Source organism: Neisseria lisongii, assembly GCF_028463985.1.
In the GTDB taxonomy this organism is placed as follows: domain Bacteria; phylum Pseudomonadota; class Gammaproteobacteria; order Burkholderiales; family Neisseriaceae; genus Neisseria; species Neisseria lisongii.
Genome location: NZ_CP116766.1, coordinates 1,895,918 through 2,011,260 on the forward strand (window position 1 = coordinate 1,895,918; position 115,343 = coordinate 2,011,260).

Annotated in this window: 108 protein-coding genes, 6 tRNA genes and 2 pseudogenes (1 of these 116 cut by a window edge); 82 read left to right on the forward strand and 34 right to left on the reverse strand. The window is 50.7% G+C overall.

Annotated features, from left to right (window positions below; all coding sequences use genetic code 11):
- From rpsC to PJU73_RS08880, 23 genes are all read left to right on the forward strand, one after another.
- On the forward strand, positions 1-644 hold the 3' portion of the coding sequence (gene rpsC / locus PJU73_RS08770; RefSeq protein WP_237090460.1) for a 30S ribosomal protein S3. The gene continues 52 nt to the left of window position 1, outside the view; 644 of the gene's 696 nt are visible here — the last part of the coding sequence; its start codon lies off the left edge, out of view; it ends in the stop codon at positions 642-644.
- The gene (gene rplP / locus PJU73_RS08775) at positions 628-1,044 is read left to right on the forward strand and encodes a 50S ribosomal protein L16 (RefSeq protein ID WP_165010579.1); all 417 of its coding nucleotides are present in this window, start codon (positions 628-630) and stop codon (positions 1,042-1,044) included. Before rpsC ends, rplP begins: the two co-directional genes overlap by 17 nt.
- Positions 1,044-1,235, forward strand: a complete 192-nt coding sequence (gene rpmC / locus PJU73_RS08780) for a 50S ribosomal protein L29 (protein ID WP_019272314.1) — start codon at positions 1,044-1,046, stop codon at positions 1,233-1,235. The genes rplP and rpmC overlap by 1 nt, the downstream gene beginning before the upstream one ends.
- Positions 1,235-1,498 carry a 30S ribosomal protein S17 gene (gene rpsQ, locus PJU73_RS08785; protein ID WP_165010577.1) on the forward strand — a complete coding sequence of 88 codons (264 nt, stop codon included), beginning with the start codon at positions 1,235-1,237 and terminating at the stop codon, positions 1,496-1,498. Before rpmC ends, rpsQ begins: the two co-directional genes overlap by 1 nt.
- Before the next feature lie 223 nt (positions 1,499-1,721).
- The gene (gene rplN, locus PJU73_RS08790) at positions 1,722-2,090 is read left to right on the forward strand and encodes a 50S ribosomal protein L14 (protein WP_002215434.1); all 369 of its coding nucleotides are present in this window, start codon (positions 1,722-1,724) and stop codon (positions 2,088-2,090) included.
- A gap of 12 nt (positions 2,091-2,102) precedes the next feature.
- On the forward strand, positions 2,103-2,426 hold the full coding sequence (gene rplX / locus PJU73_RS08795) for a 50S ribosomal protein L24 (protein ID WP_165090707.1): 324 nt from the start codon (positions 2,103-2,105) through the stop codon (positions 2,424-2,426).
- 9 nt (positions 2,427-2,435) lie between these two features.
- Positions 2,436-2,975 carry a 50S ribosomal protein L5 gene (rplE, locus tag PJU73_RS08800; RefSeq protein WP_165090704.1) on the forward strand — a complete coding sequence of 180 codons (540 nt, stop codon included), beginning with the start codon at positions 2,436-2,438 and terminating at the stop codon, positions 2,973-2,975.
- A 2-nt stretch (positions 2,976-2,977) separates the two neighbouring features.
- On the forward strand, positions 2,978-3,283 hold the full coding sequence (gene rpsN / locus PJU73_RS08805) for a 30S ribosomal protein S14 (RefSeq protein WP_165090702.1): 306 nt from the start codon (positions 2,978-2,980) through the stop codon (positions 3,281-3,283).
- Positions 3,284-3,297: 14 nt separating this feature from the next.
- A complete protein-coding gene (rpsH, locus tag PJU73_RS08810; protein WP_237090459.1) occupies positions 3,298-3,690 on the forward strand; it encodes a 30S ribosomal protein S8 in 393 nt (130 codons plus the stop codon).
- Positions 3,691-3,703: 13 nt separating this feature from the next.
- Positions 3,704-4,237 (forward strand): 50S ribosomal protein L6, encoded by a 534-nt coding sequence (gene rplF, locus PJU73_RS08815; protein WP_237090458.1) that lies wholly within the window; start codon positions 3,704-3,706, stop codon positions 4,235-4,237.
- Between the two features lie 13 nt (positions 4,238-4,250).
- A complete protein-coding gene (rplR, locus tag PJU73_RS08820) occupies positions 4,251-4,604 on the forward strand; it encodes a 50S ribosomal protein L18 (protein ID WP_237090457.1) in 354 nt (117 codons plus the stop codon).
- 17 nt (positions 4,605-4,621) lie between these two features.
- Positions 4,622-5,140 (forward strand): 30S ribosomal protein S5, encoded by a 519-nt coding sequence (gene rpsE / locus PJU73_RS08825; protein ID WP_237090456.1) that lies wholly within the window; start codon positions 4,622-4,624, stop codon positions 5,138-5,140.
- A complete protein-coding gene (gene rpmD / locus PJU73_RS08830; protein WP_237090455.1) occupies positions 5,133-5,318 on the forward strand; it encodes a 50S ribosomal protein L30 in 186 nt (61 codons plus the stop codon). Before rpsE ends, rpmD begins: the two co-directional genes overlap by 8 nt.
- A 1-nt stretch (position 5,319) precedes the next feature.
- Positions 5,320-5,754, forward strand: a complete 435-nt coding sequence (gene rplO / locus PJU73_RS08835) for a 50S ribosomal protein L15 (protein WP_237090454.1) — start codon at positions 5,320-5,322, stop codon at positions 5,752-5,754.
- Between the two features lie 13 nt (positions 5,755-5,767).
- On the forward strand, positions 5,768-7,075 hold the full coding sequence (secY, locus tag PJU73_RS08840; protein WP_237090453.1) for a preprotein translocase subunit SecY: 1,308 nt from the start codon (positions 5,768-5,770) through the stop codon (positions 7,073-7,075).
- A 4-nt stretch (positions 7,076-7,079) separates the two neighbouring features.
- Positions 7,080-7,298, forward strand: coding sequence for a translation initiation factor IF-1 (infA, locus tag PJU73_RS08845; protein ID WP_003684714.1), 219 nt, complete (start codon positions 7,080-7,082; stop codon positions 7,296-7,298).
- 23 nt (positions 7,299-7,321) lie between these two features.
- Positions 7,322-7,435 carry a 50S ribosomal protein L36 gene (rpmJ, locus tag PJU73_RS08850; protein WP_003697674.1) on the forward strand — a complete coding sequence of 38 codons (114 nt, stop codon included), beginning with the start codon at positions 7,322-7,324 and terminating at the stop codon, positions 7,433-7,435.
- A 66-nt stretch (positions 7,436-7,501) separates the two neighbouring features.
- Positions 7,502-7,864, forward strand: coding sequence for a 30S ribosomal protein S13 (gene rpsM / locus PJU73_RS08855; RefSeq protein WP_003684758.1), 363 nt, complete (start codon positions 7,502-7,504; stop codon positions 7,862-7,864).
- Between the two features lie 18 nt (positions 7,865-7,882).
- Complete coding sequence (rpsK, locus tag PJU73_RS08860; protein ID WP_002216249.1) at positions 7,883-8,278, forward strand: 30S ribosomal protein S11; 396 nt, start codon at positions 7,883-7,885, stop codon at positions 8,276-8,278.
- 20 nt (positions 8,279-8,298) lie between these two features.
- Complete coding sequence (rpsD, locus tag PJU73_RS08865; protein ID WP_237090452.1) at positions 8,299-8,919, forward strand: 30S ribosomal protein S4; 621 nt, start codon at positions 8,299-8,301, stop codon at positions 8,917-8,919.
- 25 nt (positions 8,920-8,944) lie between these two features.
- Entirely contained in the window at positions 8,945-9,931 is a 987-nt protein-coding gene (locus PJU73_RS08870; RefSeq protein ID WP_237090451.1) for a DNA-directed RNA polymerase subunit alpha, read from the forward strand.
- 24 nt (positions 9,932-9,955) lie between these two features.
- The gene (gene rplQ / locus PJU73_RS08875; protein ID WP_237090450.1) at positions 9,956-10,330 is read left to right on the forward strand and encodes a 50S ribosomal protein L17; all 375 of its coding nucleotides are present in this window, start codon (positions 9,956-9,958) and stop codon (positions 10,328-10,330) included.
- Between the two features lie 565 nt (positions 10,331-10,895).
- On the forward strand, positions 10,896-12,422 hold the full coding sequence (locus PJU73_RS08880; RefSeq protein ID WP_237090449.1) for a porin family protein: 1,527 nt from the start codon (positions 10,896-10,898) through the stop codon (positions 12,420-12,422).
- 22 nt (positions 12,423-12,444) lie between these two features.
- Here PJU73_RS08880 and PJU73_RS08885 read toward each other — a convergent pair whose 3' ends face one another.
- Positions 12,445-13,332, reverse strand: coding sequence for an NUDIX hydrolase (locus PJU73_RS08885; protein ID WP_237090448.1), 888 nt, complete (start codon positions 13,330-13,332; stop codon positions 12,445-12,447).
- Between the two features lie 340 nt (positions 13,333-13,672).
- Here PJU73_RS08885 and PJU73_RS08890 point away from each other — a divergent pair, with 340 nt between their 5' ends.
- The 4 genes from PJU73_RS08890 (at position 13,673) to PJU73_RS08905 (ending at position 15,804) form a co-directional block, all read left to right on the forward strand.
- Entirely contained in the window at positions 13,673-14,308 is a 636-nt protein-coding gene (locus PJU73_RS08890; protein WP_237090447.1) for a beta-class carbonic anhydrase, read from the forward strand.
- A complete protein-coding gene (nadD, locus tag PJU73_RS08895; protein WP_237090446.1) occupies positions 14,305-14,913 on the forward strand; it encodes a nicotinate-nucleotide adenylyltransferase in 609 nt (202 codons plus the stop codon). Before PJU73_RS08890 ends, nadD begins: the two co-directional genes overlap by 4 nt.
- A 115-nt stretch (positions 14,914-15,028) precedes the next feature.
- A complete protein-coding gene (rsfS, locus tag PJU73_RS08900; protein ID WP_237090445.1) occupies positions 15,029-15,415 on the forward strand; it encodes a ribosome silencing factor in 387 nt (128 codons plus the stop codon).
- Positions 15,416-15,447: 32 nt separating this feature from the next.
- Positions 15,448-15,804: an MliC family protein gene (locus tag PJU73_RS08905; protein ID WP_237090444.1), complete on the forward strand. Its 357-nt coding sequence runs from the start codon at positions 15,448-15,450 to the stop codon at positions 15,802-15,804.
- Between the two features lie 114 nt (positions 15,805-15,918).
- Here the strand turns inward: PJU73_RS08905 and PJU73_RS08910 are convergent, their stop codons facing one another.
- Complete coding sequence (locus PJU73_RS08910; protein WP_237090443.1) at positions 15,919-16,077, reverse strand: hypothetical protein; 159 nt, start codon at positions 16,075-16,077, stop codon at positions 15,919-15,921.
- Between the two features lie 253 nt (positions 16,078-16,330).
- On the opposite strand from PJU73_RS08910, the gene rlmH reads away from it, so the two are divergent.
- A complete protein-coding gene (rlmH, locus tag PJU73_RS08915; RefSeq protein WP_237090442.1) occupies positions 16,331-16,801 on the forward strand; it encodes a 23S rRNA (pseudouridine(1915)-N(3))-methyltransferase RlmH in 471 nt (156 codons plus the stop codon).
- 536 nt (positions 16,802-17,337) lie between these two features.
- Here rlmH and PJU73_RS08920 read toward each other — a convergent pair.
- The 7 genes from PJU73_RS08920 to PJU73_RS08950 all read right to left on the reverse strand — a co-directional run bounded on the left by PJU73_RS08920 (position 17,338) and on the right by PJU73_RS08950 (position 25,523).
- Positions 17,338-17,414 (reverse strand) — tRNA-Met (locus PJU73_RS08920).
- An 88-nt stretch (positions 17,415-17,502) separates the two neighbouring features.
- Entirely contained in the window at positions 17,503-18,558 is a 1,056-nt protein-coding gene (locus PJU73_RS08925) for an AbrB family transcriptional regulator (protein WP_237090441.1), read from the reverse strand.
- A 168-nt stretch (positions 18,559-18,726) separates the two neighbouring features.
- Positions 18,727-20,223: a tripartite tricarboxylate transporter permease gene (locus PJU73_RS08930; RefSeq protein WP_237090440.1), complete on the reverse strand. Its 1,497-nt coding sequence runs from the start codon at positions 20,221-20,223 to the stop codon at positions 18,727-18,729.
- A gap of 12 nt (positions 20,224-20,235) precedes the next feature.
- Complete coding sequence (locus PJU73_RS08935) at positions 20,236-20,670, reverse strand: tripartite tricarboxylate transporter TctB family protein (protein ID WP_237090439.1); 435 nt, start codon at positions 20,668-20,670, stop codon at positions 20,236-20,238.
- 125 nt (positions 20,671-20,795) lie between these two features.
- Positions 20,796-21,797 carry a tripartite tricarboxylate transporter substrate binding protein gene (locus tag PJU73_RS08940; protein ID WP_237090438.1) on the reverse strand — a complete coding sequence of 334 codons (1,002 nt, stop codon included), beginning with the start codon at positions 21,795-21,797 and terminating at the stop codon, positions 20,796-20,798.
- A 326-nt stretch (positions 21,798-22,123) separates the two neighbouring features.
- Positions 22,124-24,508, reverse strand: coding sequence for a TonB-dependent hemoglobin/transferrin/lactoferrin family receptor (locus tag PJU73_RS08945; RefSeq protein WP_237090437.1), 2,385 nt, complete (start codon positions 24,506-24,508; stop codon positions 22,124-22,126).
- 10 nt (positions 24,509-24,518) lie between these two features.
- Entirely contained in the window at positions 24,519-25,523 is a 1,005-nt protein-coding gene (locus tag PJU73_RS08950) for a transferrin-binding protein-like solute binding protein (RefSeq protein ID WP_237090436.1), read from the reverse strand.
- Between the two features lie 301 nt (positions 25,524-25,824).
- Here PJU73_RS08950 and PJU73_RS08955 point away from each other — a divergent pair, with 301 nt between their 5' ends.
- From PJU73_RS08955 to PJU73_RS08965, 3 genes are all read left to right on the forward strand, one after another.
- Entirely contained in the window at positions 25,825-27,375 is a 1,551-nt protein-coding gene (locus tag PJU73_RS08955) for a surface lipoprotein assembly modifier (protein ID WP_237090435.1), read from the forward strand.
- A 135-nt stretch (positions 27,376-27,510) separates the two neighbouring features.
- Positions 27,511-31,605: an ATP-dependent RNA helicase HrpA gene (gene hrpA, locus PJU73_RS08960; protein WP_237090434.1), complete on the forward strand. Its 4,095-nt coding sequence runs from the start codon at positions 27,511-27,513 to the stop codon at positions 31,603-31,605.
- A 25-nt stretch (positions 31,606-31,630) separates the two neighbouring features.
- Positions 31,631-32,881, forward strand: coding sequence for a hypothetical protein (locus PJU73_RS08965; protein ID WP_237090433.1), 1,251 nt, complete (start codon positions 31,631-31,633; stop codon positions 32,879-32,881).
- Between the two features lie 294 nt (positions 32,882-33,175).
- Here PJU73_RS08965 and PJU73_RS08970 read toward each other — a convergent pair whose 3' ends face one another.
- Together PJU73_RS08970 and PJU73_RS08975 are read right to left on the reverse strand one after the other, a co-directional pair.
- The gene (locus PJU73_RS08970) at positions 33,176-35,200 is read right to left on the reverse strand and encodes an OPT family oligopeptide transporter (protein ID WP_237090432.1); all 2,025 of its coding nucleotides are present in this window, start codon (positions 35,198-35,200) and stop codon (positions 33,176-33,178) included.
- Positions 35,201-35,361: 161 nt separating this feature from the next.
- Positions 35,362-36,273, reverse strand: coding sequence for an AraC family transcriptional regulator (locus PJU73_RS08975; RefSeq protein WP_237090431.1), 912 nt, complete (start codon positions 36,271-36,273; stop codon positions 35,362-35,364).
- A gap of 116 nt (positions 36,274-36,389) precedes the next feature.
- Between PJU73_RS08975 and trxA the strand changes: the two are divergent.
- The 5 genes and pseudogenes from trxA to PJU73_RS09000 all read left to right on the forward strand — a co-directional run.
- Positions 36,390-36,716: pseudogene (trxA, locus tag PJU73_RS08980) on the forward strand (thioredoxin); the annotation flags it as partial.
- A complete protein-coding gene (locus PJU73_RS08985; RefSeq protein ID WP_237090429.1) occupies positions 36,716-37,057 on the forward strand; it encodes a thioredoxin family protein in 342 nt (113 codons plus the stop codon). The pseudogene trxA and the gene PJU73_RS08985, both read left to right, overlap by 1 nt.
- 150 nt (positions 37,058-37,207) lie before the next feature.
- Positions 37,208-37,711, forward strand: coding sequence for an OsmC family protein (locus PJU73_RS08990; protein ID WP_237090428.1), 504 nt, complete (start codon positions 37,208-37,210; stop codon positions 37,709-37,711).
- Positions 37,712-37,931: 220 nt separating this feature from the next.
- Positions 37,932-38,381 (forward strand): methyltransferase family protein, encoded by a 450-nt coding sequence (locus tag PJU73_RS08995; RefSeq protein ID WP_237090427.1) that lies wholly within the window; start codon positions 37,932-37,934, stop codon positions 38,379-38,381.
- Between the two features lie 50 nt (positions 38,382-38,431).
- Positions 38,432-39,016, forward strand: a complete 585-nt coding sequence (locus PJU73_RS09000; RefSeq protein WP_237090426.1) for an NAD(P)H-dependent oxidoreductase — start codon at positions 38,432-38,434, stop codon at positions 39,014-39,016.
- 78 nt (positions 39,017-39,094) lie between these two features.
- Here the strand turns inward: PJU73_RS09000 and PJU73_RS09005 are convergent, their stop codons facing one another.
- Both PJU73_RS09005 and PJU73_RS09010 read right to left on the reverse strand, forming a co-directional pair.
- Positions 39,095-39,697 (reverse strand): nitroreductase family protein, encoded by a 603-nt coding sequence (locus PJU73_RS09005; protein WP_237090425.1) that lies wholly within the window; start codon positions 39,695-39,697, stop codon positions 39,095-39,097.
- Positions 39,698-39,783: 86 nt separating this feature from the next.
- On the reverse strand, positions 39,784-40,173 hold the full coding sequence (locus tag PJU73_RS09010; RefSeq protein ID WP_237090424.1) for a DoxX family protein: 390 nt from the start codon (positions 40,171-40,173) through the stop codon (positions 39,784-39,786).
- A gap of 104 nt (positions 40,174-40,277) precedes the next feature.
- On the opposite strand from PJU73_RS09010, the gene PJU73_RS09015 reads away from it, so the two are divergent.
- The gene (locus tag PJU73_RS09015) at positions 40,278-41,180 is read left to right on the forward strand and encodes a LysR family transcriptional regulator (RefSeq protein ID WP_237090423.1); all 903 of its coding nucleotides are present in this window, start codon (positions 40,278-40,280) and stop codon (positions 41,178-41,180) included.
- A gap of 69 nt (positions 41,181-41,249) precedes the next feature.
- On the opposite strand, the gene arsB is transcribed toward PJU73_RS09015, so the two are convergent.
- Positions 41,250-42,254 (reverse strand): ACR3 family arsenite efflux transporter, encoded by a 1,005-nt coding sequence (gene arsB / locus PJU73_RS09020; protein ID WP_237090422.1) that lies wholly within the window; start codon positions 42,252-42,254, stop codon positions 41,250-41,252.
- Between the two features lie 40 nt (positions 42,255-42,294).
- A complete protein-coding gene (locus PJU73_RS09025; protein WP_237090421.1) occupies positions 42,295-42,795 on the reverse strand; it encodes a hypothetical protein in 501 nt (166 codons plus the stop codon).
- A 234-nt stretch (positions 42,796-43,029) separates the two neighbouring features.
- Between PJU73_RS09025 and pyk the strand changes: the two genes are divergently transcribed.
- The 4 genes from pyk to PJU73_RS09045 all read left to right on the forward strand — a co-directional run bounded on the left by pyk (position 43,030) and on the right by PJU73_RS09045 (position 47,009).
- Entirely contained in the window at positions 43,030-44,499 is a 1,470-nt protein-coding gene (pyk, locus tag PJU73_RS09030; RefSeq protein WP_237090420.1) for a pyruvate kinase, read from the forward strand.
- A gap of 362 nt (positions 44,500-44,861) precedes the next feature.
- Positions 44,862-45,431, forward strand: a complete 570-nt coding sequence (locus PJU73_RS09035) for a TMEM165/GDT1 family protein (RefSeq protein WP_237090419.1) — start codon at positions 44,862-44,864, stop codon at positions 45,429-45,431.
- Between the two features lie 12 nt (positions 45,432-45,443).
- The gene (locus PJU73_RS09040) at positions 45,444-46,181 is read left to right on the forward strand and encodes a TIGR01621 family pseudouridine synthase (protein ID WP_272607242.1); all 738 of its coding nucleotides are present in this window, start codon (positions 45,444-45,446) and stop codon (positions 46,179-46,181) included.
- 171 nt (positions 46,182-46,352) lie between these two features.
- Positions 46,353-47,009 carry a hypothetical protein gene (locus PJU73_RS09045; RefSeq protein ID WP_237090418.1) on the forward strand — a complete coding sequence of 219 codons (657 nt, stop codon included), beginning with the start codon at positions 46,353-46,355 and terminating at the stop codon, positions 47,007-47,009.
- Positions 47,010-47,577: 568 nt separating this feature from the next.
- Here the strand turns inward: PJU73_RS09045 and PJU73_RS09050 are convergent.
- The 4 genes from PJU73_RS09050 to PJU73_RS09065 all read right to left on the reverse strand — a co-directional run bounded on the left by PJU73_RS09050 (position 47,578) and on the right by PJU73_RS09065 (position 50,248).
- Positions 47,578-48,087 (reverse strand): cytochrome b, encoded by a 510-nt coding sequence (locus PJU73_RS09050; protein WP_237090417.1) that lies wholly within the window; start codon positions 48,085-48,087, stop codon positions 47,578-47,580.
- A 148-nt stretch (positions 48,088-48,235) separates the two neighbouring features.
- On the reverse strand, positions 48,236-48,952 hold the full coding sequence (gene ubiG / locus PJU73_RS09055; RefSeq protein WP_237090416.1) for a bifunctional 2-polyprenyl-6-hydroxyphenol methylase/3-demethylubiquinol 3-O-methyltransferase UbiG: 717 nt from the start codon (positions 48,950-48,952) through the stop codon (positions 48,236-48,238).
- A gap of 316 nt (positions 48,953-49,268) precedes the next feature.
- Complete coding sequence (locus tag PJU73_RS09060) at positions 49,269-49,589, reverse strand: GIY-YIG nuclease family protein (RefSeq protein WP_272903525.1); 321 nt, start codon at positions 49,587-49,589, stop codon at positions 49,269-49,271.
- An 80-nt stretch (positions 49,590-49,669) separates the two neighbouring features.
- Positions 49,670-50,248 carry a UbiX family flavin prenyltransferase gene (locus PJU73_RS09065; protein ID WP_237090415.1) on the reverse strand — a complete coding sequence of 193 codons (579 nt, stop codon included), beginning with the start codon at positions 50,246-50,248 and terminating at the stop codon, positions 49,670-49,672.
- Between the two features lie 142 nt (positions 50,249-50,390).
- Here PJU73_RS09065 and PJU73_RS09070 point away from each other — a divergent pair, with 142 nt between their 5' ends.
- The 10 genes from PJU73_RS09070 (at position 50,391) to PJU73_RS09115 (ending at position 58,736) form a co-directional block, all read left to right on the forward strand.
- Positions 50,391-51,251, forward strand: coding sequence for a ParB/RepB/Spo0J family partition protein (locus PJU73_RS09070; RefSeq protein WP_237090414.1), 861 nt, complete (start codon positions 50,391-50,393; stop codon positions 51,249-51,251).
- Positions 51,252-51,808: 557 nt separating this feature from the next.
- Positions 51,809-52,162 (forward strand): ATP synthase subunit I, encoded by a 354-nt coding sequence (locus PJU73_RS09075; protein ID WP_237090413.1) that lies wholly within the window; start codon positions 51,809-51,811, stop codon positions 52,160-52,162.
- Positions 52,152-53,018, forward strand: a complete 867-nt coding sequence (gene atpB, locus PJU73_RS09080; protein ID WP_237090412.1) for a F0F1 ATP synthase subunit A — start codon at positions 52,152-52,154, stop codon at positions 53,016-53,018. Before PJU73_RS09075 ends, atpB begins: the two co-directional genes overlap by 11 nt.
- Positions 53,019-53,084: 66 nt before the next feature.
- Positions 53,085-53,324 (forward strand): F0F1 ATP synthase subunit C, encoded by a 240-nt coding sequence (atpE, locus tag PJU73_RS09085; RefSeq protein WP_165010978.1) that lies wholly within the window; start codon positions 53,085-53,087, stop codon positions 53,322-53,324.
- Positions 53,325-53,398: 74 nt separating this feature from the next.
- The gene (locus tag PJU73_RS09090; protein WP_165090830.1) at positions 53,399-53,869 is read left to right on the forward strand and encodes a F0F1 ATP synthase subunit B; all 471 of its coding nucleotides are present in this window, start codon (positions 53,399-53,401) and stop codon (positions 53,867-53,869) included.
- Between the two features lie 5 nt (positions 53,870-53,874).
- Positions 53,875-54,408, forward strand: coding sequence for a F0F1 ATP synthase subunit delta (locus PJU73_RS09095; RefSeq protein ID WP_237090411.1), 534 nt, complete (start codon positions 53,875-53,877; stop codon positions 54,406-54,408).
- A 10-nt stretch (positions 54,409-54,418) separates the two neighbouring features.
- Positions 54,419-55,966, forward strand: coding sequence for a F0F1 ATP synthase subunit alpha (atpA, locus tag PJU73_RS09100; protein WP_165090835.1), 1,548 nt, complete (start codon positions 54,419-54,421; stop codon positions 55,964-55,966).
- Between the two features lie 24 nt (positions 55,967-55,990).
- Positions 55,991-56,866: a F0F1 ATP synthase subunit gamma gene (gene atpG, locus PJU73_RS09105; RefSeq protein WP_237090410.1), complete on the forward strand. Its 876-nt coding sequence runs from the start codon at positions 55,991-55,993 to the stop codon at positions 56,864-56,866.
- Between the two features lie 36 nt (positions 56,867-56,902).
- Entirely contained in the window at positions 56,903-58,300 is a 1,398-nt protein-coding gene (gene atpD / locus PJU73_RS09110; RefSeq protein WP_237090409.1) for a F0F1 ATP synthase subunit beta, read from the forward strand.
- A gap of 10 nt (positions 58,301-58,310) precedes the next feature.
- Complete coding sequence (locus tag PJU73_RS09115; protein ID WP_237090408.1) at positions 58,311-58,736, forward strand: F0F1 ATP synthase subunit epsilon; 426 nt, start codon at positions 58,311-58,313, stop codon at positions 58,734-58,736.
- A gap of 270 nt (positions 58,737-59,006) precedes the next feature.
- Here the strand turns inward: PJU73_RS09115 and ppk1 are convergent, their stop codons facing one another.
- Complete coding sequence (ppk1, locus tag PJU73_RS09120; protein WP_237090407.1) at positions 59,007-61,064, reverse strand: polyphosphate kinase 1; 2,058 nt, start codon at positions 61,062-61,064, stop codon at positions 59,007-59,009.
- 295 nt (positions 61,065-61,359) lie between these two features.
- Here ppk1 and fabI point away from each other — a divergent pair, with 295 nt between their 5' ends.
- Both fabI and mscL read left to right on the forward strand, forming a co-directional pair.
- On the forward strand, positions 61,360-62,145 hold the full coding sequence (fabI, locus tag PJU73_RS09125) for an enoyl-ACP reductase FabI (protein ID WP_237090406.1): 786 nt from the start codon (positions 61,360-61,362) through the stop codon (positions 62,143-62,145).
- Between the two features lie 335 nt (positions 62,146-62,480).
- Positions 62,481-62,930 (forward strand): large conductance mechanosensitive channel protein MscL, encoded by a 450-nt coding sequence (gene mscL / locus PJU73_RS09130; RefSeq protein WP_237090405.1) that lies wholly within the window; start codon positions 62,481-62,483, stop codon positions 62,928-62,930.
- Positions 62,931-63,087: 157 nt separating this feature from the next.
- Here the strand turns inward: mscL and hslO are convergent, their stop codons facing one another.
- Positions 63,088-63,993 (reverse strand): Hsp33 family molecular chaperone HslO, encoded by a 906-nt coding sequence (gene hslO, locus PJU73_RS09135; protein WP_237090404.1) that lies wholly within the window; start codon positions 63,991-63,993, stop codon positions 63,088-63,090.
- A gap of 596 nt (positions 63,994-64,589) precedes the next feature.
- Here hslO and PJU73_RS09140 point away from each other — a divergent pair.
- The 7 genes from PJU73_RS09140 (at position 64,590) to PJU73_RS09170 (ending at position 71,383) form a co-directional block, all read left to right on the forward strand.
- Positions 64,590-65,204 (forward strand): C40 family peptidase, encoded by a 615-nt coding sequence (locus PJU73_RS09140; RefSeq protein ID WP_237090403.1) that lies wholly within the window; start codon positions 64,590-64,592, stop codon positions 65,202-65,204.
- 27 nt (positions 65,205-65,231) lie between these two features.
- Positions 65,232-65,450, forward strand: coding sequence for a hypothetical protein (locus tag PJU73_RS09145; protein ID WP_237090402.1), 219 nt, complete (start codon positions 65,232-65,234; stop codon positions 65,448-65,450).
- A 343-nt stretch (positions 65,451-65,793) separates the two neighbouring features.
- Complete coding sequence (locus tag PJU73_RS09150; protein WP_237090483.1) at positions 65,794-66,138, forward strand: CidA/LrgA family protein; 345 nt, start codon at positions 65,794-65,796, stop codon at positions 66,136-66,138.
- The gene (locus PJU73_RS09155) at positions 66,138-66,833 is read left to right on the forward strand and encodes an LrgB family protein (protein ID WP_237090401.1); all 696 of its coding nucleotides are present in this window, start codon (positions 66,138-66,140) and stop codon (positions 66,831-66,833) included. The genes PJU73_RS09150 and PJU73_RS09155 overlap by 1 nt, the downstream gene beginning before the upstream one ends.
- 79 nt (positions 66,834-66,912) lie before the next feature.
- The gene (gene argJ, locus PJU73_RS09160; protein ID WP_237090400.1) at positions 66,913-68,133 is read left to right on the forward strand and encodes a bifunctional glutamate N-acetyltransferase/amino-acid acetyltransferase ArgJ; all 1,221 of its coding nucleotides are present in this window, start codon (positions 66,913-66,915) and stop codon (positions 68,131-68,133) included.
- Positions 68,134-68,220: 87 nt separating this feature from the next.
- On the forward strand, positions 68,221-69,591 hold the full coding sequence (locus tag PJU73_RS09165; RefSeq protein WP_237090399.1) for a chloride channel protein: 1,371 nt from the start codon (positions 68,221-68,223) through the stop codon (positions 69,589-69,591).
- A gap of 514 nt (positions 69,592-70,105) precedes the next feature.
- Positions 70,106-71,383, forward strand: coding sequence for an AmpG family muropeptide MFS transporter (locus PJU73_RS09170; protein ID WP_237090398.1), 1,278 nt, complete (start codon positions 70,106-70,108; stop codon positions 71,381-71,383).
- Between the two features lie 111 nt (positions 71,384-71,494).
- Here PJU73_RS09170 and dapB read toward each other — a convergent pair whose 3' ends face one another.
- Together dapB and PJU73_RS09180 are read right to left on the reverse strand one after the other, a co-directional pair.
- On the reverse strand, positions 71,495-72,298 hold the full coding sequence (dapB, locus tag PJU73_RS09175; RefSeq protein WP_237090397.1) for a 4-hydroxy-tetrahydrodipicolinate reductase: 804 nt from the start codon (positions 72,296-72,298) through the stop codon (positions 71,495-71,497).
- A gap of 24 nt (positions 72,299-72,322) precedes the next feature.
- On the reverse strand, positions 72,323-72,703 hold the full coding sequence (locus PJU73_RS09180) for an outer membrane protein assembly factor BamE (protein ID WP_237090396.1): 381 nt from the start codon (positions 72,701-72,703) through the stop codon (positions 72,323-72,325).
- Between the two features lie 263 nt (positions 72,704-72,966).
- On the opposite strand from PJU73_RS09180, the gene fur reads away from it, so the two are divergent.
- The 5 genes from fur (at position 72,967) to PJU73_RS09205 (ending at position 75,873) form a co-directional block, all read left to right on the forward strand.
- The gene (fur, locus tag PJU73_RS09185) at positions 72,967-73,401 is read left to right on the forward strand and encodes a ferric iron uptake transcriptional regulator (RefSeq protein ID WP_237090395.1); all 435 of its coding nucleotides are present in this window, start codon (positions 72,967-72,969) and stop codon (positions 73,399-73,401) included.
- Positions 73,402-73,506: 105 nt separating this feature from the next.
- Positions 73,507-73,884, forward strand: a complete 378-nt coding sequence (locus tag PJU73_RS09190) for a lysozyme inhibitor LprI family protein (RefSeq protein WP_237090394.1) — start codon at positions 73,507-73,509, stop codon at positions 73,882-73,884.
- 28 nt (positions 73,885-73,912) lie between these two features.
- On the forward strand, positions 73,913-74,635 hold the full coding sequence (aat, locus tag PJU73_RS09195; protein ID WP_237090393.1) for a leucyl/phenylalanyl-tRNA--protein transferase: 723 nt from the start codon (positions 73,913-73,915) through the stop codon (positions 74,633-74,635).
- A gap of 112 nt (positions 74,636-74,747) precedes the next feature.
- Complete coding sequence (gluQRS, locus tag PJU73_RS09200) at positions 74,748-75,671, forward strand: tRNA glutamyl-Q(34) synthetase GluQRS (protein WP_237090482.1); 924 nt, start codon at positions 74,748-74,750, stop codon at positions 75,669-75,671.
- A 126-nt stretch (positions 75,672-75,797) separates the two neighbouring features.
- Positions 75,798-75,873, forward strand: a tRNA-Lys gene (locus PJU73_RS09205).
- A gap of 145 nt (positions 75,874-76,018) precedes the next feature.
- On the opposite strand, the gene gap is transcribed toward PJU73_RS09205, so the two are convergent.
- From gap to folD, 3 genes are all read right to left on the reverse strand, one after another.
- A complete protein-coding gene (gene gap / locus PJU73_RS09210; RefSeq protein WP_237090392.1) occupies positions 76,019-77,047 on the reverse strand; it encodes a type I glyceraldehyde-3-phosphate dehydrogenase in 1,029 nt (342 codons plus the stop codon).
- Positions 77,048-77,737: 690 nt separating this feature from the next.
- The gene (locus PJU73_RS09215) at positions 77,738-78,589 is read right to left on the reverse strand and encodes an RnfABCDGE type electron transport complex subunit B (RefSeq protein WP_237090391.1); all 852 of its coding nucleotides are present in this window, start codon (positions 78,587-78,589) and stop codon (positions 77,738-77,740) included.
- Between the two features lie 125 nt (positions 78,590-78,714).
- Positions 78,715-79,566: a bifunctional methylenetetrahydrofolate dehydrogenase/methenyltetrahydrofolate cyclohydrolase FolD gene (gene folD, locus PJU73_RS09220; protein ID WP_237090390.1), complete on the reverse strand. Its 852-nt coding sequence runs from the start codon at positions 79,564-79,566 to the stop codon at positions 78,715-78,717.
- Between the two features lie 249 nt (positions 79,567-79,815).
- On the opposite strand from folD, the gene PJU73_RS09225 reads away from it, so the two are divergent.
- From PJU73_RS09225 to PJU73_RS09275, 12 genes and pseudogenes are all read left to right on the forward strand, one after another.
- A tRNA-Pro gene (locus PJU73_RS09225) sits at positions 79,816-79,893 on the forward strand.
- Positions 79,894-79,918: 25 nt separating this feature from the next.
- Positions 79,919-79,995 (forward strand) — tRNA-Arg (locus PJU73_RS09230).
- Between the two features lie 8 nt (positions 79,996-80,003).
- Positions 80,004-80,079, forward strand: a tRNA-His gene (locus PJU73_RS09235).
- Positions 80,080-80,475: 396 nt separating this feature from the next.
- Positions 80,476-80,553, forward strand: a tRNA-Pro gene (locus PJU73_RS09240).
- Between the two features lie 164 nt (positions 80,554-80,717).
- Complete coding sequence (gene rfaE2 / locus PJU73_RS09245) at positions 80,718-81,224, forward strand: D-glycero-beta-D-manno-heptose 1-phosphate adenylyltransferase (protein ID WP_237090389.1); 507 nt, start codon at positions 80,718-80,720, stop codon at positions 81,222-81,224.
- Entirely contained in the window at positions 81,221-83,089 is a 1,869-nt protein-coding gene (locus PJU73_RS09250) for a biotin--[acetyl-CoA-carboxylase] ligase (protein WP_237090388.1), read from the forward strand. Before rfaE2 ends, PJU73_RS09250 begins: the two co-directional genes overlap by 4 nt.
- A 950-nt stretch (positions 83,090-84,039) precedes the next feature.
- Complete coding sequence (tldD, locus tag PJU73_RS09255; protein ID WP_237090387.1) at positions 84,040-85,482, forward strand: metalloprotease TldD; 1,443 nt, start codon at positions 84,040-84,042, stop codon at positions 85,480-85,482.
- An 885-nt stretch (positions 85,483-86,367) separates the two neighbouring features.
- The gene (gene prmC / locus PJU73_RS09260; RefSeq protein ID WP_237090386.1) at positions 86,368-87,201 is read left to right on the forward strand and encodes a peptide chain release factor N(5)-glutamine methyltransferase; all 834 of its coding nucleotides are present in this window, start codon (positions 86,368-86,370) and stop codon (positions 87,199-87,201) included.
- A 446-nt stretch (positions 87,202-87,647) separates the two neighbouring features.
- Positions 87,648-88,178, forward strand: coding sequence for an REP-associated tyrosine transposase (locus PJU73_RS09265; protein WP_237090385.1), 531 nt, complete (start codon positions 87,648-87,650; stop codon positions 88,176-88,178).
- Positions 88,179-88,762: 584 nt separating this feature from the next.
- Positions 88,763-92,494 carry an ESPR-type extended signal peptide-containing protein gene (locus tag PJU73_RS09270; RefSeq protein ID WP_272607256.1) on the forward strand — a complete coding sequence of 1,244 codons (3,732 nt, stop codon included), beginning with the start codon at positions 88,763-88,765 and terminating at the stop codon, positions 92,492-92,494.
- 4 nt (positions 92,495-92,498) lie between these two features.
- Positions 92,499-92,546 (forward strand): annotated as a pseudogene (locus PJU73_RS09620) (hypothetical protein); the annotation flags it as partial.
- Between the two features lie 9 nt (positions 92,547-92,555).
- Complete coding sequence (locus tag PJU73_RS09275; RefSeq protein ID WP_272607258.1) at positions 92,556-99,368, forward strand: YadA-like family protein; 6,813 nt, start codon at positions 92,556-92,558, stop codon at positions 99,366-99,368.
- Between the two features lie 566 nt (positions 99,369-99,934).
- On the opposite strand, the gene PJU73_RS09280 is transcribed toward PJU73_RS09275, so the two are convergent.
- Together PJU73_RS09280 and PJU73_RS09285 are read right to left on the reverse strand one after the other, a co-directional pair.
- Positions 99,935-100,939, reverse strand: a complete 1,005-nt coding sequence (locus PJU73_RS09280) for a quinone-dependent dihydroorotate dehydrogenase (RefSeq protein ID WP_237090383.1) — start codon at positions 100,937-100,939, stop codon at positions 99,935-99,937.
- Positions 100,940-101,086: 147 nt separating this feature from the next.
- Positions 101,087-102,259, reverse strand: a complete 1,173-nt coding sequence (locus PJU73_RS09285; RefSeq protein WP_237090382.1) for an anhydro-N-acetylmuramic acid kinase — start codon at positions 102,257-102,259, stop codon at positions 101,087-101,089.
- Between the two features lie 269 nt (positions 102,260-102,528).
- Here PJU73_RS09285 and PJU73_RS09290 point away from each other — a divergent pair, with 269 nt between their 5' ends.
- Entirely contained in the window at positions 102,529-104,103 is a 1,575-nt protein-coding gene (locus PJU73_RS09290; RefSeq protein ID WP_237090381.1) for an inorganic phosphate transporter, read from the forward strand.
- Positions 104,104-104,660: 557 nt separating this feature from the next.
- On the opposite strand, the gene PJU73_RS09295 is transcribed toward PJU73_RS09290, so the two are convergent.
- The 6 genes from PJU73_RS09295 to galU all read right to left on the reverse strand — a co-directional run bounded on the left by PJU73_RS09295 (position 104,661) and on the right by galU (position 111,064).
- The gene (locus PJU73_RS09295) at positions 104,661-105,917 is read right to left on the reverse strand and encodes a capsule polysaccharide biogenesis protein (RefSeq protein ID WP_237090380.1); all 1,257 of its coding nucleotides are present in this window, start codon (positions 105,915-105,917) and stop codon (positions 104,661-104,663) included.
- Positions 105,918-106,252: 335 nt separating this feature from the next.
- Positions 106,253-106,792: a dTDP-4-dehydrorhamnose 3,5-epimerase gene (rfbC, locus tag PJU73_RS09300; RefSeq protein ID WP_237090379.1), complete on the reverse strand. Its 540-nt coding sequence runs from the start codon at positions 106,790-106,792 to the stop codon at positions 106,253-106,255.
- An 11-nt stretch (positions 106,793-106,803) separates the two neighbouring features.
- The gene (gene rfbA, locus PJU73_RS09305; protein WP_237090378.1) at positions 106,804-107,679 is read right to left on the reverse strand and encodes a glucose-1-phosphate thymidylyltransferase RfbA; all 876 of its coding nucleotides are present in this window, start codon (positions 107,677-107,679) and stop codon (positions 106,804-106,806) included.
- Between the two features lie 216 nt (positions 107,680-107,895).
- Entirely contained in the window at positions 107,896-108,963 is a 1,068-nt protein-coding gene (gene rfbB, locus PJU73_RS09310; protein WP_237090377.1) for a dTDP-glucose 4,6-dehydratase, read from the reverse strand.
- A 110-nt stretch (positions 108,964-109,073) separates the two neighbouring features.
- The gene (gene galE, locus PJU73_RS09315) at positions 109,074-110,090 is read right to left on the reverse strand and encodes a UDP-glucose 4-epimerase GalE (protein ID WP_237090376.1); all 1,017 of its coding nucleotides are present in this window, start codon (positions 110,088-110,090) and stop codon (positions 109,074-109,076) included.
- A 110-nt stretch (positions 110,091-110,200) separates the two neighbouring features.
- Complete coding sequence (galU, locus tag PJU73_RS09320; RefSeq protein ID WP_237090375.1) at positions 110,201-111,064, reverse strand: UTP--glucose-1-phosphate uridylyltransferase GalU; 864 nt, start codon at positions 111,062-111,064, stop codon at positions 110,201-110,203.
- A 255-nt stretch (positions 111,065-111,319) separates the two neighbouring features.
- Between galU and PJU73_RS09325 the strand changes: the two genes are divergently transcribed.
- From PJU73_RS09325 to PJU73_RS09340, 4 genes are read left to right on the forward strand one after another with little or no spacing between them, the layout of a single operon-like run.
- Positions 111,320-112,483, forward strand: a complete 1,164-nt coding sequence (locus PJU73_RS09325) for a polysaccharide biosynthesis/export family protein (protein ID WP_237090374.1) — start codon at positions 111,320-111,322, stop codon at positions 112,481-112,483.
- A gap of 12 nt (positions 112,484-112,495) precedes the next feature.
- Positions 112,496-113,653, forward strand: a complete 1,158-nt coding sequence (locus PJU73_RS09330; RefSeq protein ID WP_237090373.1) for a capsule biosynthesis protein — start codon at positions 112,496-112,498, stop codon at positions 113,651-113,653.
- Entirely contained in the window at positions 113,653-114,450 is a 798-nt protein-coding gene (locus PJU73_RS09335; protein ID WP_237090372.1) for an ABC transporter permease, read from the forward strand. Before PJU73_RS09330 ends, PJU73_RS09335 begins: the two co-directional genes overlap by 1 nt.
- On the forward strand, positions 114,447-115,097 hold the full coding sequence (locus tag PJU73_RS09340; RefSeq protein ID WP_237090371.1) for an ABC transporter ATP-binding protein: 651 nt from the start codon (positions 114,447-114,449) through the stop codon (positions 115,095-115,097). The genes PJU73_RS09335 and PJU73_RS09340 overlap by 4 nt, the downstream gene beginning before the upstream one ends.
- Positions 115,098-115,343: the final 246 nt, after the last annotated feature.

Consider the following 115,343-nt stretch of genomic DNA (forward strand, 5'->3'; position numbering starts at 1 on the left):
GGTCTTCTAAATGGTTTGCTAAAAGCAACGATTTTTCGACTGTGTTGAAGCAAGACATCGACGTGCGCAACTATCTGCGTACCCGTTTGGCAAACGCTTCTGTCGGTCGTGTTGTAATTGAGCGTCCTGCAAAATCAGCTCGTATTACGATTTTCTCTGCCCGTCCGGGTGTGGTAATCGGTAAAAAAGGCGAGGATATCGAGATTTTGAAACGTGACCTGCAAGCGCTGATGGGCGTGCCTGTTCACGTAAATATTGAAGAAATCCGTAAGCCTGAGCTGGATGCGCAAATTATTGCCGACGGCATTGCGCAACAATTGGAAAAACGTGTTCAATTCCGCCGTGCAATGAAACGCTCTATGCAAAATGCAATGCGTGCCGGTGCGAAAGGCATCAAAATTATGACTTCAGGCCGTCTGAATGGTGCGGATATTGCCCGTAGCGAATGGTATCGTGAAGGTCGTGTGCCTTTGCATACTCTGCGTGCAAACGTGGCTTATGCGACCAGTGAAGCACACACTACTTACGGTGTGTTGGGTCTGAAAGTTTGGGTTTATACTGAAGGCAACGATAAGTCTGCCGCTAAACCTGAGCAAGAGAAGAAACAAAGAAAGGCAGGTGGTCGTCATGCTGCAGCCAACTAGACTGAAATACCGCAAACAGCACAAAGGCCGCAACACCGGCGTTGCCACTCGCGGCAACAAAGTCAGCTTTGGTGAATTTGGCCTGAAAGCTGTAGGTCGCGGTCGCTTGACTGCACGTCAAATTGAGGCGGCACGTCGTACAATGACCCGCCACATCAAACGTGGTGGTCGTATTTGGATTCGTGTATTCCCTGATAAACCGATTACTGAAAAACCTATTCAAGTTCGTATGGGTGGCGGTAAAGGTAACGTTGAATACTACGTTGCTGAAATTAAACCGGGCAAAGTATTGTACGAGATGGACGGTGTGCCTGAGGCATTGGCTCGCGAAGCCTTTGAATTGGCTGCTGCCAAATTGCCTATTCCTACAACCTTTGTAGTAAGACAGGTAGGTTTGTAATGAAAGCAAATGAATTAAAAGACAAATCTGTTGAGCAGTTGAATGCCGATTTGCTGGATTTGTTGAAGGCTCAGTTTGGTTTGCGGATGCAAAATGCGACTGGTCAATTGGGCAAACCGAGTGAATTAAAACGAGTTCGTCGCGATATCGCTCGTATTAAAACCATTTTAACTGAAAAAGGTGCTAAGTAATGAGCGAAGCTAAAAATGTTCGTACTTTGCAAGGCAAAGTAGTCAGTGATAAAATGGATAAGACAGTTACTGTACTGGTTGAGCGTAAAGTGAAACACCCGTTATACGGTAAAATTATTCGTTTATCTACCAAAATCCATGCTCATGACGAGCAAAATCAATATGGCGTGGGTGATGTTGTAGTAATCGAAGAGTCGCGTCCATTGTCAAAAACTAAATCTTGGATTGTCAAAGAATTGGTTGAGAAAGCGCGTACTGTTTAATTTTTGATACAGTAATGCACTAATAGGAAACGAAGTATTGCAGCAAATCCGATTTGCGTGTAAACTTCGTTTCTTATCTTTCAGTTTCTTTCTGAAAGTTTCTTCCCTTCGGGATCCAAGACTGGTTTACTGGAACCGTGATGGTTTCATTTAATAAGCAGCAATTCATGTTGCGAGTTATTTGAAAATGGTAAATTAAGTTGGTTAATTTAAAGGTAATAACATGATTCAAATGCAGACCATCTTAGATGTGGCTGACAACTCTGGTGCGCGTCGTGTGATGTGTATCAAAGTGTTGGGCGGATCTAAGCGTCGCTATGCTTCGGTTGGCGATATTATTAAAGTTGCAGTAAAAGATGCTGCACCTCGTGGCCGTGTGAAAAAGGGTGATGTGTACAATGCGGTAGTGGTTCGTACTGCCAAAGGTGTTCGTCGTCCGGACGGTGCTTTAATCAAATTTGATAACAATGCTGCTGTATTGTTGAATAACAAACTTGAGCCACTGGGTACCCGTATTTTCGGACCGGTAACCCGTGAATTGCGTACTGAGCGATTCATGAAAATTGTTTCATTGGCACCTGAAGTATTATAAGGAATATAAGCGATGAACAAAATTATTAAAGGTGATCAGGTAATTGTTATTGCCGGCAAAGACAAAGGCAAACAAGGTCAAGTAGTCAGTGTGTTGGGTGAAAAAGTTGTTGTTGAAGGTGTAAACGTTGTAAAACGCCACCAAAAACCAAACCCTATGCGCGGTATCGAAGGTGGTATCATTGCTAAAGAAAAACCTTTGGCAATCTCAAATGTAGCTATCTTCAATCCTGAAACTAAAAAAGCCGACCGTGTTGGTATTAAATTGATTGAGAACGAAGGTAAAGTAAAACGCGTTCGTTTCTTTAAATCTAATGGCTCTATCATTGGAGCATAAGGAGATAACATGGCTCGTTTGAGAGAGTTCTATAAAGATACAGTTGTACCTGAATTGGTAAAACAATTTGGTTATAAATCAGTAATGGAAGTGCCTCGCATTGAAAAAATCACTCTGAATATGGGTGTTGGCGAAGCAGTTGCTGATAAAAAAGTGATGGAACACGCTGTATCTGATTTGGAAAAAATTTCCGGTCAAAAAGCAGTAGTAACTGTTGCACGTAAATCTATCGCCGGCTTTAAAATCCGCGATAACTATCCGGTAGGCTGTAAAGTAACTTTGCGTCGTGATCAAATGTTTGAATTCTTGGATCGTTTGATTACTATCGCATTGCCTCGCGTGCGTGACTTCCGTGGTGTAAGTGGAAAATCATTTGACGGTCGCGGTAACTACAATATGGGTGTACGCGAACAAATTATTTTTCCGGAAATTGAGTACGACAAAATCGACGCTTTGCGTGGTCTGAATATTACTATTACGACTACTGCAAAAACCGATGAAGAAGCAAAAGCTTTGTTGTCTCTGTTCAAGTTTCCGTTTAAAGGATAATCATGGCTAAAAAAGCACTTATTAATCGCGAGCTGAAACGTCAGGCTTTAGCGAAAAAATATGCAGCTAAGCGCGAAGCAATTTTTGCTGTAATCAACGATTCTAATGCTACTGATGAAGAGCGTTTCGAAGCTCGCTTGAAATTCCAAGCAATTCCGCGCAATGCCGCACCTGTACGCCAACGCCGTCGTTGTGCATTGACAGGCCGCCCTCGTGGTACTTTCCGTAAATTCGGTTTGGGCCGTATTAAAATCCGTGAAATCGCTATGCGTGGCGAAATTCCGGGTGTTGTTAAAGCTAGCTGGTAATAGGAGTATTAATAATGAGTATGCATGATCCTATTTCCGATATGTTGACTCGAATCCGCAATGCGCAACGTGCAAATAAAGCAGTTGTGGCAATGCCGTCTTCAAAATTGAAATGTGCAATCGCTAAAGTTTTGAAAGAAGAAGGTTATATTGAGGATTTTGCGGTTTCTGCTGATGCAAAACCGGTATTGGAAATTCAATTGAAATATTATGCGGGCCGTCCGGTAATTGAACAAATCAAACGTGTTTCACGTCCTGGCTTGCGTATTTACAAAGCTTCCAGCGAAATTCCTAGCGTGATGAACGGCTTGGGTGTCGCTATTGTTAGTACTTCTAAAGGTGTGATGACTGATCGTAAAGCCCGTGCTACAGGTGTGGGTGGTGAGTTGTTGTGCATCGTTGCCTAGTGGAGAAAGATAAATGTCACGCGTAGCTAAAAACCCAGTGACTGTTCCTGCTGGTGTAGAAGTAAAATTTGGAACAGATGCATTGGTTATCAAAGGTAAAAACGGCGAATTGTCTTTCCCTTTGAATGCTGATGTAGCTATCGAATTGAACGATGGTAAATTGACTTTTGCTGCTGCAAACAATACCAAACAGGCAAATGCCATGTCAGGTACTGCACGTGCATTGGTTAATAACATGGTTAAAGGTGTTTCTGAAGGTTTTGAGAAAAAACTCCAGCTGATCGGTGTGGGTTATCGTGCCCAAGCCCAAGGTAAAGTATTGAACCTGTCTTTGGGTTTCTCTCATCCGATTGTGTATGAAATGCCCGAAGGTGTTTCTGTTCAAACGCCTAGCCAAACAGAAATTGTTTTGACTGGTGCAGATAAACAAGTTGTTGGTCAAGTTGCTGCCGAAATTCGTGCCTTCCGTTCTCCTGAGCCTTACAAAGGTAAAGGTGTACGTTATGTTGGCGAAGTGGTGGTAATGAAAGAAGCCAAGAAAAAATAATTGAGGTTCACTAATGAATAAACATGCAACCCGACTCCGTCGTGCACGCAAAACCCGTGCACGTATTGCGGACTTGAAAATGGTAAGATTATGCGTGTTCCGCACAAATAATCACATTTATGCTCAAGTAATTAGTGCAGAAGGTGATAAAGTATTGGCACAAGCCTCTACCTTGGAAGCTGAAGTGCGTAATACTTTGAAATCAGGCAGCAATGTTGAAGCAGCTGCTGTGATTGGCAAACGTATTGCAGAAAAAGCAAAAGCTGCCGGTGTAGAAAAAGTTGCTTTTGATCGTTCTGGCTTCCAATATCACGGCCGCATTAAAGCTTTGGCTGAAGCTGCCCGTGAACATGGTTTGAGCTTCTAATATTTGGAGACTGTCATATGGCAAAACATGAAATTGAAGAGCGCGGTGACGGCTTCATTGAAAAAATGGTCGCAGTAAACCGTGTTACCAAAGTGGTAAAAGGTGGCCGGATTATGGCCTTCTCGGCTTTGACTGTTGTAGGTGATGGCGATGGCCGCATCGGTATGGGTAAAGGTAAATCTAAAGAGGTTCCTGTTGCCGTACAAAAAGCAATGGATCAAGCACGCCGTTCAATGATTAAAGTACCTTTGAAAAACGGTACCATTCATCACGAAGTAATCGGCAAGCATGGTGCAACACGTGTATTCATGCAACCTGCCAAAGAGGGTAGCGGTGTGAAAGCCGGTGGTCCTATGCGTTTGGTTTTTGATGCTATGGGTATTCATAACATCTCTGCCAAAGTACATGGCTCTACCAATCCTTACAACATTGTTCGTGCAACTTTAGATGGTTTGTCTAAATTGTATACTCCTGCTGACATTGCTGCGAAACGTGGCCTGACAGTAGAAGATATCTTGGGAGCTAACCATGACTGAGCAAAAGAAAATCAAAGTAACTTTGGCTAAAAGCCTGATTGGTACTATTGAATCTCACCGTGCATGTGTACGCGGTTTGGGTTTGCGCCGTCGCGAGCATACCGTTGAGGTTTTAGATACCCCTGAAAACCGTGGTATGATTAACAAAGTCAGCTACCTGTTGAAAGTGGAGTCATAATATGTTTTTGAATACTATTCAACCTGCTGAAGGTGCTACTCACGCTGCACGCCGTGTAGGTCGCGGTATCGGTAGCGGTTTGGGTAAAACAGGCGGTCGCGGCCATAAAGGCCAAAAAAGCCGTTCAGGCGGTTTTCATAAAGTAGGTTTCGAAGGCGGTCAAATGCCTTTGCAACGCCGTTTGCCTAAACGCGGTTTCAAATCTCTGACTGCTTCACGTAATGCTGAAGTGCGCTTGAGCGAACTGGCTTTGGTTGCTGTAGAAGAGATTGATGTATTGGCTCTGAAACAGGCTGGTCTGGTTCCTGCTGATGCTCTGAATGTAAAAGTCATTGCTTCCGGCGAAATTGCCAAAGCAGTAACTTTGAAAGGCGTTAAAGCAACTAAAGGTGCCAAAGCTGCTATTGAAGCTGCCGGCGGTAAAGTTGAAGAATAAGGCTTAAATCATAGTGGCTAATCAACAATCTTCCTCAGGTTTATCAAAATTTGGTGACTTGAAAAAACGTTTGATGTTTCTCTTGGGGGCATTGTTCGTTTTCCGTATTGGTGCTCATATTCCAGTGCCTGGTGTAGATGCTGTTGCTTTAGCTAAATCATACGAAGGCGCTGCAAACGGCATCCTGGGGATATTAAATACATTCTCAGGAGGCTCGTTAGAGCGCTTCAGTATATTTGCTATCGGTATTATGCCGTATATTTCTGCTTCGATTATTGTCCAGCTGGCTTCGGAAATCCTTCCTTCTTTGAAGGCTTTGAAAAAGGAAGGCGAAGCCGGCCGGAAAATTATCACGAAATATACTCGATATGGCACGGTTTTATTGGCAATTTTACAAAGTTTTGGCGCTGCGGCATTTGTGTTGCAACAAGGTGTAGTAGTTGCTAGCCAGTTTGAATTCTATATCTCGACAGTTGTATGTTTGGTTACCGGAACCATGTTTCTGATGTGGTTGGGTGAACAAATTACCGAGCGGGGTATCGGTAACGGTATCTCATTAATCATTACTGCAGGGATTGCTTCAGGTATTCCGTCAGGTATTTCCCGTTTGTTTTCGTTGGCAAATGAGAATATGTTGATGGCTGTTTCAATCGTAATCGGCGTATTGTTAATGATTTACGCAGTTGTTTTCTTTGAAAGCGCACAGCGTAAAGTACCGGTTCATTATGCTAAGCGGCAATTTGGTAATGGTGTCATTAGAGGACAGAATACCCATATGCCATTCAAACTGAATATGGCTGGGGTGATTCCACCGATTTTTGCATCAAGTATTATCTTATTTCCCTCAACCCTGTTGAGCTGGTTTGGATCAAATAATACAGATGGTTGGCTTTATAAAGTTGCAACGATGCTGCAACATGGTCAGTCGCTGTATGTTGTATTATTTGCAGTAACCATTATTTTCTTCTGCTATTTTTATACGGCATTGGTTTTCAGTCCGAAAGAAATGGCTGAAAATCTGAAGAAAAGCGGTGCATTCATTCCGGGAATAAGACCGGGGGAGCAGACTTCCAGATATCTGGAAAAAGTAGTGCTTCGATTGACTTTGTTTGGTGCGCTGTATATCACGACAATCTGTTTGATTCCTGAGTTTCTGACCACAGTGCTGCATGTTCCGTTTACCAATTTGGGCGGTACATCGCTGCTGATTTTGGTGGTGGTAACAATGGATTTCAGTACGCAAATTAATTCGTACCGTATGACTCATCAGTATGAAAGTCTGATGCAACGTCCAGATATGAAATCATTATCACGTAAGTAAAATTATGGCTAAAGAAGATACCATACAAATGCAGGGCGAAATTCTTGAAACTTTGCCTAATGCAACGTTTAAGGTTAAACTCGAAAATGACCATGTAGTGTTAGGTCATATTTCCGGTAAAATGCGGATGCACTATATCCGGATTTCTCCGGGCGATAAAGTAACAGTCGAGCTGACGCCTTATGATTTAACCCGTGCTCGTATTGTGTTTCGAGCAAGATAGACTGTAGTAATAAAGGAAAAAAAATGCGCGTACAACCTTCTGTAAAGAAAATTTGCCGCAACTGCAAAATTATTCGCCGTAATCGCGTAGTTCGTGTAATTTGTACTGACCCACGTCACAAACAACGTCAAGGTTAAGAGGCTTATTTTCTCTTTAATTGATTTGTGGTATAGTGACAGACTTTGCCCTAAAAGGAAAAAAATATGGCTCGTATTGCAGGGGTAAATATCCCTAACAACGCCCATATCGTAATCGGTCTGCAGGCCATTTACGGTATTGGTGCTACTCGTGCTAAATTGATTTGCGAAGCAGCAAATATTGCTCCTTCAACCAAAGCAAAAGATTTAGATGAGGCTCAATTAGACGCTTTGCGTGAACAAGTTGCCAAATACGAAGTAGAAGGCGATTTGCGTCGTGAAGTAACTATGAGTATTAAACGATTGATGGATATGGGTTGCTATCGCGGCTTCCGTCATCGTCGCGGCTTACCTTGCCGTGGTCAACGCACTCGCACCAATGCGCGTACCCGTAAAGGTCCACGCAAAGCGATTGCCGGTAAGAAATAATTTTTAAGGATTTGATTAATGGCTAAAGCAAACACAGCTTCGCGTGTGCGTAAAAAAGTACGTAAAACCGTAAGCGAAGGTATTGTTCATGTACATGCATCTTTCAACAATACCATCATTACAATCACTGACCGTCAAGGCAATGCATTGTCTTGGGCTACCTCTGGCGGCGCTGGTTTTAAAGGTTCGCGTAAAAGTACACCGTTTGCAGCTCAGGTAGCTGCAGAAGCAGCTGGTAAAGTTGCCCAAGAGTATGGCGTTAAAAATTTGGAAGTCCGCATCAAAGGCCCAGGCCCGGGTCGCGAATCTTCCGTACGTGCGCTCAACGCTCTGGGTTTTAAAATTACCAGCATTACCGACGTTACTCCGTTGCCTCATAACGGTTGCCGTCCGCCTAAAAAACGTCGTATTTAATATTTGGAGTGATTTGAAACATGGCACGTTATATTGGCCCTAAATGTAAATTAGCACGCCGCGAAGGTACGGATTTGTTTTTGAAGAGCGCCCGTCGTTCTTTGGATTCTAAATGTAAAATGGATTCCGCTCCCGGCCAGCACGGTGCTAAAAAACCGCGTTTGTCAGACTACGGTTTGCAACTGCGTGAAAAACAAAAAATCCGTCGGATCTATGGCGTATTAGAGCGTCAATTCCGCCGTTACTTTGCAGAAGCCTCCCGCCGTAAAGGTTCTACCGGCGAGTTGTTGCTGCAACTGTTAGAATCTCGTTTGGATAACGTCGTGTACCGTATGGGTTTCGGCTCTACCCGCGCCGAAGCACGCCAACTGGTTTCCCACAAGGCGATTACCGTTAACGGTCAAGTAGTCAATATCCCGTCTTTCCAAGTTAAAGCAGGTGATGTTGTTGCTGTTCGCGAGAAAGCTAAAAAACAAGTACGTATTCAAGAGGCTTTGAGCCTGGCTACCCAAATCGGCTTGCCGGCATGGGTTTCCGTTGATGCCGACAAATTGGAAGGCGTATTCAAAAATATGCCGGATCGCTCAGAACTGACTGGCGATATTAATGAACAGCTGGTGGTAGAGTTCTACTCTAAATAATGCTAGCTCTGTGAGGGACAGTTAAATGCAAAATAGCACAACCGAATTTTTGAAACCTCGTCAAATTGATGTAGACACCTTGTCGGCTACCCGTGCCAAAGTGTCAATGCAACCTTTTGAGCGTGGTTTTGGCCATACTTTAGGTAATGCTTTGCGTCGTATCTTACTGTCATCCATGAATGGTTTTGCTCCGACTGAAGTGGCCATTTCCGGCGTGCTGCACGAATACTCTACTGTTGACGGTATTCAGGAAGATGTTGTTGATATCCTGCTGAATATCAAAGGTATTGTATTCAAGCTGCACAGCCGTGACCAAGTTCAACTGACTTTGAAAAAATCAGGTGCAGGTGCAGTTGTGGCCGGAGACATCGAATTGCCGCATGATGTGGAAATTCTGAATCCGGAACACGTTATTTGCCACCTGTCCGATAACGGTCAAGTAGAAATGGAAATCAAAGTCGAGCAAGGCCGTGGTTACCAATCTGTTTCAGGTCGCCGTTCCGTTCGTGACGAAGGCAAACAGATTGGTGCGATTCAGTTGGATGCGAGCTTTTCGCCCATCAGCCGTGTTAGCTTTGAAGTTGAACCTGCACGCGTAGAGCAACGTACCGACTTGGATAAGCTGGTATTGGATATTGAAACCGACGGTTCGATTGAGCCTGAGGAAGCTGTACGCAGTGCCGCACGTATTCTGATTGACCAAATGTCTATTTTTGCCGACCTGCAAGGTACTCCGGTTGAAGAAGTGGAAGAAAAAGCCCCACCGATCGACCCGATTCTGCTGCGTCCGGTAGATGATTTGGAATTGACGGTACGTTCAGCTAATTGCCTGAAAGCTGAAGATATTTATTATATTGGCGACTTGATTCAACGTACTGAAACCGAGCTTCTCAAAACTCCGAATTTGGGTCGTAAATCTTTGAATGAAATCAAAGAAGTGTTGGCTTCCAAAGGCCTGACACTGGGTTCAAAATTAGAAGCTTGGCCGCCTGTAGGCTTAGAAAAGCCGTAAGTTTGAAGATTAAAGGATAATGACATGCGTCATCGTAATGGTAACCGCAAATTAAACCGCACCAGCAGCCACCGTGCCGCTATGTTGCGTAATATGGCAAACTCATTGCTGACTCACGAAACTATCGTGACAACTTTGCCAAAAGCTAAAGAATTGCGCCGTGTGGTTGAGCCCCTGATTACTCTGGGTAAAAAACCTTCTTTGGCAAACCGTCGTCTGGCATTTGACCGTACTCGCGATCGCGATGTAGTGGTTAAACTGTTTGACGAACTGGGTCCACGTTTTGCTGCTCGCAATGGCGGCTATATCCGTGTCCTGAAATACGGTTTCCGCAAAGGCGACAATGCTCCTTTGGCATTGGTTGAGCTGGTTGATAAAGCTGAAAACGCAGCTGAATAATCAACGTTGGTAAAAAACGCTGTCTGATGATGAATCAGGCAGCGTTTTTTGTTGCATGAAAACCCGAAGAGGCCGTCTGAAAATGAGAGTTGTGTTTTCAGACGGCCTTGGTGCTGTTGTTATGGTGAAAACACTTAATTGTTTAATAGTGTTGCCCTGATGTTTTTCCTGTTTGAGGGGTTGTTGTCAGGTCAAGGCAGTAATCTTATCAGCATTCACTATAAATAGTAGTAATTATTGTTTGTATTATTTTCTATTGTCCTTTAGAATCTGCTGTTTGATTTTTAAGATGATTGTTGAAGATGATGGTTCCCATGTGGCAGTGCGTTGCCATATTCAGTGGGAACAGTGTTATTTGGATTATGGCTGAAATGGGGAATGCCGTTATATAGTGAAACAACCTCAAAGCACGCCAGCGTTGGCTTCGCCCGGCTCAAAGAGGACGGTTTTATAACCGGATGAAACGACCATCCGGATAAAACCTGTCCTGTACTATTTGTACCGTCTGCGGCTTTGTATTGCTTTGAGATTATTTCACTATAAGATGTCGGTAAAATGGAAACAGATGATGAAGAATATTATTTACGGTTTGTGGTTGGGCTTGGGCAGTTGTGTGGCGGCCAATGTTGCGTTGGCGGAAGAAACGGCGCAGTTTGAGCGGGAACGTGAACGGGCGGATAGTGAGCGTTTGCAGCAAAACCGGCACTTTGAAGCCTTGTCTGTTGAGGCGGATAAACCGAAAACGGAATGGCCGCCGGTTGCGGACGGGAAAACGGTCAGTCTGACCAGAGAGGAAGCCTTGGCACATCCCGATTTGCTGAATCAGGCTTTGGCTTCGGCTTTGCTGCAAAATCAGCTTGATAAAGTGCTGTTTCTGTATCCGATTTACACCAAATTGCCGCCGCAGGAACAGGACGCTTTGGCAAGAAAATGGGCGGATGCAGTTTATGAGCGGTCGCAGCGGCGGCATACGCAGGCAATCCGCCTGTATCGGGAACTGATTGCACAAAGCAACCAGTTGTTTCTTATCCGTTTCCAATTGGCGCAGGCTTTGTTTGAAAACAAGGAATTTGAGGCAGCGGAAGACCAGTTCCGCAAGCTGGCGAGTGAGCGCCAAGTGGCGGAGAATCCGCAACTGGCGAAAGTTGTGGGGGAGTATTTGCAGGCGGTGCGCAACGGTCAGACGTGGAATTTTTCCGGCGGCGTTACTTATCTTCAGGATAAAAACATCAATTCCGCAGCGAGTGATTTTGATTATACGGTTGATCGGCGGGATGCTGAGGGCAACATCATCGGGCAGGCGAAGGTGTCTTCGGACAAACCCGAATCGGCTTCGGGATTGAATTTCAATGCCGGTGCGGAACGCCAGTGGCAGTGGGGCAACGGTTGGTTTCACCAATTTCAGTCCAATGTATCCGGCAAATATTATTGGGACAATAAACGCTTTAATGAGGTAACGGGCAGGGTCGGTGCCGGTGTCGGCTATCAGAATATTACCGATAAAGTAGCGGTTACGCCGTTTGTCGAACAAAGCTGGTATGCCGGCGGTTCGAAGCAGAGCGATACCGTGCGGCGGTTTTCCCGTTCGGCGGGCGTGAGCGTGGAAGCGTCCAAATGGCTGAATCATCAATGGCAGGTGTCGGGCAATGCCGAATACGCCCGTCAGCGTTATCAGGAACGCAAGCATTTGGACGGACACAGCAGTCTGCTGTCGCTGACGGAGTTTTATTTGCCGAATGCCCGACAGCATTGGTTTGCCGGTGCGGATTATCTGTACAACAAAACCCGTGATAAAGAAAATGCCTACCAAAGGCCGAGCGTTCGTTTGGGTTGGGGACAGGAATGGGGCAAAGGATTCTCGACACGGGTGGTATTGAGTTACGGCTACCGCCGCTATCAAGCGCCGAATTTCTGGCAGAGCGTGCAGAAAAACCGTGAATTTTCCGCCAATGTCAGCGTGTGGAACCGGGCGTTGCATTTTTGGGGCATTACGCCCCGTCTGACGTGGCAGTATCAGCAGACCAAGAGCAACCAGAAATTTTATACCCACGATAAAAACCGCCTGTTTATTGAGTTGAACAAGCAGTTTTAACCCGACATGGTTCGGCGTTTGTTTATTGCCCGCCGACCTGTCGGCTGCGCAGCCACTGCGTCAGCGGGTGGTCGGGCAGTAGCAGGCCGAAGCGGCGGAAAGCGTCTAACGTAACCAACAGCGAATCGTCCATCAGCAAATCCTTGTGCATGGCGGCGGTTAAATCCGCAACGGTGAACAAGGAAAACGAAGCGACTTCGCCGTCTTGGTTTTCCGGCTCGAAGCCCGGCGGCAGCACCACATCAAACACATGCAGAATTTCATCATGCAGCCCGCGCGGCACGCTGCGGACGCTGTGCAGCCGTGAAACAGTTTCGGCATGGCAGAACAAATCAGACGGCAGCCCGGCTTCTTCCTGACTTTCCCGCACCAAGGCTTCAAGCGCACTTTCGCCCGCAGTAATGCCGCCGCCGACCAGATTGTCCAATTTATCGGGCGCAACCGCTTTATACGGGCTGCGGCGGCCGATCCAGAATTGCCATTGCTCATCGGCGCAGGCCAATCCGTTTACATGAACCGCATGGCTTTGCAGCCCCAAAGGGCGGAAGGCGGCACGTTCCAATACAAACAGCGGTTTGCCCTCGGTATCGAAAACATCGAAACACTCGTTGCGCCAGCCTTTCAGCAGCCCCGAGCGGCTCCATTTCGCCGCCATATACTGCAGGCTGTCGCCCATTGCCAGCCAGTTGTCGGCATTCAGCGCCAAACCGTCGGCACGGATTTCCAAACCGCCTTGCCAGTCTTTGACAATCTGCTCATGCCATTGTAAATTCAGACGGCCTAAAGGCAGACCGTTGAGCCATAAAGTCCGCCACTCGCCCTCGGCCCGATAATGGCGCTGTATCCATTGCCACAATGCGTCGTGGTCGGCAATGTCGAGCGGCTGCGGGAAATTGGGGCGGGTATTCATGTGGAGAACTTTCTTTGTTTGCTCGGAATAAATTGGATTGTAACGGTTGGGTGGCAGCTTGCAAAGCAGCAAGGCCGTCTGAAAACCGACATGCCGTTTTCAGACGGCCTATCGTGAATTCACTTTAAAAGTATTACAGCGTTGGCTCGTCCGGCTCAAAGAGAACGGTTTTTGTAACCGGATGAAACAACAATCCGGACAAAACCTGTCCCATACTACCTGTACTGTCTTCGGCTCGCCGCCTTGTACTACTTTTAAAGTGAATCCACTATATAAGAAAACTACGTTTGGCAGATACTTCAGGCTATAATGGCAGTCCGTGCAACAAAGAGATACCGCAATGAGCGAATTGAGTGAAATTCTGGCGCACAACCGCCAGTTTGTCGATTCCGGCGAATACGCCAAATTTTTCACCGACAAATATCCCGTGCGCGAGCTGGCGATTTTGTCGTGTATGGATGCCCGCATTATCGAGCTTTTGCCCCGGGCGCTGGGTTTGAAAAACGGCGATGCCAAACTGATTAAAAACGCCGGCGCACTGGTCAGCCACCCGTGGGGATCGGTGATGCGCAGCCTGCTGGTGGCAGTGTTTGAACTGAAAGTCAAAGAAATCATGGTGGTGGCGCACCACGACTGCGGTATGCAGAAACTCAATGCCGACGGTTTTCTAAAAAAAGCCGAAGCGCAGGGCATTGCCGCCGACCGTATCGAAACCCTGAAAAATGCCGGCATTGATTTGGATAAATGGCTGACCGGTTTCGACAGCGTGGAAGACAGCGTCCGCCACACCGTTTCCCTCATCCGCCGCCATCCGCTGATGCCCGCAAACATTGCCATTCACGGGCTGGTGATTCACCCGACGACCGGCAAACTGAATTTGGTGGTGGACGGCACCGTGCAGCCGGAAACCGATGAAGCCGGTGCCATGCCGTCTGAAAACGGACAAAACGCATTGCCGCCAAAGAGAACGCCATGAAACCGATCGGACTTTTCGGGGGAACATTCGACCCCGTGCATAACGGACACCTGAACATCGCCCAAGCCTTTGCCGACGAAATCGGGCTGGAAACCGTGATTTTCCTACCGGCGGGCGAACCGTATCACAAAACCGCCGCCCAAACCGCCGCCGCCCACCGCTTGGCAATGGTCGAAGCCGCCGTCGCCGATTATCCGCAATTTGCCGTCAGCGACTGCGACATCGTCCGCCAAGGCGCAACCTATACCTTCGACACCGTGCAGATTTTCCGCCAGCAGTTTCCCAATACCCCGCTGTGGTGGTTGCTCGGCAGCGACAGCCTGATGAAGCTGCACACGTGGAAACGCTGGGAAACGCTGGTGCGGCAAATCAACATCGCCGTTGCCATGCGGGAAGGCGACAGCCTCAACAAAACCCCGGCCGTATTGCATTCATGGCTGGGCGGCGCACTGCAAAACGGCAGCGTCCGCATACTGAATACCCTGCTGTATCCCGTCAGCTCTACCCAAATCCGCAGCGAACTGCAACAAGGCCGCTTTTCAGACGGCCTGATACCGCCGCAGGTCGAACGCTATATCCGCCGCCACGGTTTGTATCAAAATTGAAGATGTGAAATTGCGTAAAAAAGCAGAGAATACAGCTTGATGCGTTATAATGCCGTCTGAAAATTGAGTAAAGCGGTTTCAGCAAAACCGAAACCATAGCAAAATTAGGAAAACCATGAACGAACAAGAATTAGCCGCCCTGCAAAAAATGGTAGAAGTGGCCGTAAACGCTTTGGAAGACATCAAAGCCAAAGACATTTCCGTATTGGAAACCCAAGACAAAACCGCCCTGTTTGCCCGCATGATTATCGCCAGCGGCGACAGCACCCGCCAAGTCAAAGCACTGGCCAACAGCGTTGCCGTCGATTTAAAAGAAGCCGGTTTCGAAATTCTGAGCCAAGAGGGCGACAGCGGCGAATGGACGCTGGTTGATGCCGGCGACTTGGTGGTACACGTTATGTTGCCCGCCGTGCGCGATTTCTACGACATCGACACCCTGTGGGGCGGCGAAAAACCGTCGTTCCACGCCGGTATGCAGAAACCTTGGCACGCCGCCGACTGATTTTCCACACAACATCTCATAAGGAGATAAACATGGCATTCAAAAAAATCCTGTTCCCGTCAGCGCTGGTGTTGGCATTGGCCGCCTGCGGCAGCGTCAATCACGACCATCACCACGGACACCATCACCACCATCATCACGGCAAAGCCCAACAAGTCCGCCAATTTGAATGCAGCAACGGTCTGACCGTCGGCGTACAAAACCTCGGCAACGACCAACTGCGCCTGACCGCCAACGGCCAAGCCCTGCTGCTGAAAAACGCCGTAGCCGGTTCCGGTGTCCGCTACGTTGCCGACAACGGCTTCGAATGGCATGAAAAACGCGGCGAAGCCGCATTCGCCTACCGCGATGCCCAAGGCAATCACGAAGTAATGTGTACCGCCAAATAAAGCAAACGCTGATGCCGTCTGAAAACGCATATCCCGTTTTCAGACGGCATTTATTATGGCAAGGCTTTCAGTTATATCTGATATATAGTGGATTAACTGAATAATCCATACAAATTAATCCGGCACTTGTAGAGTGTGCGCAAAAGCACGCACCTGTTCTGTGAGTTTTATGTCGAAGCCGTCTGAAAATCTGATTTTAGCTGCGCAGAAACTCACTTTGCTCGTTTTGGCGAAACCTTCGGTTTTAGCTGCGCAGAAACTCGCTTTGCTCATTTTCAGACGGCATTCATGTAGAATTTAAAGAACACGTGCCTGCTTAGGCAAGCACGCTACACACCGTTCCCCGTCCCGCTGGCAGGAAGGGGTTAGGAGAAGGTGGTTCACTTGAGTTGTAATATTTTTTGGGTTAATTCATTATAGTTGGAACCCCGAATTTTCTGTACAAGTCGGTAAGCCAATGGCGGTCAGATTGAATTTGGAATGTACTGGAAATTTGGTTAATCTGCGATAAATAAAAGGGAAAACCGTGAACATTACCGTTTTAGCCGTCGGCACCAAAATGCCCCGCTGGGTAGATGAAGCCGTCAACGAATACGCCAAACGCTTCGGGCGAGACGTTCACTATACACTCAAAGAAATCAAACCCGAAAAACGGGGTGCAGGGGTCAATGCCGCCCAAGGCATGGCGGCCGAAGAAAAACGCATCTTAGAAGCCGTTCCCGCCAACGCCTACCTGATTGTCTTGGACGAACGGGGCAAAGCCCCGACTTCTGTCGAGCTGGCAGAACATCTGAAAAACTGGCAGCAAAACGGCGAACACGTCTGCTTCGTAATCGGCGGTGCCGACGGCATGACCGACTACCTCAAACAACAGGCACGCATGATGATCCGCCTTTCCAGCCTGACCTTGCCACACGGCATGGTTCGGGTGTTGCTGACCGAACAGCTCTACCGTGCCGTATCGATTCTCCATAATCACCCGTATCATCGGGAATAGGAAAACGGGATTTGCGGCGAATGCCGATTAAGTTGATTAAGCCGTACACTTTAAAAGCATGGCAACGCAAACCACCTTTTCCCGATTCTAGCGAAACTTTTGGTTTTAGCTTCGCAGAACTCATTGCATGAGTTTTAGCTTCGCAGAAACTCGCTTTGCTCGTTTTCAGATGGCATTCATGTGGAATTTAAAGAACACGTGTATGCTTAGGCAAGCACGCTACACACGATTCCCTGTTTCAATGGCGTAACGGCTAAATGCAGACCGCCGCTGTCCGCCGGTTTGTAAGGCTTATCGGCGGGCTTAGAGTTCTTGATTTGTCGGTCATTCAGGGGCATTTGGGGGTATTTTTTCAGGGGTATTTTCAGGATACCCCCAATAATACCCCCAGATGTTTCTTTATTCAATTAGACGGCATTAGATGATATTAGACAGCCGAAAAGCAAAAAACCAAGCGCAAAGCCCGATGGGCTGGGCGTTTGGTTGGCGGCGTTCGATAGTATTGGATAAAAAAATATCCCCGAAAAAGGGGATAGTGGTTGCGGGGGCAGGATTCGAACCTACGACCTTCGGGTTATGAGCCCGACGAGCTACCATGCTGCTCCACCCCGCGTCAGAAAGGTAAACTATACGGGTTATTTGTTTGGCTGTCAAGCGTTTGTGCGGGAATGTTTGATAGTGTTTTGCTTTTTATGGATTTTTTATGGTTGCGTGGGAATGCGCAGCAGCTTGGCAATATGTAAATAGAGCAGGTTGGCGCTGGCAATCACGGCAATCAGGCGAAAGACGTGGAAAGCGGTTACTAAGGGGATGCCCAGTTGCAGGGTTTTGGCGGTGATGGTCATTTCGGCAACCCCGCCGGGGGCGAGTGCCAGTCCGAGGGTCGGCATCGGAATATGGCTGAAACGGTGCAGCAGCCATGCCATCAGGGCGGTGAAGGTCAGGCTGATGATAACATTGACCGCAGTCAGTGCCAGCAGGCGCGGGGCTTGACGGAAAAAACCGGGCTGGAATTTGTTGCCTAGCGACCAGCCGATCAGCAGTTGCCCAAAGTGGGCGATTTCAGACGGCATGGCGGAAAGGTGGATTTGGTTGGCGGTCAGTAAAATGGTGAACAGCAGCGGGCCGAATGTCCACGGGTTGGAGAGTTTGATGCGTTCGAGCAGCAAGCCGCCGGCTGCACCGAGCGCAAGCAGCAGGGCAAGCAGGCCGTAATCGATGTGTCGGGGAATATTGAGGAGGGTATCGTCTTGCCCGTGCCAGCCCGCCAGTTGGTAAACGGCGGGAACAATGCTGACGACCAGCAAGATACGCAGGGCATGGGCGGCGACGACTTGGTCGGTACGTGCGCCGTGCCGGTGGGCAATGGTCGCCATTTCGCTGGCGCCGCCGATACAGGAAGCGAACCATGCGGTTTTGAAATCGGTCTTGCCGAAGCGGTAGAGCAGCAGGCTGCCGCCGATACCGAGTAAAACGGCAAACAGCATACCGGCGATCAGCCAGTGGACATGGGTCAGCAGCAAGCCGACCATTTGCGGCGTGAAATACAGGCCGAGCGAAGTGCCGATAATGATCAGGCCGATTTTGCGGCCGTTGCTGCTGGATCGGACAGGTACGCCGTTGAGGTTGAGCAGGGCGGTGGTCAGCAAAGCGCCGAGCAGCCACGGAATCGGCAGCCGCAGCCACACGGCGGCCAGCGCACCGAGCAGGGCTGCGGAGAAACCGGATAAATAGGGGAAAAGCGTGGCTGGTGTCATGGCAGAGGCCGTCTGAAAATAGGGGATATCCGACAGATGGGAGGAGAAATTTTTAACTGTCAATTTCGCTGTATTGCCTGCGGCGGAACAGAGTGCAGACACTGCATTTTCAGACGGCCTGTCTGAAAAAACAACAACCGGCAGCCGTGGAAGCTGCCGGTAGTGCGGTTATGCAGTCTGTTTACGGCGGCGCAGCCAGCGCAGCAGCGGCAGCAGAACCATAACGCCCGCCAATACCCACAATGCTTTAGTAATCGGGCTGTGGAACAGAATGCCCAAATCGCCTTGCGAAATCGATAAGGCACGGCGCAGGCTGGATTCCATCAACTCGCCCAAAACATAACCCAGAATCAGAGCAGAAAGCGGGAAATTGAGTTTGCGCAGAATATAGCCGAACACGCCCAGAGCAATCATCAGAATCAGGTCGAAAGTGGTGCTGTGAATCGCATACACGCCGACAAAACTCACGGCGGCGATGGACGGAATCAGGATATAGTTCGGCATATTCAACAGTTTGGCAAACAGGCCGACCAGCGGGATATTGAGCAGCAGCAGAATGATGTTGCCGATAAACAGCGAAGCAATCAAGCCCCACACAATATCAGGCTGCTCGCTGAAAAGCTGCGGCCCCGGCGTGATGTTGTAAAGCGTCAGTGCGCCCATCATCACGGCAGTCGTGCCTGAACCGGGTACGCCCAAAGTCAGCATGGGGATAAACGAGCCGCAGGCGGAAGCATTGTTGGCGGCTTCGGGCGCAGCAATGCCGCGCAAATCGCCTTCGCCGAATTTGCCGTCTTTACCGGCAATTTTTTTCTCGTTGGTATAAGTCATGGCGCTGGCGATGGTTGCGCCCGCACCCGGCAGAATGCCGACCACAAAACCGACCACGCCGCTGCGGATAATTGCGCCGAGGCTGAACAGCAGCTCTTTCAGGTTAAACAGCGTGCGTTTGCCCTGTTCCAAGGCTTTTTGCCCTTTTTCGGTGTGTTCCAGCATAATCAGAATTTCGCTGACGCTGAAAAAGCCGATCACAATGGTGGTGAACTGAATGCCGTCTGCAAGATTGACCGAATCGAAAGTAAAGCGGTACACGCCGGTTACAGCGTCCACGCCGACAGTTGCCAAGCCCAAACCGATTAAGGCGGAAACGGCGGTTTTGACCGGCTGGTCGCCGACCAATCCGCTCAAACAGGTAATGGCGAACACCATTAAAACAAAATATTCCGCCGGACCGAAAGCCACCGCCCAGTTGGCCAGCAGCGGCGCAAACAGCACTACGCCGATGGTGGCGATGGTGCTGCCGGTAAACGAGCTGAACGCCGAAAGCGACAGGGCAATGCCGGCTTTGCCCTGTTTGGCAAGCGGATAGCCGTCCAGCGTGGACATAATCGCCGCCGCATCGCCCGGCACGTTAATCAGAATGGCGGAAATGCGGCCGCCGTATTCGCAACCCAGATACACCGCCGCCAGCAGAATCAGCGCCGATTCGGGCGGCAGGCCGAGTGCGTAGGCAAACGGCAGCAGAATCGCCACGCCGTTGATCGGTCCTAATCCCGGCAACATGCCGACAATCGTCCCTAAAAATGCGCCAAACAGCGCCAGCATCAGGTTTTGCGGCTGCAGCGCCACGCCGAAACCGCTCATCAGATAGTTGAAAGTATCCATGTTTTTTGTTCCTCAGCCGAAAAATCCGACCGGCAGCGGAACATCCAGCAGACGGTCAAACAACAGATAAAAGCCGATGCCCAGCGCAATGCCGGTTACGGCGCAGGCAGTATTGCTGCCGCCAAACAGTTTTCCGACGGCAAACACCATGGCGGCGGTTGCCAGCGGAAAGCCCAGTATTTCAAACAAAATGCCGTAAAACAGCAGGGCGAGAAAACAAAACAGCAGTTTTTTCAGCAAAGAAGGGGTATAGCCCAAATCTTCGCTTTGCTTGGGGCGCAGTGCCAAAAACAGACTGCACAGCGCCAGCAGCGACAAAATCATTGCCGGATACGGGCGAGGGCCTAAAGGATCGTAACTGATCGGCGCTGTGTAGCCCCATGCCAGATAGAGCAGGAACAGCGAAACGGCCAGCAACAGCGCCGAGAAACAGCGTTCAAGATTCATAAACATACTCCGAAAGCGCACAGATGGAAGCGTTTTGAGATAAAAGGTTGGGGAGATAACGGTTTTCAGACGGCATGCCGTCTGAAAACCGCTGTTGCCGCATCAGAGAAACAGCGGCAGCAACCTTATTTCTGATTCAGTTCAAATTCGTTAGACAAAGCACGCATTTCTTCGGTGGTTTTCAACACATACTGATTCAACTCGTCGCCGGTCATCGCAAACGGCAGCAAGTCCCGATTGGCACGCAGTTCGGTAAATTTCGGATCTTTCAGCATGGCATCGAAATGCGTTTTCCACCATTGGTAGGCGGCATCGCTGACTTTCGGACCCATGTAGTAGCCGCGGATAACCGGCCATTCCACCGCATAACCCTGTTCTTTGGCAGTCGGAATATCTTTCAGCTTGCCGTCCAAACGCTCCGGCGAGAACACCGCCAATACACGCACTTTGCCCGATTCGATATGCGGACCCATTTCGGCAATACCGGCGCTGACCACGCTGATGTGGTTGCCCAGCAGCGCCGTAACCGCCTCGCCGCCGCCTTCGAGCGCAACGTAAGTCATGTCTTTAGGATTCACGCCGGCCGCACGGGCGAGCATGGCGGTTTGCAGCCAGTCCTGACCGCCCACACTACCGCCCGCACCGAAACTGATGGCTTTCGGGTCTTTTTTCAGCGCATCGGCCAAATCCTGCAGATTTTTCAGCGGCGATTCAGCGTTTACCGCCACCATACCGTAGTCCGTGCCGACAGCCGCCAGCCAGCGGACATCTTTTTCAGAATATTGGCCGAACTTGCCCTGCGCCAGATTCAGCAGCGAGCCGGTCGAAAAAGCCACAATCGCATTATCGTTGGCCGCATCGTTGGCAACGATTTTATTGTAGGCAACCGCACCCACACCGCCCGGCATATAGGTAACACGCATCGGCTTGTCGAGCTGCTTGGTGTCTTTCAGACCGCTTTGCGCCAGCTTGCAGGTCAGGTCAAAGCCACCGCCCGGCTTGGCCGGAGCGATACATTCCGGTTTGGACGGCGCACCGGCTTCGGCAGCTTTTTCTTGGCAGGCACTTAAAGTCAGCGCCGCCGCCAAAGCAGCAGTCAGCGTTGCGTAGGATTTGATGTTCGGCATGGATTTCTCCTTTTTTCTGATTAAACGGTATATCTCTGCTGCGCAGGAATATTGTTGACAATTACACAAAACTACATAAAAAAGAGAAATTAACGGTATTGTAATTTTTTGTCAATCAGGATTTATTTGACGAAGATGGAAATTTAGTTTAACAGTTTGTTTTTGCATAAAGATAAATTGGTTTGGCACAATATTTACAGACGGTTTTTCAAAATTGAACAATTATTCCCGATAAGGCATTTGGCGAAACGAAAAAACAGCTTTTTACAGATTTTCAGACGGCCTCACGAAAACATAAAGGCCGTCTGAAAGTGGGGCTGGGTGAATTAGAATTTGGCTTCTAATGTTATGTTGAAATTACGTCCGGGAGCGCTGAAGCGTTCGATACCGCCGTGGGTTTGGTTATGAACACGGTTGACGGTGCCGAATTCTCGTATGCTGCGCAGGGTATCCCATGTGTAGTATTTTTTATTGAACAGATTGAAAATACCGCTTCGTAAAGATACGTTTTTGCCGAATTGATAATGTCCGATCAGATCAACCAAAAAAACATTGCGGCTGTGTTTGACAAACGGCCACGGTTCGTTCGGTTTGTCATAGGCTCTGGAAGTGTCTTCGGCTTTTTTTCTGGCAAAATAACTCAGGTTGGTGCCGATACCCCAGCGGTTTCCGGGGTGTTTGTAGCCGATTCCCCAGACGGCGTTGAACGGTTGGAGGGCGTTGAGTGGGATGTCGTTGTCGGCCGAGCCTTTAATGTAACTGGCTGCTATATTGGTGTATGTGCCGTCGGGCAGTCCGATACTGTTTAAGTCCCACCGGCCTTGGAGTTCCAAGCCCTTGACAACAGCATTGTTGCGGTTTCTGTTTTGGTAGGTTGGGGAAATCCAGGATTCTTTAACAATATCGCCGTTGCTGTTTAAAGTTTCGTGTTGGATGCCGCCGATATAGACGAAATCAATGAAGTTTTTATAACGTGTTCGGAAACCGGACAGTTTCAGATTGCCCCATTTCCCGTGCCAGTCGATGCCCAGTTCGATATTTTTTGAACGTTCGTCTTTCAGGTCGGGATTAGGCTGTACATAGAAATCTCGATGTGGGAAGAAAAACCACATTTCATCGGTAGTCGGCGAGCGGAATGCTGTGCTGTATTTGCTTTGCAGCGTCAGGGACGGAACAATGTTCCAATCCAAACTTGCCGAGTAGCTTGGGGCTTTGAATGAGGCTTGTTTATCCCAGATATTCTGCCATACCAGCTGACGCTTGACATTCGGTGTAAGACTGTCGCTTTCCAACGTATTCATATTAACTTTGTCATAGCGTGCGCCCAAACCGAGTTTGACTTTGTCGCCGAAGCGGATTGTGTTGTCCCAATAGATGTGCTGTTTTTTGTTTTCTGTGCTGACCAGAAATTCGTTGGTGTCTTTCTTACTGCCTAAAATATCGGGGTAAAACAGCAGCGCAAAATATTCCAAATTGCTGTTGCGGTATTTTCCTTTGCTCAAGCCTGCGCCGTAGGAAGTATCCCATGAAATGTTGTGCCAATCGGCGTGTTTTTCTGCCGATATTTGGAATTGATTCAAATTTTGATATAAACCCCGCCGTCTGAAAAAGACTTCGGTATTGCGCCCCTGTATGTTTTCTTTCAGGGGGATGTCCCAAGTCATGGTGGTCATATCAATCTGCTGTTTGTCGGCGTTGAGTTTCAAGCTGTCCCAAGGACCGTTTTCGAGATGGTTTTCGTATTGAAGGCCGGTACGTTTACGGTAGCTGACATCATTACGCAAACGTTTGTCTTGCGAAATATAGCTGAACAGGTTGGACAGTTCGTCTGTTTTCCGGTCTTGTCGGTAGTCTTCATAAACGCCGCTCAAGTAATTGGAAGGTGTAAAGTGATAGCCCAATTTGACCAGAGTGCTTTTGCTGGCTGTATTTTGAGGGTCAGGCGTGGCACGGGCGACCCCTTTGTAAGAAAAACTGTTTTCATCGGTGTAGTCTAAGACGGTATCGGCTCCACCGCCGTGGTTGCGGGTTTCATGACCGTGGCGGCGGGTAAACACAAATAGGCCGTCTGCATTGCCCGCTCTTCCTGCTAAAGTTGTGCTGCTCATCCATTGGCTGGATTTGCTGCTATAACCGCCTTTGAGACCGATATAGTAATTTTTACCGTCTTGCAGATAGTCTTTGGGAGATTTGGTTTTGTATAACACGGCTCCGCCCAGTGCGCCGCTGCCGGCAGTCAGGGAGTCTGCACCTTTCAAAATTGCCACTTCGGAAATATTTTCCAATTCGGCAGCATTGCGGTTGGTGTTGAAGTTGCCGTATGCTCCGAACAATTCCTGAAATGCTTCCGACGAACGGCTTTCTGCCTGAGCCAAACCGTCAACGCTAACGGCAACTCTGTCTTTATCTACGCCTCTGACGGCAAATCCATTGGAACCGGCACGTCCGCCTTCGGTAACCGAAATACCGGGATCGTAACGTACCATGTCGTGAATATCCTGTATCAGGTATTCATCTAATTTTTGGCGGCGTATTTTTTCAGTTCCCAGTTTGGCTGCGGTTTTGTTTCCTTTAACTTCAACGGTTTTCAGCTGTATGTCTGCGTCGGGTTCGGATAATGCGGTTTCGGCATGCAGTGCCTGAGCCGAAAATGCGCTGCTGAGGAGTATAAATAAAACAGTCGGTTTGAAGGTCATTTGTTTTTTCATCATTCTGTCATCCTTATTTCAGAGGCGTTAAGTCGGTTGATGTGTCTTCGGTATTCCAGCGTCTGCCTTCGATAGCGCCACCGAAAACGCTGTCTAAACGATGATCGGGAGCAAAGGTAACTTTACCGCCGATTTCTTGACCGGCAGGGGAATACCAGCTTGATTTGCCGAAAAATCCTCCTTCTACCTGACCTTCTTTGCCGTCTGAAAGGGCGCTGCCGTGGAAGCGGTTTCCGGTTACATTGACATCTTGAAAATCAATATCTGCACCAAAATCGGGATTGCCGATGATTTTCCCGCCTAATTTACCTGTGTTGAAGTTGACGGTAATTTCTGATTTGATCGGATGTTCTCTGTTACTGTTGTCGTAGGATGAAGAAACTGTTTCTCCATTTTTAGTACGCAAAGCCCAGACTTCATAAGTTGCCTTGCCTTTAGCATGGCCGTCGTTGTCGGATGCGCCCTGCATTTGAGCAGGATCTGCCAACATACCGCCGACAAATAAGTCGGCAGTACCGTTTTTATCTATCCATGTGCCGTAGCGCAGATAATCACCAATCTGGGTAGCTTTGAAGTTTGATGATTGACTGCTGTTGCCGCAACAAACAAATAATTTGCCTCCGTTGTCGGTCGGTTGGGCATCGTGGCGGGTTTTCAGACTTTGATCAGGGTGGAATGAGTTGGGGACAATCGGATCGGTATATGTGCTGAATAGATAAACGTTGCCGTCCGGTGTGCGGTAGGCCAATTTGTTTTTGAGTGAAGGACCGAAAAGGCCGTCTTCTTTTACCTGCCAACTTTCTATTTTGCCGGGTTGGCCGGTGCCGGTATTAAATGTTTGCAGTTTGATATCCGGCGTTTGGCCGGCAATATCAGGGTGTCCGGGGTCTAAGGCGGAAAGTGTCGGAATCGGAACGATAGATTGAGGAATTTCGACGGTGCCGCCGCCGGCGCAGGCGGTTAATATGGCTGACAGGCACAGGCTGAAGTAAGGCCGTCTGAAAAATAGGTGCGTCATACAGTTTCTCCAAAATATAAATGACGGGTTGGGATATATGAATAATTTATAGGTAATGCTGGAATCTGCAGTGTTTGGGCTGCCTGCCTTCACGGCTTTTTCATGGCAGTAGAGTATGACTGCTATGGAAATAACAATTTCAGCGGTACTTTTTGTGTTGGATGGATAATAGAAAAGATATTTTTGGAATCAGGGCGAAACCATTTTATGTAATAATAGTTATTCCTATTATCATTAATGGTGTAATATACTACTAATGTAAAGTTAGTGCAAAAAAATTTTATGATTGCTTAAGGGAAAAATGTATATTCACAGGATGATTGTTTTGCTGTTGTCTGCATGGTGGTTACCGGCTGCTTTTGCCGGTATGGATTCGAACGAGCAGCGGGAAGCAGTTTCAGACGGCCTTCGGCAGGAATACTCTGCAATCAAAGCGCAGCAGAAGCCGTGGTTGGAGACAATGGATTTGGTTGCGAGGCAACAGGTAAAACAGAGAGCGGAACAAAATATTCCAACCGTAACGGATGAGGATTTGCAGCTTCGTCCCGAATTGATGCACAGTTTGATGACACAAGCATTGAACAGCCATAATCTTCATGTGTTGGAATCATTAACTGCTGTTTATAGGCAGCAGCCTTGGGCTGATGCGGTATTATTGGCTCGGGCTGAAGGCATGATTGCCCGTTTTCAAGGGCATTATACCCGTGCGGTTGAAACTTACCGCAGGTTGTATGAAACGCATGCTGATGATAAACGCATCGTGCTGGATACGGCTGCAATACTGTTTGAAGACAGGCAGTGGAAAGAGGCGGATCGGTTGTTTGCCGAAGCGGAGACCGATTTGGCTGTGCCGGAAGGAGTTCGGGATAATATCCGGGTTTACCGGCGGAAAATTGAATCGGCAGGGAACTGGCATATCGGAGGCAGTGCCAGCGTTGCCTATGATAAAAATATTAATGATGCTGCGCCTGCGTACTGTTCGCCGTTGGGCTGTGTCGATCAGAAAGCTGAAAATGCCGTCGGTATCCACTATCAGGCTTCCGTGGAAAAAAACACGCCTCTGGTCGGCCACCATAATCTGCTGTTTCGCAGTTATCTCAACGGGAGCAGTTATTATTTGGATAAGAAATCACAATACGATCATGCGTTTGGGCGGGCGTATCTGGGCTGGCAATATCAAACTGCACGAACCGGATTAAATGTATTGCCGTTTTATCAGGGGCAGTTATCGGGTAGTGATAGATGGAGGGCCAAGGCCGAGCGCAGCCATACTTTAAAAATGGCTCTGTTTTCTCAAGCATTCGGTATTCAGACGGCTTTGTCGCATCAAATCAACCCCCGATTGCAGTTTTTTGCTTCTGCCGAGACTTACCGGCAGCGTTATCGGGAACCGGAACGTGCGGAACACAGCAACGGGCAGCACTACAGTCTGTATGCTTCGCTGGCATACAAACCGTTACCGGCGCATACGGTTTTTGTGGGATTGGGCGGCGGCATAGTCAAACCTGAAAAAACAGAGTTGAAAGGACGCATCAATAATACGGGCAATATCCGCCGCTCCGTCAGCGGCGGGTGGCGGGCGGTGTGGCCGAAATTGGGCGGTTTAAATATGCAGATTCAGACGGCCTATACCGACCGAAGATATCGAGGGCAGGCATTGAATACTGATTTTGAGTGGCAGCAGCAACGTAATCGTGAAACAGCGTACAGCATTTCGGTTGCGCATCCGAAACTCTCCGTTGCTAAGTTGATTCCCAAATTGACATGGGAGCAGCAGCGCATATACAGCACCCACAAATGGGCAGTGCGCAGGAATAACCGGATTGTGGTAGAAATCGAAAAAACATTTTAAATAGAAACGGGCTAATGGTTTGGTCTTACCCTGACGAAGGCCGTCTGAAAACCGGCGGCGGGCGGGGTTCTGTCTGATTGCCGGGGTTACTGTATAATGACCGGTCTGATTCGATTTTCAAATGATAAGCATATTATGTCCCAAGCTGATTTGACCCAAACGCTTTCTAAAGACCGCCATTTTCTGCAAACTGCTTTTAAAAATCCGCAACGTTTCGGCGGGATGGAGGCGGTGCGGCAGAAATATCATAAGTCGCACGAGCTTTTTTTGCGCCGTTTGGCGAAGTTGCCCAAGCCGGAATATGCCGGTAATTTGCCGGTACACGAGCGGTTGGCGGAGTTGAAAGCGGCGATTGCGGCGCATCAGGTAACGATTATCTGCGGTGAAACGGGTTCGGGCAAAACCACGCAGTTGCCGAAAATCTGTTTGGAACTGGGGCGGGGCGTGTCGGGCTTGATCGGGCATACCCAGCCGAGGCGTTTGGCGGCACGCTCGGTGGCGGAGCGGATTGCGGAAGAGCTGCATTCGGAAATCGGCAGCGTGGTCGGCTATAAAGTTCGGTTTAACGACAATACGTCCCGTGAGGCTTATGTGAAGCTGATGACGGACGGCATTTTGTTGGCGGAAACGCAGACCGACCGTTTTTTGTCAGCGTATGACACGATTATTATCGACGAGGCGCACGAGCGCAGTCTGAACATTGATTTCCTGCTCGGCTATTTGAAACAGCTTTTGCCAAAACGTCCTGATTTAAAAGTGATTATTACTTCGGCAACGATAGATGCCGAACGCTTTTCCAAACATTTCAACAATGCGCCGGTGTTTGAAGTCAGCGGCCGCACTTATCCGGTGGAGATTCTCTACCGACCGTTGCGCAGCACCGATGAAGACGATGCGGAAATTGAATTGACCGATGCGATTGTCGATGCGGCGGACGAGTTGGCACGTTTGGGCGAGGGCGATATTTTGGTGTTTTTTCCGGGCGAACGGGAAATCCGTGAGGCGGCGGAGGCGCTGCGTAAATCGCCGTTGCGGCGCAATGACGAAATCTTGCCGCTGTTTGCCCGCCTGTCGCATTCGGAACAGCATAAGATTTTCCATCCGAGCGGCGGCAAACGGCGGATTGTGCTGGCGACCAATGTGGCGGAAACGTCGCTGACCGTTCCCGGCATTAAATATGTAATCGATACCGGTTTGGCACGGGTGAAACGTTATTCGGCCCGTGCCAAAGTCGAGCAGCTTCATGTGGAAAAAATCTCGCAGGCGGCGGCAAAACAGCGGGCGGGGCGTTGCGGACGGGTATCGGCGGGCGTGTGCGTGCGGCTGTATGCGGAAGACGATTTTGCGCAGCGGCCGCCGTTTACCGATCCGGAAATTATCCGCAGCAATCTGGCGGCGGTGATTTTGCGGATGGCGGCGTTGAAACTGGGCGATGTGGCGGCGTTTCCGTTTCTCGAAGCGCCCGATCAGCGTTATATCAACGACGGTTTTCAGGTGTTGCTGGAGTTGGGTGCGGTTGATGAGAAAAACGGTTTGACCAAACTCGGCGAACAGATGGCGAGATTGCCGGTTGATCCGAAAATCAGCCGTATGCTGCTGGCGGCGAAAAAACACGGCTGCGTGCAGGAAATGCTGGTGATTGTGTCCGCCCTGTCGATTCAAGACCCGAGGGAGCGGCCGCTGGAAGCCCGTGAAGCAGCGGCGAAGGCGCATGAGCGGTTTTACGATAAACAGTCGGATTTTCTGGCCTATCTGAATATTTGGGACAGCTTCCAGCGGGAGCGGGACAAAGGTTTGTCCAACCGCCAGCTGGTGCAGTGGTGCCATCAATATTTTCTGTCGCACTTGAGAATGCGGGAATGGCGGGAGCTGCACGCCCAGCTTGCCCAAATTGCGGTGGAAATGGGTTTGACGACCAAAGAACAGGCTTTCAGACGGCCTCAGCCGCAGCAGGCGTTTCAGCAGAGCGAGGCGGCGGGCGATCAAGACCTTTCCGCCAAGCTCAAGCAAAAACAGTTGGACAAAAAACAGCACCGCAGCAAAATCCGTGCCGACAAAGAAGCGGGCTACGAGCAGATTCACCGTGCGCTGCTCACCGGCCTGATTGCCAATGTCGGCATGAAGTCGCCCGAGGGCAACGACTATCTCGGCGCACGGGGCAGCCGTTTTCATCTTTTCCCCGCTTCCGCCCTGTTTAAAGCCAAACCGAAATGGGTGATGGCGGCGGAACTGACCGAAACGTCCAAACTCTATGCCCGAGATGTGGCGGTGATTCAGCCCGAATGGATGGAGCAGGAAGCCGCCCACCTGATGCGTTACCATTATTTCGAACCGCATTGGGCGCAGAAACGGGGCGAAGTGGTGGCGAGCGAGCGGGTAACGTTTTACGGCTTAACCGTCTTGCCCCGCCGCCCGATTGCCTACGGCAGAATCGCCCCCGACGAAGCCCGGGAAATCTTTATCCGGGGCGCACTGGTGGCGCAGGAATGCGATTTGCAGGCGGCATTTTTTGTTCACAATAAAAAACTGATTAAAGAAATCAGCGAGTTGGAACATAAATCCCGCAAGCAGGACGTGTTGGTCGATGATGAAGTACTGTATGAATTTTACCATCAGCGTTTGCCGCAGATGGTGGAAATCGGCAGGCCGTCTGAAAAATCATCCGAGGGCGCAACCCAAGCGGCGGATACCGCATTTTCAGACGGCCTCGCCGGTAAAGGCCGTCTGAAAACCCAGCCGCTGGCGGACATCCGCACGTTCAATACATGGCTCAAACAGGCAGAACAGCAACAGCCCAAGCTGCTGTTTCTCAGTCGGGACGACCTGATGCAGCACGCCGCCGCACACGTTACCGAAGAACAGTTCCCGCCGTTTTGGAAAACCGCCGACGGCAGATTCAAACTCAGCTACCGTTTCGAACCAAACCATCCGCTCGACGGCGTAACCCTGACTTTGCCGCTGACTTCGCTCAACCGCCTCAATGCCGCAAGTTTGGAATGGCTGGTTCCCGGTATGCTGCGGGAAAAACTGCAACTGCTCGTCAAAGCCTTACCCAAACAAATCCGCCGCATCTGCGTACCTGTTCCCGAATTTATCACCCGCTTTTTGGAAAGCGAACCCGAACGTAACGAGCCGATTATTCCCCAACTCGCCCGCTTTATCGCCAAAACCGCCGGCGATATGCGGATTTTGGAACAAATCGACCAAGATTCATGGTCGGTACACGTTTTGCCCGACTATTGCTACGTCAATCTGAAAATTATCGACGACGGCGGTCAAGAGCTGGCGAGCGGCCGCAAACTGCACGAATTGCAACAGCAACTCGGTCAAGCCGCCGCCGTAACCTTCCGCGACAACACCCAAGAATTCGAGCGGGACAAAGTAACGACATGGGACATCGGCAAATTGCCCGAATCCATCAAATTCGCCAGAGGCAAACAGCAGCTCACCGGCTATCTCGGTCTGCAAAAAGAAAAAAACGGCAACATCGCCCTGCGCCTGTTCGACACCCAAGCCGCCGCCGCACAAGCCCACCGGCAAGGCGTGATCGAACTGATGAAGCTGCAACTCAAAGAACAGGTCAAAGACCTCAACAAAGGCCTGCAAGGTTTCACCCAAGCCGCCATGCTGCTCAAACACATACCCGCCGACAACCTGCGGGAAGACCTGACCCAAGCCGTGTGCGACCGTGCCTTTATCGGCGAAGACGAATTGCCGAGAGACGAAAAAGCCTTCAAAGAACAAATCAAACGCGCCCGCAGCCGCCTGCCCGCCGTCAAAGAAGCCCTCAGCCGCTACCTTCAGGAAACCGCCGCCGCCTATGCCGAACTCAACGGCAAAACCGGCAGCGGCAAACACCCGCTCGCCCACCTGCTGCGCAACCGCCTGAACACCCTGCTCGCCGAAGGCTTCGCCACCCGCACCCCGTGGACGCAATGGCCCCGTTTACCCGTGTACCTCAAAGCCATGACCCTGCGCATGGACAAATACATCAGCAATCCCGCAAGAGACCAAGCCCGTGAAGCCGATATTCAGGAATTGGAACAAATGTGGCAGGAAAAAACCGACACCCTGACCAAACAAGGCTTGCCCGTTTCAGACGGCCTTGCTGCATTTAAATGGTCGGTTGAAGAATTAAGAGTGTCGCTGTTTGCACAGGAATTGAAAACACCGTATCCGGTGTCGGTGAAAAGGTTGTTGAAACTATGGGAAGAAATGAATAAAGGTTGATAAAATAGGATTAAGGAGTATTGAAATGAATGTGCCAATGAATAAGGTAGCAGTACCTGAAAAAGTTGAGAGGGTTTTGGAAATAGTTCTTAAAGGATTTGGAATATTAACAATATTATCTGTCTTTTTTGGTGGAGTAGTAGTTTTGAACTATCTAAAATCTATATATCAAGCTGAATTGTTTCCTGATGTAATTTCTCAGGTAAATGGTTTTGTGAGTATCGCTGCCCTTTTTGTTTTTTATGCTTTTCTTATAATTATTTTTCCATTTAGTTTATTTTTGGTAACTATACATAATACGGATCAAAGGATTTATTTGTTTAATTATAAAGAAAATATCAAAAATATAGCTGATTTTGGCATATTGGAAAGAATAGTAACTCTTTCAAAATTAAAAGAGATTAATGGATTAATAGATAAATTAGAAAATATGAAAAAGGGAGATGAAGAAAATTTAGAGAAAAATCATAAAAATATTCAAGAAGAAATTAAAAATTCACAAAAAAAATTAGAGAGATGGAAGAACTTTGAAAATGGAAAAAAACTTTTAAAAGAGACTGGTAATGCGAAGGATTTAAAAGAATTAGATGATTTTTTTGGTTGGCTTAAAAAAATTAAAAATACTTTAGATAGTGAGTTAAAAGAAGATAAAATATTTAAGGGTTTCCTTCGCAAGCAGGATTTTTTTATTCTACTACAGGGTTTGTTATGTGCTGTACTGCTTTACTTAGTGTATACAAGATTCTCTTACTATTGTGTTTTAGGTTTAGTATTATGGTTCTGCATCCGATGTTTCATCCACTATAAATTTAAGTGGGGAAGTTTCTTTACATCTATTTCTGTATTTTTATTATGTTTATTTTTTTGTATATGTCTGATTTTTAAAGACTTGTACACGTCAGAAATTTTATACCCTATTCGTTTTATAGAAAAACCTCAAGACTCATCTTGGTATCTATTAACGATTGATAAAGAAAATAACCCGTTGCATCCTGAAGATTTTGTGGAAATGAAGAAAGAGTTTAAGCCAGGTATAAAAGAGTTTAAGCTAGATATATGTGAAAAAGATGATTACCTTTTAAATTATCGGCTAGCAGCTAGAAAAAATGCTTTATATGGCTATATGGCATGGAGTTTAGGGGATACGAAAGTATTTTGTCCTGAAAGTGCTATGAATTTGCAAAATAAATATGAAGCAAAAAAATGTCTGGTAATAAAAAAGGATATGATACAGCCATTAAATCCTCAATATATTTCGGGTGCTGTATTAAAATGAGGTAATTCCTAGCATTTATAGTAAATACACTGAATAATTCATACGGTTTTTAAACAGGGCGTAGGTTGGGTCGAGACCCAACATTAATTTAAAAAAATCTTGAAACATAAGATTTTGTTGGGTTACGCTCGTGCCTCGCTAACCACAACCTATGCCTGCTTTTGTATGGAAAATTCGGTGTTTTAACTATATTAAATACATTCCTAAAGTTAAGGCCGTCTGAAAATCAGATTTTCAGACGGCCTGTTTTATTTACCGTTTACACGGTTTTAATCGTTCAAAACGGGCAACCATTTACTTCCCGGCTTTTAACACCCGTTTGGCGAAAATCATCATGCCGGTGATGAAGAATGCCAGGCCGAGCCATTTGGCGGCGGTGTCCCAGTTGTCCAATGCGAGGGCGAGCGGGGCATCGCTGCCGCCGTTGGTTACGGAGAAGGCGATGATAAAGGCGAGAATCACGCCGATCAGGCTTTCGCCGACAATCAGGCCGGCGGCAAACAGAGTGCCGATGCGGTCAGCGTTTTTCAGACGGCCTTCGCTGTTGCTGCTGCGTTTGGCGACGGTGTGTTTCAGGAATGCGGCCAAAATAGCGCCAATCACAATCGGCATATTGACAGACGGCGGTAGGTAGATGCCCATGCCGACTGCCAATACGGGCAGGCTCATGCGGGAGGCGGTGGATTTTTTCAGCACGATGTCAACGATAATCAGGGCAACGCCGATGGCGATACCGGTGAAGATGTAGTTCCATTGCAGGTTGTGCGAGAAAATGCCGGTGGCGATGGTGGTCATCAGCGTGGCTTGTGGTGCGGCGAGGGCTTGGGCGGCATCCATGCCTTCGCGCGGCATGGCACCGGTGAAGCCGTAGGCTTGGTAGAGCAGTTCCAATACCGGCGAAATCACCAGTGCGCCGACAACGCAGCCGATAATCAGGGCGATTTGCTGCCGCCACGGGGTGGCTTTGACGAGGTAGCCGGTTTTGAGGTCTTGGAGGTTGTCGTTGGAAATCGAGGCAACGGAAATAACGGACGAGCCGCAAAACAGTGCCAGTGCCAGCATAAATTTGCGGTTGGCTTCATCGGCAAACATGCCGCCGGAGTCGCCGATCAGCAGTAAAACCAGTGAAATGGCGATAATCGAGATAATGCCGATGCCGGAAATCGGGCTGGAAGACGAGCCGACCAAACCGGCCATGTAGCCGCAGGCGGCGGCGACGAGAAAGCCGATCAGTGAGGCAAGCAGGGTGCAGACAATCACCAGCAGCCATGCCAAACCGCCCGAAATGTGGGCATCGGCGACAAATTGCCAGAAGGTCAGTGCCAAAATCAGCATCATGCCCAAGGTCCACAAAATCATGGCTTTGGGCGACAGGTCTTGTTCGACCCGTTCGGCGGAGGCTTCCGAACCGCCTTTGAAGGCTTTAAACGACAGGCGCATGCCTTCGGCCATCGGTTTCATCAGGGTAATCAGCGTCCAGATGGCGGCAATGCCGATGGTGCCGGCGCCGATAAAGCGGACTTTTTCTTTCCAAAGCTGCATGGCAAAGCCGACCATGTCGAGATTTTCAGGTTGCGGCAAATGGGCGGAGAAGTAGGGAACAGCGCCGCCCCATGCGATGAAAATGCCCAGTAAGATTGCCAAACCGCCGGTCAGGCCGACCAGATAGCCTGCGCCCAAGAGCGCCAGTGAAAAACCCATCGGAAGTTGGAACACGGCTGCGCCGCTTTTGAACCAGTAGCTGGCGCTGTCGGCGGCGATACGCAAACCGTTGGTGCAGAAGCTCACAATACCTGCCAGCAGACCGCCGGTGGCGATTTCGGCAATGCCGCTGCCGCCGGTTTGTTTTCCGCCTTCATGTTCGCCGCTACCGACTTTCAAAATTTCGGCCGCCGCTACGCCTTCAGGATAGGGTAGGTCGCTTTTGACTACCATTGCATAGCGCAGCGGAATGGTGAAAATCACGCCGAGAATGCCGCCCGCCATACACAGCAGCGTGGTTTGCCAAAACGGAAAACCGTTCCAGTAGCCCGCCATCAACAGGCCGGGCAATACGAAAATAATGGTCGAGAGCGTACCCGCCGCCGAAGCCTGCGTCTGTACCATATTGTTTTCCAGAATATTGCTGCCTTTGGCGAATTTGAGCAGCGCCATGGAAATCACGGCTGCCGGAATCGAGGAAGCAAAGGTGAGGCCGACTTTGAGGCCGAGATAAACGTTGGAGGCGGTGAAAACCACAGTAATCAATGCCCCTAAAATCATGCCGCGCAGCGTCAGCTCGCGGTAGCCGGCATAGGGGTCGTGCTGGTGTTGTGTCATTTTATGCTTTCTTTTTTACGGGAACAGCTTATGTTGTGGTTTACGCAAAGATTTGTCAATGTTTGCGGCATTTCTTTACATTGAGATTGGGGATTTGAGCGGTTTGAACATGATGAGGCCGTCTGAAAATCAGGTTTTCAGACGGCCTCATTGTTTGGTTTTTACACAATTCGCCCAAACTGCATTTCATTATTTCTCAGGCGTTGGATATCCCGATGGGGCGGTTCGCCGAAGAAGCGGGCGTATTCTCGGTTGAACTGGCTCGGGCTTTCGTAGCCGACCGCCAAGGATGCCGTGGTTGCGTCTTTGTTTTCCTTGAACATCAAACGGCGGGCGTTTTGCAGGCGTAGCTGTTTTTGGTATTGCAAAGGGCTGGTGCCAGTGATTTTGCGAAAATGTTGTCGCAACGATGACGGGCTGATAAATACCATTTCCGCCAGCTTGTCCATTTCTATTTTTTCAGTGTAATGCTCGTTGAAATAGGCAATCACTTTCGCCACTTTCTGCTCAATCGTGCCTTGCGTCAATACCCGTTTTAGCATAGCGTGATGGTCGCTGGATAATAACCGCACCGCAATTTCTCGCTCAATCAACGGCAATAAGTGCGGTTGCAAATTTGGCGTTTTGAGCAATTTCACCAAGCGGATCAAGGCATCTAACAATTCTTCGTCCGCAGGGAACACCGACAGCGTATCCGACAGGCTGGACATCTTCGGTTGCCACGCAATCTGCTCGTCCAGTTCCCTAAGCATCATTGCATCCAGCTCAATCCGCAGGCTCAAATAAGGCGTGTGCTGGCTGGCGTTCAGCACATTAGACACCACGGGCAGATCCATTGTGGTCAGTGCCGTTTGCCCCTGCTCAATTTGTCGCACGCTGTCGCCAAAATTAAGATGTTGCGAACCTTGCACCACTAAAAACAGGCTTAACGGATAAATGCACGGCATCGGCTGGGTCGTGTGATTTCGCCGACACAGGCTCAATGTGGGAATATCCGTGGTCAAAAAACACCCTTCTTCACGGGTTAAGCTTTCAATCAGCTCGGCAAGTTGGCGAAGTTTGTCGTTATTCATTTTAATCACCCTATTTATCAAATTAGGCAATAATCTGCTCGTTTTAGGCAAATAGTATAGCAGAAACTCGCCTATAATACGCCACATCAAGCAAACATTCTTTCAAAAGGAAAAACAAAATGAGCAAAATTATTTATTCAAACGATCAACAATTTGAGCAAGATGTGATTCAATCCGAGCAACCTGTGTTGGTTGATTTTTATGCTGACTGGTGTCCGCCTTGCCAGATGATCGCCCCGATGTTGGACGAGTTGGCAGAAGATTATGCGGGCAGAGCGAAAGTGGTAAAAATCAACGTGGATCAAAACCCCGAGCTTTCCGCCCGTTACGGCATTCGTAGCATTCCGACCTTAATCACCTTCAAACAAGGTAAACCGCTACAGCAAACCGCAGGGGCAATGCCAAAACCGCAACTTGCATCGCTGATTGAAAAGGCACTGTAATGTTGCAACAAAGCCTTAGCGACATTGAGCAGGCTATCGCCAGTAAACGCCTGAGCCTGCTTTATGTGCAAGCCCCGAATTGTGGCGTGTGTGGCGTGTTCCGCCATCAAGTGGGCGAATTGCTGGAACAAATGCCCGCAGTGAACGGCGTATTTACCGACATCAGCCTTGTGCCGAGTATCGCCAGCCGTTTTCACGTGCTGACCGCCCCTGCGGTGCTGGTGTTCTTTGACAACAAAGAAGTGTACCGCACCGCCCGTTACATCAAAACAGCGGAATTAAAGGCGATGTTGGACGATTATCTGCAACTGATGCAAGATGAAAACAACTTGTCAAATTAGGCAATAATTAGCGTGTTTTAGGCAAGTATTATCCCTAACCCTTATTTATAATAGGCAACCAACAAGGCATGGTGTCTTGTTATCAACAAAAGGAAAAGAAAATGAAACCTTCAGTTAATTTAAATGTTATCGGTGAATTTGGTGCAATCGTTGAAAAAGATTAAAGATTTGAGCCAAGGCAAACTGACTTTAGAAATGAGCAGCCAAAGCAACGGCGGATTGAGCATGAAAACCAGCACGGGCAATACGATTTTAGGCGGTAAAGTGGACAGCAGCCGTGTGGGCAAATTCCAAACCATCGGCGATGAACCGCCATTATTAGACGGTAAAGATTTGGGGCTTTCGCCGATTGAATATCTGCTGCAATCGCTCGCAGGCTGCTACACCGCATCTTTGGCGATTTTAGCCGAGCAAAACGGCATTGAGCTTGACGATATCCGCATCAATTTTGCCGCCGATACCGATTTGGGTGGTGTACTGGGCTTAAACCCTAACGCCCGCAAAGGTGTCAGCCAAATCCGTGCTGATATTCAGCTAAAAAGTGCCACAGCGACCGACGCACAGTTGGATGATTTAATCGTGAAGTTAGAAGCATTTTCACCGCTTTGTGATACTTTGGTGAACGGCACGCAAATTATCACCAAACGGGTATAAACCAAACCGCCGCTGTTTTAGATGGCAAATCTAAAAGGCAATCCGATATTTTCAGACAATTTGGTCGGGTTGCCAAAAGCGGTTTTTAGACGGCTTTTGCTTTAACTGGACTTGTCAGATTAGGCAATAACATACAGAAAAAAAGCCAAAAATAGACGATTTGTTTTTGCCATAATGCAATTTTTCATCATTTGAAAAATTTGAAAAAAAAGGCTCAACCATGAAACTAAAAATCCCGCCGCCTTTGTGGACTTTATTGACCGCTTTGACAATGTGGCTTTTGGCACACATCGCCCCCGATGCCTTTTCGCTACCGTCCGCATCGTGGCTTGCCGCCATCATCGCTGTGGCGGGCGGTTTGATTACCGCCGCCGGTGCAAGGGCATTGTCGCAGGCAAAAACCACGCTCAGCCCGCACCACCCCGACCAAACCACGCAGATTGTCCGCCACGGTATTTTGCGTTTTAGCCGCAATCCGATGTATTTGGGCATGGCGTTATTTTTGACCGCTTGGGCAATATTTTTGGGGCATATGCTGGCATGGCTCGGCGTGGTTGGGTTTATTTGGATTATTACCGTTTTGCAAATTCAACCTGAAGAGCGGCTTTTGGCAGAAAAATTCGGTGCAGACTATGCCGATTACTGTCGCCAAACCCGACGCTGGTTATAGGCTCGATTTTAGGCAATTTAAAAAACTTAACTTTTCATTAGGAGTGTTTTATGAAAAAAATCTTAATCATCAACGGTCATCAATTTTACCCTGTGGTCGCCGAAGGCAAACTCACCCGCTCGTTTATTGAAACCGCCACACAAACCCTTGAAGGCAAAGGCTATCAAGTCAAAACATCGGAAGTAGAAAACTACGATGTGGCGGACGAGCTGGAAAAATTCCAATGGGCGGATGCCGTGATTTTCCAATTTCCAAGTAACTGGATGGGCTTAGCGTGGAAAGCCAAACGCTATATTGACGATGTGTTCAACGCTGGTCGTGGCGGAGTATTGTGCGTGTCCGACGGCAGAAGTCGTAGCAACCCCGATGCCCAATACGGCACGGGTGGACTGATGGGCGACAAACAGTATATGCTCTCAGCAACCTTCAATATGCCGAAAGCATCGCTGGACGATCCGAACCAATACTTGTTTGAAGGCAAAGGTTTAGACGATTTATTATTGCCAATCCACGCCAACTTCCGCTACATCGGTATGCAAAAACTTCCGAGCTTTGCCAGCTATGATGTGTTAAAAAATCCAGACATCGCCCAAGATTTGCAGGATTTTGCCGAACACGTTGCCAAACATATCTAAAAACCGCCCTTTATAAAAAACACGCCGTCTTATTTTCAGATGGCGTTTTGTTTAGAAAAGTAGCGGCAGGTAGGGGGATTAACCGAATACTTTGAGCCGTTCTTCCACCGGTTTGAACGTTTTCTCGCCTGCAGGGGCGGCGATACCGCCGATAACCATTTGCGCACGCAGCGTCCAGTTGGCAGGGATTTGCCATTCTTTGGCAATATCGGCATCAGGTAGCGGATTGTAGTGTTGCAGATTTACGCCGACATCGGCGGCGCTCAAGGTTGTCCACAAAGCATATTGCACCATCGCATCAGCGTGATCCGCCCAAATCGGGAAATTATCGGCGTAGGCGGGGAACTGTTGCTGCAGACCGGCTACGACTTCCTGATCTTCAAAAAAGAGAATGGTGGCAGCGGCGGCTTTGAAGTCGTTGATCCGCTCTTGGGTCGGGGCAAACGATTCGGCGGGAACGATGGCACGCAGGGTGTTTTCGACAAATTGCCACACTTTTTCGTGTTCGTCGCCGAACAACACCACCAGGCGGGTGCTTTGCGAATTGAATGCCGAAGGCGTGTGCAGTAGGGCGTGTTCGACAATTTGCTGCACTTCCTGACGGCTGATCGGCAGTTTTTTATTGAGGGCGTAAATTGAACGGCGGTTTGCGGCAGCGTTCATCAGGGTTTGGTAAGACATCTTAAATCCTTTTTGTGCTTGTTGTTGGAAACCGTGCCGCCTTGTGGGAGGCGGCGGTTTCTGTTTTTGATGTGGAGCGTAAAAAATTACTTGTTTTTGCCGAACGCATGATCCAACGCCCACGAACCGGCACCGGCAGCGGCAATATAAAGGAAGACAAAGCAGAACAAAACGGCAGATTCACCGTGGTTGGCAATCGGGAACAGCGGCGCTTCGGCGGCGTGTGCCATAAAGTAGGCAACCGCCATCTGGCCCGACAAAATAAAGGCAGTCGGGCGGGTAAACAGACCCAAAATCAGCAAAATGCCGCCGACAATTTCCAATACGCCGGCTGCGAAAAAGATACCTTGCGGTGCGCCGCCCATGGAAATCGGAAACTCAAAAAATTTCGCCGTACCGTGCAGCAGAAACAGATAGGCGGTTACGATGCGCAACACGGCGAGTAAAACAGGTTGGAAGCGTTGTAAAGCGTTCATAGGATAAATTCCGATACATAATAATCAATAGCAGGCAGTATAGATAATTCTTTACAGTAGATATATACTGCTTTTATTGATGTAATATTTCCGGATAAGAAAAGATGGACACCCTGTTCAGTTTGAAAGTCTTCCGCAGCGTGGTGCAAAACGGCAGCTTTACCAAAGCAGCGGACCAGTTGGATATTTCTACAGCGATGGCGAGCAAACATGTGCGCCATCTCGAAAATTCGATTAAAGCCAAACTGCTGCACCGCAACAGCCGCAATCTGCATCTGACCGAAGCTGGCGAAGAATATTACCGCCAGTGCAGCTATGCCTTGGATACGCTGGACACAGCGGCGCAAAAAGCAGCGGGCGGCGCAGATACACCGCAGGGTCTGCTGCGGGTAACCATGCCGCTTTGGTTTGCCAATTTCTGCATGAGCGGCTGGCTGGTGGAATATCGGGAACGCTATCCCGAAGTAGAGCTGGATTTGGTGTTGGACAACCGCCATATCGACCTGATTGCCGAAGGTTTCGACTTGGCGCTCAGAGTCTCAAAAACGCTCAATCCCTCGCTGATTGTGAAACCGCTGGCGAAAATCCGCTTTGTCTTAGTCGCCTCGCCCGAATACCTGCAACGCAGCGGTATGCCGACCACCCCCGAAGAAATCATGCGCTGCAACGCCGTGTTGCCGTCCTACACCGACCAGCGCAGCTTGGAAATTACCCGCAACGCCGACGGCAAACGGTCTTTGCTCAACCTGAAATCAGCGGTTCAGACCGACAACACGCTGATGGTGGGCCAACTGATACGGGCGGGCGCAGGCATCGGCTACCAGCCGTTTTGGGTCGTACGCCGAGAGCTGGAAGCGGGCAGTTTGGTGCAACTGTTGCCCGATTACACGCTGGTGTCCGACCAACTGAATGCCGTGTATGTCGATCGGGCGTTTCTGAGCGCAAAAGTGCGCAGCTTTATCGACTTTCTCAGCGAGAAATTCAGCAGCGAGGCGGACGGAACGTAACACGCATATATCAAGGCCGTCTGAAAATTGATTTTCAGACGGCCTGTTTACTATTTTGCAGACAATTTGTTAAACAGTGTGATTACGGTTTATCCACGACACCAATGAAAGCATAACCGGTACTTCAACCAATACGCCGACAACCGTGGCTAATGCCGCACCGGAATGTAAACCGAATAAAGAAATGGCGACGGCAACGGCAAGTTCAAAAAAGTTACTTGTTCCAATCAAGCAGGCAGGTGCGGCGATGTTATGCGGCAGTTTGAGCCATTTAGCCATTAAATTGCCCAAAAAGAAAATACCGTAGGTTTGAACCAGCAAAGGAATAGCAATCAACACAATCACAAGCGGATTTGCCACAATGGTTTGAGCCTGAAATGCAAACAGCAACACCACGGTTAAAATCAAACCCAGTATTGAAAACGGTTTTAATTTTTTGCCAAGCACGGCTAAAGAACGATCTGTTTTTTGGCAAATTTTCCGAGTAGCCGCCCCAGCAATCAATGGCAGCACCACATACAGCAAGGTACTGTAAAACAGCGTGTCGTAAGGAATGGTAATATCACTGACCCCCAGTAAAAAACCGGCAATCGGGGCAAATGCAAAAATCATAATAATGTCATTGACCGATACTTGCACCAACGTATAATTCGGATCGCCTTTTACCAGTTGCGACCACACAAAAACCATCGCCGTACAGGGTGCAACGCCGAGCAAAATCATTCCTGCAATATAGGCTTGAGCGTCATCGGCACCGACCCAATTGGCAAATAAAACACGGAAAAACAGCCAACCGATAAACGCCATCGTAAAAGGCTTGATCAACCAGTTGATAACAACCGTCATCGCCAACCCTTTCGGCTTTTTGCCAATATGTTTGATTGCCGACCAGTCAATCTGGATCATCATCGGATAAATCATCAGCCAAATCAATACCGCCACAGGCAAATTGATATGTGCAATTTCAAGGGTTGCAATTTGTGTGATGATGTGTGGAAACCAAAGCCCCAAGCCAACTCCGGCAACGATTGCCAACGCCACCCAAATACTCAAAAATCGTTCAAAAATACCCATTTATTCTTCCTTTTTTGGGTTTCATGAGGCAACCATTTCCCTATTCTCTTTCACCATACACCGCTTCGGGCGAATGTGTCCGGTGCAGCCGGTACCAGCCGAACAGGCGGGTGAGGCAGAGTAGGGCGGTCAGGGGGAGGCAGAGGGCGGTAATCAGGTAGCGGGGATTGTGGAGGTTGATGGTGTTGTTGCCGGACATCAGGTTCAGAATGGCCCAAAACCATTCCCACACGGCGGGCAGGCTGAACGCCAACACGGCAATCAGGCCGAGGGTGCGGAAAATGCCGATGGGCAGAATTTGCCGACGTAATACGCTGCGGTTGAGCTGCAGCAAAACCGTCAGGCCGAAGCCGATTATCAGGACCATGCCGCCGTTGGAAATAATCTGCAGGCTGTTGAACGCAATTTCCGGCGTGAGCGACGGGCTGTCGGGGGCGGCCGACTGATGCAGGTTCAGGCTTTGATAGACGTTGATACCCAAACCGTAAACCATATCGGCCAGCACCAGCCATACGGGCAGGGAAGTAAGCAGTCGTTTCATCTCGGATTCCAGCGGTCAAAATAGCCTGTTGATGCGGCATTTTAATGGATTTTGGGGTGGCGGGCAAAAGGTTGGCTGCAGCAAGGCCGTCTGAAAACCGTTATTCGGTAGTTTTACTAGAAAATTTGGTTTAAATCATAAATTTCTGTAATTTTACACCTTAAAACAGTCTTTCACGTTAGAATTTATGCCGCAAAACAATACAGACAATACAGAAAAGAAAAGGATTCATCTATGAACGCAGCTCAACGAGACGTTGCCCGCATCAGCCACAATACCAAAATCGTGGTTACTTTGGGGCCGGGCAGCAACGATTTGCAATTATTGGAAGACATGATTCGTGCCGGCGGCCTGAATGTGGTGCGTTTCAATTTCAGCCATGGCACGCCTGAGTTTCACCGTGAAAATGCCAAGCTGGTGCGGGAAGCCGCCCGCCGCTGCGGTCAGGAAATTGCGATTTTGGCGGATTTGCAGGGGCCGAAAATCCGTATCGGCAAAATTGCCGGCGGCAGCATTGAATTGAATCAGGGCGAAAAACTGGTGTTGGACGCTGATTTAAGCGGCGAAGGCACACGGGAAGCGGTGGGTTTGGATTACCGTGATTTGCCCAAAGACGTTGCCGCCGGCGATGTATTGTGGCTTGACGACGGTCTGCTGACCCTGACCGTGGACTCGGTTGTCGGAAGTAAAATTATTACAACCGTTGAAAATTCCTATGTGTTGAAAAGTAATAAAGGTATCAACAAACGGGGCGGCGGCCTGTCCGCCGGTGCGCTGACCGAAAAAGATTTTCGTGATTTGCAGACAGCGGTGGAAATCGGTTGCGACTATTTGGCGGTGAGCTTTGTCAAATCCGGCGAAGATTTGCAGCTTGCCCGCCAAAAAGTGGAAGAAGCGATGGCAGGCAGCAGCCTGATCCGTCCGGGCTTGGTGGCGAAAATCGAACGGGTGGAAGCCATCGAAAATCTAGACGAAATCATCTTGGCTTCAGACGGCATTATGGTCGCCCGCGGCGATTTGGCGGTGGAAGTCGGCCATGCCGCCGTGCCGGCACTGCAAAAACGCATGATCCGCCGTGCAAGAGAATTGCGCCGCTTCAGCATTACCGCCACGCAGATGATGGAAAGCATGATTACCAACCCCGTGCCGACCCGTGCCGAAGTGAGCGATGTGGCCAATGCCGTGCTGGACGGCACCGATGCCGTGATGTGTTCGGCAGAGACCGCCGTCGGTGCCTATCCTTTTGAAACCGTTACCCAAATGGCGAAAATCTGTGCCGAAGCCGAAAAAGAGCAGGATTCTTTAATCGGCGTTGCCGAATATGTCGAAGACTGCGCCGTCAGCACCAATCTGGCGATTGCCTCGGGCGCTGTCAGCGTCGCCCGTGCCGTGCGTGCCAAAGCGATTGTGGCACTCACCGAAAGCGGTTCGACCGCCTTTGAAATCAGCCGCCACAATATCCAACTCCCGATTTTTGCCTTAACTCCGAACGTGGCAGCGCAGCGGAAAATGGCAGCCTACCGCGGCGTGCGGCCGATGATTTTAGCGACCAGCACCAACCACGATAAAGCCATTCAGCAGGTCGAAGCAACCTTGCTTGAACGCAAAATCCTGAATCGGGGCGACCAATACATCATCACCAGCGGCTCGAAAATGCGGGAAACCGGTTCGACCAATACATTGGAAGTGTTGCGGGTGGAGTAAATCTTGTTCCGTCCGGCTATAGTTAAAACACCGAATTTTCCATACAAAAGCAGGCGTAGGTTGAGGTTAGCGAGGCACGAGCGTAACCCAACAAAATATTATGTTTCAAGGTGTTTCCAATCGTGTTGGGTCTCGACCCAACCTACGCCCTGTTTAAAAACCGTATGAATGATTCAGTGGATTAACTATAGATAAAACAGCAAGGCCGTCTGAAAATCCGATTTTCAGACGGCCTTGCCGTATGGTGAAGATGGGAAATTATGTATTTTCACTATATAATGCAGTTTCGGTTTGGCGGCGTATGCCGCCGTTTTTGAGTGCGGGTCTGGCGGAACAGGCGTTTTTATCGGAACGGAGCGGGCATGGAGGCTTTCTTTTCTTCAATTTTCGGGGTAACGGTGGCCGAAATCGGCGACAAAACCCAGCTTCTGGCGCTGTTTCTGGCGGCACGTTATGCCCAGAAAAATGCAGTGGTGATGGGCGTGCTGGTGTCCACGCTGCTCAACCATTTGCTGTCGGCAGCGCTGGGAATGTGGCTGACGCAGGTGGTGTCGCCCGCCATGCTCAAATGGCTGGTCGGCGGCAGTTTTATTGTGGTCGGCTTGTGGCTGCTGTTGCCCGACAAAGACGGCGATCCCGATAATAAATGGTTGAAATACGGCGCATTTACCGCCACGCTGGTGCTGTTTTTCCTTGCCGAAATCGGCGACAAAACCCAAATTGCGACGGTGTTGCTGGCGGCAAAATATCAGGAACTGACGATGGTGGTTGCCGGCAGCGTGATCGGTGTGCTGCTGGCCAATGTGCCGATGGTGTATCTGGGCGAAATGCTGATGAAAAAAATCCCCGCCGCCAAAGTGCGGCTGGCCGCCTGCATACTGTTTTGCCTGCTGGGTCTGCTGACCCTGTTTGGACAAAGCCCGTCTTGGTAAGGCCGTCTGAAAATGAGCGAAGCGAATTTCTGCGAAGCTAAAATGCGTCAAGCAAGTTTTAGCGAAGCTAAAATGCGTGAAACGGATTTCAGCGAAACGAAAATAAGCGGAATGTGGGAAATCCTGTTGCGGCACAAGGATTTCGTCGCCATCAACAAACCAGCCGGTGTAGCGGTTCATCAGGAAGAAGGAGCGGTGAACCTGTCGCAAACGCTGGCGCAGCAGCTCGGCGTGCCGCAGGTGTGGCTGCTGCACCGTTTGGACAAACCGACCAGCGGCGTGTTGCTGTTTGCCCTGAATCGGGAGGCAGCAGGCGTGCTGGCGGCACAGTTTGCCGACAAAACCATGCGCAAAACCTATTGGGCGCTGGGCGATGCCAAGCCGTTGAAAAAACAGGGCTGGGTCAAAGGCAGCATGGTCAAATCCCGCCGCGGCACATGGCGGCTGGCACGCAGCGGCGGCAATCAGGCGGTAACATATTTCAACAGCTTCAGCCTTGCGCCGAAGCTGCGTCTGTTTGTATTGCAGCCGCACACCGGCAAAACCCACCAGCTGCGTGTGGCACTCAAAAGCCTTGGCAGCCCGATTATCGGCGACACGCTCTACGGCGGCACACCCGCCGCCCGAATGTTTCTGCACGCTCGGGAATTGGCATTTTCCCATCAGGGTGAAACCTTTCGCATCACCGCCCCTTTAGATACCGCATGGCCGACGGAATACATTTCCGCAACCTTGGGCGAGGCCGTCTGAAAAAACGGTTTTGGTTTATTTTAGTGGCGCTGAAATTTGCTTCGCTCATTTTAGCTTCGTAGAAATTCGCTGGACTCATTTTCAGACGGCCTTTTCGGCAGTTTCACAATAAATGACAACGCCGCCGAAGTGCCACTATAATAGCCCCTTTTCCCGAACATCTTTAATATAATGAAAATAACCGCTTTCCGTTTGGCCGCCGCCGTTTTATTCGCCGCTGTCTCTGTTTCCGCCCATGCGGCGACCTATATCTGCGAAGTGGACGGGCAGGTACAGTTCACCACGCAAAAACTCAACAGCAGTTGCCGCCCGTCGCACACCGACGGTACGGCGCAGGTTTCAGCCGATGAAGCCGCCAAAGCCGTGCCGGAGCAGGTCGGTTTGAAAGAAGCCCCCGGCGCAGCCGCACCTGAAGTGAGCGACATTAAAATCTTGCCGAAAATCAAGCAGGGTAGTGTAACGAATACGGCGGAAGCCGCCAATCCCAAGCTCAACATCAAACTGCGCAAGGGCGATATGCCCGCAGCGGGAACATCGGCCGCCGATTTGAAATCCGCCAAAGCCCGTGCCGACGAGTTGAACCGCAAAGCCAAAATTATTCCGGCACCGATCATTGCTGCACCGGCCGCCAAACCCAAGCAGCAGCTGACCCGCAAACAGATTCTGCAAAATGAAATCCGTAACGAGCAGACGGCACTGGTGCGGGCAAAGGCGCAACTGAATGTGGCGAAACAGAAAGGCGACCAACAGAAAATCGCCCGCCTGACGCAGGCCGTCAGCGACCGTGAGGCGAATATTCGGGCCATTCAGGGCGAAATCCGCAGATAAAAGCAGTTTGCCGCAACCCGAAAATCAAACAAGCCGTCTGAAAATGCGTTTTTCAGACGGCTTGTTTGATGTTGTTCTGACTATAGTCAATCAACCGAAAAAAATATGACAATATAGTAAATCAACCGAATTTCCAGCACATTCCAAACCCAACGCGCCCGTCATTCCGACGCAAGTCGGAATCCATTTCAGCGGTTTAGGTGGCTGTTTTTTATTTACAATTTCTGAATTTGATAAATAGATTCCGACTTGCGTCGGAATGACGGAGTATTTGAAAATCGTATGGTTTATTAAGTGAATTCACTATACAGCGAGCCACCCTTCCCCTAACCCCTTCCCGCCAGCGGGACGGGGAACGGTGTGTAGCGTGCTTGCCTAAGCAGGCACGTGTTCTTTAAATTCTACATGAATGCCGTCTGAAAATGAGCGTAGCGAGTTTCTGCGCAGCTAAAATCAGATTTTCAAACGGTTTCGACATAAAATGCACAGAACAGGTGCGTGCTTTGGCAAGCACCCTACAAGTGCCGGATTAAATTGTATGGATTATTCAGTGAATCCACTATAAAAATCAGCGTGCCATGCGGTTGATGATTTTTTCGCCTTTGATTTGGTGGATAACCGCCATCACGATGTGGCCGGCCGCCAAGATAAACAGCAGCCATGCCAGTTTGCCGTGCCATTGGTTGCCCAATTCGACCATCCATTCGATTTTTTCGGGTGCTTTGCTCATGATATGAATGCCGAATACCTGCAAATCGTGTTTGTCCGAACCGGCTTGACGGATCATGGCGGCTGCGGGAACGGCGAGCATCAGCAGATACAGGGCGGCGTGGCCGAGTTTGGCCATCAGTGTGCCGGACGGGCGGCGGCTGTGGTTGGCAACGGCCCACAACAGGCGCAGGGCGGCCAAAATCAGTAATATGAAACCGACGGATTTGTGGTATTTCATCAGGCTGAAATAGGCTTCGTCGTAATTCCAAGCGGCGGCGGTGCCGAGCATAAACAGAAAGCCGAGTGCCATTATCCAGTGGAAACAGCGGCTGAGTGTGCCGTAGCGGGCGGAGGTATCGGGTTGCATGGGGAAATTGTCCTTATGGTTTGTGAATGATTTGTGAAGTCGGCGGATTATAAGGACTTTTCGGGTAAAAGGATTTTGGAAAGATTTAAAGTAGGTAAAACAGCGCCGCCGGTTGTCGGAATCAACCGGCGGCGTTTGGATGGCGGGTTTAGGCGGGACGGCAGGTAATCATATAGTTGGTGTCGGTGCTATCGGTCAGCAGATATTGGCGGCTTAAGAGGTTGTAACTCATGCCTTTGCTGTCGATGATGTCCAAACCGGCGCTGCGGCACATGCGGGCGAGTTCGGCGGGGGTGATGAATTTTTGCCAGTCGTGCGTGCCTTTGGGAACGAATTTTAAAATGTGTTCTGCACCGACAATCAGGTGCAGATAGGATTTGGGGTTGCGGTTGATGGTGGAGAAAAACACCATACCGTCGGCTTTGACCAGTTTGGCGCAGGCTCGGACGATGGCGGCGGGGTCGGGGACGTGTTCCAGCATTTCCATGCAGGTAACGACATCGAAGCTGTGCGGCACTTGTTCGGCGAGTTCTTCCACCGGCAGGCAGCGGTATTCGATGTTGGTGATGTTGTGGGTGGCGGCGTGGGCTTGGGCGACCTGCAGCGATTTTTCCGCCATGTCGATGCCGGTAACGCAGGCCGCGCCGTGCCGTGCCATGCTTTCCGCCAAAATGCCGCCGCCGCAGCCGACATCCAAAACCTGTTTGCCCGACAGTTTGCCCAAGCGGTCGATATAGCCCAAGCGCAGCGGGTTGATGTCGTGCAGCGGTTTGAATTCGCCGCTTTTGTCCCACCATTTGTCGGCAATCCGGCTGAATTTGGCGATTTCGTTGTCATCAACGTTGCGGTCGGTCTCGGCGGTCATGGCGTGTCCTGTGTGGATAAAACGGAAAGGCTTATTATATCGGAAAACGGGTGATGTGGTTTTGTTGAAATTTGCCGGTTTATTTTCGTTGCGCTGAAATTTGCTTTGTTTATTTTAGCTTCGCAGAAATTCGCTACGTTCATTTTCAGACGGCATTGATGTGGAATTTAAAGAATACGTGCATGCTAGGCAAGCACGCTACACACGGTTTCCCGTCCCGTTGGCGGGAAGGGGCTAGGGGAAGGGTAGCTCGTTGTGGTGTCATATTTTTTCAGTTGATTTACTATAGCTACGCAGAAACTCGCTACGCTCGTTTTCAGACGGCCTCGAATTCGGGTAGGGTTGCCCACAGGCTGCGTTTGCGTTCGGCGGACAGTTGTTTGACGGTGCATTCCTGTTTCAAGGCTTCGCTTTTGCTTAAATTTCGGGCGACCAGCCGCATGGATACGGGTTTGCGCAATCGGGTATATTTTGCGCCCTTGCCGGCTGCGTGGTCGGAAAAGCGGCGGGCGGGGCGGTTGCTGATGCCGCAATACAGGGAATGGTCGGCGCATAAAATCAGATAGACGCACCAGTTTCCGGCTGCGATTGGGTTCGTTTCTGCGGTTTCGGGTGGACTGAAACCTGCTTCGCTCATTTTGTCGAAACCTTCGGTTTTAGCTTCGCAGAAATTCGTTTCACTCATTTTAGCTTCGCTGAAATTCACTTCGTTCATTTTCAGACGGCCTCGGCCGTTCTTCCTTGCCAGTGGGGTAGGTTGGGGATTTCCAAGTCAAACAGTTCCAAAGCACGGCCGACGCTGTGCAGGATAATGTCGTCCAGCGTCTGCGGGCGGTGGTAGAAAGCGGGGACGGGCGGAAAAATGATGCCGCCCATTTCGGTTATCCGCCGCATATTGTCTAAATGTGCCAGATTCAGCGGCGTTTCCCGTACCATCAGCACCAGTCGGCGGCGTTCTTTCAAGACCACATCGGCAGCACGGGTCAGCAGATTGTCGCCGTAGCCGTGGGCAACCGCCGCCAGCGAACGCATGGAGCAGGGGGCAACCAGCATACCGGCAGTTTTAAACGAACCGCTGGAAATGGCGGCACCGACATCGCCGACCGGATACACAGTGTCGGCCAGCGCATAGACTTCCTCACGGGTATAGGCCGTTTCCAGCGTGCGGGTCTGTTCCGCCCCTTTGGAAACCACCAAATGCGTTTCCACATCAAGCTGGCGCAGCAGCTGCAACGCCCGATAGCCGTATTGGAAGCCGCTGGCACCGCTGATGCCGACAATAATGCGCTGGGTCATAAAAATCCTGTCTGAGGCCGTCTGAAAAAGGCACTTATTATAACGGCAAGTATCCATCCCTGAATAATACAAATTGTCTATTCCGGCCGTTATCCATTAGAATAGCCCGATGATAAATCATGCAGTTTGAAAAGGATAGATTATGGCAAAAGCAAAAGGCGGTTTGGGGCGGGGACTTGACGCATTGATTTCCAACAACGTGGACAACAGCAGCGGCGACCGGCTGACCACCGTTGCCGTAACCGACATCGAGCCGGGCCGCTATCAGGCACGGGTGCAGATTGACGACGAAGCCCTGCGGGAATTGGCCGATTCCATCAAAGCACAAGGCGTGATTCAGCCGGTGATAGTCCGCGAGCGGGGCTTGTCGAAATACGAACTGATTGCCGGCGAACGCCGCTGGCGTGCGTCGCAGCTTGCCGGTTTGAGCGAAATCCCCGTCGTGGTCAAAGTTATCAACGACGAAGCCGCACTGGCCATGGGTCTGATTGAAAACCTTCAGCGGGAAAACCTCAATCCGATTGAAGAAGCCCAAGGTTTGAAACGCTTGGCGGACGAATTCGGTCTGACCCACGAAACCATCGCCCAAGCCGTTGGCAAAAGCCGCAGCGCCATTTCCAACAGCCTGCGCCTGCTGAGTTTGCCCGAAACAGTGCAGGAGCTGCTGTACCAACGCCATCTGGAAATGGGACACGCCCGTGCCTTACTGACATTGCCGGTAATCGAGCAGTTGGAACTGGCGCAAAAAGCCGTGAAAAACGGTTGGTCGGTGCGGGAAGTCGAACGCCGCAGCCAGTTGGCACAGCAGGCCAAGCAACCGGCCGCCGCTAAAACCGTCAGTGCCGACATCCGCTACCTGAACGATATGCTCACCGAAAAATTAGGTGTGAATGCTGAAGTTAAAACCACCAATCAGAAAAAAGGCAAAATCGTCCTCCATTTCGATACGCCCGAAACCTTTGAATACCTGCTCAAACAGTTGGGCATCGAACATCAGGCGTAACACGTCGGATACTGCGGTAAAAATAACCGAGGCCGTCTGAAAACGAGCAAAGCGAGTTTCTGCGAAGCTAAAATGAACAAGGTGAATTTCAGACGGCCTCGGTTATATTATATATAGTCAAAACACCACATTTTCTGTACGCATCGGTAAACTGATGATGGTCAGAATGGGCTGGCAAGCAACAAGTTACGCTACTCACACACTGTTCCCCGTCCCGTCGGCAGGACGGGGGTAGGGGAAGGGGAAGGGTGGCTTGCTGCGGTGTCATATTTTTTTAGGTTAATTTACTATATATTTCCGATACCGAACAAGCGGAAAGAAAATGTTTTCGCAATATCGTGGCAGAAAGTTTTTAACGCCCGATCCCGATAGAGTGTGGCAGATAAACGCAAAAGTCAGGCATTCGGCGTAAATCCCGTGTAATTTAATGTAGTTTATGGTAAAATGCCTTTCTGCTTTCAGTAAAGCAGCAGCCCGCCTCATGTTTGGCTTGACCGTAGGCATGCTTTAATTTATAGTATGCCCGCTTATTCTCCGGCTGGATTGCTTCCGATAAAATGAAAAAAATATTAGTTTTGCAAATCATAGTTTTATCGGCGGTGTCGGCAATCAGTGCATTATTTGCCGGAGTAAACGGCTTTTGGTCGGCGCTTGCCGGCGGCTTTTCCTACTTCATTCCGTCATCTGCTGCAGTTTTACTTTTCAAGCTTTTTGAAAACCATACCGCTTTGTTAGGCAGGGTATTCGTTTTCGGGGAGGCTTTAAAAGTCGTGCTGTCGCTGTTGTTCATGCTGGCCGTGTTCGCCCTTTGGCATGAATCTCTGGTATTCCTAGCGTTTTTCTCAGGCTTGCTCAGCGTCAGCCATTTGGTTTTTTTAGTATTGTTGAGAGTTAAAGACTATGGCAGGTGAATCAATAACCGCTGCCGACTACATCAAGCACCACTTGCAAAGCTTGACCAGTCTGCAGGACGTAACTCAGGGCCAAGGCCTGAAAAATATCGCCGATTTCTCGTTCGTTAATATCGATGCGGTTTTCTTTGCCGTATTGATGGGCGTAATCGGCAGTTTCCTACTGTGGAGCGGTGCGCGCAAGGCTACCGCAGGCGTTCCCGGACGCTTTCAGGCCGCAGTCGAAATCCTGTATGAATTTGTTGACGATATGTGCAAAAGCATTATCCACAACGAGCAGTCGCGCAAAATTGTTGCGCCGATGGGTTTGACCCTGTTTGTTTGGATTTTCCTGATGAACGCCATGGATATGCTGCCTGTCGATTTGTTACCATGGGTATGGCAACACCTGACCGGCAACCACCATGCGCTGCTGCGTGTCGTGCCGACTGCTGATTTGAACACCACGCTGGCGCTGGCCATCGGCGTATTGCTGGTGTGTATCTACTACAACATCAAAATCAAAGGCTTCGGCGGTTGGTTTCACGAGCTGTTCAGCGCCCCTTTCGGCCCGAAACTCGCTCCGGCAAACTTCCTGCTGAATATCGTTGAATTTTTGTCAAAAACCGTATCCCACGGTATGCGGTTGTTTGGTAATATGTACGCAGGCGAATTGGTATTCCTGCTGATTGCCTTGCTCGGCGGCGCTTGGGCGGTGTCGGGTAGTGTCGGTCTGATGGATCCGATTCTGTTCGGTGTACATTTGGTTGCAGGTTTGGTGTGGGCGATTTTCCATATCCTGGTAATTACCCTGCAGGCATTTATCTTCATGGCGCTGGCGTTTGTCTATATCGGTCAGGCACATGATGCACACTGATTTAAAATTTTCTCAGTAGTTTTTTAACGTAGTTTTAACCTTTGTTATTTTTTAAGGAGTTTGAAAATGGGTGGTTTGATTGCAATCGCTTGTGGTTTGATCGTTGCTTTCGGTGCGCTGGGTGCAGCGATCGGTATCGGCTTGGTAGGTTCTAAATACTTGGAATCTTCAGCCCGTCAACCTGAACTGATCGGTCCTCTGCAAACTAAATTGTTCCTGATTGCCGGTCTGATCGATGCGGCATTCCTGATCGGCGTGGCCATTGCTCTGTTGTTCGCTTTCGTTAATCCGTTTGCAGGTGCGTAATCCGGACAGGACACTGTTTCGATACAGACGGTTTGCCGTCTGTCTGATTAACCCTAATACGAAGGTTAAGTAAAGTGAATATTAATGCAACCTTATTTGCGCAATTAATCGTCTTTTTAGGCTTGGTGGTGTTTACAATCAAATTTGTATGGCCGCCGATTGCCAAAGCATTAGACGAGCGCGCCTCCAAAATTGCAGAAGGTTTGGCTGCGGCCGAACGCGGTAAAAGCGATTTTGAACAGGCAGAAAAGAAAGTTGCAGAACTCTTGGCCGAAGGGCGCAATCAAGTTGCCGAAATGGTAGCTAATGCGGAAAAACGGGCTGCAAAAATCGTAGAAGAAGCCAAAGAACAGGCTTCTGTCGAGGCGGCACGTATCTCAGCTCAAGCAAAAGCCGATGTCGAGCAGGAAATGAACCGTGCGCGCGAATCCTTGCGCGAACAGGTGGCTGCATTGGCCGTTAAAGGTGCAGAGTCGATTCTGCGTGTTGAAGTGGATGCACAAAAACACGCCCAATTGCTCAGCACGCTGAAACAGGAGCTGTAAATCTTATGGCAGAGTTCGCAACGATTGCCAGACCGTATGCGAAAGCATTGTTCGGACTGGCACAGGAAAAAGACCAGATTGAGTCTTGGATGGGCGGACTACAACAGCTGGCATCAGTTATGCATGACCAAAAAGTCGTTTCTTTGGTCGAGCAGCCTGAAGTAGTTGCTTCCGAGAAAGCAAAAATGCTGGTTGATTTGGTGGGTTTGACCGATGGTGCGCTTACAAATTTTGTAACCGTGCTGGCAGAACAAAAACGCCTCCAAGTTTTACCGGAAGTTTACGCACAGTACCAAGACTTAGCTTTGGCACTCAACAACACCAAATCCGCAGTCATTTACAGCGCATACGAGCTGACCGAGGCGCAAACCGCCGAACTGACCGCATTGCTGAAACAGTATTTCAACAGCGATTTGGAAGTGGAAACCGAAGTAGCGCCCGAATTGATCGGCGGTATCAAGGTAGAAGTGGGTGACCAAGTCTTGGATTTGTCGGTACAGGCAAAATTAAACGCCCTGTACACGACTATGACGAATTAGGAGAGTTTTCATGCAGCTTAATCCTGCTGAAATTAGCGATTTGATTAAAGCCAAAATCGAAAATCTGTCTGTAAACGCTGAAGTACGTACACGCGGTACGGTTATTTCTGTTACCGACGGTATCGTACGCATTCACGGCTTGTCAGACGCAATGCAAGGTGAGATGCTCGAATTCCCAGGCAACACTTTCGGTTTGGCCATGAACTTGGAGCGTGACTCCGTGGGTGCCGTGGTGTTGGGTGAATACGAACACATCAAAGAAGGCGATACAGTAACCTGTACCGGCCGCATTTTGGAAGTACCGGTAGGCCGTGAGCTGGTTGGCCGTGTGGTAGATGCTTTGGGTCGTCCGATTGACGGTAAAGGCCCGATTAATGCCGCCAAAACTGCGCCAATCGAAAAAATTGCTCCGGGCGTAATTGCCCGTAAATCGGTTGACCAACCGATGCAGACCGGTGTGAAAGCCATCGACTCTATGGTTCCCGTAGGCCGTGGTCAGCGTGAGTTGATTATTGGTGACCGTCAAACCGGTAAAACCGCTGTGGCTTTGGATGCGATTGTCAACCAAAAAGGTACCGGCGTTATCTGTATCTATGTTGCCATCGGTCAAAAAGCATCTTCCATTGCCAACGTGGTGCGCAAATTGGAAGAGCACGGTGCAATGGAACACACGATTGTCGTAGCGGCAACTGCTTCAGAAGCAGCTGCGCTGCAATACATCGCCCCTTACTCCGGCTGTACTATGGGCGAATTTTTCCGTGACAGCGGCGAAGATGCACTGATTGTTTATGACGACTTGTCCAAACAAGCCGTAGCATACCGTCAGATTTCCCTGCTGCTGCGCCGTCCGCCGGGTCGTGAAGCATATCCGGGCGACGTATTCTACCTGCACTCCCGTCTGCTGGAACGTGCGGCACGCATCAGTGAAGCCGAAGTGGAAAAACTGACCAACGGCGAAGTAAAAGGTAAAACCGGTTCGTTGACCGCATTGCCGATTATTGAAACGCAGGCCGGCGACGTATCTGCGTTCGTACCGACCAACGTTATTTCGATTACAGACGGCCAGATTTTCTTGGAAACCGACTTGTTCAACTCCGGTATCCGCCCTGCAATCAACGCCGGTATTTCCGTATCCCGTGTAGGTGGTGCAGCGCAAACCAAAGTGATCAAAAAACTGGGCGGCGGTATCCGTCTGGCATTGGCACAATACCGTGAATTGGCTGCGTTCTCGCAATTTGCTTCCGATTTGGACGAAGCGACCCGCAAACAGCTGCAACACGGTGAAGTGGTAACCGAATTGATGAAACAGAAACAATTCAGCACACTGAATACCGCTGAAATGGCGCTGACGCTGTGGGCAATCAACAACGGCTCATACGCAGATGTACCGGTATCGAAAGCATTGGCTTTCGAAGCGGAATTCTTGAGCCATGTGCGCACCCAACTGCCGCAAGTATTGGAAGCCGTTAATGCTTCAGGTGCAATGTCTGACGAAAACGAACAGGCACTGACCGAAGCCATGAAGTCTTTCAAATCAGCTTACGCTTATCAGGCTTAAGATTCGTAACGAAAGGAGTCTGAAATGGCAGTAGGAAAAGAGATTCTCACCAAGATTCGCAGTGTTCAGAATACCCAAAAGATCACAAAAGCGATGCAGATGGTGTCTACCTCTAAAATGCGGAAGACTCAGGAACGGATGCGCCTGGCGCGTCCGTACGCCGAAAAAGTACGTTTGGTAATGGATCAGCTGGCACAAACCCAAACCGATCACGGTATCGCATTGCTCGAACCCGGTCGTGAAATCCGTCGGGCAGGTTTTATCCTGATTACCTCGGATAAAGGTTTGTGCGGCGGTTTGAATGCCAACGTATTGAAGAAATTTTTGGCGCAAGTTCAAGTGTATCAGGAGCAGGGCATCGAGGTCGATGTCGTATGCTTCGGCAGCAAAGGCTTGGCAGCATGCCAAAGCATCGGTCTGAATGTCATTGCCAGTGCAACCGGTTTGGGCGATACCCCGAAAATGGAAATGCTGCTGGGCGCACTGACCGAAGTTTTCAAACGCTACGCAGAACATCAACTAGATGTGATTCATCTGGCGTATTCGGGTTTCGTGAACACGATGCGTCAAGAGCCGCGTATGGAAGTATTGCTGCCGATCGGTCAAAACGGAAGCAGTCAGTCGGATGAAAAATCCCCGTTTGGCTGGGAATACCGTTATGAACCGTCTCCTGTTGCAGTATTGGAATATCTGGTTCGCCGTTATTTAGAATCTGTGGTTTATCAGGCATTGAGCGACAATATGGCTTCCGAACAGGCAGCCCGTATGGTGGCGATGAAAGCCGCTACCGACAATGCAGGTAATGCAATTAAAGAATTGCGTCTGGTGTACAACAAATCCCGCCAAGCCGCAATTACCACAGAATTGTCAGAAATTGTTGCAGGTGCAGCGGCTGTTTAGGCCGTCTGAAACCTGTACGGAAAATAGGATACGATAATGAGCCAAGGCAAAATCGTACAAGTAATCGGTGCCGTAGTTGACGTGGAATTTCCACGTGATGCTATCCCACGCGTTTACGATGCTCTGAAATTGGATGAAAACGGCCTGACCTTAGAAGTGCAACAACTTTTAGGCGACGGCGTGGTTCGTACCATTGCAATGGGTAGTTCAGACGGCCTGAAGCGTGGTATGGCGGTCAGCAATACCGGCGCTCCGATTACCGTGCCGGTAGGCAAAGCGACACTGGGTCGCATTATGGACGTATTGGGTAACCCTGTGGACGAAGCCGGTCCGGTTGATGCCGCAGAATCCCGTGCCATTCACCAAGCAGCACCTAAGTTTGACGAATTGTCGTCTGCAACCGAGCTGTTGGAAACCGGTATTAAAGTGATCGACTTGCTGTGTCCGTTTGCAAAAGGCGGTAAAGTAGGTCTGTTCGGCGGTGCCGGTGTAGGCAAAACTGTAAACATGATGGAATTGATCAACAACATCGCCAAAGCACACAGCGGTCTGTCTGTATTTGCCGGTGTGGGTGAACGTACCCGTGAAGGTAACGACTTCTACCACGAGATGAAAGATTCCAACGTATTGGACAAAGTAGCCATGGTTTACGGCCAAATGAACGAACCTCCGGGCAACCGTCTGCGTGTTGCTCTGACCGGTTTGACTATGGCCGAATACTTCCGTGACGAAAAAGACGAAAACGGCAAAGGCCGCGACGTATTGTTCTTCGTGGACAACATCTACCGCTACACACTGGCCGGTACCGAAGTATCCGCACTGCTGGGCCGTATGCCGTCAGCAGTAGGTTACCAACCGACATTGGCTGAAGAAATGGGCCGTTTGCAAGAGCGTATTACCTCTACCCAAACCGGTTCGATTACTTCCATCCAAGCCGTTTACGTACCTGCGGATGACTTGACCGACCCGTCTCCGGCAACAACATTCGCCCACTTGGACGCAACCGTAGTATTGAGCCGTGATATTGCCTCTTTGGGTATTTATCCCGCAGTAGATCCGCTGGACTCTACTTCACGCCAGCTCGATCCGATGGTATTGGGTCAGGAACACTACGACGTTGCCCGCGGCGTACAGTCCACCCTGCAAAAATACAAAGAATTGCGTGATATTATCGCCATTCTGGGTATGGACGAATTGTCTGACGAAGACAAACTGGTCGTAATGCGCGCCCGTAAAATCCAACGCTTCCTGTCGCAACCGTTCCACGTTGCCGAAGTATTTACCGGCTCACCGGGCAAATACGTTTCCCTGCGCGACACCATCGCCGGCTTTAAAGCCATCTTGAACGGCGAATACGATCATCTGCCGGAACAAGCATTCTACATGGTCGGCGGTATCGAAGAGGCTGTTGAGAAAGCGAAAACCTTAAACTAAGGAGGTCGGCATGAGCATTATGCAAGTGGAAGTGGTAAGTAGCGAGCAAAACATTTACTCAGGCGAAGCGAGTTTTGTCGTTGTGCCGACAGTAAGTGGCGAAATCGGTATTTATCCGCGACACGAGCCGATTATGAGTTTGGTGCGTCCCGGTGCATTGCGTTTGACCGTACCGGGAGAAGCCGAAGAGGTTTTAGTAGCCGTTTCCGGCGGCGTGCTGGAAGTTCAGCCGACTAAAATCACCGTTTTGGCCGACGTTGCCGTGCGCAGTGAAGAAATGGATCAGGCACGTGCAGAAGAAGCCAAAAAAGCAGCCGAAGCCAACCTTTCCCAAGCAAAAGACAAACAGTCGCTTGAGAAAGCCCACGCAGCTTTGGCGGCGGCGATTGCCCAACTCAAAACTTTGGATTATCTTCGTTCGCAAAAAAACAAATAAACAGCAATGTTTATACCAAAAAGCACGGGTTTTCCCGTGCTTTTTTATGGTCAGGCCGTCTGAAAATAGTGTTTTGCGTTATCGAAACCGATTTTCAGACGGCATTGGGTATCGTGAATTTACTTCTCAGTGTGGCGTGCGTTGCAGCACGCACGTTTATGGTCTGATAGGCAATGAGCAGTATCTTACGCAGGTTATGGTATGGAATGTGTATTTACCAAGGTAAGCACCCTGCGCCTTAAAACCGATTTTCAGACGGCCTTGCGGTTTTTAACCTCCGTATTCCTGCCACAATGTGTTTTGGACGCTGTATGGGGCTTCGTCTGCTTCGGGTTGGCGGCGGATATAGCTGCCGTCGGGCTGCATTTGCCAGGCTTGGGTGTTGTCGGCGAGTGCCATGTGCAGACCTTCCCGAATAACCCGGGCTTTGAGTTCGGGGTCGTCAATCGGGGTGGCGGTTTCGATGCGGCGGTACAGGTTGCGGCCCATCCAGTCGGCGCTGGAGATGAAGGTGGTGTCTTTGCCGTTGTTGTGGAAACAGTAAATGCGGGCGTGTTCGAGCTGGCGGCCGATGATGGATCGGACCCGGATGTTGTCGGACAAGCCTTTGACACCGGGGCGCAGGGTACACATGCCTCGGACGATGAGGTCGATTTCTACGCCTGCCTGTGAGGCGGTGTATAGGGCTTCGATAATGCTCGGTTCGATGAGGGCGTTCATTTTTGCCGTGATTTTGGCGGGGCGGCCGGCTTTGGCGTGTTCGGCTTCTTGGTTGATGTGGTCGAGCAGCATCGGGCGCAGGGTAAACGGGCTTTGGTAGAGTTTGTTGAGGTTGCCGGGTTTGCCCAAACCGGTGATTTCCATAAACAGGGTATTCACGTCGGCGGTGATTTGCTCGTCGGCGGTAATCAGGCCGAAATCGGTGTAAATGCGGGCGGTGCTTTGGTGGTAGTTGCCGGTGCCGAGGTGGGCATAGCGTTTCAGACGGCCTTTTTCTCTGCGGATAATCAGTGCCATTTTGGCGTGGACTTTGTAGCCGAATACGCCATATACGACGTGGGCGCCGGCGTTTTCGAGTTGTTGCGCCCAGTTGACGTTGGTGGCTTCGTCAAAGCGTGCCATCAGTTCGACAACCACGGTAACCTGTTTGCCCGCCAGCGCTGCTTTGAGCAGGGCGCGCACCAGTTCGGAGCGGCTGCCGGTGCGGTAGATGGTCATTTTAATTGCCAAAACATCGGGGTCGGCGGCGGCTTGGCGGATCATTTGCACCACGGGGTCAAACGATTGGTAAGGGTGGTGCAGCAGAATCGGGCCTTGTTTGGCAAGGTCGAGTACCGAGCCGTGTTTACCGAGCTTTTTTAGGCGGCCTGCGCTCATCGGGGCAAATTTCAAATCGGGGCGGTCAACCAAATCGGGAATGGCGTTCAGACGCACCAAGTTCACCGGCCCTTGCATTTGGTATAACTCGAAAGGTTGGAGTTTGAACTGTTCCAACAGGAAATGGTGGATATGCGGCGGACAGGTGTCGGCGACTTCCAAGCGTACGCCGTCGCCGTATTCCCGGTCGTGCAATTCGCTCTGAATGGCGGTACGCAGGTTTTCCAAATCGTCTTCGTCCACAATTAAATCGCTGTCCCGAGTCAGGCGGAACTGGTGGCAACCTTTGACGGTCATGCCCAAAAACAGTTTGTGGACGTGGGCGTGGAGTATGGACGACAAAAATACGAAGCCGTCTTCGCCGTTGCAGATTTCAGACGGCATTTTGACCACACGGGGCAAAATTCTCGGTGCCTGCACAATCGCCATGCCCGACGGGCGGCCGAAAGCGTCGGTGCCTTCGAGTTCGACGGCGAAATTCAGCGATTTGTTCAACAGGCGGGGGAAGGGGTGCGAGGGGTCGAGACCGATGGGGGTGAGAATCGGCATCAGCTCGTTGTCGAAATAATCGTTAATCCATGCCTGCTGCGCCGCCGTCCAATTATGGCGGCGGTAGAAATGAATGCCCTCGGCGGCCAGCGCCGGCTGCAATACTTCGTTGAACAGGGCATATTGTTCGGCAATCAGCCGGTGCGCTTTGTCGGCAACGGCGGCAATGGTTTCAGACGGCGTCTGCCCGTTTTCCAGCAGTTGGTTGGGGCTGATTTTTTCGGCACGCTTGAGCGAAGCCATGCGCACTTCGAAAAACTCGTCCAAATTAGACGACACAATGCACAAAAACCGCAATCGTTCCAACAGCGGCACGTTCGGGTCTTGGGCTTGCGCCAAAACACGGCGGTTGAATTCGAGCAGGCTTAATTCTCGGCAAAGAATCCGGTTGTGGTCGGGCATGGTTCCCCCAAAGCAGGTTGAATGTCGGAAAACGGCGTGCGTTTGAGTATATCGCATAAAAAAGCCGTCTGAAAGTGGGTCTCTGCCGCCGGTTGCGGCGGCGCATGAAATTTAATCGCCTGTAAACAGACACTTTGCTATAATTACGGGATTCATCACAACGCAAACCTGCAAATCCGCACCTCGCTGCGGGTCTGCATCATCGTTGAAAACCTTTATTTTCCGTGAAACGGCCGCATGGTACGGCCGCTTGGGAGAATAAAAATTTCAACCCGACCAAAATTAAGGATAAAAAATGGGCTTTTTGCAAGGTAAAAAAATTCTCATTACAGGCATGATTTCCGAACGCTCGATTGCTTACGGCATTGCCAAAGCCTGCCGTGATCAGGGCGCAGAACTGGCGTTCACCTATGTGGTGGACAAACTGGAAGAGCGGGTACGCAAAATGGCTGCCGAACTCGGCTCGGAATTGGTGTTCCGCTGCGACGTTGCCAGCGACGAAGAAATCAACCAAGTCTTTGCCGATTTGGGCAAACATTGGGACGGCTTGGACGGCTTGGTACACGCCATCGCCTTTGCACCGAAAGAAGCCCTCAGCGGCGACTTTTTAGACAGCATCAGCCGCGAAGCCTTCAACACCGCCCACGATATTTCCGCATACAGCCTGCCGGCGCTGGTTAAGGCTGCCCGTCCGATGATGAGCGGCCGCCAATCCGCCGTTGTCGCCCTGAGCTATCTGGGTGCCGTGCGAGCCGTGCCGAACTACAACGTCATGGGCTTGGCCAAAGCCAGCCTCGAAGCGGCGGTACGCTTTACCGCTTCCGCAGTCGGCAAAGAAGGCATCCGCTGCAACGGCATTTCCGCCGGCCCGATTAAAACACTGGCCGCCGCCGGTATCGCCGACTTCAGCAAACTGCTCAACCACGTTGCCGCCCAAAATCCGCTGCGCCGCAACGTAACCATCGAAGAAGTAGGCAATGCCGCCGCCTTCCTGTTGTCTGATTTATCGTCCGGCATTACCGGCGAAATCACGTATGTGGACGGCGGTTACAGCATCAATGCGTTAAACGACGGCGAATAAGTTTTTCGTTGAAACAGGCCGTCTGAAAACCCGATTTTCAGACGGCTTCGGTACGTCATTTCTCTAAACAAACCTGTTGTTTAAACCATAATCGGCGTAAAATATAGTGGATTCAATGCAAAAAAAGACAAGGCGGGCCAACGCCGCAGTCTTTTGAAGGGAATCCGCTATACAAAACTTAACCCAAGAAAACACGCATTAACGGCGATCACCAGTAATATGCGCCGTTTTGTTTGCCGACCATAAGCAGTCGGCATATTTTTGATCAACATTTATTTTTTTCAGAACAATGTCCGCAACGAAGGTTCGGACAAATATTCCATCGGGAGTTTCAAATGTCTATTGCTTCAGAATTTAAAGAATTTATCATGCGCGGCAACGTAATCGACTTAGCAGTCGGTATGGTGGTCGGCACCGCATTCAGCGGCATCGTCAAATCATTGGTGGACGACGTGATTATGCCGCCTATCGGTATTTTGATCGGCGGGGTGGACTTTTCCAACCTGTTTATCACCCTGAAAGACGGCGCAACCGTACCCGAAGGCGGCTACGCCACATTGGCCGCAGCCCAACAAGCCGGTGCCGTAACCCTGAACATCGGCCTGTTTATCAACACCGTCATCAGCTTCCTGATTATTGCCGCCGCCATTTTCTGCGTGGTAAAACTGCTCAACAGCATGAAGAAAAAACAGGAAGTGGCCGATGCCGCCGAAGAAGCCGCAGCCGAGCCGAGCGAAGAAGTGTTGCTGCTGCGCGAAATCCGTGATTCTTTGAGCAAAAAATAAGCCTGACGGTTGGAAGTAACAGAAAAAACGCTGCATCTTGGTGCAGCGTTTTTTGTTTCGGATGGTTGGGGAAAACGGTATTGTTATGCCGTCTGAAAATTGGGTTCAGCAAGCAGCAATCTGCTTTGCTGGTTTTCAGACGGCATTGTGTTTGGGCTTATTGAACCCTTTTGGCTTCCTGCCGTACGGCATCGACAATGTCGGCACCGAAGAGGGCATTGACATCGGTTTCGTCAAAAACGTATTTTTCGTGACAGAAATCGCAGTCCACGGCAATGCTGCCCTGTTCGGCGACCACGCCGCCGACTTCTTCGCCGCCGAGCATCAGCAGCATGTCGCTGACTTTGCCCCGCGAGCAGGTGCAGGCAAATTCGAGGTTTTCTGCGGGGAAGACACGGGGCGGGGTTTCGTGGAACAGGCGGTAGAGGACGTGTTGCGCATCCAGCGTGGTCAGTTCTTCGGCGGTAACGGTTTGCGCCAGTGTGCTGACGTGCGCCCAAGCGTCGTCGTTCAAGATTTCTTCGGGTAGGCGCTGCACCAGCAGTCCGCCGCAGGCGGCATCGTCGGCTGCTAAGACAACGTGGGTGTCGAGCTGTTCGGAGCGTTTCATATAATGGGTCAGCATTTGGGCAATGCTGCCGCCTTCCAGCGGCACGACACCCTGCCACGGGTCGCCTTCTTTGGGTTGCAGCGTCAGTACAAATACGCCGTTGTCGCCGAGCAATTCGTTGAGGCTGTCGTTGTCGCCGATGGCGGCGGTTTCGTCCCAGCGGGCGGTGGCACGCACGGTGTGTGCCGATGTGGCTTCCACGACCAGCATTTTCAGACGGCCTTGCCCTTGAACTTGCAGGATCAGTGTGCCTTCGGTTTTCAGGTTGCCCGAGAGCAGCGAACCGGCGGCGAGCAGTTCGCCCAAGGCACGGCGGATGGCGGCCGGATAGTTTTTCTGATTGACGATGTGCTGCCACACGTTTTCCAGTCGGACGTGCAGGCCGCGCACCGGCATGTCGTCGAAAATAAAGCGGGTGCGACAGTCGTCATGGTGGATGGCGGTTGGGGTCATAATGGGGTTTTCCGTAAAAGTTTGTGTTGGGCGCTATCGTGAATTCACTTTTAAAGTATGACGGCGTTGGCTCTCCTTGCCGTATATCTATACTGTCTGCGGCTCGCCGCCTTGTCCTACTTTAAAATTTAATTCACTATATGGTTGCGTTTGCCGATAAATCAAGCAGGGCGGGTGGGTGTTGAGGCCGTCTGAAAATGAGATGGGGCGAACAGATGTTGCCGTTGTCCGGTGTTTGGTTGCTGTATTTTCAGACGGTCTGATGTGCTGAATAAACAAAAGCTGTTTTAAAACATTATTTTAACTTCTATTTAACGCAAAATAACATCCGCTTTTTTGCCAATCCGCCGTTTTTTTAATACAATCAAGCGGCTAAAGAACGATACAACATAACATCGGCTTCAGAATATTTCGGAAAACCAGTGCATTAAACACAAAATATACGGCGGGCTGCCGCTTTTGTTTTGTGTTTATTTTGTGTTTAATCCGCTGGGTGCAGGCTTGCAGCCTGCCGTTTTTTGTTTTTGCGGACATTCTGACAGTCTGAACATACGCAGAGCAGCGTTCTGCAAAGCCAAAATGAAAGACTATCATTTATGAAGCGTTTCAACTTCCTGCCGGCGCTGTTGCTGGCGGCGGCCATGCTTTCGGGATTCCGAACGGCGGGTGCCGATGATTTGGAAAATCTGTTGAACAACCGCCAAAACCGGCAACAGATTCTCAATCAGTTCAACCAAGCCGCTGCGCCGGCTGCCGACAATCATGCCCGTACGGCTGCCAATGCGAGTGCGAATGCCAACGCTCGGGGCGGTGCGGATCAGCTGATTGGTTCGGCAATGGGTCTGCTCGGTGTCGCTTACCGCTACGGCGGCACATCGGTGCGCACCGGTTTTGACTGCAGCGGCTTTATGCAGTATATCTTCCGCAATGCCGCCGGTCTCAACCTGCCCCGCACCGCAGCGGAACAGGCGACCATGGGGACGCATGTTGATCGCAGTGAGCTGCAGCCGGGCGATATGGTGTTTTTCCGCACCATGGGGCGGGGGCGGATTTCGCACGTCGGGCTGTATATCGGCAACGACCGCTTTATCCATGCCCCGCGTACGGGTAAAAATATTGAAATTACCAGCCTCAGCCACAAATATTGGGGCGCTAAATATGCGTTCGGCCGCCGTGTCAAAAAACACGATGCGGCACGGTTTGTCAATTAATGCGGTTTAAACGATGGGAGAATTGGCGTGAGTATGCCCGAAATGCCGAAATGGTACGGCGACGACGGTCAGATTGTATCGTGTACCGAAAAAGTGAAAGTGATGACGGAAAACATGACTGAGCTTTATCAGACGGCGCAAGATGCGTTTGAAGATGCGCTGCTGATGGGCTGCGGCGAGGCGCAGCTGCGGGCGTATCTGCAGGAACTGATGGCGGGTTTGGAAAATCCTTACCGCAAAGCGTAGTGGCGATAAACGATAAAACGGTGTTCCTAAGCGGACACCGTTTTTTATAGTGAAATAACCTCAAAGCACTACAGCGTTGGCTTCGGCTTGCCGCCTTGTATTGCTTTGGGGTTATTTCACTATATTATCCGACAGTTTGCCGTGCAAACAAAATAAGAGAGGCCGTCTGAAAAGCCGACTTTGCTGCTTTTCAGACGGCCTGTGCTGCGTTATTATGATGATGAATATATTTACAGACCGATAATAAGCCGTCTGAAAACGGGTGAAGCGGGTTTCGACACATTACAAACCGTATTTTCAGACGGCCTCAAATCAATAATATTCAAGGAGAAAACAGGGCATGATGGGCGTGATTCGGGCCTTATTGATCGTATTGGGCTGCTTGGCAGTCGGCGAAGCGGCGGTTGCGCTGGCGGGCTGGAAGTTGCCGGGCAGCATTATCGGCATGGGCGTATTGTTTGCCGCCCTGCAGGCCGGCTGGGTGAAAGAGGCTTGGGTGCAGCCGCTGACCGATGCGCTGATGGCGAATCTGACGCTGTTTCTCGTGCCGCCGTGCGTGGCGGTGATCAGTTATCTGGACATCATCGCCCGAGACTGGTTTTCGATTCTGGCGGCAACGGCGGCAAGCACGGTCTGCGTGCTGCTGGTAACGGGCAAAGTCCACCAGTGGGCGAGGAGGCTGATGTGATGGCGGATTTACTGCACCTCCCCAGCTGGCTGCTGTTTCTGACGCTGGCAGTGTATGCGCTGGCGACCATTGTCCGCATCCGTACCGGCTATATCTGGTGCAATCCGGTGCTGTTCAGCACCGTGGTTCTGATTGTCTATCTCAAATCGTTTTCCATTTCGTATGATGTGTATCATCAGGCGGCGCAGTTTATCGACTTTTGGCTCAAACCGGCGGTGGTGGTGCTGGCAGTGCCGCTGTATCAAAACCGTCGCCGCATTCTCAATCAATGGTTGCCGATTCTGGCATCGCAGCTTGCGGGCAGCCTCACCGGCATTGTAACCGGCGTGTATTTCGCCAAATGGCTGGGCGCAGAGAGCCAAGTGGCGCTGTCGCTGGCATCGAAATCGGTAACCAATCCGATTGCCATCGAAATCACCCGCTCCATCGGCGGCATTCCGGCGATTACGGCGGCAACGGTGATTATCGCCGGTTTGGTCGGACAGCTCGGCGGCTATAAAATGCTCAAAGCGGGAACGGTGTTTTCGCCCTCGTCGCTGGGTATGTCGCTGGGAACGGCTTCCCATGCAATGGGCATTGCCGTATCTTTGGAACGCAGCCGCCGCATGGCCGCTTATGCCGGTTTGGGGCTGACGCTCAACGGCGTATTGACGGCGTGTCTGGTGCCGCTGGTGATTCCGTGGCTGAATGTTTAGCCTGCACGAAAACTTATTTTCAGACGGCCTTGTGCCGTGGCGTGTTGAAATTTTATTATAACAATCAAGGAGTAAAATTATGGCTGTGAATTTACACGAAAAAAGTGCCGCTGATTTGCTGCATATCGACGGCGTACAGGTTTATGTCGGACAGGCGGGAGTGAAAAAGCCCGATCACGATGATGTAACGCTGCTGGTGTTGGGTAAAAACAATACTGTCGGTGCGGTGTTTACCAAAAACCGCTTTTGCGCAGCGCCGGTGGAAACCGCCCGTGCGCATTTGGCCGAGGCGGAGGGCGTGCGTGCCTTAGTCGTCAATACCGGCAACGCCAATGCCGGCACCGGCGTGCAGGGGCGGGCGGACGCTGTGGCTGTGTGTGCGGCGGTTGCCGAACAAATCGGCTGCAAAACCGAACAGGTTTTGCCGTTTTCCACCGGCGTGATTTTAGAACCCTTACCCGCCGCAAAAATCATCAAAGCCGTTGCCCAGCTCAGACCGGTGCATTGGAACGATGCGGCACGGGCGATTATGACCACCGACACTGTTCCCAAAGCCGCCAGCCGTGAGGGTTTGGTCGGCAGCAGCCATACCGTGAAAGCCACCGGCATTGCCAAAGGTTCGGGCATGATTCACCCGAATATGGCGACCATGCTCGGCTTTATCGTTTGCGATGCGGCAGTGTCGCAGCCGGTGCTGCAGCAGATGACGCAGGAAATCGCCGATATGTCGTTCAATGCGATTACCGTGGACGGCGATACCAGCACCAACGACAGTTTCGTGATTGTCGCTACGGCGAAAAACGGTCAAAGCGAAATCGACAACATCGCCGATCCTCGCTACCGCCAGTTGAAAGAACTGCTCGGCAGTCTGGCGGAAGAATTGGCGCAGGCGATTGTTCGGGACGGCGAAGGTGCCAGCAAATTCATTACTGTGGAAGTAACGCAGGCGGCAAACCGTGAAGAAGCCAAACAGATTGCCTATGCCGTGGCACGCTCGCCGCTGGTCAAAACCGCCTTTTTCGCTTCCGACCCGAATTTGGGGCGGATTCTCGCCGCCATCGGCTATGCCGGTGTCGAAGATTTGGACACAGGCCGTCTGAAAGTGTGGTTGGACGACGTATTGGTTGCCGAACAGGGCGGCCGTGCAGCGGCTTATACCGAAGATCAGGGGCAGGCGGTGATGGCGCAGGACGAAATCACCGTACGCATCGAATTGATGCGGGGTCAGGCCGCCGCCAAAGTCTATACCTGCGATTTTTCCTATGATTACGTGCGTATCAACGCTGATTACCGCAGCTGATGGCGCAGTCGCCGCAAAGTGCCGCAGATTGTGCATGGCTTTTGCGGCGGTTTCACTACAGCCTGCACGAACCAAAGACGCTGAAACATGAAAACGCCTTTGAACCTCCGTTACCGTATTGCCCGTAAAGCCCGACAGGCACGCCGTCTGTCGCGCAAAACCACGGCACTCGTTTTTTTACTCGCCGGCGCAGCACTGGTGGCACTCACCGCACTGGTGTTTGCCCATCTTGCCGACTATGCGCTCGAACTCAACCGCCATCTGGTGCAGAAATATCCCTATTTCGCCTGGATTGCCTTGCCGCTGGGCTTGCCGCTGCTGGCATGGCTGACCCGCAAATACGCCCCTTACACCGCAGGCAGCGGCATTCCGCAGGTGCTGGCCTCGCTATCGTTACCCCAAGGCAGCAGCAAAACCCGCATGATACGCTTCGGCCAGACACTGCTGAAAATCCCGCTGACCTTTCTCGGTATGCTCTTCGGTGCGTCCATCGGGCGGGAAGGGCCGTCGGTGCAGGTCGGTGCCGCCGTAATGTGTGCATGGGGCAAATGGTGCAACAAACGCAAACTCGCCTTTAAAAACCTGCGTGAAAACGACTTAATCGCCGCCGGTGCTGCAGGCGGTTTGGCAGCGGCGTTTAACGCACCGCTGGCGGGGGTGATTTTTGCCATCGAAGAACTCGGCAGAGGCGTTTTACTGCGCTGGGAACGTCAGATTTTCATCGGCGTATTGGCGGCCGGTTTCATCCAAGTGGCGATACAGGGCAACAACCCCTATTTTTCCGGCTTCCACGGCAGCGAATTGGAACACATGATCGGCTGGGTGCTGGGCATTGCCTTGGTTTGCGGCATGGCGGGCGGCCTGTTTGCCCGACTGCTGTATCAGGGCGCAACCGCCGTCGCCCCGCAGAAAATGCGCGGCTTTATCCGCCGCCACCCGCTGCTGCTTGCCGCCGCCATCGGCGTGGCACTGGCGGCACTCGGCACACTGTATCAGGGTCAGACTTTCGGCACCGGCTATCATGAAGCCTCCGGCGCATTGCGGCGCATGTACGAAGCCCCCGCCGGCGTGGCCGTTGCCAAATGGCTGGCAACCGTATTGTCTTATTGGGCGGGCATTCCCGGCGGCATTTTCACCCCGTCGCTGACCATCGGTGCCATGCTGGGCGAACGTGTCGCCACTTTGGCGGGCTTGGAAAGCGGCGCAAACGTGTTGGTGCTGCTGTGCATGGCGGCATTTTTGGCCGCCGCCACCCAGTCGCCGCTGACTTCCAGCGTGGTAGTGATGGAAATGACCGGCGGACAGAACTTATTGTTCTGGCTGCTGATCAGCGCCATTTTCGCCGCCCAAGTTTCCCGCCAGTTTTCCCCCCGCCCGTTTTACCACGCCGCCGCCATGCGCTTTTGCCGCACGCTGCAGCAGGAAGAACAGGCTGCAGCAAAACAGCCGCCGAAATAAACGGATTATTGGCGGTTATTTGGCAAACCCTGATTTTCAGACGGCATAGGCCGTCTGAAAATCAGGGTTTCGGTATATTTTTAAAGTATGTATAGTGAAACAAACTCAAAGCAATATAGTGAATTAACCAAGGAAATATTACGCCCCAAGTGAGCCACTCTTTCCCTACCCTTTTCCCGCCAGCGGGACGGGGAACAGTGTGTGGTGTGCTTGCCTGAACATGCACGGGTTCTTTAACTACACATGAATGCCGTCTGAAAACCGAAGGTTTCGCCAAAACGAGAGTAGTGAGTTTCTGCGCAGCTAAAACCGAAGGTTTCGCTAAAACGAGGGTAACGGGTTTCTGTGTAGCTAAAACCGTAGGTTGCGCTAAAATCGGGAAAAAGTGGCTTGCATTGCAATACTTTTAAAGTAAATTCACGATAATCCGCATTTTCAGACGGCCTAGTTTTCTTAATGGGCGGATAATATTTTTGTTACAATACCGCCTTAAAATCATCAGGGTTGAAGCGTTATGACTTCTTTAAAAAGCAGCACTTGGCGGCAAATCTGTTCCCGGAAGATGCTTATCTGCATTTTTACCGGCTTTTCATCGGGGTTGCCGCTGTATTTTCTCTACAGCCTGATTCCGGCTTGGCTCAGAAGCGAACAGGTTGATTTGAAAACCATCGGCCTGTTTGCCCTGATCGGTATTCCCTATACGTGGAAATTTATCTGGTCGCCGATGATGGATGCTGTGCGTTTGCCCCGTTTGGGGCTGCGGCGGGGCTGGATGTTGCTGACGCAGATTGTTTTGCTGCTGCTGCTGTCGGCCTATGCCTTGCTTGAACCGCAGCAGCATTTGCAGATTATTTTGGGGCTGTCGCTGGTTACGGCGTTTTTTTCCGCCAGTCAGGATATTGTGATTGATGCGTTCCGGCGGGAGGTGTTGTCGGACGAGGAATTGGTGTTGGGCAATTCGCTGTATGTCAACAGTTACCGTATTTCCTCGCTGATTCCGGCTTCGTTGAGCCTGATTTTGGCGGACATCATGCCGTGGTCGTCGGTGTTTGTCGTTACGGCGCTGTTTATGGTGCCGGGGCTGCTGGCCACGCTGTTGGTTGCCCGCGAACCGGTTAGGCTGCAAACCCAGCGTTTGACGCTGCAACAGACCATTATCGAGCCGTTTCGGGATTTTTTTACCCGCCAGAGTCTGACGCAGGCGCTGACGGTGTTGGCGTTTATTCTGCTGTATAAACTCGGCGACAGTATGGCGACGGCGCTGGCTACGCCGTTTTATCTGGATATGGGTTTTTCCAAAACCGATATCGGATTGATTGCGAAAAACGCCGGATTGTGGCCGGCGGTGATTTTCGGGATTATCGGCGGGGTTTGGGTCAATAAACTCGGCGTAAACCGTGCCTTGTGGCTGTTTGGCTTGGTGCAGTGGGTAACGATTTTGGGTTTTGCTTGGCTGGCAAGTTTCGGGCATTTCGATCAGATCGGGGCGACGGAGCGCACCATGCTGGCGGTGGTGATTGCCGCCGAAGCCGTCGGCGTGGGCTTGGGAACGGTGGCGTTTGTGTCGTATATGGCGCAGCAGACCAATACTGTGTTTACCGCCACCCAGTTTGCCCTGTTGTCGAGCTTGTCGGCCGTTCCGAGAACGTTTATGAATGCGGCGACCGGCTATCTGATTGAGTGGCTGGGTTATGTCGATTTCTTCTGGCTCTGTTTCTTCTTGGGCATTCCGGGTATGCTGCTGCTGTTTAAAGTAGCGCCGTGGAATAAGAAGGCGGTTTCGGTGTCGTAATGATTGACGGTAAAGACATAGATAATTGATACAAAAAAGCCGCTGCGGTCGATAAACCGCAGCGGCTTTTTGATGTGCAGCAGAAACCGTTTTTCAGACGGCCTTGCCGGTTTAACGCAGGCCCAAAACGTCCTGCATATCGAATAAACCTTTGCGTTTGCCCAGCCACACGGCGGCACGTACAGCGCCCGAAGCAAAAGTCATGCGGCTGGAGGCTTTGTGGGTGATTTCCACACGCTCGCCGTCGGTGGCAAACAGGGCGGTGTGGTCGCCGACAATATCGCCGGCGCGCACGGTGGCGAAGCCGATGGTGGAAGGATCGCGCGGGCCGGTTTGGCCTTCCCGTCCGTAAACGGCACACTGTTTCAAGTCCCGACCTAATGCGTCGGCAATCACTTCGCCCATGCGCAGCGCCGTGCCGCTCGGGGCATCGACTTTGTGGCGGTGGTGGCCTTCGATGATTTCGATGTCGTAACCTTCGTTTAACACACGGGCGACGGTGTCGAGAATGTGGAAGGTCAGATTCACGCCGATGCTGAAGTTGGCGGCAAATACAATGCCGGTTTGTTCGGCGGCGGCCTGAATGGCGGCTTTGCCTGCATCATCGAAACCGGTGGTGCCGATGATGATGCCGACTTGGTGTTCGGCACATTTCTGCAAATGCTGCAGCGTGGCTTCGGGGCGGGTGAAGTCGATTAAAATATCGCTTTGGGCGAGTACGGTGTCGATGTCGTCCGAAATCGTGATGCCGGTTTTCAGGCCGGAAGTGAGACCGGCATCCAAACCCAATGCGTCCGAACCGGCGTGTTCCAATGCGCCGCTCAATACGGTGTCGGGGTGTTGGTCGACTGCTTGTACCAAAACCCGGCCCATGCGGCCGTTGGCTCCGGCAATGGCGATTCTCAATGCGCTCATTTTTGTTCTCCTGACGGTGGCGGTTTATCGGGCTTGGGCGGCATTGCGCTGCGCTTCAAGCTGCTGTGCGGCACGCTCGATGGCATTGCCTTCGATTTTTACCAAAACATTGTCTTTAAAATAAAGCGTCAGATCGGTTTTTTCCTGAACAATGCCGTTGCGGCTGATGGTAAAATCATAATCCCAGCGGTCGGCGTGGAAGACATCACGCAAAAGCGGCGTACCCAGCAGCAGCTGCACTTGGTCCCGACTCATGCCCGGTTGCAGGGAAACAACGGCACGGGAATCGAGTTCGTTGCCCTGAATCACCTTGAGTTTATATGAAGGGAAAAGGGAAATGCGTTCTGCGCTGCAGGCGGCCAGACCGAGCAGGGCGGCAAGGGCGAGGCATAGAGGTTTGTTCACTGTTGTACCTTTCTGTGGCGTTCAAACACCCCGACTGTTTCCATGCGGCACTCTCCGAGAAGCCGGTATGGGCGGGTGTTTCAACAATATGGCTTGAATATCTTTCAAAAGCAAACGATAATCATCTTTAGAAGTTGGACGATTTTAACACGCTTGCCGCCGGATTGCAGGCATTCATAGCAAACCACTATTGCATCATAGTGGGCAAGCAGCCTAAAAATGCGTATTATAGCGGTAATTATAAGACAGGGGTATTGAAGACTATGGAAAAATTCAGCAATATTGCCCAATTGAAAGACAACGGCCTGAAAGTAACCGGCCCGCGCCTGAAAATTTTGGATTTGTTTGAAACACATTGCGATGCGCATTTGAGCGCCGAAGACGTTTATCGGATTTTGCTGGACGAGGGCATCGAAATCGGTGTCGCCACCATTTATCGGGTGCTGACCCAGTTTGAGCAGGCGGGCATTTTGCAGCGCCACCATTTTGAAAGCGGCAAAGCGGTTTACGAACTCAACAAAGGCGACCACCACGACCACATCGTCTGCGTCAAATGCGGCTTGGTTACCGAGTTCCACAATCCGGAAATCGAAGCGCTGCAAGACAAAATCGCCGAAGAAAACGGCTACCGCATTGTCGATCATGCGCTGTATATGTACGGCGTGTGTGCCGATTGTCAGGCAAAAGGCAAACGCTGATTGGCGGCTTGCCGTTTTGCATACGGCCCGATAATGATTTGTTACACTGATTTTCAGACGGCATCTGTTGCAGATGCCGTCTGAAATGTTATGGGAAACAGAAAAATGAAGACGAAAAAAATATTGGCTGCGTTGCTGTGTTTGGCAGCGGCAAATGTTTATGCAGATGATATTTACGAACGTTGCACCCAAGAGGCAGGCATGATGAACAATGCGGTAGTGTACGAATGTTCCGAGCGTGCTTCGGCGGTTTATAAAAAGCAGATAAACCTAGCATACCGTAAAATCCATACTGCGCTGCAAAAAGACAATCCCGAAGCAGCGCAAAAATTTGAAAACAGCCAAAAAGCATGGCTGGCCTACCGTAACCAACATTGTGAATTGGCGGGGCAATACATTGGTTCGCCCATGTCTTCATATTGCCCGATGGAATTGAATCAGGCACGCAGCGCAGAGCTGCAAGAATTGGCCGAATCATTTTGATGCCGGCCCGTCAAACAGAGTACCAATCATGAATATCCCGTTTTTACCGCCCGGCGACTACCGTTTCCCGCAACCCGATTACGCACTGGCAGAATGCGACGGCTTGGTCGGCGTGAGCAGAGATTTGGACACCGGCCGCCTGCTGGCGGCGTACCGGCAGGGAATTTTCCCGTGGTTTTCCCACAACGGTTTGTTTTATTGGTACGCCACCGCCCCGCGCACCGTGTTATTGCCCGAAAACTTACACATCGGCCGCTCGCTGGCAAAAACCCTGCGCCATAAAACCTATCAGATTACCGTCAATCAAGCCTTTGCCGACGTGATTGCCCACTGCGCCGCCGTACCGAGAGCAGGGCAGGACGGCTCGTGGATTGCCCCCGAATTTCAGACGGCCTACACCAAGCTGCACCGCTTGGGTTTTGCTCATTCCTTCGAATGCCGCTATCCCGATGAAACAGGCCGTCTGAAACTGGCAGGCGGTTTTTACGGCGTACAAATCGGCAGCGTATTCTACGGTGAATCCATGTTCGCCCTTGCCCCCGACGCTTCCAAAATCGCCTTTGCCGCCGCCGTTCCCTTTCTGGCACAATGCGGCATACGCCTGATCGATTGCCAGCAGGATACCGCCCACCTGCGCCGCTTCGGCTCGCAGCCCATGCCGTTTACCGATTTTCAGACGGCCTTACAAACCTTGAATCACCAACCTTTAACGCAAACCATCAGCAGCGGCGTGGTTCGGGAATGCGGGTAAAATAGTTCCGCTGGATGTTTTTGATTGATGGATAAACGGAATTTCAATATGCAAATGTTCCGCTTGATTTTATTGTCATGTGCCATGCCGAAAACGCAGGAAAGTGATTATGATGCCGTCTGAAAATCCCCATACCGCCGAACCGGGCGGCTATATCGGGCGTTTTGCCCCCAGTCCGACCGGCTTGCTGCACATCGGTTCGCTGCTGACCGCCGTGGCTTCGTATGCCGATGCACGGGCCAACGGCGGCCGTTGGCTGGTACGTATGGAAGACCTTGACCCGCCCCGGGAAATGAACGGTGCGGCCACCCATATCCTGCACACGCTGGAGGTGTTCGGTTTCGAGTGGGACGGTGAAGTGGCCTACCAAAGCCGCCGCCACGACTATTACCGCCACACGCTTGAGCAGTTGAAACAGGCAGGCTTGGTTTATCCCTGTTATTGCAGCCGCAAAGACTGGCAGGCCGCCGCCCGCAGCGGCGTGGACGGCTTTGTGTACAACGGCCGTTGCCGTTATGCCATGCCGTCTGAAAACCCTTCCGGCAAAGTTCCTGCTTGGCGGATTCGTGTTCCCGATGAAAACATCGCCTTTTCAGACGGCATTGTCGGCGATTATCAGCAAAACCTTGCTAAGGACATCGGCGACTTTGTCCTGCTGCGGGCCGACGGCTTTTGGGCATATCAGCTGGCAGTGGTTGCCGACGATGCCGATCAGGGGATTACCCATATTGTGCGCGGACAGGATTTGCTGGTTTCCACGCCCCGCCAAATCTACCTGCAACGTTGCCTGAACGCCGCCACGCCGAACTACGCCCACCTACCGCTGCTGGTAAACCGCCAAGGTCAAAAATGGTCGAAACAAACCCTCGCCCCCGCCCTCGATATGCAGCAAACCGAGCAACTGTTGCGGCAGGTAACGGCATATCTGAACCTTCCCGCCGCCCCGTCTGTCGATAAACCGCAGGATTTGCTGGCATGGGCGGTGCAAAACTGGCATCTGAACCGTGTTCCCAAACAGGCAATTTGCACCGAGTAGTATATGTCGGCACGGGGTGGCTTGAGAAAATTTCCTTTTGTGCCAATTATCTGAACGATTGAGAATAAAAAATCGCACAAAATGATTGACAGCATCATCAGGCATCTCTATAATGCACAGCTTATCGGGTCGTTAGCTCAGTCGGTAGAGCAGCGGACTTTTAATCCGTTGGTCGAAGGTTCGAATCCTTCACGACCCACCAAGTTTTAAAAAAGCCTAAACAGAAATGTTTGGGCTTTTTTGTATTGGTACGATAGGCTAGGAAAAAAATAAAAATCATGCCGTTTGAAAACCCGATTGCGGTTTTCAGACGGCATGAAGTGTTTAATGAACCGGAAAGTTAAGGTTTAGAATTCGCGCACTTCCAAGCCGAACATACGTTGGGCGGTGCGCAGCATTTGGCAGCTGAAACCCCATTCGTTGTCGTACCATGCGAATACTTTGACCATATTGCCGTCCACGACTTTGGTCAGCGTGGCATCAAAATTGCTGCCTTGGGTGGTGTGGTTGAAGTCCATCGAAACCAGCGGCAGGGTGTTGTAGCCCAATACGCCTTTCAGACGGCCTGCTTCGGAAGCGGCTTTCAGGGCGGCGTTGATTTCTTCTACGCTGGTGTCCCGTCCGGCTTGGAAGCTGAGGTCAACCAAGGATACATTGACGGTCGGCACACGGATCGCCAAGCCGTCCAATTTTCCTTTCAAATCAGGCAATACCAAGCCCACGGCTTTGGCGGCGCCGGTTTTGGTCGGAATCATGTTTTCCACACCGCTGCGGGCGCGGCGCAGGTCTTTGTGGCGCACGTCGGTAACGGTTTGGTCGTTGGTCAGGGCGTGGATGGTGGTCATCGCACCTTTGACAATGCCGACGCTTTCGTTCAGCACTTTGGCAACCGGCGCCAAACAGTTGGTGGTACAGGAAGCGTTGGAAACCACGGTCATATCGGCAGTAATCACATCATCATTCACACCGTAAACCACGGTTGCATCAACATCGCTTTCGCCCGGAGCGGAAATCAAGACTTTTTTCGCACCGCTTTCCAAATGTACCGAGGCTTTGGCTTTGCTGGTAAACGCACCGGTGCATTCCATCACCAAATCCACGCCCAATTCTTTCCACGGCAGCTCGGCTGGGTTGCGGGTGGAGAAGTAAGGAATTTTTTTATCGTTGATAATCAGATGTTTGTCGTCATGGGAAACATCAGCGGCAAAGCGGCCGTGTACGGTATCGAATTTGGTCAGGTGGGCATTGGTTTCAATACTACCGCTGGCATTGACGGCAACCACTTCGAGTTGGTCTTGCAGATTGTAGTCGTAAATCGCACGCAATACTTGGCGGCCGATGCGGCCGTAACCGTTGATCGCAACTTTAATAGCCATGATGTGTCCTTTTCTTTATTAGAGCGGTGGCGGACGGCGGAAATATTTTTCGCCGCAGGCCGTCTGAAAATCAAGGCGGCACCGCCATCGGGGTTGGCAGGAAAAATTTCAGGCAGATTATATCAAAAGATGTAGTGTGATGTAATTAATATTTTATCGAGCGGTGGCGGGCGCTGGCAGGAAAATAACGAGGGTTGCGAAATGCTTAGAAAAATGAACCAATCAAACGGTAAATATTCTGCTACTCGATTCCCTCGCCCCGTGGGAGAGGGCTGGGGAGAGGGAAAAATTTTGGCAGTTTGAATAAAAACAGCGGATACGGAAAAAAACTCACCCCGACTCCCTCCCGTAGGAGAGGGAGAGAAGTTGCCGGTGTGGAGTATTATTCGGCAGAAATAAAGTGAATTCACTTTATATAGTAAATACACTGAATAATTCATACGGTTTTTAAACAGGGCGTAGGTTGGGTCGAGACCCAACACGATTGAAAATGCCTTGAAACATAAGGTTTTGTCGGGTTACGCCTGTGCCTCGCTAACCGTAACCTACGCCTGCTTTTGTATGGAAAATTCGGTGTTTTAACTATAGATCAGTTCGAGCATGTCCCATCAATAAAATCCCTGCGCCACAAATAAACCAAGCCGTCTGAAAACTGCAATTTTCAGACGGCTTGGTTCAACTTAAAAAACTTTAATGCGCAGCTTTGCCCACCTGTTCCGCCGCTTTGGCTTCCTGTTCGGCTTTGTAGCGGCGCAGGTAGGCGAGGGCGGCGGCTTTTTCTTCATCGTTGCCGTATTTCATATCCCGTTGGGCGCGGCGCAGTTCGGCCCGTTTTTTGTCGGCCTCCAACTGTTTGTTTTTAAAACCTTCCCGATTATGGGCGGTAACCAGTTGCGTTTGCTGGGTTTGGGCTTTTGCCATTGCTTTGGCGATTAAATCCATCGGATTGAATGCGGCAGCGGCGGGGGCGGTTTGGGCTTGGCGGGCTTTGGTGGCGGCTTCCCGTTCGTCCAGCATGGCTTTGCGTTCCGCCTGATCCCGCTGTTGGCGCACGGTATGGCGTTCGTAGCGGGTTTGGGCGTGTCCGGCGGCGGCAAAACGGGCTTCGCTGCTGTTGCCCAAGTGGCGTGCCTGCGGCAGAAAATCGGTTTCAACGGGCTGCATATCGATACAGTCCACAGGGCAGGGGGCGACACACAGGCCGCAGCCGGTGCATTCGCTGCGGATAACGGTGTGCATCAGTTTATGCGCCCCCATAATGGCATCGACTGGACAGGCACGGATACAGGCAGTGCAGCCGATACAGGCGGCTTCGTCTATCCATGCAATCGCTGGTGTTTGGATTTTTGCCGGCGGCAGCGGCGTTTTGCCGAGCAGGGCGGCGATGTCGCGCATCACGATTTCCCCGCCGGGCGCACACAGATTGACGGCGGCGCTACCGTCGGCAAGTGCTTGGGCGTAAGGCAGGCAGCCTTCGTAGCCGCATTCCCGGCATTGGGTTTGCGGCAGCAGTCGGTTGAGGCTTTGGGCGGTGGCGGTCATGATGTGTTTCAAATTGGAAAAAACGCTTATTTTAGCAGAATATAGTTTCGTTCGTGTATGGCGTAAAAACAATCATGCCGTCTGAAAAACGCATTTTCAGACGGCATGGTCGGCAATGTCGCTATTTAATCGTGCAATTCGGCGGCACGCAGAGTGTTTTCCAATAAAGTGGCAATCGTCATCGGGCCGACACCGCCGGGTACAGGGGTAATCATGGCGGCACGTTCTTTGGCAACCTCAAATTCCACATCGCCGCACAAACTACCGTCGTCCAAGCGGTTGATGCCGACATCAATCACCACAGCGCCCGGCTTGATCCATTCGCCTTTGACGAAATTCGGAATGCCGACACCGACCACCAAAATATCCGCCGCCGCCACTTCTTGCGCCAGATTCTGCGTGGCGCTGTGGCAGACGGTAACGGTGGCACGTGCTAGCAGCAGTTCTAAAGCCTGCGGGCGGCCGACAATGTTGGAAGCGCCGACAACCACTGCTTTTTTCCCTTTCGGGTCAATGCCGTAACTTTCCAGCAGTGTCATCACACCTTTGGGTGTACAGGGTCGCATCAGCGGCATTTTGACCGCCAACCGACCCACATTATAAGGGTGGAAACCGTCCACATCCTTATGCGGCAAAATCCGTTCCAACACCGCCTGACTGTCGATATGCGGCGGCAGCGGCAGTTGCACCAAAATACCGTCCACTTCGGCGTTGGCGTTCAACTCGTCCACCAAAGCCAGCAGCTCGTCCTGCGTGGTGGCGGCAGGCAGTTCGTAGGAAAGCGATTTGATGCCCGATTTTTGGCAGGCCAGTTTTTTATTGCGTACATACACGGCACTGGCGGGATCGTCGCCGACCAAAACCACCGCCAGACAAGGCGTGTGCAGGCCTGATTGTTGGCGCTTTTCAACCGTTTGGGCGACCAGAGCCAAGCGTTGTTGGGAAATTTCTTTGCCGTTGATCAGTTGGGCAGACATAGCGGAGTGTTCCTTTAAAATTGGAAGTTTGGGGAAGCAGAATTGTTGACAATTATCGCATTTTTCACGGCTTTTGACACCTGTTGCCGGTGTAAAATATCGGCGGCAGGGTGCAACGGCAGAGCAAGGCAGCTTGATGTCGGATAATAATTTATTGTGAAAATAAATATTTATTGATAAATGCAGAAATTTTTGGCGGGCAGCGATTGACAGCTTTGCAGCATATCTGTATAGTTCGCTACTTCAAGTCGGGGCGTAGCGCAGCCTGGTTAGCGCATCTGCTTTGGGAGCAGAGGGTCGTGAGTTCGAATCCCACCGCCCCGACCACAGTTTACTGCACGTAACGGCATGAGCGCCCGTAGCTCAACCGGATAGAGCACCGACCTTCTAAGTCGGGGGTTACAGGTTCGATTCCTGTCGGGCGTGCCAAGTTTACGGTGGCTATAGCTCAGTTGGTAGAGCCCCGGATTGTGATTCCGGTTGTCGTGGGTTCGAGCCCCATTAGCCACCCCAGATAAAGCCTGCATAGCAATATGCAGGCTTTTTCATATTGTGTGCGGATTGAAACGGGGTGGGGTTTGGCATGGGTTATTTCACTATAAATTTACCGAATTTCTAACACATTCTCAATTCACTGTATATTAACAGACACGTGCTACTGCTGGATTGGGTGTAGCGTGTGTGCCGCAGCACGCACGGGTTCGGTAAGTTTCACATTAGATTGACCCACGACCCAACATACGCCTTATTTCTTTTAGTGAATCTACATATAAACCCTATTTCAGACGGCCTTGTATGGCATTGGCGCATAATTTCTTTATTATACCGATGGTTGTCAGGAAAATTTCCATTCCCCCGAAAAATCGGCTTGACGGATTTTGCCAAAAGACTATAATAACGTCTTCAAGTCGGGGCGTAGCGCAGCCTGGTTAGCGCATCTGCTTTGGGAGCAGAGGGTCGTGAGTTCGAATCCCACCGCCCCGACCACAGTTTTGAAAACCTGCTTCATAGAAGCAGGTTTTTTTATTGCCGCCGCAAAGGCCGTCTGAAAATATGGTGCTTCTAACCCCCCGATTTTCAGACGGCCTTTTGCTTTTTTGCACCGTTTCGGTATGATTCCGTTTATTCTGATTATTTTTGGGGAGTTTGCAATGTCTGAATGGCCTTTGCCCGATTTTGAACAAAAAATCTGTCCGCCCGAAAAACTGGCGGAGCGTTTGGCGGCATTGCCGAGGCCGCTGGTGTTTACCAACGGCTGCTTCGATATTCTGCACCGGGGGCATGTAACTTATCTGGCGCAGGCGAGGGCAACGGGGGCGGCGATGGTGTTGGCGCTGAATACCGATGCTTCGGTACGGCGGCAGGGCAAGGGCAGCGACCGCCCGATTAATCCGCTGGCAAACCGTGCCGCCGTTGCAGCGGCGCTGGGCAGCGTGGATTTGGTTACGTGGTTTGACGACGATACACCGGCGGCGCTGATTGCAGCGGTGCAACCCGATGTCTTGGTTAAAGGCGGCGACTGGCCTGTGGACAAAATCGTCGGAGCGGCAGAAGTGGCGGCACAAGGCGGACGGGTGTATTCGATTCCGTTTATCCACCAAACTTCGACCACGCAGACACTGGCGAAAATCCGTGCGGCGGAGGCGGCAGAGCAATGACGGCACTCAAACCGCCGCATTGGCGGGTGTTGGCAGCACTTTCAGACGGCCTTCCGCAACACGTTTCCCAACTGAGCCGATTGGCGGGCGTGAAGCCGCACCAGTTAAACGGATTTTGGCAGCAGATGCCGCCACATATCCGGGGTTTGCTGCGCCAGCACGACGGCATGTGGCGGCTGGTACGCCCGCTGGCGGTGTTGGACGAAACGCTGTTGCAGGAAATCGGCGGCAGGCACGGTTTTCAAACCCTGCTGAAAAACGAATGCGTTTCGAGCAACGATGAAATGCTGGCGCTGGCACGGCAAAACAGCGCCGCCGCCCATCAGGTATTGTGTCTGGCACACCGGCAGAGCAAAGGGCGGGGGCGGCAGGGGCGGAGCTGGCAGCACCGTTTGGGCGAATGTCTGATGTTCAGCTTCGGCTGGACATTCGACCAACCGCAGCACGAATTGGGGGCGCTGGCCTTGGCAACCGCCTTGGCATGCCGCCGTGCGCTGGCAGCGTTGGGATTGGAGACGCAGATTAAATGGCCCAACGATTTGGTGGTCGGCGGCAGCAAACTGGGCGGCATTCTGATTGAAACCGTGCGCAACGGCGGCAAAACCGTAGCAGTGGTCGGCATCGGCATCAATTTTGTTTTGCCCAAAGATGTCGAACAGGCCGTATCGGTGCAGGCATTGCAGCATAGCGCCGAAACCGCCGCTGTCCGCACCAACAGGCCGTCTGAAAACAGCGAAACCCGTTCCCCCCATTTTCAGACGGCCTTGCAGCACAGCATTTCCGTTTCCCGCCTGCTGGATACCCTGCTGGGCGAATTGAAACAGGCGTTCGGCAGCTTTGCCGCCGCCGGATTTGCCCCGATGTTGGCAGATTATGCCGCCGCCAATCGGGATTACGGCAAACCCGTGCGCCTGCTGCTGGACGGCAAACCGCTGCACGAAGGCACGTTGGCAGGCTTTACCGAACAAGGCGCTCTACTGCTGGATACCGCAGACGGCCGGAAAACCATCGTCAGCGGCGAAATCAGCCTGCGCCCGAGCGACACCCCGCCCGCCGCCCCGCCGAAACGCTATCTGCTGCTCGATGCCGGCAACAGCCGTCTGAAATGGGCATGGGTCGAAAACGGCACATTCCGACACGTCAGCCACGCCCCGTATCGGGATTTGCAGCAGTTAGGCGAAGAATGGCGCAACCACGGCAGCGAAACAGTCGAAATCATCGGCTGCGCCGTGTGCGGCGAAACCAAAAAAGCCGCCGTACAGGCGCAGCTTGGCAAAAACATCGTCTGGCTGTCGTCAATGAGCAGCGGGCTGGGCATACGCAACCACTACCGCAACCCCGCCGAACACGGTGCCGACCGCTGGTTCAACGCCTTAGGCAGCCGCCGCTTCAGCAACCGGGCCTGCGTCGTCGTCAGCTGCGGCACCGCCGTAACCACCGACGCACTAACCGAAGACAACCACTATCTGGGCGGTACCATCATGCCCGGCTTCCACCTGATGAAAGAAGCCATGGCACAGAAAACCGCCAACCTCAACCGCCCCGCCGGCAAAGTGTACCCCTTCCCAACCACCACCTCCAACGCCTTGGCCAGCGGCATGATGGATGCCGTCTGCGGCGCACTGATGGTAATGCACAGCCGTCTGAAAACCAGAGAAACCGATTTTTACACCGCCAAAACACAGGAAACCGATGGCGGCGAAACAAGCACCGGCAGCGGCAAAAAAGTGGACGTAATCATCACCGGCGGCGGCGCAGCCAAAGTCGTACAGGCACTCCCCCCCGAATTTACCGCCGCCAATACCATCAAAGTCGTGGACAATCTGGTGATTTACGGTTTGCTCAACTGGGTCGAACAGGGATAGGGCGGTTAAAATCGGATTTTCAGACGGCATTACCCGCAAACGAAAGAACCCATGCGTGCTTCGGCACGCATGTTACACCAAGCCCACCCGTAGCGTGCATGCCTAAGCATGCACGGGACAATACGACAAGCGAAGCCAACGCTGTAGTGCTTGGTGGGGGTAGTTCACTATATCAACCATCGGCGTAAATCCGGTTCAGCTTCAACATAATTCAACCGCCACAAAAAAACCGACCGCCCATTTCAGGCGGCCGGTTTTTTCGGTTTTGAGTATCGGGTATCAAGGCAGAATGTATCGTATATGGCATACTCCGTAGCAAGTGGTAAAAGGACGGGATAATCGGTTGTTTAATGGACGGAACAGACGGCTTCCGTATGCAAATGATTATACGCTAATAATAATTATTATCAATACTATTATTGAAAAAATTTAGTATTTTTATTTAATGTGTTGAATTTAAAAGAAATAAAACATTTAGAGGCCGTCTGAAAACGAACGGAGTGAGTTTCTGCGAAGCTAAAACCGGCTATATTAAATTGACTTAAGAAAGAGTACGGGGCGCAGGTTGGGTCGTGCACCAACATAATTGGTGTGAAATTTCACGAACCCGTGCATGCTTAGGCATGCACTCTACTGAGTTTGGCGTAGCGTGCGTGCCACAGCACGCACAGGTTCGGTGAATTTCACATCATAACTGTCCCCTTGCCTTGTTCTCTTTTTTAAGTGAATCCACTATATAAATACATTCCCCCGATTTTAGCTTCGCAGAAACTCGTTGCACTAGTTTTAGCGAAACCTGCGGTTTTAGCTTCGCAGAAACTCACTCCGTTCGTTTTCAGACGGCCTGTTTGCCTGATGGGTAATGATGCGGGTAACCGCTTTTATTTCACTATAAATTTCAACGGCGATACCGTATAATTGCCCGCATTTCTTTTGCTTTGACGAACATTATGTTACCCATCTATTCCACCGTACAGCGTGATCTGCTGGAAGCCAACCACCTTTCGCCCGAAGCGCTGATGCGCAGCCTGAACATCATCGGCGGCCGCCAAGTCGATTATGCCGATATTTATTGCCAGCGTACGGCGTATGAAAGCTGGCATTTGGAAGAAGGCATGGTGAAATCGGGCAGTTTTCAGATTGACCAAGGGGTGGGCGTGCGGGCTGTATCGGGCGATAAAACGGCGTTTGCTTATGCCGACAGCCTGAATGCCGAAGCGGTGGAGCGGGCGGCGCAGGCGGTGAGAATCATCGGCGCGGCGGGGCAGTCCAAAAGCGTGGGGATGCCGCAGGTGCAGCACGGCAAAGCCGTTCACGCAGCGGTTGATCCGATTGCCGATTTAGCATCGGCGGAAAAAGTGGCGCTGCTGCATAAAGTCGAAGCGCTGGCAAAAGCCGCCGATCCGAGAATCGTGCAGGTGATGGCGGGGCTGACCTGCGAATACGATATGATTTATCTGGCACGTTTGGACGGCAAACACGCCGCCGATATCCGCCCGATGGTGCGGCTCAATGTCAGCGTGATTGCCAAACAGGGCGAACGGCGGGAACAGGGCAGCGCCGGCGGCGGCGGGCGTTACAGTCTGGCAGAGTTTGACGAACACAAAATCCGTTACTTTGTCGATGAAGCCGTCAAACAGGCATTGACCAACTTAGAATCCCGCCCCGCCCCCGCAGGTGAAATGACCGTCGTATTGGGCAGCGGCTGGCCGGGTGTGCTACTGCACGAAGCAGTCGGCCACGGCTTGGAAGGCGATTTCAACCGCAAAGAAACCAGCGTATTCAGCGGCAAAATCGGCGAACGTGTCGCCGCCAAAGGCGTAACCGTCGTCGATCAGGGCGATATTGCCGACAAGCGGGGTTCGCTGAACATCGACGACGAAGGCAACCCGACCGGCCGCACCGTCTTGATCGAAGACGGCATTTTAGTCGGCTATATGCAGGACGAAACCAACGCCCGCCTGATGGGCAGCAGCGTAACCGGCAACGGCCGCCGGGAAAGCTATTCCGCCGTCCCCATGCCCCGCATGACCAACACCTTTATGGAAAACGGCAGCTACGCCCCCGAAGAAATCATCGCCTCCATCGATAAAGGCATTTATGCCGTCAATTTCGGCGGCGGTCAGGTCGATATTACCAGCGGCAAATTCGTCTTTTCCGCCTCCGAAGCATGGTGGGTCGAAGGCGGCAAACTGCAATATCCCGTCAAAGGCGCAACCATTATCGGCAACGGGCCGGAAGTATTGAAACACGTTTCCATGATCGGCAACGACAGCAAATTAGACAGCGGGGTCGGCGTATGCGGCAAAGAAGGCCAAAGCATACCTGTCGGCGTCGGCCAACCGACCCTGCGCATCGACGCAGGACTGACCGTGGGTGGTAGTGAGTTGTAAACAGTTGCCCGACAGCAATTTTCAGACGGCATACAAAGCCCCCCGTAGGGTGCATGCCCAAAGCATGCACCTGTACTAAACTTCATTTTAATGCCATCTGAAAACCTGATTTTAGTTGCGCAAAACCCGTTGCACTCGTTTTGGCGAAACCTTCGGTTTTAGCTGCGCAGAAACTCGTTATCCTCGTTTTCAGACGGCATGGTTTTTGGGAAGGTGTCGGATTTATGCCGTTTTATTAACAAACTGTTCCACCAACAACCCGTGCATGCTTGGGCATGCACGCTACCTTTACCGCCACTTGCCCGTAGGGTGCATGCCCAAAGCATGTACCTGTTTCTAAATCTTATTTTAATGCCATCTGAAAACCCGATTTTAGTTGCGCAAAACCCGTTGTACTCGTTTTGGCGAAACCTTCGGTTTTAGCTGCGCAGAAACTCGTTATCCTCGTTTTCAGACGGCATGGTTTTTGGGAAGGTGTCGGATTTATGCCGTTTTATTAACAAACTGTTCCACCAACAAACCCGTGCGTGCTTCGGCACACACGCTACATTTACCGCCACTTGCCCGTAGGGTGCATGCCCAAAGCATGCACCTGTATCTAAACTTCATTTTAATGCCGTCTGAAAATCTGATTTTAGTTGCGCAAAACCCGTTGCTCTCGTTTTGGCGAAACCTTCGGTTTTAGCTGCGCAGAAACTCATTACCCTCGTTTTCAGACGGCATGATTTGGGGGAAGGTGTCGGATTTATGCCGTTTTATTAACAAACTGTTCACCAACAACCCGTGCATGCTGTGGCATGCACGCTACATTTACCGCCACTTGCCGTAGGGTTCATGCCCAAAGCATGCACCTGTTTCTAAATCTTATTTAATGCCGTCTGAAAAATGAACGAAACCGCCCCGATTACCCTAGAAAACCGCCTGCGTCAAAGCCCGTTGCCGAAATTGGAAATCCGTATGTTGCTGCAAGCCGCAGGCGGATACAGCCGCACCGAGCTGATTACCCGCAGCAGCGACATTCTTTCGCCCGAAATTTTGCAGCGGCTGCACAACTTCGAACAGCGGCGGCTGGCAGGCGAACCGATGGCTTATATATTGGGCGAACGCGAATTTTACGGCAGAATCTTCCAAGTCAATCCCAGCGTACTCATTCCCCGCCCCGAAACCGAACACCTGCTCGAAGCCGCCATCGAACGCCTGCCGCAGGGCGGAACAGCGTGGGATTTAGGCACCGGCAGCGGCGCATTGGCCGTTTCACTGGCATTAGAACGCCCCGATGCCGAAGTTTACGCCTCCGACATCAGCCCGCAAGCCCTCGTCACCGCCCAAGCCAACGCCCACCGCCTCGGCGCAAACATACACTTTTCCTGCGGCTCATGGTTCGACACCGACAGGCCGTCTGAAAAACCGTTCGATATTCTCGTTTCCAACCCACCCTATATCGAACAACACGACCCCCACCTCAACCAAGGCGACCTGCGTTTCGAACCCCAAACCGCCCTGACCGACTTTTCAGACGGCCTCAGCCATATCCGCACTCTCGCCCAAGGCGCACCAAAATATCTGAAATCCCAAGGCTGGCTGCTGCTCGAACACGGCTACGACCAAGGCAGCGCCGTGAGGGAAATCCTGATTCAGCAAGGCTTCACCCAAACCGCCACCCTGCCTGATTTAGCCGGCTGCGACCGAGTAACCTTGGGGCGTTGGGAAGGGGAATAAAGAACAGGTGCATGCTTGGGCATGCACCCTACGGGAGGATGGCGGATTAAATGGTAGGGTGCATGCCGGAGCATGCACCTGTTTGTTAATGAAACAGTGTGGATAGAACATCGTCAATAACCCACTATCGATTCCCCAGGTTCATGCTACCCCAAAATCAAGTTTTAGTTACACAGAAACTTGTTCCCCCGTTTTCAGACGGCATTAAAATGAGCGGCAAAGAACAGGTGCATGCTTGGGCATGCACCCTACGGGTGGTTGTGAACAGTGATTAAATGGTAGGGTGCATACCTAAAGCATGCACGAGGGTGTGGGGAAAACATTGCCAATAATCCGCCATCGTTCTCAGGTCTGTGAATAGCGGTGGTTGATTGATGGATACCTGCTTTGGACATGTATGCTGCATATGATATGATTGATTTTTCTCAATAATTATGGAGAAAGCGATGTCGCAGTATCGGCGGAATTATGTGCGGGGCGGTACGTTTTTCTTTACGGTAAAACTGGCTGATCCGAAATCTCGTTTGCTGGTGGAACGGATTGATTTGCTGCGGGAAGCATATGCGTATGTGCAAAAGCGGTATCCGTTTGAAACAGTGGCGGTTTGTGTGTTGCCGAATCATATTCATGCGGTTTGGACGCTGCCTGATGGTGATGATGACTATTCTTTGCGCTGGAAGCTGCTCAAACGGCGGTTTTCCGATTATTTTCCCCATGCAGACAGCCGTTCGCCCAGTCAACTGAAACGGCATGAGAAAGGCATTTGGCAACGGCGGTTTTATGAACACACAGTGTTTGATGATGCAGATTTGCGCCGTTGTGTGGATTATGTTTATTTTAATCCTGTCAAACACAAACTGACGGCAAACGTGCGTGATTGGCCGTTTTCTTCATTTCACCGTGATGTGGCAAGAGGTTTGTTTCCGGCAGATTGGGGCGGGACGTATGAATCAGCAGTGATGAATTTAGGGGAGTAGGTTGGCATAAATCGGCGTAGCAAAGAACAGGTGCATGCTTGGGCATGCGGTGCGACGGTAATTAAATTGTAGGGTGCATGCCCCAGCATGCACCTGTTCTTTACCCCTTCTCCTTACCCCAACAAACCAACCCGCAAAAATGGTGGCACAAATACAACAAAACAAGAGCATATCCACATTGGACTTCGCAGCGGTTGGTGAACAAATTGTCAAAATATAGCCGAAAACAGTTGAATTTCAGCGGAAAATGGTAAAGAATAGCAACTGTAAAAGGTCAAACTGTGTCTTTATTGTTGATTACAGTAAACAAACGTAAAACAGGTCGTGAAATTCCACTTGTTTTGCCAAACGTTTGCCGTATAGAATGCACAGCTTTTTGAAAAACAGGGCAGATTACGGAGCACAATTCCGGATTTGCCGAATCACTGGAATACGGCGGCTGAAAGAAAATATCCTAACAGCAGCAAACCCAAGCGGCGGTTGCATGAAGCATCTGCCGCTTCGGGCGTATTCTAAATACCTCGGAACAAGCAGCCATACCGGCAGCTTGCTTTTCCGAAATTCACCCAAACAGGAAATTGATTATGAACAAAATTTTCCGCGTGATTTGGAATCAGGCAACACAATCATGGGTTGCGGTATCCGAATTATCCAAATCCAAAACCAAATCCGCCTCATCAACCGATGAGCGTGTGGATATTGCCAAATCATTGATGGCAATCAGTGTCGCCGGTGCGGCGATGCTTGGCTCAGCCCAAGCGATGGCGGCGGTTCAGACACCAGCAGGTGCAAATACTATTCAGATTGAAGGTGATACGGCAGCTGCAGCAGCACATTTAAAATCTATTGCTATTGGTAATGGTGCAAAGGCTGGCGAAGCAGGTACATTTGAGGGTACAAAAGAGGACCCAGTTACCCCACACGGTATGATTGCTGTGGGTGATCAAGCAAAAGCCGTTCGTTCTGGCGGTATTGCCATCGGTGAAAATGCAACTTCAACGGGTACAGGCGGTGTTGTTATTGGTCTTAATGCCAAATCTGACTGGGCGACCGATCCAAAACGTGCAACGGTTACTATTGGTTCGTATGCTAATGCAACGGGTGAGTTAGCCGTATCTGTCGGTTCATCAGCATTTGTGAATGGTGCTTCTGCGGTCGCTGTCGGTGGTGAGGCTACGGTTACTGGTACGCAAGGTACGGCGGTGGGCCGTCAAGCAAATGTTACTGGTGCTGGTGGTGCAATTGCTATCGGTTGTTCGTCTAACGCCATTGCTGACAGTTCTGTTGCAATCGGTGTGAATGCCCGAACAGGTGATGTTGCACTGAAACAAGCTGGCGTAGATGCGGGCGCACCAAATGATGTAACTCGTAACGGTGTCGCAATCGGTCGTCATGCACTTGCTTCTCACTGGGGTGCTACTGCATTGGGTTCAACCACAAAAGCCACAGCGAATAAAACTATTGCTTTGGGTAGTGAAGCAGCGGCATCAGCTGAAAATGCGACTGCAATTGGTAACACGGCAAATGCATCTGGTAAGCATGCAATTTCAATGGGTACAGTCGCTAAAGCATCTGGCGAAAACGCAACCGCTATCGGTGCTGGTACAACTGTTGCCAACACAGACACCGTAGCTTTGGGTCGTGGCATTACTTCTAGCCAAGATAAATCCGTAATTTTAGGTAGCGAATCTGCCGACCGTGCTGCAACTACAGAAACCACTGCAACCGTTGGTCCTTGGACTTATAGCGGCTTTGCAGGTACACCAATTGCAGTAGCTTCTGTTGGTGCAAAAGGTAAAGAGCGTCAGCTCATCAATGTCGCCGCAGGTAAAATCGCAGCCGACTCTACCGATGCCATCAACGGCTCACAGCTGTATGCAGCGATGAAAGACATTCCTAAGTACGTAAATGGAACTAATGTCGAGTTTAAGCCCAACGCTAACGGTACAACTACCATCAACTTCATTGCCCCACCTGCAGGCACGCCGGCACCTATCGCTACCACTGATGTAACCGTTGGTGCCCCAAAAACTAACGGCGCTGGTAAGGTAAGTATTGATACAACAGCCGGCCAAGACGGTAAACAGTTGGTTAATGGTACAACCTTAGCCAAAGCCATCAATGAGTCAGGCTGGCGATTGACTGTTGGTAAAGAAGCCGATACTACTGGCACAAATGTCGGTAATAAAAAAGACGGCGAGGAATATCTGGTCAATCCAAATAATCTCGTGACTTTTGAAGCTGGTGACAATGTCAATATTAAGCAAAATAATGCCACAATTACCATTTCTGCTAACTTATCTAATGTCCCTGCACCAGCCAATACCACTTTGAGCTTAGCCAATAACGGCTCGATCACAGCACCAACAGGTGCAGAAGGCGACAAACTGGTTAATGCAACCACTGTGGCTAATGCAATTAACAATGTTTCTTGGAGCGTAGGCAACCCTGACGGCACAAAAGCTAATGATGTCAAAGCTGGCAACCAAGTAAACTTCGTTAATGGTACAGGCACAACTGCTGTTGTTACTCCTGACAAACAAAACGGCACAACCAATGTTACCTTTAATGTGGTAAATGCTGGTCATACATATACGCCAAATACAGCTAACGGCTCTAATAGCACCTTTACGGTAACTAATCCAGCAGGTTTTGTTGATGGCGCTACCTTGACCAATGCAACAAACTACTTAACGGATAAAGGTATCAACTTCCAAGGTAATAATGCGGATACAGCTGCGATCCACAAAAACTTGGGTACTACTTTGACCATTAAAGGTGGTGTAACTAATACTGGCACAACCCCTGTATCAAACAAAAACACCTATGTTGAAAACAACGGTAAAGAGCTGATCGTTAAGATCGCTGAAACACCAGAGTTTAAAGGTGTGAATCTGACTAACGGCAGCAACACCGTTAATCTGAACCCAACAGCGCCTAATACCTTAACCTTAACTGGTGCAGGTAATACTGGTGATGTAACCTTAACTGGTGTGGCAAAAGGTGCGAAAACCTTTACCGAAACTGCTCCAGCAGAAACGCCTGCAACTGGTGCAACCAAAGACTTGCTTGATCTAACCAATTCAACAGCAAACAACGCATTGACCGTTGAAGATGCGAAGAAATTGGGCTGGGTTGTATCTGCGAGTAAAAATAAAGAAAACAATGACCTAAAAGCATACGAAGATGCAGTAACCAACGCTCAAAAAGTTGATTTCGTAGGCGAAAACGGCATTCAAGTCAATGGTAAAACTGCGGGCGATACTCGCACCATCACGGTTAAAGCCGATACCACTGAATTTGCACCAAATGACAATGGTAACTTCACCGCACCTACCACTGGTGGCGATAAACTGGTTAATGCAACCACTTTGACCACTGCATTGAACAATATGTCATTCAATGTGGCTGAAAACGGTGCAGACAAAGGCAAAGTTAAAGCAGGCAATACCGTCGATTTCGTAAACGGTGCTGGCACAACTGCGGTTGTTACCTCAGATGCGACAACAGGTAAAACTAAAGTTACCTTCGATATTGCTACTGGTTCTATCACACCGATTACTGTCGACAATGCGACAGAAGAGAATAAAGCTAAAGTAGGCAGCGTAACTGGTCCTGTTACCGAAGCAATGGCAGCGTTAATCGAAGCTGGCAAACCTGCTGACGAGACACCAGAAGCCAAAAAAGCATACGAAGATGCAGTGGCAGCAGCAAATAAAGTTGCAACCGCTCAAAACGTAGCAGATGCGATTAACAAATCTGGCTTTAATGTGGTCGCTGGTGGCGATAACATCGACCAGACTACAGGTGCAAACGGTACTGCTACATTAATTCACCCAAGCGATACCGTTACTTTCAAAGCCGTAAGCAAAGGTAAAAACCTTGTTGTGGCACAAAAAGACGGTAATGTTACTTATACGTTGAACGACAATGTTACCTTCACCAATGTGAATGCAACCACATTGACTGTTGGCGATGTGAATACTGCTGGTGCACCAAAAGTTGATTTCAAAGCTGAAAAAGCAACTGATGCAAATGTTAATCCAGAAGACAAAGTACCAACCACAGCGTTGAACATCACCACAACAGTTGGCGATAAACCAACCCCAACGCAATTAACAGGCGTGGGTTCTGTGTTGAACACCACTGATGTTGCAACCAATGACGGCTTAGGCGGTGAAGATGTACCAGATGGCGATACCTTGCTGAACTTGGGTACTGCCGAAAACCCATTGGATGAGAAAACACTGAACTCAGCAGCAACTGTTCGTGATTTAACAGAGATGGGCTGGGTTGTGTCTGCCAGCCTACATTGACACAGTGAAAAATGCGAATAAAGTTGACTTTATCGGTACTGGCGTTGCAACCGTAACTGGCTTGACCGATGAAGACGGCGTACGCACCATTGCAGTGAATGTTGATGCTCAAGATGTGGCTAACGAAGCACAATTGCCTGTTGTTTACACCAATAAAGATGGTAAAAAAGTTTACAAACAACCAGATGGCAAATTTACCACTAACCCAGATGGGTCAGGCGATGTTGTAGATGCAGGCGATGTGATTGCTTCTATGAACAATGGCGATAACGTAACTGCACCAACCACTTTGGCAAATGTTAAAGGTCACCTAGACCCAGTAACCAAAGACTCTGTTAAAGGCGCTGCTACACCGACCAACTTGGCTGACACCAACGGTACAACCAACCCACGTGCTAACGAAGCTGCAACCATCGGCGATGTATTGAACGCTGGTTGGAACATTCAAGGCAACGGCAAAGAAAAAGACTTTGTTACTCACAATGACACTGTGAACTTTGTTAATGGTGTAGGTACAACTGCGGTTGTTGATACTAACAAGGAAACTGGCGTAACCAATGTTACTTTCCATAGTGCAGTGGCTTATGTGAACACTGACGCAGCTGGAGCGCCAACAAGCGATGTATCAACGCCAAGCAATACTGCTGCATTGGTTGGTAATCCAGATGATGGTTTTGGTCCAGTTTCACTGAAAAATGTAGCAAGTGGCTTGCGTGATAAGAATCTGCCAGCAAATACAACGCCAGAAGACTTTGTTAAAGAATTGACAAAAATTCCAGCAGGCGACACAGGCACATTGAACAACGCAGTGAATGTTAGCGACCTGAAAAATGCAATCGGCGGTGCTGGCTTTGACTTGACCACCAAAAAAGTTACTGGTGCAGTTAATGCTGAATCTGATGCTACAAAAGCAAAAGACAAACGCATTGCAACCAACGATACCTTCACTTTGGATGCAGGTAACAACATTGCGATCAAACAAATCGACAATGGTTATGAAGTTGCGACCTCAGACAATGTCACCTTCAACAATGTGAATGCAACCACATTGACTGTTGGCAATGTTAGCGATGCAGCTGCACCAAAAGTTGACTTCAAAGCTGAAAAAGGCACTGAAGCCAACAACACTGCTACAGGCGATAGCGTAACGCCAAATGCATTGAACGTTACCACAACTGTTGATGGCAAACCAACTCCGACTCAATTGACCGGCGTAGGTTCTGTGTTGAACACAACTCCAATTGAAACTAATGAAGGTGACACAATTGGGGAAGATGGTGTACGAGTTCCTGGTGTAGCTAATCCAGAGGGCGACAAACTGGTTAACTTGACCAAAGAAGATGGCAGCCCATTAGACGAAACAACACTGAACTCAGCTGCGACTGTTCGTGACATCGCAAATATGGGTTGGGTAGTATCTGCTAGCGACAACAACTACACAGCTACTGTGAAAAATGCTGATCAGGTTGATTTCATCGGTACTGGCGCTGCAACTGTAACTGGTACAACCGATGAAGATGGCGTACGCACCATTGCAGTGAATGTTGATGCTCAAGATGTGGTAAACGAAGCACAATTACCAGTAGTATATACTGCCGCTAACGGTACTAAAGTTTACAAACAACCAGATGGCACATTTAACACTGCGCAAGATGGTTCAGGCGATGAAGTAGCTGCAGGCGATGTGATTGCGTCTATGAACAATGGTAACAATGTAACTGCACCAACCACTTTAGCAAATGTTAAAGGTCACTTGGAAGAAGTTACCAAAGACACCAAAAAAGGTGCTACCACACCTGCTAACTTGACTACTGCACCAGAAGAGGGCAAACCAAACCCACGCAATGAAGCTGCAACCATCGGCGACGTATTGAACGCTGGTTGGAACTTGAAAGAAAACGGTGCAGATAAAGACTTTGTTACTCACAATGACACCGTAAACTTCATCGATGGCGCAGGTACAATTGCTGAGGTAAATTCAGACGGCAATGTAAGCACCGTAACCTTCCATGTTGACGCTGGCGAAATCGCACCAGATCTTGTTAATGTTGGCACTGAAGAAGCTCCAGATGTCCGTGCGACTGGTAAAGTTGTTGGTCCAATCGAAAGTCTGAACCTCAGCCCAGAAGATCTGGAATTGTTGGCGAAAAACCCAGCTGAAGTACCTGAAGCAGATAAAGCCAAATACGACGAACTTACAGCAAATGTAGCCAAAGCGGGTAACCAAGTTGCCACTGCACAAAATGTTGCAGATGCAATCAACAACTCGTTCTGGACAGTTGCTGGCAACAGCGAAGCAGTTAACAGCGTGAAACCAGGCAGCGTTGTAAACTTCGTTAATGGCGTAGGTACAACTGCAGTGGTTACCGATGAAGGTGATGGCGTAACCAATGTTCGCTTCGATAGCCCAATCGCTTATGTGAATACTAAGCCTACAGCTGATGGTAAAGTGGATTACTCTACACCAAGCAACACAGCTGGACTTGTGGGTGATGTAAACAACCCTGCTCCGGTTTCACTGAAAAACGTAGCAAGCGGCTTGCGTGATGTTGCAGGTGCAAACACCAACGCCACAACTTTTGTTGAAGCATTAGCAAAACTGGATCCGAAAAATGACCCAGCAGAGACTTTGAACAACGCTGTAAACGTTAGCGACCTGAAAAATGTTGCAACAGCGGGTCTGAATTTCACGGGTAACAATGCTGCAGATAAAGCTGACATCCATAAAAACTTGGGTGAAACTTTGACTGTTAAAGGTGGCGTTGAGTATAAAGACGGCAAACCTGCTAAAGCGGTTTCAGATACTAATACCTATGTTGAAAACAACGGCACTGAGTTGATCGTTAAGATCGCTGAAACGCCTAAGTTTAAAGGTGTGGATCTGACTGACAGTGAAGGTAACAATCCAGTTAGCTTGAAGACAGAAAAAGCAACACCTGCAACCAACAACGAAGAAAACAAAGCACCAACTTCAGCGTTGAACATCACCACTGGTGGTAACCCAACGCAAATCACTGGTGTAGGTTCTGTGTTGAACACAGCTCCAGTTACAGTTAATGCAGGCGACAACTACGACGACGAAACGGGCGAGTTCAAACCAGCTGAAGATAAAACTACTAACTTGGTTAGCTTCACTAAACCTGATGGTAGCCCATTGGAAGAAACAACACTGAACTCAGCAGCAACTGTTCGTGACATCGCGAATATGGGTTGGGTAGTGTCTGCTAGCGACAATGAATACCGCAACACTGTGAAGAATGCCGATGTGGTGGACTTTAAAGGTGAAGACGGCGTTGTTGTTGTAGGTAAAGATGTTAAAGGTGAAGATGGTAAAGTTGTTCGCACCATCACTGTTGGCATCGATGCTCAAGACGTGGTTGAAAGCGCACAATTACCAGTGGTTTACACCAATAAAGAAGGTGACAAACTGGTTAAAGTTGGCGACAAGTTCTACAAAGCCGATGATTTGGTTGACGGCGAATTGCCTGATACTGCAGAAGCAGTTAAACCTGCAGACATTATTGCTTCTATGAACAATGGCGACAACTTGACCACCGCACCAACGACTTTGGCAAATGTTCAAGGCAATTTGACACCAACTTACAATGTTGGCGATATGAGCATTGGTGAAAACGGTAAGCCAACTTCAGTTGCAGCAACCAAACCAACAGCAGCACAAGAAGCTCCAGAACCAGCTGATGTAGCGAAAATCTACAACAACGCTGCGACTGTAGGCGATGTGTTAAACGCAGGTTGGAACTTGCAAGACAATGGCGATGCGGTTGATTTCGTGAAACCTTACGACACCGTAAACTTTGTTGACGGAGCAGGTACAATCGCTGACGTTAGAGCAAATGCCGAAGGCACTGCAAGCACTGTAACCTTCCATGTTGACGCTGGCGAAATCGCATTAGATGCTGTTGATTTTGGCAATGGTGATGTGCGTGCGACCGGTAAAGTTGTTGGCCCTGTGGACAGCTTGACTGAGACAGATAAAGTTGCATTGGAACAAGGCGAACCTGCAGACGACGCATCAGAAGAAGCGAAGAAAGCATACAACAATGCCTTGGCGAACTACACCAAAGCGGGTAACCAAGTTGCCACTGCACAAAATGTTGCAGAAGCAATCAATAACTCGTTCTGGACAGTTGCTGGCAACAGCGAAGCAGTTAACAGCGTGAAACCAGGCAGCGTTGTAAACTTCGTTAACGGTATTGGTACCACTGCAGTGGTTGAACAAGACCCAGAAGATGGTTCTATTACCAATGTTCGTTTCAACAGTCCATTGGCTTATGTAAATCAGCCTACTGCTGAAGGTAATGTTGATGTATCAACCCCAAGCAACACTGTTTCACTTGTAGGTGCGGTTGATGTAAACAATCCAGAAAACCGTGCTCCGGTTTCAGTGAAAAATACAGCAAGCGGTTTGCGTGATGTTGCAGGTGCAAATGACAGCCCAGAGGCATTTGTTGAAGCATTGGCAAATGTAACGGCTGATGATCCAGCAGAAACTCTGAACAATGCTGTTAACGTTGGCGACCTGAAAAATGTTGCAGAAGGCGTTGCTAATGGCATAACAGCCAAAGGCTTGAACTTCGCTGGTAATACTGATACCAATGACATTCACAAAGAACTTGGCGAAACCTTAACAATCAATGGTTCTGCTCATGATGTTGAGAATGCAACTTCAACAACTCTAGAAAATGGTCGTGTTGTAAGCGATAAGAACACCTATGTTCAAAACGATGGCACTAGCTTGATCGTTAAGATCGCAGAAACGCCAGAATTTACTGGTATCAATCTGACCAACAAAGATGGTGATAAAGTTGACTTGGCTGTAGAAAAAGCAACACCTGCAACCAACAACGAAGAAAACAAAGCACCAACTTCAGCGTTGAACATCACCACTGGTGGTAACCCAACGCAAATCACTGGTGTAGGTTCTGTGTTGAACACCACTGATGTTGTAACCAACACCGGTGATGAGAAAGACGGTGATAAAGTAACCAAGCAGGGCGACATCAAAACAGAAACTTTGGTTAATTTGACCAACCTGCCAGAGAATATCCAAAACTCAGCAGCGACTGTTCGTGATATCGCTAACATGGGCTGGGTAGTGTCTGCCAGCGGCAACAACTACACCAACACTGTGAAGAATGCTAATAAAGTTGACTTCGTGGGTGAAGGTGCGGTAACTGTTACAGGCAAAAACGTAGGTGATACTCGTCAAATCACTGTCGCTGTTGATGAAGCGAAGATTGCTAAAGATACTTTAGCCAAACTGAAATTCAACAACGGTAGCAACACAGTGGTTAACGATGAGACTGTAAACGGTACTCGTACTGTAAGCTTTAATGTTTCCACAACTGGGTTGGCAGCTAACAAAGACGCTGATGGTAACAACAACGGTACTGTTTCTGTGGCTGTAGCTGCTGAAGGCGACAAACTGGTGAATGCCACTACCGTTGCTAACGCAATCAACAACGTTGGTTGGTTGGTTGAAGGTGGTGAACAACCTGGTGGTCGTCTGACAGGCAATCAATCAACCGAGCTTGTAAAAGCAGGTGAGAAAGTCGTCTTCAATGCCGGTAATAACATCGAGTTGAAGCAAGATGGTCAAAACTTCACTTATTCGTTGAAGAAAGATGTTGATTTGACTAACGATGGCAGCCTCAAAGTTGGCGGTGTAACCATCAATGCAAACGGTATTGATGCCGGCGGCAAGCGAATTACCAATGTTTCTAAGGGCGTTGCACCAACTGATGCAGTGAACAAGTCTCAATTGGACGAAGCGATTGCCGGCAGCAAAGTTACTGTTGAAGGCAAAGGCCCGATCACTGTAACCGCAGGCAACAACGGCACAACTTACACCGTGTCTGCCGAGACCACCAACTTGACACCTGCTGCCAACGGCACGCTGACTGTACCTGCTGCTGCAGATGGCGACAAGCTGGTGAATGCAACGACCGTTGTTAATGCAGTGAACAATGTTTCTTGGAGCGTGGGCGGTGCTGACGGTGCGAAAGTATCTGATGTCAAAGCCGGCAACCAAGTGAACTTTGTAAACGGCACAGGTACAACTGCTGTTGTGAAGAAAGATCCGGCAACAGGTGCGACCAATGTTACCTTCAACATCGCAACCGGCAATGTTAAGTTTGAAAACGGTCAAGCGATCGCTGCCGAGCCTAACAAAGTTGCCACCACAGGCGATGTGGCGAATGTAACCAACGGTGCAGTTGCAAACCTGACTGCCAAAGGCTTGAACTTCAAAGGCAATGATGGTGCTTCAATCCACAAAGATTTGGGTGATACCTTGACTGTGAAAGGTGGTGTAGCTAACACAACTACAACTCCTGTATCAGACAAAAACACCTATGTGGAAAACAAAGGTGGCGAGTTGATCGTTAAGATTGCCGAACGCCCAGAGTTCAAAGGTGTTAATCTGACTAACGGTACAAGCACCGTGAACTTAGATCCAGTAACCGATCGTGACGGTACAACTGCGTTGAACCTGAACAACGGCGGCGATCCTGTACGCATCAAAAATGTTGCACCGGGTATTGACGGCACTGACGCAGTCAATGTTGATCAGTTGAGAGGCGTGGCAGGCAATATCGCCAACCACATCAACGGCGTAGAAAACCGTGCCAACGCAGGTGTTGCACAAGCTCTGGCAACTGCCGGTCTGCCGCAGGTTTACCTGCCAGGTAAGAGTCTGGTTGCTGTCGGCGGCGGTGTGTACCGTGGCGAAAGCGGTTATGCTCTGGGTTACTCTACCATCTCTGATGGCGGTAACTGGATCATCAAAGGTACTGCTTCCGGCAACTCTCGCGGTCACTTTGGTGCAACTGCTGCTGTGGGTTACCAATGGTAATCTGATTTTCAGACGGCCTTAAACAGCCGTTTGAAAATCACCCGCCAAACAAATAGTTTGTCTGTTTGGCGGGAACAGCAAAAATGCAACAATCAAAAGTGCGGCTTTTTAAAGCCGCACTTTTTTCATGTTTGTTGTATGGATTATTAAGTGGATTTACTATAGTTGAAACACTATCGTGAATTCACTTTAAAAGTATTACAGCGTTATAGTGAATCAACCAAATTTCCAGCACACTCTAAACCCAACATGCCCGTCATTCCGACGAAAGTCGGAATTTATTTCAGCGGCTTAGGCAACTGTTTTTTCTTTACAGTTTCTGAATCTGACAGATGGATTCCGACTTTCGTCGGAATGACGGGGGTATCGGAAAATTGTATGGATTTTTAAGTGGATTCACTATAGCTTGCCTTGCCGTACTATCTGTATTGTCTGCGGCTCGCCGCCTTGTACTACTTTTAAAGTGAATCCACTATATAAATTTTCTGTGCGTTTCATAATTAAAGCCGTCTGAAAATCGCTTTGCTCGTTTTCAGACGGCTTTAATTTTAAAGTGAACCCACGATTTATCGAATCGCCTTAATGCAGGACTGAATCAGTGCCGGGCCTTGATAGATAAGGCCGCTGTAGATTTGGACAGCATTTGCGCCCAGTCGGATTTTTTCGGCAGCGTCTTGACCGTCGATGATGCCGCCGACACCGATAATCGGCAGTTTGCCGTCGATATGGGCGGCGAGCTGTTGCAGTACTTGGTTGCTTTTTTCACGCACGGGCAGGCCGCTCAGGCCACCTTGTTCGTTTGCCAGCGGGTCGTTTCTGAGCGCCGATTTGTCGATGGTGGTATTGGTGGCAATAATGCCGTCCATTTCCACGGCTTTGACCACGTGGGCGATGTCTGCGATTTGGGTTTCATCCAAATCGGGGGCGATTTTGACGGCAAGGGGAACGTAGCGGCCGTGTGCGGCGTGCAGGTGCGCCTGTTTGTTTTTGAGGGCTTCCAAGAGGGCGCTTAATTCGTCGCCGCCTTGCAGGGCGCGCAGGTTTTTGGTGTTGGGCGAGGAAATATTGACGGTGATGTAGTCGGCGTGGGCATAGGCTTTTTCCAGACAAATCAGATAATCGTCGGCGGCATTTTCAATCGGGGTAACGGCGTTTTTGCCGATATTGATGCCCAAAATGCCTTGGTAGCGGCTGGCTTCGATGTTGCGGATCATGGCATCGATGCCGTGGTTGTTGAAACCCATGCGGTTGATGATGCCTTGGTGCTGCGGCACTCGAAACAGGCGGGGCTGCGGGTTGCCCGGCTGCGGTTTGGGGGTAACAGTGCCGATTTCGATAAAGCCGAAACCGAGTGCGCCGAGTGCATCGATATATTCGCCGTTTTTGTCCAACCCTGCGGCAAGACCGACGGGGTTGGGTAGGGTCAGTCCCATCAATTCGGTGGTTTTGCCTTGGTTGCCGGCAATCGGCAGCAGGCCGAGTTTATGCAGAGTTTTCAGGCTTTTGAGGGTAAAATGGTGTGCTTGTTCGGCATCCATTTTAAACAGTAGGCTGCGGGCGATTGGATACATGGGAAACTTTCGGGCGGAAAATTAAAGATGTGCTATTTTACCGCAAATCATGGGCGGTGTATGCCGTCTGAAAACGAGCGCAGCGGGTTTCTACGCAGCTAAAATCGGGTTTTCAGACGGCCTTTGTTTTATTCGGCATATTCTGTTTCAGGCATAGCAGCCGGTGCCGAGAATGCAGGTTTTGTGTGCGCCGGTGGCGCGGGGGGGATTGCTGGGGGTGCGGTTGATCCAGCAGGCGGCGAGCCAGCCGAAGGCAGCGGCTTCGATCCATTGCGGGTCGAGGTTGAGCTGTGCGGTGCTGTGCAGGGTGGTTTGTGGGGCGAACAGGTGTTCGAGGTGCTGCATCAGGGTGTGGTTGCGGATGCCGCCGCCGCAGATATAGAGGTTTTTCACGCCGGGGGCGGCTTGTTGCACGGCATCGTAAATGGTGCGGGCGGTGTAGTGCAGCAGGGTGGCGAGTACGTCTTCGGGGCGTTCGCTGAAATCTGTTGCATTTGTTCCACTCGTTGTGGCGAAACCTGCGGTTTTAGCTTCGCTGAAATTCGTTTCACTCATTTTCAGACGGCTTTGCAGCCAGTCGAGTGAGAAGAGTTCCCGGCCGGTGCTTTTCGGGTAGGGTTGGGTGAAGTAGGGGTGGTCGAGCAGGCGTTCGAGCAGGGCGGGCAGTAGTTTGCCCTGTGCGGCTTTTTCGCCGTTTTTATCATACGGAATGTGCCAGATATGCTGCACCCATGCGTCCATCAGCATGTTGCCGGGGCCGGTGTCGAAGCCGAAAGCGTCGCTGTCGGGCGGTAAGATGCTGATGTTGGAAATGCCGCCGATATTTAAGACGATCCGGGTTTCTTCGGGGTGGCGGAACAGGGCTTGGTGGAAGGCGGGAACGAGCGGTGCGCCTTGCCCGCCTGCGGCCAAATCCCGACTGCGGAAGTCGCCGATGGTGAAAATGCCGCTTAATTCCGCCAGCAGCGGTAAATCGGCAAGCTGTATGCTGTAGGCGTGTTCGGGGGCGTGGCGGACGGTTTGGCCGTGGCAGCCGATGGCGGTGATGTCGGCCGGTGTCAGGCCGGTTTGGTCGAGCAGTTGCCGCACTGCTTCGGCGTAAAGCCGACTCAACTGCTGCGCCAATATCATGCTGCGGTGCAATTCGTTGTTGCCGGTGTTTTGCAGTGCCAAAAGTTCGCGGCGCAGGCCGTCTGAAAACGGGACAAAAGCATGAGCAAGGGCGGCTTGCCATTGGGTTCCCTGCATTCGGATTAACACGGCATCGGCACCGTCCATGCTGGTGCCGGACATTATGCCGATATAGTATTGGCTGTTCATGTTGGGCGGGTGTCTGAAAAATCAAAGGGCTATTTTAACGGCATTTCGGTCTTTGATACAGGGGCGCAACGGCGGGGCGTGAAAATGAAATAAAAAATGCAATAAAATCGCCAAAACGGTTACAATAAGCGTGTTTGGCTGCGCCCGGCGTATCAGTAGGCTGCGGTCTGGCCGGTTGTCGGGCGGCGGGTATTTTTTATGCTGGAAACGCTGCGTCGGAACAACGCAATAATTACGTTTCGCGTTTTGATTTTTAAAGGAATCCTTGCATGGATCACGCTCGATCGGGTATGAACTTGAAATTGATTAACACCCTGTTTGCCTCGATGTTGGTCGGTATGGTCGGCTATTTCATCTATTGGGGTTTGGGCTATACCCAGTTCAATCATGCACCTCTTTTTCTGCTGGCCACGCTGTTCGGCGTGTTTATGGCGTTTAATGTCGGCGGCAACGATATTGCCAATTCTTTCGGTACCAGCGTCGGTTCGGGTACGCTGACCGTTCCTCAAGCGCTGCTGATTGCCGCTGTATTCGAAGTCAGCGGTGCGGTGATTGCCGGCGGCGAAGTTACCGATACCATACGCAAGGGCATTGTCGATTTAAATGCCATCAATTTAGAGCCGATGCAGTTTGTCTATATTATGATGTCGGCACTCTTGGCGGCGGCGCTGTGGCTGCTGTTTGCTTCCCGCAAAGGCTTGCCGGTGTCCACCACCCATGCGATTATCGGCGGGATTGTCGGTAGCTCGCTGTGTTTGGCGGTGATGAGCAAAATCGATGCCGCTTCGCTGATTCAGTGGGGCAAACTCGGCGAAATCGCCATTTCGTGGGTTTTGTCGCCGTTGCTGGGCGGTTTGGTATCGTATCTGGTGTTTTCCCAAATCAAAAAATACGTTTTGGACTACAACGCTTGGGCGGAAGAAACCCTCAAGGGCATCAAGCAGGAAAAGAAAGCCTATAAAGAACAGCACCGCCTGTTTTTTGAAAACCTTGATGAAAGCGGCAAGGTCGAATACGCCACCAAAATGGCACGCGATGCGCAGATTTATGACGAGCCGGATTTCAATCCCGAAGAATTGCAGTCCGACTATTATCGGGAACTTTACAGTTTCGACCAACGCAAAAATAGCGTCGATTCCTACCGGGCCCTGCATTCTTGGGTGCCGGTGATTGCCTCGGTCGGCGGCATGATGATTTCCGCCATGCTGATTTTCAAAGGTTTGAAAAACCTGCATTTGGGCATGAGCAACATCACCAGCTTTTTGAGCATTTTCATGATTGGTGCGTTTATTTGGACCGCCACCTTCGTGTTCGCCAAAAGCCTGAAACGCAAAGATTTGGGCAAATCCACTTTCCAAATGTTCAGCTGGATGCAGGTATTTACCGCCTGCGGCTTCGCCTTCAGCCATGGTGCGAACGACATCGCCAACGCCATCGGCCCGTTTGCGGCGATTATGGATGTGTTGCGTACCGGCGACATTACCGCCCAAAACGACGTGCCGCCGATTGCCATGCTTACCTTCGGCATTGCCTTGATTGTCGGCCTGTGGTTTATCGGCAAAGAAGTGATTAAAACCGTCGGCACCAGCTTGGCGGAAATGCACCCCGCTTCCGGCTTCTCCGCCGAACTTTCCGCCGCCGCCGTGGTGATGATTGCGTCCATGATGGGCCTGCCGGTATCCAGCACCCATATTCTGGTCGGCGCTGTTTTGGGCATCGGCTTGGTAAACCGCAACGCCAACTGGGCATTGATGAAACCCATCGGCTTGGCATGGGTGATTACCCTGCCCGCCGCAGCGGTGTTGGCTGTGATTTGTTATTTGATTTTACAGAGCGTGTTCTGATGTTGATGTAGTGAATACACGATAGATACACAAAAGCCGTCTGAAAATGGAGTTATACCCGTTTTCAGACGGCTTTTTTATCGTGAATTAACCGAAAAGATACGACCCGAAGCAAGCCTTTTCCCAACCCTTTCCCGTCGGCGGGACGGGAAACCATGTGTTCTTTAAATTCCACATGAATGCCGTCTGAAAACGAGGGTAACGAGTTTCTGCGAAGCTAAAACTCATGCAACGAGTTTCTGCGTAGCTATAGTTAAAACACCGAATTTTCTGTACAAATCGGCAAGCTAATGACAGTCGGAATATGTGGTGGGTAACAAGCTAAGTTGGTCCACCTGTACTTTGTTCCCCGTCCCGCTGGCGGGAAGGGGCTAGGGGAAGGGTGGCTCGCTGTGGTGTCATATTTTTTCAGTTGATTTACTATAAAACCGTAGGTTTCGCCAAAACGAGCAAAAGTGAGTTTCTGCGCAGCTAAAATAGGAAAAAGATAGCCTGCGTTGTAACACTTTTAAAGTGAATTCACGATATATTGGATTAATTGAAAAGAGGACAACCCGTCAAACCTGTTTTTCAGACGGCCTGCGTTCAATTTCAGGGAAATTGACCCGGCTGTAAAAGCTGCCGTTGATTTGGGTGGTGTTGATGTGATACATGCGGTAGGCGTGGAACAGCTCTTTGTCGGGCGGTGTCGGATTGCGCCAAAAACCGGCAAGGTCGCTTTGGTCGGTCATGCCCGGAATATCGTAATGCGCCCGCCCCAAAACTTTGACCGGCATACCGTGAATCATCGCCGATAAACCGCTGGTGCTGTTGATGGTTACCATGCCGATACCGTGTGCCAGAAAAACGGGTAGGGGAACGTCATGCACATAGGTTACCCGGCCGGAAAGTTGCGGGTGTTGTTTGATAAAACGTTTGATGTCTTCGGCGTAGTCGATAAAGCCCCTGTCCATCGGGTGATGTTTGACAATCAGATGGGTGTCGGCGGGTGCATGTTCGGCAAACGAAGCGAGAACGTGCAGTAAAAACGAGCGTACCGAGTCGAAATCGCAATGAATACGCACTTGGCTGTCGTTGAAGACTTGTAGCGGAACAATAAAGAATTTGCCGAATACGCCGGCTTCCACCTGTTTGCCAAGGGTAAAATCTTCCAGCCGGTAGCTGAGGCGTTTGAAAGCCGATAAGGTCCACAAATGCAGATAATGGCAGAGCGAAGCCGAGCGGTGGTGGACATAGTTCGGATATTTTTTGCGGCCGGAACGGTTTTTCAGATAATACAGTGCCGCATTTTTTGCCATCGGCGTGAAACCGCCGGGAACGGTCGGCGGTGCGTGGTAGGTTTGCTCTGCCAGCTTCGGATATTGCTCAAGAAAGAAACCGGCTTCGCGTGGAAGTGGGGAATAGGCATTAACACCGGTTTTTTCCAGCGTAACGAAAAACGGGCGGAAATAACCTTCTTCAAATGCCCAAAAACCAACGCCTTGGCTTTCGCATACTTGGCGGGCAATGCGGTGATAGGGGCGGGTGTCGCCGAAACAGGCAACCGCCTGAATATGGTGGCGGCTCAGATAGCTGCCGAGAAATTCGGCAAATTCGTCCAAACCTGCGGTATAGGCGAGCGTGTGGGCGGTGCGTTCCGGATAAAAATATTCATCACCGGCATTGAAATTGAATTTATGTACGGTTTTGCCGTGTCGGTTGTGCAACCATGCGGAAAAATGACGGAAAAACGACCCTACCGGCCCTTGCAACAACAGAATGTTGTCGGCCGAGTCAATGAGTTGGTGCAAATGGCTGCGGATTGGGTGCGTCATTAACTTAATTAATATGTGGTATGTGTCGGTTATTCTTCAACCCTGTTTTTTATTTCGGAAGGGTTGTGTCGTTTTGGAAACGTATTTTTTATTAGGAAACCGCAAGTAAGGATATGTGTTTTTGGTAGGTTATCTAGGTAAGGATACGCTGAATCGGCGCATGGGCAAAGTGCTGTTGCGGTTTATTTTTTGTGGGCGTGGCGGTGGCAGAGATAATCGTTTGATTTTCCGCACGGCATAAGGCAGGGTGGAATGTTGTTTTTTTGCAAAAACGGAATGGAAAACACGGTAGGCCGTCTGAAAACTTGCTTTGCTTGTTTTCAGACGGCCTTGTGTCAGAAAGTAAAGGCTTCGCTAAGCGGTTTGCCGGCTAAGTCTTTGGCGGAGAGTTTCGGCTCACCTGAGAGCGGCCAGTCGATGGCGACGGTCGGGTCGTTCCAAATCAGGGAATGTTCGGCTTGGGGATTGTAGTAATCGGTGCATTTATAGACAAACTCGGCTTCGTCGCTTAAAACGTAGAAGCCGTGGGCGAAGCCTTCGGGAACCCACAGTTGGCGTTTGTTGTCGGCGGAGAGAACAGCGCCCGCCCATTGGCCGAAGGTTGGGGAATGGCGGCGCATATCGACGGCAACGTCGAAGACTTCGCCGATAATCACCCGCACCAGTTTGCCTTGGGTGTTTTCGCTTTGGTAGTGCAGGCCGCGCAGAACGCCTTTGCCGGATTTTGAATGGTTTTCCTGTACGAACGTGCGTCGGGCGATGTGGGTTTGGAACCATTCGTCCCGGAAGGTTTCCATAAAGAAGCCCCGCTCGTCGCCGAATACTTTGGGTTCGAGCAGTTTAACGTCGGGTAGGGCGGTGGGTAAGATGTTCATGATGTTCCTTTTCAGACGGCCTGCGGTTTCAGCAGGCGCTGGAGGTAGCGGCCGTATTCGTTTTTTGCCATCGGTCGGGCGAGGGCTTCGAGTTCGGCGCTGCTCAGCCAGCCGTTGCGCCAGGCGATTTCTTCGAGACAGGCGATTTGCAGGGACTGGATATGTTGGACGGTCTGTACAAACGAGGCGGCTTCGTGCAGGCTTTCGTGGGTACCGGTATCGAGCCAGGCAAAGCCCCGCCCTAAAATCTGTACGTTGAGGCTGCCGTCTTCGAGATACATTTGGTTGATGGCGGTGATTTCGAGTTCGCCCCGTTCGGACGGGCGGACTTGTTTGGCAAATCCGACTACTCGGTTGTCGTAGAAATACAGACCGGTTACTGCCCAGTCGGATTTGGGGTGTGTGGGTTTTTCTTCGATGGAGAGGGCTTTGAAGTGTTCGTCGAATTCGACCACGCCGAAGCGTTCGGGATCGCGGACTTGGTAGCCGAAGACGGTTGCGCCGTTTTTTTGGGCCGCTGCCTGCTGCAGGGTGCGGGTAAATGATTGGCCGTAGAAAATATTGTCGCCTAAAATCAGGCATACGGAATCGCTGCCGATAAAGTCTTCGCCGATTAAAAATGCCTGCGCCAGCCCTTCGGGGCGGGGTTGGACGGCGTAGCTGAGACGGATGCCGAAGCTGCTGCCGTCGCCGAGCAGGCGTTGGAAGGCGGCGTTGTCTTCGGGGGTGGTGATAATCAGAATGTCCCGTATGCCGGCGAGCATCAATACCGATAATGGGTAGTAAATCATGGGTTTGTCGTACACCGGCAAGAGTTGTTTGGACACGCCTCGGGTAATCGGGTACAGCCGTGTGCCGGAACCGCCGGCGAGGATGATGCCTTTCATGTTTTCTCCTGTGGGCTTGTGTTTTGATGTTTATCGTGAAATAAGCTCAAAGCACTACGGTGTTGGCTTCGCCTTGCCGTATTACCCATACTGTCTGCGGCTCGCTGCCTTGTATTGCTTTGAGTTTATTCCACCAGATTGGTGAGTTCGTTATTTTCAGACGGCCTCGACGGATAAGGCCGTCTGAAAATAGGGGTTTTCTTATTCAAATTTGGTTCAAGCAGATGTGCCTAAGCGTTGCAAACGGTAGTTGCCGTTCAGCACGTTTTGCCACCATTCCCGATTATTCAAATACCACAATACGGTTTTGCGGATACCGCTTTCAAAGGTTTCCTGCGGCTGCCAGCCCAACTCCCGCCCGATTTTGGCGGCATCGATGGCATAACGCATATCGTGGCCGGGACGGTCGGTAACGTGGGTAATCAAATCCCGATAATGCGCTACGCCTGCCGGTTTTTGCGGTGCGAGTTCTTCCAACAGTTCGCAAATGGTGCAGACGACTTCGAGATTGGTTTTTTCGTTGTGGCCGCCGATGTTGTAGGTCTCGCCTGCCTGAGCGTGGGTAATCACATGATAAAGCGCCCGGGCGTGGTCTTCGACGTATAACCAGTCCCGAATCTGCAAGCCGTCGCCGTACACCGGCAACGGCTTGCCGGACAGAGCGTTGAGAATCATCAGCGGAATCAGTTTTTCCGGAAAATGAAACGGGCCGTAATTGTTGGAACAGTTGGTTACAATGGTCGGTAGCCCGTAGGTGCGCCGCCATGCTCGTACGAGGTGGTCGCTGGAGGCTTTGGAGGCGGAATAAGGGCTGCTTGGCGAATAAGGTGTGGTTTCGGTGAACAAATCATTGTTGCCGTGTAAGTCGCCGTACACTTCGTCGGTGGAAATATGGTGGAAACGGAAGGCGGCTTTGCCGGGTTCATCCAAGCCCTGCCAATAGTTGCGGGCGGCTTCGAGCAGGGTGTAGGTGCCGACGATATTGGTTTCGATAAAGGCGGCGGGGCCGTCTATCGAGCGGTCGACATGGCTTTCTGCCGCCAAGTGCATCACGGCATCGGGGCGGTATTGTGTAAAAATACGGTCGAGTGCCGCACGGTCGCAAATATCGGCCCGCTCGAAATGATAACGGGGCGAACCGGCAACTGATTGCAGCGATTCCAGATTACCGGCGTAGGTCAGCTTGTCGAGATTGACCACGGTATCGGCGGTGTGGTTGATAATATGGCGGACAACGGCGGAGCCGATAAAACCGGCACCGCCGGTAACGAGTATGGTTTTCATAAGCTGACTTGTAAATGAACTGTGCCAATATGCTTTAACTGAACAGAGGCGCTGTGTTTGGTGCTTGAAAAAGCGGCCAAGTGATACCGCCGCATTTTCAGACGGCCTGTTTAATCTTCATATCCGTTGGGATTTTGCGACACCCAGCGCCAAGAGTCGGCCATCATCTGTGTCAAATCACGCTGTGCTTTCCAGCCGATGCGGTCGGCGGCATGGGCGGGGTCGGCGTAGCAGACGGCAATATCACCAGCACGGCGGGGCTGGATTTGGTAGGGGATGTTTAAACCTGAAGCCTGTTCGAAGGCTTTGACGATGTCTAAAACCGAATAGCCGTTGCCTGTTCCCAAATTGAAAATATGCACGCCCGGTTGGTCGGCGCAGGCCTGCATGGCTTTCAGATGGCCGTCGGCGAGATCGACAACATGGATATAGTCCCGTACGCCGGTGCCGTCGTGGGTCGGGTAGTCGTTGCCGAATACTGAAAGACAGGGCAATTTGCCTGAAGCGACTTGACAGACATAGGGCAACAGGTTATTTGGAATGCCGTTCGGATATTCGCCGATTAGGCCGCTTTCGTGAGCGCCGACGGGATTGAAGTAGCGCAGAATCATCATGCTCCAACGCTGATCGGCTTTTTGTATGTCTGCCAAGATGCGTTCGACCATATATTTGGACGTGCCGTAGGGATTGGTGGTGCCGCCGACCGGCAAATCTTCGGTAATCGGCGTGCGTTCGGGGTCGCCGTACACTGTTGCCGATGAGCTGAACACCAGATTGAATACGCCTGCTTTGGCCATTTCTTCTGCCAGAATCAGGCTGCCGCAGACGTTGTTGTCGTAGTATTTCACCGGCTGCGCCACGCTTTCGCCCACGGCCTTCAAACCGGCAAAGTGCATCACGGTGTGAATCTCGTATTGCGCAAAAATCTGTTGCAGCAGCGCCCGATCCCGAATGTCGCCTTGGAAAAACGGAATTTCCCGGCCGGTAATGGTTTTCAGGCGGGGGAGAATGTTGGCGGACGAGTTGCACAGGTTGTCGAGAATCACGACATCGTGGCCTGCCTGAATCAGGGAAATGGCGGTATGCGAACCGATAAAGCCGGTGCCGCCGGTAACGAGAATGGTCATAAGTATCTCCAATATAAATGAATTTGAGTTTAGGCCGTCTGAAAACCGGGATTGGGAAAATGGATTTTCAGACGGCTTCCGAATGCGTATCTGTTTGGGGAAACGCAGGATTACAGATATTTTTTCAAGATTTCTTGGAAACCGTCTTTCAATTCGGGGTGTTTCAAACCGTAGGCGACGGTGGCTTCCAAATAACCCAGCTTGCTGCCGCAGTCGTAGCGGGTACCTTCAAACGGGTGTGCCAACACAAATTCGTGATCCAACAGACGGGCGATGCCGTCGGTCAGTTGGATTTCGCCGCCGGCACCGCGCGGAAGGTCGGTGAGTAAATCGAAAATGCGCGGTGTCAGAATATAGCGGCCGACCACGGCCAGATTGGACGGCGCAACTTCCGGTTTCGGTTTTTCCACAATATTGGTTACCCGTTGGTAAGATTTCAGCTGCTCGACTTCGACAATACCGTATGAACCGGTTTGCGAAGGTTCAACCGTTTCCACCCCCAAAATGCTGTTGCCGCTCTGATGGTAAATATCCACCATCTGTTTCAACGCACCTTGCGGCGCATCAATCAAATCGTCCGCCAAAATCACCGCAAACGGCTCGTTGCCGACGGCAGGACGGGCGCATAAGACGGCGTGTCCCAAGCCCAAAGCCTCCGCCTGACGGATAAAGATGCAGCTGACATGATCGGGCAGAATGCCGCGTACGCAGTCCAACAGCTGACGTTTTTCCCGTGCTTCCAACTCCGCTTCCAATTCGTAGGCCTTGTCGAAATGGTCTTCGATACTGCGTTTGTTGCGGCCGGTGATAAAAATCAACTCGGTGCAACCGGCAGCCACGGCCTCTTCGGCGGCATACTGAATCAGCGGCTTATCGACCACCGGCAGCATTTCCTTGGGATTGGCCTTGGTAGCCGGCAGGAAACGGGTACCCATACCGGCTACGGGGAAAACGGCTTTTTTAATCGGTTGCATAGGAATCATCTCCGTTTGGATGTTTGGGTTGGACAGTTGTGGCATATTTATTCCGAACATTATAGTGATTTTGAATGTTGATGCCTATCTCGGTATCCCTTCTTCAGGCAACGGTTGTTGTCGAACTACCACGGATAAGGGGAAGTTGTTAGAATATCGGGCTTATGCTTCGGCCGATGGGGTGTGGGAAATGACAACCGGGCGGCATTGTGGGCTATAATGCGTTTATTTATTCAAAATATCGGGTGTGAATCCATGAAATTCATCAAACAAAGCATCATGACGGCGGTTTGTGCAGCGGCATTGGCCGCCTGTTCGGCATTGCCGTCTTCCGGCCCGTCGGCAAGACAGGTCGGTGCATTGGTGCAGCAGAATGCGCAGATTCCCGAAGTGGAACTGATTGATGTGGACGGCAAGGTGGCAAACAGTCTGTATCAGACGCAAAGCCATCAATCGTTCAGCCAGTTGGGCGAAGGTTATGCGTCCAACGGGGCGGTCAATATCGGCGATGTATTGGATATTATGATTTGGGAAGCGCCGCCTGCGGTGTTGTTCGGCGGCGGTTTGTCGAATACCGGTTCGGGCAGCGCCCAACAGACCAAATTGCCCGAACAGATTGTCAATGCCCGTGGTTCGGTGTCGGTGCCGTTTGTCGGCGATGTGCCGGTAGCGGGGAAAACGCCGCTGCAGATTCAGGACATCATCAAAGGCCGTCTGAAAAAGATGGCCAACCAGCCGCAAGTTGTGGTGCGTTTGCTGCAGAATCATGCGGCGACAGTGTCGGTGATTCGTGCCGGCAACAGCGTGCGTATGCCGCTGACCACCGCCGGAGAACGGATTTTGGACGCTGTGGCGGCGGTGGGCGGCTCAAGTGCCAATGTGCAGGATACCAATGTGCAGCTGACACGGGGCAATGTGGTGAAAACGGTGGCGCTGGAAGATTTGGTTGCTAATCCGAGACAGAATATCCTGTTGCGCCGGGGCGATATTGTAACCCTGATTACCAATCCGAGCAGCTTTACGTCTATGGGCGCAGTCGGTACGACTCAGGAAATCCGTTTTTCCGTCAAAGGTCTGTCGCTGGCGGAAGCCGTGGGCCGGATGGGTGGTTTGCAGGACTGGCGTTCCGATGCACGGGGCGTGTTTGTGTTCCGTTATACGCCGCTGGCGGATTTGCCGTCTGAAAATCAGGAAAAATGGCTGGCGCAGGGCTATGGCTTTGAAGCGGCAATTCCGGTGGTGTACCGTGTCAATATGACCGATGCCCATTCCCTGTTCTGGCTGCAGCGTTTCCCGATTAAAGACAAAGATATTGTGTATGTATCGAATGCGCCGCTGGCGGAAGTACGCAAATTCCTGTCGTTTGTGTTCTCGCCTGTGGTCAGCAGCGTAAACAGCATCAACAATTTGACCCATTAATGGAAATCAATCATGTCTGAACAAGTGCTTGCCGCCGAAACTGCGGCGGGAAAAAACAAAAAACCGGCCAAATTTTCTCCGTTGAAAAAAATCAACCCGCTGATGTGGCTGACAGTGGTTTTGCCGACCGCTTTTTCGATTGCGTATTTCGGTTTGTTTGCTTCCGACCAATATGTGTCCGAATCCAGCTTTGTGGTGCGTTCGCCGAAAAGCCAGAGCAGCCTGAACGGTTTGGGCGCTATTTTGCAGGGAACGGGTTTCTCCCGTGCCCAAGACGATTCCTACACCGTGCAGGACTATATGAAATCCCGCTCGGCTTTGGAAATGTTGAACCAAACCTTGCCGGTGCGTGATTTTTACGAACAAAAAGGCGATTTGATCAGCCGTTTCAACAGCTTTGGCTTCAATGGCGAAAACGAAGCGTTTTATCAATATTACCGCGGCAAAGTCCATGTCGATTTCGATAATGTTTCCGGCATTTCTTTATTGCAGGTAACGTCGTTTTCCGCCGCCGATTCCAAACAAATCAACCAAGCCTTGCTGAAACAGGGCGAGGCGCTGATTAACCAGCTCAACGAGCGGGCGCGGCGGGATACGGTGCATTATGCCGAACAAGCAGTCAAACAGGCGGAAGAAAATGTGAAAAACGCTTCCGCCCACCTGACCGAATTCCGGATTAAAAACGGCGTATTCGATTTGAAATCGCAATCGGAAGTGCAACTGGGGCTGGTGTCCAAACTGCAGGATGAGCTGATTGTGATTCAGACCCAGCTTGACCAAGTGCGGGCGGTTACACCGGAAAACCCGCAGATTCCGGGTTTGGTGGCACGGGAAAAAAGCCTGCGCAAAGAAATCGCCCAGCAGATGCAGTCGATTTCAGGCAGCGGCAAAGGCTCGCTGACCGGACAGGCATCGGAATATCAGCGTGTCTATCTGGATAACGAATTGGCAGAAAAACAACTGGCGGCGGCGATGACTTCTTTGGAAAGCGCCAAAGCCGAAGCCGACCGCCAGCAGCTGTATCTGGAAGTGATTGCCCAACCGAGCGAGCCGGATACCCATCAGAAACCGGAACGGATCTACAACATCATCGCCACTTTGGTAATCGGTTTGATGGTGTACGGTATTTTAAGCCTGCTGACCGCCAGCATCAGAGAGCATAAAAACTGATGAAAGCCTTGCATGAAACCTCTTTTTTAGAGTCGCTGCGGATTCAGAACAGAGTAATCGGGGCGCTGATGATGCGGGAAATCATTACCCGCTACGGGCGCAACAACATCGGCTTTTTATGGCTGTTTGTCGAGCCGCTGATGATGACGCTGCTGATTGTTTTGATGTGGAAATTTTTCCGTGCCGATCATGTTTCCACGTTGAACATCGTTGCGTTTGCCATTACCGGTTATCCGATGTTAATGATGTGGCGCAATGCGTCCAACCGTGCGATTGGGGCGGTGTCGTCCAATGCTGCGCTGCTGTATCACCGCAATGTGCGGGTATTGGATACCATTTTTGCACGCATGTTGCTGGAAGTAGCGGGGGCGACCGTTGCCCAAATTGCGATTATGTCGGCGCTGATTGCCATTCAGTGGATAGACCGGCCGGCGGACGTATTCTATATGCTGCTGGCGTGGCTCTTGATGGCGCTGTTTGCCTTCGGTTTGGGGCTGGTGATTTGTTCGGTGGCCGTACAGTTTGAAGCATTCGGTAAAATCTGGGGAACGCTGACATTTGTGATGATGCCGCTTTCGGGTGCGTTTTTCTTTTTGCACAACCTGCCTTCCCAAGTGCGGGAATATGCCTTGTGGCTGCCGATGATGCACGGAACGGAAATGTTCCGTGCCGGCTATTTCGGCAGCAGCCAGATAACTTATGAAAATCCGTGGTATCTGCTGCTGTGTGATTTGGTGCTGCTGCTGTTGGGTTTGGCGATGGTGCGTAAATTCAGTAAAGGGGTAGAGCCGGGATGATTTCTGTCGAACATGTTTCCAAGCAATATCAGACCCGTCAGGGCGTGCGCACCGTTTTGGACGACATCAGCTTCAAACTGGAAAAAGGCGAAAAAATCGGCATTTTGGGGCGCAACGGTGCCGGTAAGTCCACCTTAATCCGCCTGATCAGCGGCGTTGAACCGCCGACTTCGGGTGAGATTAAACGCACCATGAGCATTTCGTGGCCGCTGGCGTTTTCCGGCGCATTTCAAGGCAGCCTGACCGGCATGGACAATCTGCGTTTTATCTGTCGGATTTACGATGTCGATATGGATTACGTTAAAGCGTTTACCGAAGAATTTTCCGAGCTGGGGCAATATCTGTATGAACCGGTCAAACGTTATTCTTCGGGCATGAAAGCCCGCTTGGCATTTGCCCTGTCGCTGGCGGTCGAATTTGACTGTTATCTGATTGACGAAGTGATTGCCGTAGGCGATTCCCGCTTTTCCGCCAAGTGCCGATACGAATTGTTCGAACGCCGCAAAGACCGCTCGATTATTCTGGTGTCCCACAGCCACAGCGCCATGAAGCAGTATTGCGACAACGCCATGGTATTGGACAAAGGCCGCCTGCACCAATTCGCCACGATGGATGAAGCCTATCAATATTACAACGCCGGTTTGTAAACCTCTGCTGCGAGGCCGTCTGAAAACCCGATTTTCAGACGGCCTTTGTGTCGGCATTTTTTCTGTAGTGAAATAACCCCAAAGCACTACAGCGTTGGCTTGGCCTCTGAAAATATAGCGGATTAACTTAACTTCCGCTACGGCGTTGCTGTGCCTTGCCGTACTACTTGTACCGTCTGCGGCTTGCTGCCTTGTATCGAAAATTAATTAAATCCGCTATGGGAAAGCCCATACGCTGTCTGCCCA

Bases quoted from the DNA above. Each gene is read 5' to 3' on its own strand.
- rplP (WP_165010579.1), top strand. From the start codon at position 628: ATGCTGCAGCCAACTAGACTGAAATACCGCAAACAGCACAAAGGCCGC.
- rpmC (WP_019272314.1), top strand. From the start codon at position 1,044: ATGAAAGCAAATGAATTAAAAGACAAATCTGTTGAGCAGTTGAATGCC.
- rpsQ (WP_165010577.1), top strand. From the start codon at position 1,235: ATGAGCGAAGCTAAAAATGTTCGTACTTTGCAAGGCAAAGTAGTCAGT.
- rplN (WP_002215434.1), top strand. From the start codon at position 1,722: ATGATTCAAATGCAGACCATCTTAGATGTGGCTGACAACTCTGGTGCG.
- rplX (WP_165090707.1), top strand. From the start codon at position 2,103: ATGAACAAAATTATTAAAGGTGATCAGGTAATTGTTATTGCCGGCAAA.
- rplE (WP_165090704.1), top strand. From the start codon at position 2,436: ATGGCTCGTTTGAGAGAGTTCTATAAAGATACAGTTGTACCTGAATTG.
- rpsN (WP_165090702.1), top strand. From the start codon at position 2,978: ATGGCTAAAAAAGCACTTATTAATCGCGAGCTGAAACGTCAGGCTTTA.
- rpsH (WP_237090459.1), top strand. From the start codon at position 3,298: ATGAGTATGCATGATCCTATTTCCGATATGTTGACTCGAATCCGCAAT.
- rplF (WP_237090458.1), top strand. From the start codon at position 3,704: ATGTCACGCGTAGCTAAAAACCCAGTGACTGTTCCTGCTGGTGTAGAA.
- rplR (WP_237090457.1), top strand. From the start codon at position 4,251: ATGAATAAACATGCAACCCGACTCCGTCGTGCACGCAAAACCCGTGCA.
- rpsE (WP_237090456.1), top strand. From the start codon at position 4,622: ATGGCAAAACATGAAATTGAAGAGCGCGGTGACGGCTTCATTGAAAAA.
- rpmD (WP_237090455.1), top strand. From the start codon at position 5,133: ATGACTGAGCAAAAGAAAATCAAAGTAACTTTGGCTAAAAGCCTGATT.
- rplO (WP_237090454.1), top strand. From the start codon at position 5,320: ATGTTTTTGAATACTATTCAACCTGCTGAAGGTGCTACTCACGCTGCA.
- infA (WP_003684714.1), top strand. From the start codon at position 7,080: ATGGCTAAAGAAGATACCATACAAATGCAGGGCGAAATTCTTGAAACT.
- rpmJ (WP_003697674.1), top strand. From the start codon at position 7,322: ATGCGCGTACAACCTTCTGTAAAGAAAATTTGCCGCAACTGCAAAATT.
- rpsM (WP_003684758.1), top strand. From the start codon at position 7,502: ATGGCTCGTATTGCAGGGGTAAATATCCCTAACAACGCCCATATCGTA.
- rpsK (WP_002216249.1), top strand. From the start codon at position 7,883: ATGGCTAAAGCAAACACAGCTTCGCGTGTGCGTAAAAAAGTACGTAAA.
- rpsD (WP_237090452.1), top strand. From the start codon at position 8,299: ATGGCACGTTATATTGGCCCTAAATGTAAATTAGCACGCCGCGAAGGT.
- PJU73_RS08870 (WP_237090451.1), top strand. From the start codon at position 8,945: ATGCAAAATAGCACAACCGAATTTTTGAAACCTCGTCAAATTGATGTA.
- rplQ (WP_237090450.1), top strand. From the start codon at position 9,956: ATGCGTCATCGTAATGGTAACCGCAAATTAAACCGCACCAGCAGCCAC.
- PJU73_RS08880 (WP_237090449.1), top strand. From the start codon at position 10,896: ATGATGAAGAATATTATTTACGGTTTGTGGTTGGGCTTGGGCAGTTGT.
- PJU73_RS08885 (WP_237090448.1), bottom strand. From the start codon at position 13,332: ATGAATACCCGCCCCAATTTCCCGCAGCCGCTCGACATTGCCGACCAC.
- PJU73_RS08890 (WP_237090447.1), top strand. From the start codon at position 13,673: ATGAGCGAATTGAGTGAAATTCTGGCGCACAACCGCCAGTTTGTCGAT.
- nadD (WP_237090446.1), top strand. From the start codon at position 14,305: ATGAAACCGATCGGACTTTTCGGGGGAACATTCGACCCCGTGCATAAC.
- rsfS (WP_237090445.1), top strand. From the start codon at position 15,029: ATGAACGAACAAGAATTAGCCGCCCTGCAAAAAATGGTAGAAGTGGCC.
- PJU73_RS08905 (WP_237090444.1), top strand. From the start codon at position 15,448: ATGGCATTCAAAAAAATCCTGTTCCCGTCAGCGCTGGTGTTGGCATTG.
- PJU73_RS08910 (WP_237090443.1), bottom strand. From the start codon at position 16,077: ATGAGCAAAGCGAGTTTCTGCGCAGCTAAAACCGAAGGTTTCGCCAAA.
- PJU73_RS08925 (WP_237090441.1), bottom strand. From the start codon at position 18,558: ATGACACCAGCCACGCTTTTCCCCTATTTATCCGGTTTCTCCGCAGCC.
- PJU73_RS08930 (WP_237090440.1), bottom strand. From the start codon at position 20,223: ATGGATACTTTCAACTATCTGATGAGCGGTTTCGGCGTGGCGCTGCAG.
- PJU73_RS08935 (WP_237090439.1), bottom strand. From the start codon at position 20,670: ATGAATCTTGAACGCTGTTTCTCGGCGCTGTTGCTGGCCGTTTCGCTG.
- PJU73_RS08940 (WP_237090438.1), bottom strand. From the start codon at position 21,797: ATGCCGAACATCAAATCCTACGCAACGCTGACTGCTGCTTTGGCGGCG.
- PJU73_RS08945 (WP_237090437.1), bottom strand. From the start codon at position 24,508: ATGATGAAAAAACAAATGACCTTCAAACCGACTGTTTTATTTATACTC.
- PJU73_RS08950 (WP_237090436.1), bottom strand. From the start codon at position 25,523: ATGACGCACCTATTTTTCAGACGGCCTTACTTCAGCCTGTGCCTGTCA.
- PJU73_RS08955 (WP_237090435.1), top strand. From the start codon at position 25,825: ATGTATATTCACAGGATGATTGTTTTGCTGTTGTCTGCATGGTGGTTA.
- hrpA (WP_237090434.1), top strand. From the start codon at position 27,511: ATGTCCCAAGCTGATTTGACCCAAACGCTTTCTAAAGACCGCCATTTT.
- PJU73_RS08965 (WP_237090433.1), top strand. From the start codon at position 31,631: ATGAATGTGCCAATGAATAAGGTAGCAGTACCTGAAAAAGTTGAGAGG.
- PJU73_RS08970 (WP_237090432.1), bottom strand. From the start codon at position 35,200: ATGACACAACACCAGCACGACCCCTATGCCGGCTACCGCGAGCTGACG.
- PJU73_RS08975 (WP_237090431.1), bottom strand. From the start codon at position 36,273: ATGAATAACGACAAACTTCGCCAACTTGCCGAGCTGATTGAAAGCTTA.
- PJU73_RS08985 (WP_237090429.1), top strand. From the start codon at position 36,716: ATGTTGCAACAAAGCCTTAGCGACATTGAGCAGGCTATCGCCAGTAAA.
- PJU73_RS08995 (WP_237090427.1), top strand. From the start codon at position 37,932: ATGAAACTAAAAATCCCGCCGCCTTTGTGGACTTTATTGACCGCTTTG.
- PJU73_RS09000 (WP_237090426.1), top strand. From the start codon at position 38,432: ATGAAAAAAATCTTAATCATCAACGGTCATCAATTTTACCCTGTGGTC.
- PJU73_RS09005 (WP_237090425.1), bottom strand. From the start codon at position 39,697: ATGTCTTACCAAACCCTGATGAACGCTGCCGCAAACCGCCGTTCAATT.
- PJU73_RS09010 (WP_237090424.1), bottom strand. From the start codon at position 40,173: ATGAACGCTTTACAACGCTTCCAACCTGTTTTACTCGCCGTGTTGCGC.
- PJU73_RS09015 (WP_237090423.1), top strand. From the start codon at position 40,278: ATGGACACCCTGTTCAGTTTGAAAGTCTTCCGCAGCGTGGTGCAAAAC.
- arsB (WP_237090422.1), bottom strand. From the start codon at position 42,254: ATGGGTATTTTTGAACGATTTTTGAGTATTTGGGTGGCGTTGGCAATC.
- PJU73_RS09025 (WP_237090421.1), bottom strand. From the start codon at position 42,795: ATGAAACGACTGCTTACTTCCCTGCCCGTATGGCTGGTGCTGGCCGAT.
- pyk (WP_237090420.1), top strand. From the start codon at position 43,030: ATGAACGCAGCTCAACGAGACGTTGCCCGCATCAGCCACAATACCAAA.
- PJU73_RS09035 (WP_237090419.1), top strand. From the start codon at position 44,862: ATGGAGGCTTTCTTTTCTTCAATTTTCGGGGTAACGGTGGCCGAAATC.
- PJU73_RS09040 (WP_272607242.1), top strand. From the start codon at position 45,444: ATGAGCGAAGCGAATTTCTGCGAAGCTAAAATGCGTCAAGCAAGTTTT.
- PJU73_RS09045 (WP_237090418.1), top strand. From the start codon at position 46,353: ATGAAAATAACCGCTTTCCGTTTGGCCGCCGCCGTTTTATTCGCCGCT.
- PJU73_RS09050 (WP_237090417.1), bottom strand. From the start codon at position 48,087: ATGCAACCCGATACCTCCGCCCGCTACGGCACACTCAGCCGCTGTTTC.
- ubiG (WP_237090416.1), bottom strand. From the start codon at position 48,952: ATGACCGCCGAGACCGACCGCAACGTTGATGACAACGAAATCGCCAAA.
- PJU73_RS09060 (WP_272903525.1), bottom strand. From the start codon at position 49,589: ATGAGCGAAGCAGGTTTCAGTCCACCCGAAACCGCAGAAACGAACCCA.
- PJU73_RS09065 (WP_237090415.1), bottom strand. From the start codon at position 50,248: ATGACCCAGCGCATTATTGTCGGCATCAGCGGTGCCAGCGGCTTCCAA.
- PJU73_RS09070 (WP_237090414.1), top strand. From the start codon at position 50,391: ATGGCAAAAGCAAAAGGCGGTTTGGGGCGGGGACTTGACGCATTGATT.
- PJU73_RS09075 (WP_237090413.1), top strand. From the start codon at position 51,809: ATGAAAAAAATATTAGTTTTGCAAATCATAGTTTTATCGGCGGTGTCG.
- atpB (WP_237090412.1), top strand. From the start codon at position 52,152: ATGGCAGGTGAATCAATAACCGCTGCCGACTACATCAAGCACCACTTG.
- atpE (WP_165010978.1), top strand. From the start codon at position 53,085: ATGGGTGGTTTGATTGCAATCGCTTGTGGTTTGATCGTTGCTTTCGGT.
- PJU73_RS09095 (WP_237090411.1), top strand. From the start codon at position 53,875: ATGGCAGAGTTCGCAACGATTGCCAGACCGTATGCGAAAGCATTGTTC.
- atpA (WP_165090835.1), top strand. From the start codon at position 54,419: ATGCAGCTTAATCCTGCTGAAATTAGCGATTTGATTAAAGCCAAAATC.
- atpG (WP_237090410.1), top strand. From the start codon at position 55,991: ATGGCAGTAGGAAAAGAGATTCTCACCAAGATTCGCAGTGTTCAGAAT.
- atpD (WP_237090409.1), top strand. From the start codon at position 56,903: ATGAGCCAAGGCAAAATCGTACAAGTAATCGGTGCCGTAGTTGACGTG.
- PJU73_RS09115 (WP_237090408.1), top strand. From the start codon at position 58,311: ATGAGCATTATGCAAGTGGAAGTGGTAAGTAGCGAGCAAAACATTTAC.
- ppk1 (WP_237090407.1), bottom strand. From the start codon at position 61,064: ATGCCCGACCACAACCGGATTCTTTGCCGAGAATTAAGCCTGCTCGAA.
- fabI (WP_237090406.1), top strand. From the start codon at position 61,360: ATGGGCTTTTTGCAAGGTAAAAAAATTCTCATTACAGGCATGATTTCC.
- mscL (WP_237090405.1), top strand. From the start codon at position 62,481: ATGTCTATTGCTTCAGAATTTAAAGAATTTATCATGCGCGGCAACGTA.
- hslO (WP_237090404.1), bottom strand. From the start codon at position 63,993: ATGACCCCAACCGCCATCCACCATGACGACTGTCGCACCCGCTTTATT.
- PJU73_RS09140 (WP_237090403.1), top strand. From the start codon at position 64,590: ATGAAGCGTTTCAACTTCCTGCCGGCGCTGTTGCTGGCGGCGGCCATG.
- PJU73_RS09150 (WP_237090483.1), top strand. From the start codon at position 65,794: ATGGGCGTGATTCGGGCCTTATTGATCGTATTGGGCTGCTTGGCAGTC.
- PJU73_RS09155 (WP_237090401.1), top strand. From the start codon at position 66,138: ATGGCGGATTTACTGCACCTCCCCAGCTGGCTGCTGTTTCTGACGCTG.
- argJ (WP_237090400.1), top strand. From the start codon at position 66,913: ATGGCTGTGAATTTACACGAAAAAAGTGCCGCTGATTTGCTGCATATC.
- PJU73_RS09165 (WP_237090399.1), top strand. From the start codon at position 68,221: ATGAAAACGCCTTTGAACCTCCGTTACCGTATTGCCCGTAAAGCCCGA.
- PJU73_RS09170 (WP_237090398.1), top strand. From the start codon at position 70,106: ATGACTTCTTTAAAAAGCAGCACTTGGCGGCAAATCTGTTCCCGGAAG.
- dapB (WP_237090397.1), bottom strand. From the start codon at position 72,298: ATGAGCGCATTGAGAATCGCCATTGCCGGAGCCAACGGCCGCATGGGC.
- fur (WP_237090395.1), top strand. From the start codon at position 72,967: ATGGAAAAATTCAGCAATATTGCCCAATTGAAAGACAACGGCCTGAAA.
- PJU73_RS09190 (WP_237090394.1), top strand. From the start codon at position 73,507: ATGAAGACGAAAAAAATATTGGCTGCGTTGCTGTGTTTGGCAGCGGCA.
- aat (WP_237090393.1), top strand. From the start codon at position 73,913: ATGAATATCCCGTTTTTACCGCCCGGCGACTACCGTTTCCCGCAACCC.
- gluQRS (WP_237090482.1), top strand. From the start codon at position 74,748: ATGCCGTCTGAAAATCCCCATACCGCCGAACCGGGCGGCTATATCGGG.
- gap (WP_237090392.1), bottom strand. From the start codon at position 77,047: ATGGCTATTAAAGTTGCGATCAACGGTTACGGCCGCATCGGCCGCCAA.
- PJU73_RS09215 (WP_237090391.1), bottom strand. From the start codon at position 78,589: ATGACCGCCACCGCCCAAAGCCTCAACCGACTGCTGCCGCAAACCCAA.
- folD (WP_237090390.1), bottom strand. From the start codon at position 79,566: ATGTCTGCCCAACTGATCAACGGCAAAGAAATTTCCCAACAACGCTTG.
- rfaE2 (WP_237090389.1), top strand. From the start codon at position 80,718: ATGTCTGAATGGCCTTTGCCCGATTTTGAACAAAAAATCTGTCCGCCC.
- PJU73_RS09250 (WP_237090388.1), top strand. From the start codon at position 81,221: ATGACGGCACTCAAACCGCCGCATTGGCGGGTGTTGGCAGCACTTTCA.
- tldD (WP_237090387.1), top strand. From the start codon at position 84,040: ATGTTACCCATCTATTCCACCGTACAGCGTGATCTGCTGGAAGCCAAC.
- prmC (WP_237090386.1), top strand. From the start codon at position 86,368: ATGAACGAAACCGCCCCGATTACCCTAGAAAACCGCCTGCGTCAAAGC.
- PJU73_RS09265 (WP_237090385.1), top strand. From the start codon at position 87,648: ATGTCGCAGTATCGGCGGAATTATGTGCGGGGCGGTACGTTTTTCTTT.
- PJU73_RS09270 (WP_272607256.1), top strand. From the start codon at position 88,763: ATGAACAAAATTTTCCGCGTGATTTGGAATCAGGCAACACAATCATGG.
- PJU73_RS09280 (WP_237090383.1), bottom strand. From the start codon at position 100,939: ATGTATCCAATCGCCCGCAGCCTACTGTTTAAAATGGATGCCGAACAA.
- PJU73_RS09285 (WP_237090382.1), bottom strand. From the start codon at position 102,259: ATGAACAGCCAATACTATATCGGCATAATGTCCGGCACCAGCATGGAC.
- PJU73_RS09290 (WP_237090381.1), top strand. From the start codon at position 102,529: ATGGATCACGCTCGATCGGGTATGAACTTGAAATTGATTAACACCCTG.
- PJU73_RS09295 (WP_237090380.1), bottom strand. From the start codon at position 105,917: ATGACGCACCCAATCCGCAGCCATTTGCACCAACTCATTGACTCGGCC.
- rfbC (WP_237090379.1), bottom strand. From the start codon at position 106,792: ATGAACATCTTACCCACCGCCCTACCCGACGTTAAACTGCTCGAACCC.
- rfbA (WP_237090378.1), bottom strand. From the start codon at position 107,679: ATGAAAGGCATCATCCTCGCCGGCGGTTCCGGCACACGGCTGTACCCG.
- rfbB (WP_237090377.1), bottom strand. From the start codon at position 108,963: ATGAAAACCATACTCGTTACCGGCGGTGCCGGTTTTATCGGCTCCGCC.
- galE (WP_237090376.1), bottom strand. From the start codon at position 110,090: ATGACCATTCTCGTTACCGGCGGCACCGGCTTTATCGGTTCGCATACC.
- galU (WP_237090375.1), bottom strand. From the start codon at position 111,064: ATGCAACCGATTAAAAAAGCCGTTTTCCCCGTAGCCGGTATGGGTACC.
- PJU73_RS09325 (WP_237090374.1), top strand. From the start codon at position 111,320: ATGAAATTCATCAAACAAAGCATCATGACGGCGGTTTGTGCAGCGGCA.
- PJU73_RS09330 (WP_237090373.1), top strand. From the start codon at position 112,496: ATGTCTGAACAAGTGCTTGCCGCCGAAACTGCGGCGGGAAAAAACAAA.
- PJU73_RS09335 (WP_237090372.1), top strand. From the start codon at position 113,653: ATGAAAGCCTTGCATGAAACCTCTTTTTTAGAGTCGCTGCGGATTCAG.
- PJU73_RS09340 (WP_237090371.1), top strand. From the start codon at position 114,447: ATGATTTCTGTCGAACATGTTTCCAAGCAATATCAGACCCGTCAGGGC.